102 protein-coding genes and 3 pseudogenes (2 of these 105 cut by a window edge) are annotated in these 113,432 nt (G+C 72.4%); 51 read left to right on the top strand and 54 right to left on the bottom strand.

Features of this window, described 5'->3' with window-relative positions; genetic code table 11:
• Positions 1-291: the end of an ROK family protein gene (locus ABS735_RS21355; protein ID WP_373901032.1), read on the top strand. 948 nt of this gene lie to the left of the window's left edge; the window shows 291 of its 1,239 coding nt (coding positions 949-1,239); its start codon lies off the left edge, out of view; its stop codon occupies positions 289-291.
• 43 nt (positions 292-334) lie between these two features.
• Here ABS735_RS21355 and ABS735_RS21350 read toward each other — a convergent pair whose 3' ends face one another.
• From ABS735_RS21350 to ABS735_RS21335, 4 genes and pseudogenes are all read right to left on the bottom strand, one after another.
• Complete coding sequence (locus ABS735_RS21350) at positions 335-733, bottom strand: VOC family protein (protein ID WP_373901033.1); 399 nt, start codon at positions 731-733, stop codon at positions 335-337.
• Positions 727-1,001, bottom strand: a pseudogene (locus ABS735_RS21345) (tautomerase family protein). Before ABS735_RS21345 ends, ABS735_RS21350 begins: the two are co-directional and overlap by 7 nt.
• A gap of 59 nt (positions 1,002-1,060) precedes the next feature.
• Complete coding sequence (locus ABS735_RS21340; RefSeq protein ID WP_373901034.1) at positions 1,061-1,648, bottom strand: DUF4865 family protein; 588 nt, start codon at positions 1,646-1,648, stop codon at positions 1,061-1,063.
• A gap of 43 nt (positions 1,649-1,691) precedes the next feature.
• Positions 1,692-2,279 (bottom strand): TetR/AcrR family transcriptional regulator, encoded by a 588-nt coding sequence (locus ABS735_RS21335; protein WP_373901036.1) that lies wholly within the window; start codon positions 2,277-2,279, stop codon positions 1,692-1,694.
• A gap of 174 nt (positions 2,280-2,453) precedes the next feature.
• Here ABS735_RS21335 and ABS735_RS21330 point away from each other — a divergent pair, with 174 nt between their 5' ends.
• On the top strand, positions 2,454-2,738 hold the full coding sequence (locus ABS735_RS21330) for an SHOCT domain-containing protein (protein WP_373901037.1): 285 nt from the start codon (positions 2,454-2,456) through the stop codon (positions 2,736-2,738).
• Between the two features lie 135 nt (positions 2,739-2,873).
• On the opposite strand, the gene ABS735_RS21325 is transcribed toward ABS735_RS21330, so the two are convergent.
• Both ABS735_RS21325 and ABS735_RS21320 read right to left on the bottom strand, forming a co-directional pair.
• Positions 2,874-3,422 (bottom strand): ATP-binding protein, encoded by a 549-nt coding sequence (locus ABS735_RS21325; protein WP_373901039.1) that lies wholly within the window; start codon positions 3,420-3,422, stop codon positions 2,874-2,876.
• Between the two features lie 185 nt (positions 3,423-3,607).
• On the bottom strand, positions 3,608-3,931 hold the full coding sequence (locus ABS735_RS21320) for a hypothetical protein (RefSeq protein ID WP_373901283.1): 324 nt from the start codon (positions 3,929-3,931) through the stop codon (positions 3,608-3,610).
• 358 nt (positions 3,932-4,289) lie between these two features.
• Between ABS735_RS21320 and cds1 the strand changes: the two genes are divergently transcribed.
• Positions 4,290-5,414, top strand: coding sequence for an L-cysteine desulfhydrase Cds1 (gene cds1 / locus ABS735_RS21315; protein WP_373901040.1), 1,125 nt, complete (start codon positions 4,290-4,292; stop codon positions 5,412-5,414).
• A gap of 16 nt (positions 5,415-5,430) precedes the next feature.
• On the opposite strand, the gene ABS735_RS21310 is transcribed toward cds1, so the two are convergent.
• Both ABS735_RS21310 and ABS735_RS21305 read right to left on the bottom strand, forming a co-directional pair.
• The gene (locus ABS735_RS21310; RefSeq protein WP_373901041.1) at positions 5,431-5,904 is read right to left on the bottom strand and encodes an SRPBCC family protein; all 474 of its coding nucleotides are present in this window, start codon (positions 5,902-5,904) and stop codon (positions 5,431-5,433) included.
• A gap of 135 nt (positions 5,905-6,039) precedes the next feature.
• Positions 6,040-6,864, bottom strand: coding sequence for a DeoR/GlpR family DNA-binding transcription regulator (locus tag ABS735_RS21305; RefSeq protein ID WP_373901043.1), 825 nt, complete (start codon positions 6,862-6,864; stop codon positions 6,040-6,042).
• Between the two features lie 255 nt (positions 6,865-7,119).
• Here ABS735_RS21305 and ABS735_RS21300 point away from each other — a divergent pair, with 255 nt between their 5' ends.
• On the top strand, positions 7,120-9,477 hold the full coding sequence (locus ABS735_RS21300; protein WP_373901045.1) for a hypothetical protein: 2,358 nt from the start codon (positions 7,120-7,122) through the stop codon (positions 9,475-9,477).
• A 28-nt stretch (positions 9,478-9,505) separates the two neighbouring features.
• Here ABS735_RS21300 and ABS735_RS21295 read toward each other — a convergent pair whose 3' ends face one another.
• From ABS735_RS21295 to ABS735_RS21280, 4 genes are all read right to left on the bottom strand, one after another.
• Complete coding sequence (locus ABS735_RS21295) at positions 9,506-11,944, bottom strand: right-handed parallel beta-helix repeat-containing protein (RefSeq protein WP_373901046.1); 2,439 nt, start codon at positions 11,942-11,944, stop codon at positions 9,506-9,508.
• Positions 11,945-12,052: 108 nt separating this feature from the next.
• Positions 12,053-12,658: an Rv1733c family protein gene (locus ABS735_RS21290; protein WP_373901047.1), complete on the bottom strand. Its 606-nt coding sequence runs from the start codon at positions 12,656-12,658 to the stop codon at positions 12,053-12,055.
• 227 nt (positions 12,659-12,885) lie between these two features.
• Positions 12,886-13,713: an MOSC domain-containing protein gene (locus ABS735_RS21285; protein WP_373901048.1), complete on the bottom strand. Its 828-nt coding sequence runs from the start codon at positions 13,711-13,713 to the stop codon at positions 12,886-12,888.
• A 42-nt stretch (positions 13,714-13,755) separates the two neighbouring features.
• Positions 13,756-14,199, bottom strand: a complete 444-nt coding sequence (locus ABS735_RS21280) for a DUF6643 family protein (protein ID WP_061447215.1) — start codon at positions 14,197-14,199, stop codon at positions 13,756-13,758.
• A gap of 295 nt (positions 14,200-14,494) precedes the next feature.
• Here ABS735_RS21280 and ABS735_RS21275 point away from each other — a divergent pair, with 295 nt between their 5' ends.
• Positions 14,495-15,841: a TerD family protein gene (locus ABS735_RS21275; RefSeq protein ID WP_373901049.1), complete on the top strand. Its 1,347-nt coding sequence runs from the start codon at positions 14,495-14,497 to the stop codon at positions 15,839-15,841.
• An 18-nt stretch (positions 15,842-15,859) separates the two neighbouring features.
• Here the strand turns inward: ABS735_RS21275 and ABS735_RS21270 are convergent, their stop codons facing one another.
• Positions 15,860-17,086, bottom strand: coding sequence for a glycosyltransferase (locus ABS735_RS21270; RefSeq protein WP_373901050.1), 1,227 nt, complete (start codon positions 17,084-17,086; stop codon positions 15,860-15,862).
• Between the two features lie 57 nt (positions 17,087-17,143).
• On the opposite strand from ABS735_RS21270, the gene ABS735_RS21265 reads away from it, so the two are divergent.
• The 6 genes from ABS735_RS21265 (at position 17,144) to ABS735_RS21240 (ending at position 23,611) form a co-directional block, all read left to right on the top strand.
• A complete protein-coding gene (locus tag ABS735_RS21265; protein WP_373901051.1) occupies positions 17,144-17,929 on the top strand; it encodes a glutamate racemase in 786 nt (261 codons plus the stop codon).
• A 75-nt stretch (positions 17,930-18,004) separates the two neighbouring features.
• Positions 18,005-18,547, top strand: a complete 543-nt coding sequence (locus ABS735_RS21260) for a hypothetical protein (RefSeq protein ID WP_373901052.1) — start codon at positions 18,005-18,007, stop codon at positions 18,545-18,547.
• Between the two features lie 87 nt (positions 18,548-18,634).
• Positions 18,635-20,248, top strand: a complete 1,614-nt coding sequence (lnt, locus tag ABS735_RS21255; protein WP_373901053.1) for an apolipoprotein N-acyltransferase — start codon at positions 18,635-18,637, stop codon at positions 20,246-20,248.
• 68 nt (positions 20,249-20,316) lie between these two features.
• Positions 20,317-20,796 carry an NUDIX hydrolase gene (locus ABS735_RS21250; protein ID WP_373901054.1) on the top strand — a complete coding sequence of 160 codons (480 nt, stop codon included), beginning with the start codon at positions 20,317-20,319 and terminating at the stop codon, positions 20,794-20,796.
• Between the two features lie 54 nt (positions 20,797-20,850).
• Positions 20,851-21,651 carry a 3-hydroxybutyrate dehydrogenase gene (locus ABS735_RS21245; protein ID WP_373901055.1) on the top strand — a complete coding sequence of 267 codons (801 nt, stop codon included), beginning with the start codon at positions 20,851-20,853 and terminating at the stop codon, positions 21,649-21,651.
• A 55-nt stretch (positions 21,652-21,706) separates the two neighbouring features.
• Positions 21,707-23,611: a helix-turn-helix domain-containing protein gene (locus ABS735_RS21240; protein ID WP_373901056.1), complete on the top strand. Its 1,905-nt coding sequence runs from the start codon at positions 21,707-21,709 to the stop codon at positions 23,609-23,611.
• A gap of 42 nt (positions 23,612-23,653) precedes the next feature.
• Here the strand turns inward: ABS735_RS21240 and ABS735_RS21235 are convergent, their stop codons facing one another.
• Positions 23,654-25,048, bottom strand: coding sequence for an MFS transporter (locus tag ABS735_RS21235; protein ID WP_373901057.1), 1,395 nt, complete (start codon positions 25,046-25,048; stop codon positions 23,654-23,656).
• A 318-nt stretch (positions 25,049-25,366) separates the two neighbouring features.
• Positions 25,367-27,409: an NPCBM/NEW2 domain-containing protein gene (locus ABS735_RS21230; RefSeq protein WP_373901059.1), complete on the bottom strand. Its 2,043-nt coding sequence runs from the start codon at positions 27,407-27,409 to the stop codon at positions 25,367-25,369.
• Positions 27,410-27,951: 542 nt separating this feature from the next.
• On the opposite strand from ABS735_RS21230, the gene ABS735_RS21225 reads away from it, so the two are divergent.
• The 5 genes from ABS735_RS21225 to ABS735_RS21205 are packed head-to-tail and all read left to right on the top strand — an operon-like array spanning position 27,952 to position 32,171.
• A complete protein-coding gene (locus ABS735_RS21225; protein WP_373901061.1) occupies positions 27,952-28,164 on the top strand; it encodes a hypothetical protein in 213 nt (70 codons plus the stop codon).
• On the top strand, positions 28,161-29,528 hold the full coding sequence (locus ABS735_RS21220; RefSeq protein ID WP_373901062.1) for an enolase C-terminal domain-like protein: 1,368 nt from the start codon (positions 28,161-28,163) through the stop codon (positions 29,526-29,528). The genes ABS735_RS21225 and ABS735_RS21220 overlap by 4 nt, the downstream gene beginning before the upstream one ends.
• Positions 29,525-30,280 carry an SDR family NAD(P)-dependent oxidoreductase gene (locus ABS735_RS21215; protein WP_373901063.1) on the top strand — a complete coding sequence of 252 codons (756 nt, stop codon included), beginning with the start codon at positions 29,525-29,527 and terminating at the stop codon, positions 30,278-30,280. The genes ABS735_RS21220 and ABS735_RS21215 overlap by 4 nt, the downstream gene beginning before the upstream one ends.
• Complete coding sequence (locus ABS735_RS21210; protein ID WP_373901064.1) at positions 30,280-31,311, top strand: aldo/keto reductase; 1,032 nt, start codon at positions 30,280-30,282, stop codon at positions 31,309-31,311. The genes ABS735_RS21215 and ABS735_RS21210 overlap by 1 nt, the downstream gene beginning before the upstream one ends.
• Positions 31,308-32,171, top strand: coding sequence for an amidohydrolase family protein (locus ABS735_RS21205; protein WP_373901065.1), 864 nt, complete (start codon positions 31,308-31,310; stop codon positions 32,169-32,171). Before ABS735_RS21210 ends, ABS735_RS21205 begins: the two co-directional genes overlap by 4 nt.
• Before the next feature lie 28 nt (positions 32,172-32,199).
• Here ABS735_RS21205 and ABS735_RS21200 read toward each other — a convergent pair whose 3' ends face one another.
• The gene (locus tag ABS735_RS21200; RefSeq protein ID WP_373901066.1) at positions 32,200-32,916 is read right to left on the bottom strand and encodes a GntR family transcriptional regulator; all 717 of its coding nucleotides are present in this window, start codon (positions 32,914-32,916) and stop codon (positions 32,200-32,202) included.
• Between the two features lie 231 nt (positions 32,917-33,147).
• On the bottom strand, positions 33,148-34,194 hold the full coding sequence (locus tag ABS735_RS21195; protein ID WP_373901067.1) for a LacI family DNA-binding transcriptional regulator: 1,047 nt from the start codon (positions 34,192-34,194) through the stop codon (positions 33,148-33,150).
• A 138-nt stretch (positions 34,195-34,332) separates the two neighbouring features.
• On the opposite strand from ABS735_RS21195, the gene ABS735_RS21190 reads away from it, so the two are divergent.
• Genes ABS735_RS21190 through ABS735_RS21175 form a run of 4 tightly spaced genes read left to right on the top strand, consistent with a single transcriptional unit; the run spans position 34,333 to position 39,869 of the window.
• Positions 34,333-35,637, top strand: a complete 1,305-nt coding sequence (locus ABS735_RS21190) for an ABC transporter substrate-binding protein (RefSeq protein WP_373901068.1) — start codon at positions 34,333-34,335, stop codon at positions 35,635-35,637.
• Positions 35,638-35,647: 10 nt separating this feature from the next.
• On the top strand, positions 35,648-36,604 hold the full coding sequence (locus tag ABS735_RS21185; protein ID WP_373901069.1) for a carbohydrate ABC transporter permease: 957 nt from the start codon (positions 35,648-35,650) through the stop codon (positions 36,602-36,604).
• The gene (locus ABS735_RS21180) at positions 36,601-37,419 is read left to right on the top strand and encodes a carbohydrate ABC transporter permease (RefSeq protein WP_373901070.1); all 819 of its coding nucleotides are present in this window, start codon (positions 36,601-36,603) and stop codon (positions 37,417-37,419) included. Before ABS735_RS21185 ends, ABS735_RS21180 begins: the two co-directional genes overlap by 4 nt.
• Positions 37,416-39,869, top strand: a complete 2,454-nt coding sequence (locus tag ABS735_RS21175; RefSeq protein ID WP_373901071.1) for a beta-xylosidase/alpha-l-arabinosidase — start codon at positions 37,416-37,418, stop codon at positions 39,867-39,869. The genes ABS735_RS21180 and ABS735_RS21175 overlap by 4 nt, the downstream gene beginning before the upstream one ends.
• Before the next feature lie 64 nt (positions 39,870-39,933).
• Here ABS735_RS21175 and ABS735_RS21170 read toward each other — a convergent pair whose 3' ends face one another.
• Positions 39,934-40,506: a dihydrofolate reductase family protein gene (locus ABS735_RS21170; RefSeq protein WP_373901072.1), complete on the bottom strand. Its 573-nt coding sequence runs from the start codon at positions 40,504-40,506 to the stop codon at positions 39,934-39,936.
• Positions 40,507-40,568: 62 nt separating this feature from the next.
• Positions 40,569-42,224, bottom strand: a complete 1,656-nt coding sequence (locus ABS735_RS21165) for a PucR family transcriptional regulator (RefSeq protein WP_373901074.1) — start codon at positions 42,222-42,224, stop codon at positions 40,569-40,571.
• A gap of 224 nt (positions 42,225-42,448) precedes the next feature.
• Between ABS735_RS21165 and ABS735_RS21160 the strand changes: the two genes are divergently transcribed.
• The 4 genes from ABS735_RS21160 to ABS735_RS21145 all read left to right on the top strand — a co-directional run bounded on the left by ABS735_RS21160 (position 42,449) and on the right by ABS735_RS21145 (position 50,520).
• Entirely contained in the window at positions 42,449-43,717 is a 1,269-nt protein-coding gene (locus tag ABS735_RS21160; protein ID WP_373901076.1) for an aspartate aminotransferase family protein, read from the top strand.
• 67 nt (positions 43,718-43,784) lie between these two features.
• Positions 43,785-45,224, top strand: a complete 1,440-nt coding sequence (locus tag ABS735_RS21155) for an NAD-dependent succinate-semialdehyde dehydrogenase (RefSeq protein WP_373901077.1) — start codon at positions 43,785-43,787, stop codon at positions 45,222-45,224.
• A gap of 69 nt (positions 45,225-45,293) precedes the next feature.
• Complete coding sequence (gene argG, locus ABS735_RS21150) at positions 45,294-46,739, top strand: argininosuccinate synthase (protein ID WP_373901078.1); 1,446 nt, start codon at positions 45,294-45,296, stop codon at positions 46,737-46,739.
• Positions 46,740-47,124: 385 nt separating this feature from the next.
• Positions 47,125-50,520, top strand: a complete 3,396-nt coding sequence (locus ABS735_RS21145) for a CARDB domain-containing protein (protein ID WP_373901079.1) — start codon at positions 47,125-47,127, stop codon at positions 50,518-50,520.
• Here ABS735_RS21145 and ABS735_RS21140 read toward each other — a convergent pair.
• The 5 genes from ABS735_RS21140 to ABS735_RS21120 all read right to left on the bottom strand — a co-directional run bounded on the left by ABS735_RS21140 (position 50,510) and on the right by ABS735_RS21120 (position 58,539).
• On the bottom strand, positions 50,510-52,813 hold the full coding sequence (locus ABS735_RS21140) for a phosphoinositide-specific phospholipase C-related protein (RefSeq protein WP_373901080.1): 2,304 nt from the start codon (positions 52,811-52,813) through the stop codon (positions 50,510-50,512). The two genes, ABS735_RS21145 and ABS735_RS21140, sit on opposite strands and share 11 nt — an antisense overlap.
• 96 nt (positions 52,814-52,909) lie before the next feature.
• The gene (locus ABS735_RS21135) at positions 52,910-53,929 is read right to left on the bottom strand and encodes an oligopeptide/dipeptide ABC transporter ATP-binding protein (RefSeq protein ID WP_373901081.1); all 1,020 of its coding nucleotides are present in this window, start codon (positions 53,927-53,929) and stop codon (positions 52,910-52,912) included.
• Entirely contained in the window at positions 53,926-55,956 is a 2,031-nt protein-coding gene (locus tag ABS735_RS21130; RefSeq protein WP_373901082.1) for a dipeptide/oligopeptide/nickel ABC transporter permease/ATP-binding protein, read from the bottom strand. Before ABS735_RS21130 ends, ABS735_RS21135 begins: the two co-directional genes overlap by 4 nt.
• Positions 55,956-56,906 (bottom strand): ABC transporter permease, encoded by a 951-nt coding sequence (locus tag ABS735_RS21125; RefSeq protein ID WP_373901083.1) that lies wholly within the window; start codon positions 56,904-56,906, stop codon positions 55,956-55,958. Before ABS735_RS21125 ends, ABS735_RS21130 begins: the two co-directional genes overlap by 1 nt.
• Before the next feature lie 79 nt (positions 56,907-56,985).
• Entirely contained in the window at positions 56,986-58,539 is a 1,554-nt protein-coding gene (locus ABS735_RS21120) for an ABC transporter substrate-binding protein (protein ID WP_373901084.1), read from the bottom strand.
• A gap of 185 nt (positions 58,540-58,724) precedes the next feature.
• Here ABS735_RS21120 and ABS735_RS21115 point away from each other — a divergent pair, with 185 nt between their 5' ends.
• The 6 genes from ABS735_RS21115 (at position 58,725) to ABS735_RS21090 (ending at position 64,941) form a co-directional block, all read left to right on the top strand.
• Complete coding sequence (locus ABS735_RS21115; RefSeq protein ID WP_373901085.1) at positions 58,725-59,477, top strand: FadR/GntR family transcriptional regulator; 753 nt, start codon at positions 58,725-58,727, stop codon at positions 59,475-59,477.
• Positions 59,478-59,729: 252 nt separating this feature from the next.
• Positions 59,730-60,752: an acetylxylan esterase gene (locus ABS735_RS21110; protein WP_373901086.1), complete on the top strand. Its 1,023-nt coding sequence runs from the start codon at positions 59,730-59,732 to the stop codon at positions 60,750-60,752.
• Between the two features lie 26 nt (positions 60,753-60,778).
• Entirely contained in the window at positions 60,779-62,260 is a 1,482-nt protein-coding gene (locus ABS735_RS21105) for an exo-alpha-sialidase (protein ID WP_373901087.1), read from the top strand.
• Between the two features lie 88 nt (positions 62,261-62,348).
• A complete protein-coding gene (locus ABS735_RS21100; protein ID WP_373901088.1) occupies positions 62,349-63,308 on the top strand; it encodes a dihydrodipicolinate synthase family protein in 960 nt (319 codons plus the stop codon).
• The gene (locus ABS735_RS21095) at positions 63,305-64,252 is read left to right on the top strand and encodes an ROK family protein (RefSeq protein WP_373901089.1); all 948 of its coding nucleotides are present in this window, start codon (positions 63,305-63,307) and stop codon (positions 64,250-64,252) included. Before ABS735_RS21100 ends, ABS735_RS21095 begins: the two co-directional genes overlap by 4 nt.
• Positions 64,249-64,941, top strand: coding sequence for an N-acetylmannosamine-6-phosphate 2-epimerase (locus tag ABS735_RS21090; protein ID WP_373901091.1), 693 nt, complete (start codon positions 64,249-64,251; stop codon positions 64,939-64,941). Before ABS735_RS21095 ends, ABS735_RS21090 begins: the two co-directional genes overlap by 4 nt.
• 128 nt (positions 64,942-65,069) lie before the next feature.
• On the opposite strand, the gene ABS735_RS21085 is transcribed toward ABS735_RS21090, so the two are convergent.
• Complete coding sequence (locus tag ABS735_RS21085; RefSeq protein ID WP_373901092.1) at positions 65,070-66,515, bottom strand: glyceraldehyde-3-phosphate dehydrogenase; 1,446 nt, start codon at positions 66,513-66,515, stop codon at positions 65,070-65,072.
• A 223-nt stretch (positions 66,516-66,738) separates the two neighbouring features.
• On the opposite strand from ABS735_RS21085, the gene ABS735_RS21080 reads away from it, so the two are divergent.
• Entirely contained in the window at positions 66,739-67,140 is a 402-nt protein-coding gene (locus ABS735_RS21080; protein WP_373901093.1) for an SseB family protein, read from the top strand.
• A 37-nt stretch (positions 67,141-67,177) separates the two neighbouring features.
• On the opposite strand, the gene ABS735_RS21075 is transcribed toward ABS735_RS21080, so the two are convergent.
• Positions 67,178-67,588 (bottom strand): MarR family transcriptional regulator, encoded by a 411-nt coding sequence (locus tag ABS735_RS21075; protein ID WP_373901094.1) that lies wholly within the window; start codon positions 67,586-67,588, stop codon positions 67,178-67,180.
• 131 nt (positions 67,589-67,719) lie between these two features.
• On the opposite strand from ABS735_RS21075, the gene ABS735_RS21070 reads away from it, so the two are divergent.
• From ABS735_RS21070 to ABS735_RS21050, 5 genes are all read left to right on the top strand, one after another.
• Positions 67,720-68,007 (top strand): ArsR family transcriptional regulator, encoded by a 288-nt coding sequence (locus ABS735_RS21070; protein WP_373901095.1) that lies wholly within the window; start codon positions 67,720-67,722, stop codon positions 68,005-68,007.
• Positions 68,008-68,194: 187 nt separating this feature from the next.
• Positions 68,195-68,659 carry a fluoride efflux transporter CrcB gene (gene crcB / locus ABS735_RS21065; RefSeq protein ID WP_373901096.1) on the top strand — a complete coding sequence of 155 codons (465 nt, stop codon included), beginning with the start codon at positions 68,195-68,197 and terminating at the stop codon, positions 68,657-68,659.
• Complete coding sequence (locus tag ABS735_RS21060) at positions 68,656-69,000, top strand: DUF190 domain-containing protein (protein ID WP_373901097.1); 345 nt, start codon at positions 68,656-68,658, stop codon at positions 68,998-69,000. Before crcB (ABS735_RS21065) ends, ABS735_RS21060 begins: the two co-directional genes overlap by 4 nt.
• Positions 68,997-69,371 carry a fluoride efflux transporter CrcB gene (gene crcB / locus ABS735_RS21055; RefSeq protein ID WP_373901098.1) on the top strand — a complete coding sequence of 125 codons (375 nt, stop codon included), beginning with the start codon at positions 68,997-68,999 and terminating at the stop codon, positions 69,369-69,371. Before ABS735_RS21060 ends, crcB (ABS735_RS21055) begins: the two co-directional genes overlap by 4 nt.
• A 39-nt stretch (positions 69,372-69,410) precedes the next feature.
• Positions 69,411-70,247, top strand: coding sequence for an undecaprenyl-diphosphate phosphatase (locus ABS735_RS21050; protein WP_373901099.1), 837 nt, complete (start codon positions 69,411-69,413; stop codon positions 70,245-70,247).
• 18 nt (positions 70,248-70,265) lie between these two features.
• Here the strand turns inward: ABS735_RS21050 and ABS735_RS21045 are convergent, their stop codons facing one another.
• Positions 70,266-71,336 carry a fatty acid desaturase family protein gene (locus ABS735_RS21045; RefSeq protein WP_373901100.1) on the bottom strand — a complete coding sequence of 357 codons (1,071 nt, stop codon included), beginning with the start codon at positions 71,334-71,336 and terminating at the stop codon, positions 70,266-70,268.
• Between the two features lie 135 nt (positions 71,337-71,471).
• On the opposite strand from ABS735_RS21045, the gene ABS735_RS21040 reads away from it, so the two are divergent.
• A complete protein-coding gene (locus tag ABS735_RS21040) occupies positions 71,472-72,404 on the top strand; it encodes a glutaminase (protein WP_373901101.1) in 933 nt (310 codons plus the stop codon).
• A gap of 18 nt (positions 72,405-72,422) precedes the next feature.
• On the opposite strand, the gene ABS735_RS21035 is transcribed toward ABS735_RS21040, so the two are convergent.
• The 3 genes from ABS735_RS21035 to ABS735_RS21025 all read right to left on the bottom strand — a co-directional run bounded on the left by ABS735_RS21035 (position 72,423) and on the right by ABS735_RS21025 (position 75,667).
• On the bottom strand, positions 72,423-73,595 hold the full coding sequence (locus ABS735_RS21035) for a D-alanyl-D-alanine carboxypeptidase family protein (protein ID WP_373901102.1): 1,173 nt from the start codon (positions 73,593-73,595) through the stop codon (positions 72,423-72,425).
• A gap of 138 nt (positions 73,596-73,733) precedes the next feature.
• The gene (gene rho, locus ABS735_RS21030; RefSeq protein WP_373901103.1) at positions 73,734-74,873 is read right to left on the bottom strand and encodes a transcription termination factor Rho; all 1,140 of its coding nucleotides are present in this window, start codon (positions 74,871-74,873) and stop codon (positions 73,734-73,736) included.
• A gap of 383 nt (positions 74,874-75,256) precedes the next feature.
• A complete protein-coding gene (locus ABS735_RS21025) occupies positions 75,257-75,667 on the bottom strand; it encodes a nuclear transport factor 2 family protein (protein WP_373901104.1) in 411 nt (136 codons plus the stop codon).
• Positions 75,668-75,747: 80 nt separating this feature from the next.
• Between ABS735_RS21025 and ABS735_RS21020 the strand changes: the two genes are divergently transcribed.
• Together ABS735_RS21020 and ABS735_RS21015 are read left to right on the top strand one after the other, a co-directional pair.
• Complete coding sequence (locus ABS735_RS21020; RefSeq protein WP_373901105.1) at positions 75,748-76,335, top strand: PadR family transcriptional regulator; 588 nt, start codon at positions 75,748-75,750, stop codon at positions 76,333-76,335.
• Positions 76,336-76,339: 4 nt separating this feature from the next.
• Positions 76,340-77,065 (top strand): class I SAM-dependent methyltransferase, encoded by a 726-nt coding sequence (locus tag ABS735_RS21015; RefSeq protein WP_373901106.1) that lies wholly within the window; start codon positions 76,340-76,342, stop codon positions 77,063-77,065.
• Between the two features lie 9 nt (positions 77,066-77,074).
• Here ABS735_RS21015 and ABS735_RS21010 read toward each other — a convergent pair whose 3' ends face one another.
• The 6 genes from ABS735_RS21010 to ABS735_RS20985 all read right to left on the bottom strand — a co-directional run bounded on the left by ABS735_RS21010 (position 77,075) and on the right by ABS735_RS20985 (position 81,787).
• The gene (locus ABS735_RS21010) at positions 77,075-77,851 is read right to left on the bottom strand and encodes a GntR family transcriptional regulator (RefSeq protein ID WP_373901108.1); all 777 of its coding nucleotides are present in this window, start codon (positions 77,849-77,851) and stop codon (positions 77,075-77,077) included.
• 131 nt (positions 77,852-77,982) lie between these two features.
• Complete coding sequence (locus ABS735_RS21005; protein ID WP_373901109.1) at positions 77,983-78,951, bottom strand: acetylxylan esterase; 969 nt, start codon at positions 78,949-78,951, stop codon at positions 77,983-77,985.
• Positions 78,952-79,066: 115 nt separating this feature from the next.
• Positions 79,067-79,651, bottom strand: coding sequence for an Rv1733c family protein (locus ABS735_RS21000; protein WP_373901110.1), 585 nt, complete (start codon positions 79,649-79,651; stop codon positions 79,067-79,069).
• Between the two features lie 154 nt (positions 79,652-79,805).
• Positions 79,806-80,582: a ferredoxin reductase gene (locus ABS735_RS20995; RefSeq protein ID WP_373901111.1), complete on the bottom strand. Its 777-nt coding sequence runs from the start codon at positions 80,580-80,582 to the stop codon at positions 79,806-79,808.
• Entirely contained in the window at positions 80,575-81,180 is a 606-nt protein-coding gene (locus ABS735_RS20990) for a sulfite oxidase-like oxidoreductase (RefSeq protein ID WP_373901112.1), read from the bottom strand. The genes ABS735_RS20995 and ABS735_RS20990 overlap by 8 nt, the downstream gene beginning before the upstream one ends.
• A 112-nt stretch (positions 81,181-81,292) precedes the next feature.
• On the bottom strand, positions 81,293-81,787 hold the full coding sequence (locus tag ABS735_RS20985) for a MarR family winged helix-turn-helix transcriptional regulator (RefSeq protein WP_373901113.1): 495 nt from the start codon (positions 81,785-81,787) through the stop codon (positions 81,293-81,295).
• Between the two features lie 260 nt (positions 81,788-82,047).
• Between ABS735_RS20985 and ABS735_RS20980 the strand changes: the two genes are divergently transcribed.
• The gene (locus ABS735_RS20980) at positions 82,048-82,887 is read left to right on the top strand and encodes a putative protein N(5)-glutamine methyltransferase (protein ID WP_373901114.1); all 840 of its coding nucleotides are present in this window, start codon (positions 82,048-82,050) and stop codon (positions 82,885-82,887) included.
• Between the two features lie 18 nt (positions 82,888-82,905).
• Here the strand turns inward: ABS735_RS20980 and ABS735_RS20975 are convergent, their stop codons facing one another.
• On the bottom strand, positions 82,906-84,987 hold the full coding sequence (locus ABS735_RS20975; RefSeq protein WP_373901115.1) for a SpoIIE family protein phosphatase: 2,082 nt from the start codon (positions 84,985-84,987) through the stop codon (positions 82,906-82,908).
• 313 nt (positions 84,988-85,300) lie between these two features.
• Between ABS735_RS20975 and ABS735_RS20970 the strand changes: the two genes are divergently transcribed.
• The 4 genes from ABS735_RS20970 (at position 85,301) to ABS735_RS20955 (ending at position 89,364) form a co-directional block, all read left to right on the top strand.
• Complete coding sequence (locus ABS735_RS20970; RefSeq protein ID WP_373901116.1) at positions 85,301-86,191, top strand: hypothetical protein; 891 nt, start codon at positions 85,301-85,303, stop codon at positions 86,189-86,191.
• 77 nt (positions 86,192-86,268) lie between these two features.
• Positions 86,269-86,640: a hypothetical protein gene (locus ABS735_RS20965; protein WP_373901117.1), complete on the top strand. Its 372-nt coding sequence runs from the start codon at positions 86,269-86,271 to the stop codon at positions 86,638-86,640.
• A gap of 111 nt (positions 86,641-86,751) precedes the next feature.
• Positions 86,752-88,767, top strand: coding sequence for an FAD-dependent oxidoreductase (locus ABS735_RS20960; RefSeq protein ID WP_373901118.1), 2,016 nt, complete (start codon positions 86,752-86,754; stop codon positions 88,765-88,767).
• A gap of 45 nt (positions 88,768-88,812) precedes the next feature.
• Positions 88,813-89,364 (top strand): PadR family transcriptional regulator, encoded by a 552-nt coding sequence (locus ABS735_RS20955; RefSeq protein WP_373901120.1) that lies wholly within the window; start codon positions 88,813-88,815, stop codon positions 89,362-89,364.
• Positions 89,365-89,384: 20 nt separating this feature from the next.
• Here the strand turns inward: ABS735_RS20955 and ABS735_RS20950 are convergent, their stop codons facing one another.
• Together ABS735_RS20950 and ABS735_RS20945 are read right to left on the bottom strand one after the other, a co-directional pair.
• Positions 89,385-89,936 (bottom strand): hypothetical protein, encoded by a 552-nt coding sequence (locus tag ABS735_RS20950; protein WP_373901121.1) that lies wholly within the window; start codon positions 89,934-89,936, stop codon positions 89,385-89,387.
• Positions 89,937-90,110: 174 nt separating this feature from the next.
• The gene (locus tag ABS735_RS20945) at positions 90,111-91,091 is read right to left on the bottom strand and encodes a fibronectin type III domain-containing protein (RefSeq protein WP_373901122.1); all 981 of its coding nucleotides are present in this window, start codon (positions 91,089-91,091) and stop codon (positions 90,111-90,113) included.
• A gap of 422 nt (positions 91,092-91,513) precedes the next feature.
• Here ABS735_RS20945 and ABS735_RS20940 point away from each other — a divergent pair, with 422 nt between their 5' ends.
• Complete coding sequence (locus ABS735_RS20940; RefSeq protein ID WP_373901123.1) at positions 91,514-92,365, top strand: glycoside hydrolase family 75 protein; 852 nt, start codon at positions 91,514-91,516, stop codon at positions 92,363-92,365.
• A gap of 157 nt (positions 92,366-92,522) precedes the next feature.
• On the opposite strand, the gene ABS735_RS20935 is transcribed toward ABS735_RS20940, so the two are convergent.
• The 3 genes from ABS735_RS20935 to dhaK are packed head-to-tail and all read right to left on the bottom strand — an operon-like array spanning position 92,523 to position 94,570.
• Entirely contained in the window at positions 92,523-92,936 is a 414-nt protein-coding gene (locus ABS735_RS20935) for a PTS-dependent dihydroxyacetone kinase phosphotransferase subunit DhaM (RefSeq protein ID WP_373901124.1), read from the bottom strand.
• Positions 92,929-93,528, bottom strand: coding sequence for a dihydroxyacetone kinase subunit DhaL (dhaL, locus tag ABS735_RS20930; protein WP_373901126.1), 600 nt, complete (start codon positions 93,526-93,528; stop codon positions 92,929-92,931). The genes ABS735_RS20935 and dhaL overlap by 8 nt, the downstream gene beginning before the upstream one ends.
• A gap of 49 nt (positions 93,529-93,577) precedes the next feature.
• On the bottom strand, positions 93,578-94,570 hold the full coding sequence (dhaK, locus tag ABS735_RS20925) for a dihydroxyacetone kinase subunit DhaK (RefSeq protein ID WP_087811023.1): 993 nt from the start codon (positions 94,568-94,570) through the stop codon (positions 93,578-93,580).
• Positions 94,571-95,471: 901 nt separating this feature from the next.
• Between dhaK and ABS735_RS20920 the strand changes: the two genes are divergently transcribed.
• On the top strand, positions 95,472-97,235 hold the full coding sequence (locus ABS735_RS20920; protein ID WP_373901127.1) for a chloride channel protein: 1,764 nt from the start codon (positions 95,472-95,474) through the stop codon (positions 97,233-97,235).
• On the opposite strand, the gene ABS735_RS20915 is transcribed toward ABS735_RS20920, so the two are convergent.
• Positions 97,223-97,756 carry a MarR family winged helix-turn-helix transcriptional regulator gene (locus ABS735_RS20915; protein WP_373901128.1) on the bottom strand — a complete coding sequence of 178 codons (534 nt, stop codon included), beginning with the start codon at positions 97,754-97,756 and terminating at the stop codon, positions 97,223-97,225. The genes ABS735_RS20920 and ABS735_RS20915 overlap by 13 nt on opposite strands.
• A 257-nt stretch (positions 97,757-98,013) precedes the next feature.
• On the opposite strand from ABS735_RS20915, the gene ABS735_RS20910 reads away from it, so the two are divergent.
• Positions 98,014-98,556 (top strand): nitroreductase family deazaflavin-dependent oxidoreductase, encoded by a 543-nt coding sequence (locus ABS735_RS20910; RefSeq protein ID WP_373901129.1) that lies wholly within the window; start codon positions 98,014-98,016, stop codon positions 98,554-98,556.
• An 835-nt stretch (positions 98,557-99,391) separates the two neighbouring features.
• Here the strand turns inward: ABS735_RS20910 and ABS735_RS20905 are convergent.
• Positions 99,392-99,490, bottom strand: a pseudogene (locus ABS735_RS20905) (YceI family protein); the annotation flags it as partial.
• A 506-nt stretch (positions 99,491-99,996) separates the two neighbouring features.
• On the opposite strand from ABS735_RS20905, the gene ABS735_RS20900 reads away from it, so the two are divergent.
• On the top strand, positions 99,997-101,202 hold the full coding sequence (locus tag ABS735_RS20900; RefSeq protein ID WP_373901131.1) for a cupin domain-containing protein: 1,206 nt from the start codon (positions 99,997-99,999) through the stop codon (positions 101,200-101,202).
• Positions 101,202-102,110 (top strand): sucrase ferredoxin, encoded by a 909-nt coding sequence (locus tag ABS735_RS20895; RefSeq protein WP_373901132.1) that lies wholly within the window; start codon positions 101,202-101,204, stop codon positions 102,108-102,110. Before ABS735_RS20900 ends, ABS735_RS20895 begins: the two co-directional genes overlap by 1 nt.
• A gap of 132 nt (positions 102,111-102,242) precedes the next feature.
• Here ABS735_RS20895 and ABS735_RS20890 read toward each other — a convergent pair whose 3' ends face one another.
• From ABS735_RS20890 to ABS735_RS20850, 9 genes and pseudogenes are all read right to left on the bottom strand, one after another.
• A complete protein-coding gene (locus ABS735_RS20890; RefSeq protein WP_476755887.1) occupies positions 102,243-102,761 on the bottom strand; it encodes a DUF488 domain-containing protein in 519 nt (172 codons plus the stop codon).
• A gap of 80 nt (positions 102,762-102,841) precedes the next feature.
• Entirely contained in the window at positions 102,842-103,054 is a 213-nt protein-coding gene (locus ABS735_RS20885; RefSeq protein WP_373901135.1) for a hypervirulence associated TUDOR domain-containing protein, read from the bottom strand.
• 96 nt (positions 103,055-103,150) lie between these two features.
• A complete protein-coding gene (locus ABS735_RS20880) occupies positions 103,151-104,077 on the bottom strand; it encodes a LysR family transcriptional regulator (protein WP_373901136.1) in 927 nt (308 codons plus the stop codon).
• A gap of 42 nt (positions 104,078-104,119) precedes the next feature.
• Positions 104,120-105,889 (bottom strand): FUSC family protein, encoded by a 1,770-nt coding sequence (locus ABS735_RS20875; RefSeq protein WP_373901137.1) that lies wholly within the window; start codon positions 105,887-105,889, stop codon positions 104,120-104,122.
• 801 nt (positions 105,890-106,690) lie between these two features.
• Positions 106,691-107,155 (bottom strand): hypothetical protein, encoded by a 465-nt coding sequence (locus tag ABS735_RS20870; RefSeq protein ID WP_373901284.1) that lies wholly within the window; start codon positions 107,153-107,155, stop codon positions 106,691-106,693.
• A 103-nt stretch (positions 107,156-107,258) separates the two neighbouring features.
• Entirely contained in the window at positions 107,259-107,885 is a 627-nt protein-coding gene (locus tag ABS735_RS20865; protein WP_373901138.1) for a histidine phosphatase family protein, read from the bottom strand.
• A 115-nt stretch (positions 107,886-108,000) separates the two neighbouring features.
• A complete protein-coding gene (locus ABS735_RS20860; RefSeq protein ID WP_373901139.1) occupies positions 108,001-110,160 on the bottom strand; it encodes a SpoIIE family protein phosphatase in 2,160 nt (719 codons plus the stop codon).
• A gap of 194 nt (positions 110,161-110,354) precedes the next feature.
• Positions 110,355-111,539: a type III polyketide synthase gene (locus ABS735_RS20855; protein WP_373901140.1), complete on the bottom strand. Its 1,185-nt coding sequence runs from the start codon at positions 111,537-111,539 to the stop codon at positions 110,355-110,357.
• Between the two features lie 304 nt (positions 111,540-111,843).
• Positions 111,844-111,957, bottom strand: a pseudogene (locus ABS735_RS20850) (TetR/AcrR family transcriptional regulator); the annotation flags it as partial.
• Here ABS735_RS20850 and ABS735_RS20845 point away from each other — a divergent pair.
• Entirely contained in the window at positions 111,953-112,417 is a 465-nt protein-coding gene (locus ABS735_RS20845) for a hypothetical protein (RefSeq protein ID WP_373901293.1), read from the top strand. The pseudogene ABS735_RS20850 and the gene ABS735_RS20845 sit on opposite strands and share 5 nt — an antisense overlap.
• A gap of 75 nt (positions 112,418-112,492) precedes the next feature.
• On the opposite strand, the gene ABS735_RS20840 is transcribed toward ABS735_RS20845, so the two are convergent.
• Positions 112,493-112,948 carry a DoxX family protein gene (locus tag ABS735_RS20840; protein ID WP_373901141.1) on the bottom strand — a complete coding sequence of 152 codons (456 nt, stop codon included), beginning with the start codon at positions 112,946-112,948 and terminating at the stop codon, positions 112,493-112,495.
• 321 nt (positions 112,949-113,269) lie between these two features.
• Here ABS735_RS20840 and ABS735_RS20835 point away from each other — a divergent pair, with 321 nt between their 5' ends.
• A protein-coding gene (locus tag ABS735_RS20835; protein WP_373901142.1) for a lytic polysaccharide monooxygenase crosses the window boundary here: on the top strand, positions 113,270-113,432 show its 5' end (the start). It continues 584 nt past the right edge of the window; only the first 163 of its 747 coding nucleotides appear in the window; it begins with the start codon at positions 113,270-113,272; its stop codon lies off the right edge, out of view.

Here is a 113,432-nt window from a genome sequence, read left to right as displayed (position 1 = left end):
GACCCGGCCGTCCGCACCGCCACCGAGACCCTCATCGACCGCCTGGGCCTGGGCCTCGCGGGCCTGGTGAACATCCTCAACCCGGACCGCATCATCCTCGGCGGACTCCACCGGGCGCTCCTCGACGCCGACCCGGAGCGGCTGCGCGCGGTCGTCGCCGGGCGCAGCCTGTGGGGCCAGAGCGGCGGAGTGCCGATCCTGCCGTGCGGGCTCGACCACAACAGCCTGGTCGGCGCGGCCGAGTTGGCCTGGCAGCCGGTCCTGGACGACCCGCTGGGCGTGCCGGCGTAGGCGGCCGAACGCGTCCGCGCCTCAGATCGGGGCCGGTCGCCGCTCAGGGGGCGGGCCGGTCGCCGCCGCTCGGGGCGTGGCTGAGGTCGACGACGCAGAAGATGTTGCCGTCCGGGTCGGCCAGGACGACGAAGTCGGGGTCGGGCGGGTACAGGTCCCACTCGACGGCCCGCGCACCGAGGCCGATCAGCCTCCGCACCTCCGCCTGCTGCTCCTCGGCCGAGTCCGTGAACAGGTCGAGGTGGAGACGGGGCCGCGGCTCGGGCGGCGAGTCGCTGCGCAGCAGACCGAGGGCCCGCCCGGAGCCGTCCGCGTACTCGAGCGTGCGCCAGGTCTCGCTCTTCCACTCCTCCGCTGCGACCAGGGGCAGCGCGGCCGTCCAGAACGCCACCGCGCGGGGGACGTCCGTGACACCGATGACGGGGATTCCGAGTCTCAGCATGATCCCGACCCTACGTACTGCGCGAGCCCGTTGCCCAGCGACCGGTCCGCGGAGGCGTTCTCGGTCAGGGTGACGAAGACGCCGAGGTAGTCGTCGTAGCGCAGGGTGCCACGGGCGGCGTCGTGGGCGGTCAGGACCTGGAAGCGGTCGTCGGACGGAACACCGAGTGTCTCGACGAGGGCGTCGTGGAAGCCCGCCCGAGCGCGTCGAGCCGGTCGGCGCCGGAGTCGGAGTCGGTGCCGTGAGCGTCGATGCGTACGAAGGGCATGGCGTCGCACGCCCCCGACTCCCCGCCGGGCACGTCCCCGAGGACCGTGCGGACGGCGCTCACCACTGGCGCCCCCTCGGCAGCAGGCTCCGTCCCGGCTCGGACAGGTGCAGCACCCGGAAGACCTCGCCCTCCGCCCCGTCCGGCGCCTCGCCCGCGTGGAGCGAGAAGTGCACCAGCTCCCAGGACCCGGTGTCCACGACCGCCGCCGCGAGCAGTGCGCCGCCCCCGGCCGCCAGCCGGCCGGTCTTCCGCACCGCGCCCGCCGCCACCTCCGACAGCGGCACCCCCTCGGGCACCGGCTGCCGCCCCAGGACCGCCACCCGCGCGGGGGAGCCGGCGGCGCCGCCCTCCTCGTACGCCAGGCCCGTCCACTGCCGGACCGCGGGCCGCCCGAAGTCGTCGGTGGGGCGCTGGAAGGCGCCGCCCCAGAGGAAGGAGTTCATGCCCTCCACGGTGTGCCACAGGTAGAACGGCGCGTACTGGTTGACCGGCGAGCCGTCCTTCCCGCGCTCGCGGACCAGATACGCCTTGAGCCCGAGCCCGGGCCAGTCGTCCAGCAGGTGCCCGGTGCGGGCCACGCGCTCCCTGATGACGTCCATCGGGTAGTCGGCGGGCAGGGTGAAGGTGTACTGCATGGCATGCACGGGCCGTGAATCCTCCGGTCCTCTCGGGTGGGTGTGAAGCCCGCTACCGCGTACGGGCGTTCGGCGGCGCGAGCAGTGAGAGCAGCCCCCGGACACCCGCGTCGAAGGCGGCGGGCGAGCCGGAAGCGCGGGCCAGGACGTAGCCGCCCTGGACGGTCGCGACGACTGCTGCCGCGATCTCCTCGCCGTCCAGCCAGGGCGCGAACTCGCCCTGCTCCCTGCCCTCCTCGACCAGCTGGGCGATCTGCTCGCGCAGCCAGTCGAGGGTCTCGTCCACGGGGGCGCGCAGGGCGTCGTCGGCGATCACGTCCGGGTCCATCGTCAGACGGCCGACCGGGCACCCGCGCAGCACGTCGCGCTCGCGCCGCAGATACGCCTCGATGCGCTCGTACGGCGTCCCCGGACCGGCGAGCACGGCGCCGGCGGCGGCCCGCATCTCCTGCGCCGTGCGCCGGATCGCGGCGAGCGCGAGATCGGGCTTGCCCTTGAAGTGGTGGTACATGCTGCCCTGCCCGGCCTCGGCCCGTTCGAGGATCGCCTTGGGGCTGGTGCCCACGTAACCGCGCTCCCACAGCAGCTCGCGCGTGGACTCGATCAGTCGTTCCGAGGTGGTCATGCACGCACTGTACATACTAGTAGTTACAGAAATCGAGCGGCCGACGAGAGGGGGGAAGCAGACGCGGACGTCCGGAGTACTCCCGGCGGGGTACGCACACTGCCGCTGGCCGTACGACGACCCGGACCCCCTCGCCGCGCCAGGCTCGGAAGCGACACAAGGGACATCGCGACCGAGGAGTTGGACGACATGGAGACCCTGGCACAGTTCGGCGACGGCGGGCCCGGCCCGTGGATCCTGTTCTTCCCGGTGATCTGGGCACTGATCATCGGCGGCGGCATCACCCTGCTGCGCCGCACGGTGTGGCGCGGACGCCGCGGACCCTGGCGGCCGGCGACCGTCGAGGACAACTCGCCCATCACCGTGCTCGGCCACCGTTTCGCCTCCGGCGAGATCGACGAGGACGAGTACTGGCGCCGGCTGTCCGTGCTGGACGAGCAGTTCGGCCGGACAGGGAAGGGCGGTGCGGCATGACCAGGACGAAGGTGTGCGGCGGTGACGGCACCGCCGCACGGCCCTCGACGGGGCCGGCGTCATGACGAGCCGGCGCTGCGGACGTCGCTCCGAACCCCGCCGCACGGCCCGCGGCAGCGGAGGGTCACCGCCCGGTCAGCCGGCAACGGCCGACCGGGCGGGAGCAGGTTGGCGGCTGCCGAGGTCGACCGCGTGCTCGACCTCGGCGAACGCTGCGGCCGGCACCTCCTCGACCAGGCGGCGCGGCGGACGCGCCGACGCGGGCGGTGCGGCGGGAGACGCGGCGGTGACGGCCGTCGGGAGCGTGAACCAGACGACCTTGCCCGATTCGCCCTCCGGTCGTACGCCCCAGCTCTCGCTCATCGTGGCCACCATGCTGAGCCCCCGCCCGCACGTCGCGAGGGGCTCGGCGTCGTCCACGACGGGCAGTCGCGGATCGTGGTCGCGTACCGAGACCGTGAGCCGGTCCGGGAGCAGTTCGATCTCCACGGTGCACGTCTTGTCGGGCCGGGCATGCAGGTGGACATTGGTCAACAACTCCGTCACGCCGAGCAGCGCCCGGTCGATCAGGAGATCCATATGCCAGTAGCGCAATTGCGCAGATACGATTCTGCGGACCTGGCCGATCCGCGACGGCAGGGCTTGGAGCTCCACCGTGCAATGTCTGCTTGGGTGACTGATCACGGCTGCGACTCCCCGACATAGAGGTCCGGAAGAACACGGAGTTCGGATCCAGCGAGGCGCACACGGCGCACGCTGCCCGCTGTCATGGCCGGCGGGCTGGTTCGCAGCGTTATCGCCGGTAAACCCAGAGTGACGTGAGACCAGCGTGACGCAAGGGGTGAGGCACCGCAACTTACGGACATCTCTCAGACGCGGCGTCCGGCCGCCCTGCGCACCGCCTCGATGAAGCGGCGGGCCGCGGGCGGGCCCGGCTCGCCGGGGGAGGGGTCACGCTCGCCGAGGGTCAGCAGGTACCGCTTGCCGTTGAGGTCGGCCAGCGCACGGTCCTGCGGGCCGAACCACGGGCGGGAGGCGCGCACCGCCTGCACCGGCGCGCTGTCTATCTCACTGCCGTAGCTGGTGAGCAACTCGACCCGGCCGCCGCTGATCCGGACCGTCCCGGCCCGGGTGAGTGAACGCAGCCGTTTGCCGATCCGCACCCCCGTGGCCCTGAACTCCGGCTCCGCCATGGCCGTCGCCCCCTCGTGCGCGTCGGTTGCCGGGCCGTGCACCGATCGCGATGCTCCCGGTACCGGCTCGTGTCGTGCTCCAGTGTGCGCCCGCGACGGGAACCCGGTCCCGCCGCTGGCAGTCTGCCCGCACCGCGCTCCGAGCACCAGTACGCGCCGCCCCTTTCCGGAGGCGACCGGAGCACTCGCGCGAATGCGCCCCCCGCCGCGCCCCCACCGCGTCGGCCCCGCCGCCCCAGGGGGGCCTTTGAGGCTCCCAAAGAGGTGTTTATGCAGGTGAGAAGCGTGTGGAAGGTGTTTATGATCGAGCTGTCGGCCGCGCTGTCGCCGTCGGCGCGCAGCGTAAGGAGCCCCCGAAGTGAGCACTCCCCAGCAGACCGGCACCGGCGCCACCCTCGACGTCGACCACAGCGACGCCGCCTACCGCGCATGGCTGAAAGAGGCCGTCCGCAAGGTCCAGGCCGACGCCAACCGCTCGGCCGACACCCACCTGCTCCTGTTCCCGCTCCCGGAACACTGGGGCATCGACCTGTACCTCAAGGACGAGTCGACCCACCCGACCGGCAGCCTCAAACACCGCCTCGCCCGCTCCCTGTTCCTCTACGGCCTGTGCAACGGCTGGATCCGGCCGGACCGGCCGGTGATCGAGGCGTCCAGCGGCTCGACGGCCGTCTCCGAGGCGTACTTCGCGAAGCTGATCGGCGTGCCCTTCATCGCCGTCATGCCCCGCACGACGAGCACCGAGAAGATCCGCCTGATCGAGTTCCACGGCGGACGGTGCCACTTCGTGGACGACTCCCGTCGTATGTACGAGGAGTCGGCCCGTCTCGCGGCGGAGACCGGCGGCCACTACATGGACCAGTTCACCTACGCCGAACGCGCCACCGACTGGCGCGGCAACAACAACATCGCCGAGTCGATCTTCCGCCAGCTGCGGCTGGAACGGTACCCCGAGCCGTCCTGGATCGTCGCCACGGCCGGCACCGGCGGCACCTCGGCGACCCTCGCCCGCTACGTCCACTACATGCAGTACGACACCCGCGTCTGCGTCGCCGACCCGGACAACTCCTGCTTCTTCGAGGGCTGGACCACCGGCGATCCCGACGTGGCCTGCGACCGCGGCTCCCGGATCGAGGGCATCGGCCGGCCCCGGATGGAACCGAGCTTCGTGCCCGGCGCGATCGACCGCATGATGAAGGTGCCGGACGCGGCGAGCGTCGCGGCCGTACGGTCCCTGGAGCGGGTCATCGGCCGCAAGGCGGGCGGTTCCACGGGGACCGGGCTGTGGAGCGCGCTGAAGATCGTCGCAGAGATGGTGGCCGCGGGGGAGCGGGGCAGCGTCGTGACGCTGCTGTGCGATCCGGGAGACCGGTACCTCGACAAGTACTACGCGGACGCCTGGCTCGCCGAGCAGGGCCTCGACATCGAGCCGTACACGGCGGCGATCGAGTCCCTGCTGCGCACCGGCACCTGGCCCGACTGACAACGGCCGCGCCGGGCTACGGGCGCCGCAGCCGCCGGTCCAGCGACGTCACCGCGCCCCGGAAGGCCCGTCCCAGCCCCGGACGCGCCCGGTCGAGCACGAAACGGAACGGCGCGGTGCCGTCCGCCGCGAACGTCCACCGCACCCGCGTTCCGGTACCGGCCGGCGCCAGCCGCCACTCCTCCAGCATGGCCCGGGCGCCCGGCACGTTGGTGACATCGATGCGATAGGCGTACACCTCGGGGCGCTCGGCCGTCAGCACCGTCTCCACGAAGCGTGTACCGCCCCTGAGCCGGATCTCGCGCCCCGCCCCCTCACCGATGGGCCGGGCGAACGTCACCGCCGAGAACCACGCGGTCCAGCCGGGCACGTCCTCCGCCAGGGCGCGGAAGACCGCGTCCGGAGCGGCGGAGATCTCCCGCGCGAAGACCAGGCGTACCGGCGCCGTCTCGACGAAGTCGAGACCCACCGGGCGCAGACGGCGAGCCATGACCACCACCCCCTTGTACGAAGCCGCGCGTGCGGACGATCGGCCGGGTGGCGCCACGATAGCCCCGGGCGCGTCGGGTGTCAGCGGGGCAGGGGCCACACGGCGGGGAGGCTTGCCCGGTGCCCGCCCAAGGTGTCAGTCGACCGCCGGCTCCGGCTCGCCCGCCACGACCAGCCCGAGATGCTCGGCGACCTCCGCGCGAGCCTCCGCCGACAGGCCGGAGTCGGTCACCAGCGTGTCCACCTGCTCCAGCGCCGCGAACGAACTCAGCCCCACGACACCCCATTTGGTGTGATCGGCGACCACCACGACACGCCGCGCCGACTGCACAAGACGCCGGTTCGTCTCGGCCTCCGCGAGGTTCGGCGTGGACAGGCCGGCCTCGGCCGATATGCCGTGCACGCCCAGGAACAGCACGTCGAAGTGGAGCGTCGCGATCGCCTGGTCGGCGACCGGCCCCACCAGCGAGTCGGAGGGCGTGCGCACACCGCCGGTGAGCACCACCGTCGCCGCGCCCTGCCGCGCCCCCGAGGTGCGCTGCGCCACGTGGAACACGTCGGCCACCCGCACCGAGTTGGTGACCACCGTCAGGTCCGGCACGTCCACCAGCCGGTGCGCCAGCGCGTACGTCGTCGTACCGCCCGACAGGGCGATCGCGGCGCCCGGAGCGACCAGCTCCGCGGCGGCCCGCGCGATGTCCTCCTTGGCGGTCGGCTCCAGGCCCGACTTGGCCTCGAACCCCGGCTCGTGGGTGCTGGCCTCGGCCACCGGGACCGCGCCCCCGTGCACCTTCTCCAGGACACCCTGGCGGGACAGCGCGTCCAGGTCGCGGCGGACCGTCATGTCCGACACGCCGAGCTTGCGGGTCAGCTCGTTGACCCGGACCCCGCCCCGGCGGCGCACCTCGTCGAGGATCAGGGCGCGCCGCTGCTCCGCGAGGAGGTTCGGATTCTCACTCACGTACGCTTCGGTCCTTTCGCCGCAAAACCGTCCGACACGCCGACGCACTCGCTCCGATGAGGACTTCTCCCCGCACCCGTGCGCGGACGTCCCATCCTCGCACGCCCCGCGACGGCCCGCGCCACTGCCCGCCCCGGCCGCACCGGTCACACGGATCGGGGAGATTCCGTGCCGATGGGTGTATGACGCCCGCGGAACGGAGATCCTGTGCCCGCACGGACAGAGCCGACGGCGCGTCACGGGGGAGTGCGGACAGTGGAACAGCCACAGGAAAGGGCAGGGAAGGGCGGGACGGACGGAAGAAGCGGCACCGCCCTGGAACTCCTGGTGCACGGAGTGGGCGGTACGACACCGGCGGAGATGCTGGACGACCCGCGGACCGTGCGGATCACCGGCGACCACATCGCGGCCGTCTTCCGGCGCACCGAGGACGCCGACGCCGAGTCCCGGCCCGAGGACTACCGGGGGCGGCCGGTGCCCGAGGCCTACGTCTGGTGCAACCTCACCTCCGGCAACGGCACCCGCGCCCTGTGGCTGCTGCTTCTGCCCTTCATGGTGGTCAACATCGCCCACTGGATGCGGCCCGCCGCCGACGGCCGGATCCGCACGATCCGCCTCTACGGGCTGCTGCTGCGGCTCGCCGGCCTCACCCTGACCGTGCTGCTGGTCGCCGCCGCCTGCGAGGTCGCCCTCGACCTCGTCGCCTGGCAGTGCGCGGGCACGCGCGCGTGCGCCGAGCGGCACTCCTGGCTGGGCTTCCTGTCGCCGGTGATGTCGGACGGCGGCTGGTGGAGCACACCCGGCCGCAGGCTCGCCCTCGCGGCCGCGGTGCCCGCCGCGCTGACCGGGCTGCTGTGGTACCTGTCGCTGCGCACCTGGCGGGCGTACGAGTCCCAGCAGCCGATGGACCGCGAGACCGACCCCGAGGAGGACCCCCGCCGCGCGGCCCTGGGCCGCCCCGGGTTCTGGTACGGGCGCCGCCTGGTGGCCCGGCTGCGCGCCGCGCACACCGCCGCCGGGCTGCTGACCGTCGCCGTGGCGGTCGGCGCCCCGGCGGCCCGTTTCGACCGTCGGCCGGGGGGACCCGCGCTGCTCGACACGCTGGGATGGGTCCTGCTGGGGGCGCTGGCCGCGGGGGCGGTCGCCGTGGTCGCGGTGGTGTGCCGCCGGGGCCGCAGCGAGAGGCGTCTCGACCGGAAGCTCGACGAGCACCTCGTGCGCCGCCTGCCGCTCGCCGCCCTCGTCCTGTTCGTCCTCGCCCTGCTGTACGGCGGCTGGGCCCGCCCGGAATGGACGTCGGGGGGCCGGCTGTCCGGGGACACGGCCTTCGGTGCCATCGCTCTGGTGCAGGGGCTGCTGGTCATCGCGCTGGCCGTGGTCGCCCACCTGCTCCACCGCAGCCGCCCCGACGCCCGCGCAGCGATCCGGGGCCTGGGCGGTCCCGCCGTCGCCATGCTGGCCTGCGCGCTGGGCGGCGTCATGTCCGGCGGCGTCGCCCAGCGCGTCTCCGACTGGATGGACGGCACCGGCGCCTTCCTGGACGGCCCGCCCGTCCTGCTGACCTGGCAGGCGTCCGTCATCCCGCCGCTGCTCGTCGTCGTACTGCTGATGTGCGCCGCGCTCGCCCGGCACACCCTGAACCTCGCCCGCGCGGAACGGGACGCCGTGGAACGCGACCACCCGGGAGAGACCGGAGACCCCGGGCGCACCCGGCGCATCGCGCTCACACGGGCCATGGCCGGCCTCACCGACCGGGCGCCCCTCCTCGTCGCCATCACCTCCACCGCGACCCTGCTGCTCGGCGCCGGAGCCCTGGTGGGCGCCCTGACCACCGACCAGGTGCCCGGCGAGGCCGCACGCGGAACGTACGCCGTGGTCCAGGGCGCCGCGCAGACCGCGCAGGAAATGGGCTCCTGGCTGATCGGCCTCGGCTTCATACTGTTCGTCACCTGGGGCAGGCGCGCCTACAAGGACGCCTCCGCGCGGCGCACCATCGGCATCCTGTGGGACGTCGGCACCTTCTGGCCGCGCGCCGCGCACCCCTTCGCACCGCCCTGCTACGCCGAGCGCGCGGTGCCCGACCTGACCTGGCGGATGGCGACCTGGACCCGCGCCACCGGCGGGCGGCTGGTCATCTCCGGGCACTCGCAGGGCAGCGTCCTCGCCGCCGCCGCGTCCTGGCAGCTCGAGCCGTCCGCCCGCAGCCGCGTCGCCCTGCTCACCTACGGCTCCCCGCTGGAGCGGCTGTACGGCCGCTGGTTCCCGGCCCACTTCGGTCCCGACGCGCTCGCCTCGCTGCACGAGGAGGTCGACTGCTGGCGCAACCTGTACCGGCGCACCGACCCCATCGGCGGCCCCATGCGGCTGCCCGGCGACGCGGGACCCGCGGTGGACCGGGCACCCCTCAAGGACCCGCTGACGTACGGCCGTACCGAACTCCACCCGCTGCCGGCGCCGATCCTCGGCCACTCCGACTACCAGGCCGACCCGGTCTTCGCCGAGGAACGCGGACGGCTGCTGGCCCGCCTGCGGCCGGAGGTGCCGGCGCCGCGCCACACCGGTGGTGCGGCGGCGTCCGTCCCGGCGGCGGACGACGCGACCGGGGACTGCTGAGCCCTGTCCGACCCGTGCTTCGGCTCCGCTACGGCAGCTCGGGCAGGTCCTCGGGGTACAGCAGGGTCAGGTCGTCCGTGCTGGGGTCGGACAGCTGGGCGACCCGGCTCGCGTGCCGCTCCACCATCGCCTCGAAGGTCTGGCGGGCGGTGCGGCCGTTGCCGAAGGCCGGGCCCTTGGGGATCTCCGTGAAGTACTTCGTCAGCACCTGAGACGTGCCCGGCGCCAGCCGGTACTCGTGCTCGTCGGCCTGCTGCTCCACGATCCGCAGCAGCTCCTCGGGGCCGTAGTCGCCGAAGGTGATGGTGCGTGAGAAGCGGGACGCCACACCGGGGTTGACGGACAGGAACCGCTCCATCTCCGCCGTGTACCCCGCGACGATCACGACGACGGCCTCCCGCTGGTCCTCCATCAGCTTGACCAGCGTGTCGATGGCCTCCTTGCCGAAGTCCCGGCCCGCGTCCTCGGGGGAGAGGGCGTACGCCTCGTCGATGAACAGCACGCCGCCGTGCGCCCGCTGGAACGCCTCCTGGGTGCGGATCGCCGTGGAGCCGATGTGCTCGCCCACCAGGTCCACCCGTGACACCTCGACCAGGTGGCCCTTGTCCAGCACGCCGAGCGAGGCGAGGATCTCGCCGTACAGCCGGGCGACCGTCGTCTTGCCGGTGCCGGGGGAGCCGGTGAAGACCAGGTGCCGCTTGACCGACGCGGCCTTCAGACCCGCCCGCTGCCGGCGCCGGCCCACCTCGATCATGTCGGTCAGCGCACGCACCTCGCGCTTGACGCTGTCCAGGCCGACCAGGGCGTCCAGTTCGCCCAGCACGGCCTTCGAGGTCCGCGCCGGCTCCTGCGGGGCGGTGCCCGCGATCAGGGGTTCCTGCTCGGTGGTGCGCTGCCCGGGGATCGAGCCCAGCAGGCCGGTGGACTGGGCCGCCGTCTGCACCACCGGCTCGGGCGCGGCGGGCGCCGTCAGGCCGGTGCTCTCGTCGCTGGTGCAGTCCTCGACGAGCGGACCGGAGTCGTACGCCGTGTCGGGGCCGCCCTCCGCGAACTCGAACCCGCCGCGCGCGCACCGCTCCGTGCGGCACTTCTTCAGCGTCGTACGGCAGCCGTCGATCACGTGGAAGCCGTAGCCCGCGCTGCCGGTGACCCGGCAGTTCAGGAAGCTGCCGCGGCCGCCCGCCGACACGTAGACGCCCGCCTCGGAGGGCGAGTCGACCGTGCAGCGCTCGATGGTGGGGTCGGCGCCCTTGGTGACGATCACACCGGTGCGATTGCCGTCCAGGGTGCAGTTGTTCAGGGTGCCGCCGCTGCCGTGGTCGCGGAACCAGGCGCCGGTGGCGGCGTCCCGGACGCGGCAGTCGTCGAGCTGCGCGGTGGCGCCGTCGCTCACCGACACGGCGGTGTTGCGCACCTGGGAGAGATCGCTGTCGACAACGTCCACCCGGGATCCGCGGTCCAGGACGAACAGCGCGTCCGGCACGTCGTGCACCCGGCAGGAGTCGAGCACCGCGGTGGCACCGTCGCTGACCCAGACCGCCGGGTAGTCGCCGGTGCTGTCGAAGATCTCGCACTGGTTGGCGTCCACGCGCGTGCCCGGGTCCCACACCGACAGGCCGTTGCGCCCGAACTGCCGCACGCTGGTGCGGGTCAGGGTGAGCACCGAGCGGGACCTGAGGTCGACCGCGTTCTCCGGGATGTCGTGGATGCGGCAGTCGGCGAGGGTGAGCACCGCGTCCGTGTCCAGCGTGACGCCGTCGCCGGTGGTGCGGTGCACGTCGCAGTCGGTCAGGTGGCCCGTGGCCCGGCCGGTCACCTGCACGCCGCTGCCGCGCACCTCGTAGACCTCGCAGCCCACGGCCTCGAGGGCGGAGCCCTCACCCGTCGCCGTCAGTCCGGAACCGGCGGCGTGATGCACCCGGCAGCGCTCCAGCCGGGGATGGGCGCCGGAGCGCACCGCGACGCCCGCCTGGCCGGCCGCGACGACCTCGCACTCCTCGAACACGCCGCCCCCGCCGTCCAGGACGGCGATGCCGACGCCGGCCGGATTGTCGACGGTGCAGCGCCGCACCGTGGGACGCGCGCTGCCGCGCACCTCTATCCCGGAGGCGGAACGCGCGACGACGCGCAGGCCCAGCAGCTCCGGCGTGCCGTCCTCGACCAGCACCGCGGGCGCCGCCGCGTCCTGGCCCTCGACGTGCAGGTCCTGGATCACCGCCGAGGCGCGCACGGTCAGCGGGACACCGTCGGCGGGCGCGATCCGCACCGAACCCTGGGCGCCCTCGGGCCCGCGCAGGGTCACCGCCCGCTGGACGACGAGGTTCTCCCGGTAGGTCCCGGGGGCGACGGTGAGGACGTCACCGTCGGCCGCGGCCTCCAGGGCGGCGGCGAGCGATGCGTACTCACCCGTGCGGCGCCGCCACCGCGAGGTGCCGGTGTGCGTCACCTGGACCGTGCCCTGTGCCATGGCGTTGCTGTGCCCCCACCTCGTCGTACGCGGGTCGTCGCCGATTCGGTTCGGCCGGTCCACCGTAGCGTGCGCGCAGGTGGTGAGTTGACCGGAGGCGGAAGCCCGTCAACTGCCCGCGCCGGTCCTGCCCCAGTCCGGTCCCGCCCGCTCCCACTCCTGCTCCAGGCGCGCGTACCGGCGGCGGACCATGCGCCGGACCGCGATCCGCCGGGCGGCCTCCACCAGGGCCGCGGCCACCACCGCGGTGCCGAACCCGGCGAGTACGGCGTGCGTGGTCGCGGTCTCGGAGTCCAGCGGGCGGGCCACCTCCCGGCCCCGGGCATCCGTCCATATCGCGAACCGGTCGCCGCTGCCCGGGTCGTCGATGCCGACCAGGGCGGGGCCCTCGTGCCGTGAGCCGTCGGGACCGGTCCAGGTGGCGAGGACACGGCTGCGGAGCTCCTCGCCGGAGGCACCCTCCGGGTCGACGGTCAGGGGCGAACGCTCCAGGGCACGGACCACGGTGGCCGTCACCCGGTGCCGGGACTCGTGCTGTTCACGCACCGACCGCTGCAGGGTGCTGTGCGCCGCGCCGCCCACGAGTGCGCCGATCAGGGGCGCCACGGACAGGATCAGCAGCAGCGCCGTAAGGGCCACCCAGGCCTCGGCCAGGTCGCTCGAGCGGCACAGCGGATTGCCTCGCCAGCGCCAGAGACCTCTGATCGCCCGCACGCCCGCGCCCCCTTCCCGCTCCGCCTCCCCCGCCGAGCGGTTCACGTGGATCCCGGGCGGACCGGGCCGCGGGAGCGTGCCGCCCCCGCTCGGTGGCTCTTGCCGGCCGGGTTCTCATGAACCTCTCACAAAGCCCAACGGGCGGACCCCGCAACGGGTTCCCGTCACCGGGCGGTTCGTCCGGGAACGGAGCCCCGGTCCGCCCGCCGGGTGCGAACGGCCGCACGTCACTCGATGATGCGCACGGGGTCGCCGACCCGGACGGTGCCGCGGCCGAGGGGGACCAGGTTCTGCCCGAAGACCAGTTTGCCGTCGACGCGTCGGTGCCGGCCGAGGCTGTGCAGGGGCTCGGCGCCGCGGTCCGCGGTGCCCTGGTCGGTGGTCGTCACGACGCACCGCCCGCACGGCTTGGCGACCCGCAGGACGACCTCGCCGACGGCGACGCGCGACCAGCGGTCCTCGGCCCAGGGTTCGGTGCCGGAGACGACCAGGTTCGGCCGGAAGCGGTTCATGGGCAGGGGGCCCTCGTCCGCGTGCTCGCCCCGCGCGATCAGCGAGTTCAGGGCGTCGAGCGAGGCCGTGGTGGTCAGCAGCAGCGGGAAGCCGTCCGCGAAGGAGACGGTCTCGCCGGGCAGCGCGTAACGCGGGTCCACGGGGCGGCGGGTGGCGGGATCGTCCAGGTGCACCAGACGGACGTCGGCGCCGAGCAGCCTGCTGCACCAGTCGTGCGCGGCCTCGTCCTCGGCGGGCAGCGCCTCGACCTTGTCCCGGAAGATCTGCACCGTCACGGTGTCCGTCGCGCGCGGGACCAGCACCGTGAGCGGTGCCATGCCCGGCGCGGACAGCCGTACGCCGCCGCCGGGCAGAAGCTCGGCGGCGGCCAGGGCGAGGCGCGGCTGACGGCGTTGCGTGACGACCTTTCCCCCGTCGTCGATCAGCATCCAGCGTCGGTCTCCGGCCGGCCCCCAGGGCTCCACGACGGCCTCCTGGAGCGACAGGCTCCGGAACGCCTTGACCGGATGGACGTGGATCGACTGCAGTCGCGCGTACCCCATGAGGTCATCGTGCCAGGTGGCACCGACAACCCGGAGGACGGCTCAGTAGCCGCGGTACTGCTGCTGGTTGTACGGGTCCTGGTACGGCGCGGGGGCCGGCCGGGGAGCCGCGGGGCGCATCGCCTCGTACCCCGCGGGGCCGGGCGCGGCCGGGCGGGGCTGCTGCGGCTGCTGGGGGCCGGGGTAACCGCGTGGCGCGGTCGCCTGGTGCGGGATGTACGCGGCGGGGGCCTGCTGCAGCGGGGCGGGCTGCGGGGCCTGCTGCGGATATCCGTAGGAGGGCTGCGAGGGGCCCGCCGGGAGAGCGGGCAGGGCGGACGGCAGCGCGGGCAGGTGGCTGCTGCTCGGCATGTCGTACGCGGCGGGGACCCGGATCGGGGCGATCTGCGGTGTGCCCCGTTCGGCCACGAGCGAGTCGTAGATCGGGGTGTCCGGGAAGGAGGCGGAGTAGTAGCCGCCGCCATAAGTGGAGCGGGGGGAGGTCATGGCCATAAGTTAAGCCCACGATGTGCTGGTTGGGGAGACCGATAAGAGGGTTGTTTTCCGTGTCCGCAGTGACCCGGCATCCCCAATGCGAGCGAACTTGGCAAAATGGGGCGTCATGCCGCGTGATTTTGCGGTAAAGGCCGAGTTCCGGGCGGGTTACCGGCGGTTGACCGGACCTTCTGCGGGACTCCTCTCCAAGGACGGGCGGCCCGGAGAATAGGTTGGGCGTCAGGAACTCGACGATTCGCCGGGACGCGGCCCGGCTCGGTGACACGTGATGGGGGCGGACATGTCAATGTCGAAGGGATCGAACACCCCGGTGCCGACGACGGCACTGCGGGTCGAACTGGGCTGGCGGTCCGGCCCCGGCGTGCCCGACGCGGACGCCTCCGCCCTCCTCCTGGTGGGCGGGAAGGTCCGTTCCGACGCGGACTTCGTCTTCTACAACCAGCCGGCCCACTCCTCCGGCTCGGTCCGGCACGAGGGCAAGCGGGACGCCGGCGGCCGGGTGACCGACAGCCTGCTCGTCGACCTCGCGGGCGTGGAGCCCGCGATCGAGACCGTGATCCTCGCCGCCTCCTCGGACGGTGGAGCGTTCGGACAGGTCCCCGACCTGTACATCGAGGTCCGCGACGCCGCGCAGAACACCGTCGTCGCCCGCTTCGACAGCCCGGGTGCGACCGTCGAGACGGCCTTCGTGCTCGGCGAGTTCTACCGCCGGCAGGGCGCCTGGAAGTTCCGCGCCGTCGGGCAGGGATACGACAGCGGACTCGAGGGCCTGGCCACGGACTACGGCATCTCCGTGGACGAGCCGCAGCACGCACCCCCGGCCGCGCCTCCCGCGCCGGTGGCCCCGCCTACGCCGGTGGCGCCGCCCGCGCCTGTGGCTCCCCACACTCCGGCGGCCACGACGCCCCCGTCGGCACCTCCCGCACCTCCCGCGGCACGGCCGGCCGCCACCCCGCCCCCGGCACCTTCGGCCGCGCCCCTCTCCGCCGCACCGGTCCGCCTGACCAAGGTCACGCTCACCAAGGCGGCGCCCTCCGTCTCCCTGACCAAGCAGGGCGGCACCTCGGGCGCCATGCGCGTCAACCTCAACTGGCAGGTGCGCAAGCAGTTCTCGGGCTGGGCCCGCAAGCTCGGCCGCCCGGTCGCCATGCACGACGACCTCGATCTCGACCTGTGCTGCCTGTACGAACTGAGCGACGGCAGCAAGGGCGTCGTCCAGGCACTCGGCAACGCCTTCGGGGCGCTGCACCAGCCGCCGTTCATCCACCTCGACGGCGACGACCGCACCGGCGCCGTGTCGACCGGCGAGAACCTCACCATCAGCCTGGACCACAAGCAGTACTTCCGGCGCATCCTCGTCTTCGTGACCATCTACGAGGGCGCCCGCTCCTTCGCCGACCTGCACGCCACGGTCACCCTCCAGCCGCAGTACGGCGCCCCGATCGACTTCTCGCTCGACGAGTGCACCGTGCCCTCGACGGTGTGCGCCCTCGCGCTGATCACCAACACCGGAAACGACCTCGTCGTCCAGCGCGAGGCCCGCTACCTGGTGCCCGAGCGCGGGGTGAGCCCGCAGCGGACGGTCGACTACGCCTACGGCTGGGGCATGAACTGGACCCCCGGCCGGAAGTGACCCTCCCGGTACGGGTGCTCAGCCCTCCTCGGGCACGGCGTCCGGACGGGCGTAGGTGCGGCCCTTCCAGGCCGCGCCGCGCCCCCGGTAGTGCTGCACCGCCGAGTCGACCGTCATCAGGAGATAGAGGAACGCGGTGAACGGCAGCAGCGGCGCGAGCCACAGGGGCTGCCGGTAGTAGCGCAGCATCGGCAGATACGTGCCCGCCATCACCAGCCAGGCGGCGGCGCCCAGCACGACCGTCGCGCCCTTCCCCGCCGCCGCGCCGACGAGCACCGCCGCCGGCGGCACCAGGTACACCAGCGCCAGGCCGACGACCGTTCCGGCGAGCACCAAGGGGTTGTGCCGCAACTGCGCGTAGGCGCTGCGCGAGACCATCCGCCACAGGTCGTGCAGCCGCGGATACGGGCGCACGCTGTCCACCCGGTCGGCCAGGCCCAGCCAGACCCGGCCGCCGGCGCCCTTGACCGCGCGGGCGAGGGCCACGTCGTCGATGACGGCGTGCCGGATGGCGTCCGGGATCCGCGCCCGCTCGGCGGCCTCGGTACGCAGCAGCACACAGCCGCCCGCCGCGGCCGCCGTCCGCGTCACCTTCTTCCTCCCGCTCCCCGCGCGGCCACCGCCGATCCACCGGAACGGATACAGCTGGGCGAAGAAGTAGACGAAGGCCGGCACCACGAGCCGCTCCCACAGGCTCTCCACCCGCAGCCGGGCCATCTGGGACACGACGTCGAATCCCCCGGTGCCGGCCGCCGACACCAGCCCGCGCAGACTGTCCGGCGCGTGCGCGATGTCGGCGTCCGTCAGCAGCAGGTACTCGGGCTCACGCGTGCGTGCCAGACCGATGCCGTGCCGCACCGCCCACAGCTTGCCCGTCCAGCCGGCGGGCGGCTCCCCGGGCGAGGCCACGGTGAGCGGCAGCCCCTCGTGCCGCCGGGCCAGCTCGCGGGCCAGCTCACCCGTGCCGTCCGTGCTGCCGTCGTCGATCAGAAAGACCTCGGCCCGCCCCGGATAGTCCTGGACGAGCAGCGAGGGCAGGCTCGAGGGCAGCACCGCCGCCTCGTCGCGCGCCGGAACGACGACGCACACCGAGGGCCAGACACCGGGTTCCTCCCGGGCCGGAAGTCTGACGTCCGTACGCCAGAAGAAGCCCCGGGCGAGCAGCAGCCACAGCCATGCGGCGAGGGAGAGGGCTGACCCGAAGGTCACGACGGTCACGACGGCAGTCCACGCATCGGCGCTCACGTGCGCAGTCTGCACCACGGCAGCGGCCGGTGGCGGCGCATCGTCTATCGTGGCCGGGTGAAGATCGCGCTCATGGACTCCGGAATCGGTCTGCTGGCGGCCACCGCCGCGGTACGGCGGTTGCGACCGGATGCCGATCTCATCCTGTCCCTGGACCCCGACGGCATGCCCTGGGGCCCGCGCACCCCCGAGGACCTCACCGGGCGTGCCCTCGCCGTGGCCGAGGCCGCCGCCGCGCACCGTCCGGACGCCCTGATCGTCGGCTGCAACACCGCTACCGTGCACGCGCTGCCGGCCTTGCGCGCCCGGCTCGAGCCCGGGGTGCCCGTCATCGGCACCGTGCCGGCGATCAAGCCGGCCGCGGCGGGTGGCGGCCCCGTGGCGATCTGGGCGACACCGGCCACCACCGGCAGTCCCTACCAGCGTGGGCTCATCGAGGAGTTCGCGGGCGACGCGACGGTCACCGAGGTGCCGTGCCCGGGACTCGCCGACGCCGTCGAGCACGCGGACGAGGCGGCGATCACCGCGGCCGTCGCCGCCGCGGCCGCCCTCACACCCGACGACGTAACGACCATCGTTCTGGGCTGCACCCATTACGAACTGGTCGCCGAACGCATCCGTGCCGCCGTGCAGCGCCCCGACGCCCCGCGCCTGGTCCTGCACGGCTCCGCCGGGGCGGTGGCCGCCCAGGCGCTGCGCCGGATCGGCGCCCGGCCCGACCCCGGCGCCCCGGCAGAGGGCACCTTGACCGTGCTGCTCAGCGGACGCGAGGGCACCCTGCCCGTACCCGCGCTGGCCTACGACGAGGGCAGGCTCCTGCGCGCGGTCACGCCGGCCGGCTGACGGGTCCGCCCGGTCGGACCAGTCACCCTGCGCGACGAGGTACCCGCGCAGCGAAACATGAGTAACCTCATATCCATGAGGCATCGCCACGGCGAGACCGTCCCCCAGCCGAACGTCTGGACCGGCCGTGCCACCAGCCGGATCCAGTGGTTCCTGGCGCTCATCGGCGCCGCCTGCGTCGCGCTCGGCATCGCCCTGGCCGTCGAATCGGCCTGGGAGTCCGGCGTCGCCCCGCTCGCCATGGCCGTCGTCGGCTGTATCGCGGCGGGACTGCTGGTCCTGTTCGGCACGCTCGCGTTCGTGCACGTCGCGCTGAGAGTCGACGAGGACTGCCTCGAAGTGCGCTGCGGCCACATCGGCGTGCCCCGCCGACGCATCCCCCTCTCGCACGTCGCCGGCGCCGAGTTCGCGCCGCACGTCACCCCGCGCCACTGGGGCGGCTGGGGCTACCGATGGCGTCCCGAGCGGGGCACCGCCGTCGTCGTGCGACGCGGGGAGGGCCTGATCCTGCGGCTGTGGGACGGCCACACCTTCACGGTCACCGTGGACGACGCGGAGGCGGCCGTCCAGGTCATCAAGGACCGGCTGCGCCCGAGGACACCGGGTCCGGCGCACTGAGCGATGCGGCACGGGCCGCTCGGGGTCCCTTCGATGTCCCCGGACCGTCCTGTCCGCGGTCCGGTCACCCGCCGTACACTCCGGGGGGTGACAGCCACCGCAACCTCCGTCGGCGAGTCGGACCGGACGCAACCGCAGACCACGCCCGCCTCCCGGGCTGCCGCGCGGCTCACGCGTCTCCTCCCGGCCGCCGCCGCGGCGCTCTCCGGAGTGCTGCTCTACGTCAGCTTCCCGCCGCGCACCCTGTGGTGGCTCGCCCTGCCCGCCTTCGCCGTCTTCGGCTGGGTACTGCGCGGCCGTAGCTGGAAGGCGGGCCTCGGCCTCGGCTACCTCTTCGGCCTCGGCTTCCTGCTGCCCCTGCTGGTGTGGACCGGCGTGGAGGTCGGCCCCGGCCCCTGGCTCGCCCTGGCCGCGATCGAGGCGCTCTTCGTGGCGGCCGTCGGCGCGGGCGTCGCCGCGGTGTCGAAGCTGCCGGGACGGCCGGTGTGGGCGGCGGCGCTGTGGACCGCGGGGGAGGCGGCACGCGCGCGCGTGCCCTTCGAGGGCTTTCCCTGGGGCAAGATCGCGTTCGGTCAGGCGGACGGTGTGTTCCTGCCGCTCGCGGCGGTCGGCGGCACACCGGTACTCGGCTTCGCGGCCGTCCTGTGCGGCTTCGGTCTCTGCGAGGCCGTGCGCCTGGCGGTCCGGGCCCGCCGCGGCCACGAGGTACGACGCGGTGCCGCGGCGGTGGCGCTGCTCGGCGTGGCCGTACCCGTCGTGGGCGCCGTGGCGGCCCGGCCGCTGGTCAGCGACAGGGCGGAGGACGGTACCGCGACCGTCGCGGTGATCCAGGGCAACGTGCCCCGCGCGGGTCTCGGCTTCAACGCCCAGCGCCGGGCCGTACTCGACTACCACGTGCGCGAGACCGTACGCCTGGCCGCCGAGGTGAAGGCGGGCAAGGCGGAACGCCCCGACTTCGTGCTCTGGCCGGAGAACTCCTCGGACATCGACCCCTTCGCCAACCCGGACGCGCGCACCGCCATCGACCGGGCCGCCACGGCGATCGGCGCGCCCATCTCGGTCGGCGGCGTCGTGGACCGCGACGGCAAGCTGCTCAACGAGCAGATCCTGTGGGACCCGGACAAGGGCCCCGTCGACACCTACGACAAGCGGCAGATCCAGCCCTTCGGCGAGTACCTGCCCCTGCGCTCGCTCATCGGGGCGATCAACGACACCTGGACCACCATGGTCAGCCGGGACTTCAGCCGTGGCACCGAGCCCGGCGTGTTCACGATGGCCGGCACCAAGGTCGGCCTGGTCACCTGCTACGAGGCGGCGTTCGACTGGGCCGTGCGCTCCGAGGTCACCGACGGCGCCCAGATGATCTCCGTGCCCAGCAACAACGCGACCTTCGACCGCAGCGAGATGACCTACCAGCAGCTCGCCATGTCCCGGGTCCGCGCGGTCGAGCACAGCCGGACCGTCACCGTCCCGGTGACCAGCGGCGTCAGCGCGATCATCATGCCGGACGGCAGGATCACCCAGAAGACCGGCATGTTCGTGGCGGACTCCCTGGTCCAGGAGGTGCCCCTGCGCTCCTCCGAGACGCCCGCCACCCGGCTCGGGATCGCACCCGAGATCGCCTTGGTGCTGGTCGCCGCCGGCGGGCTCGGCTGGGCCGTCGGCGCCGGTGTGCGCGGTCGACGCGCCCGCGACGTGTAGCCGTACGCCCGCCGCACGCCCCGTGACATCGGCGGGAGCGGCCCACCCGTCCCGTTAGGGTCGGGCACATGACTACTCCCGATTTCATCCGCGACCTGCGCGCCTCGGCCGGACACCAGCTCCTGTGGCTCCCCGGAGTCACCGCCGTCGTCTTCGACGACGAGGGCAGAGTGCTGCTCGGCCGACGGTCCGACAACGGGCGCTGGTCGCTGATCGGGGGCATCCCGGAGCCGGGGGAGCAGCCCGCCGCCTGCGCCGTGCGCGAGGTCGAGGAGGAGACCGCCGTGCAGTGCGTCGTCGAGCGGCTGGTCCTCGTGCAGGCGCTGAAGCCGGTCACCTACGACAACGGTGACGTCTGCCAGTTCATGGACATCACCTTCCGCTGCCGGGCCGTGGGCGGCGAGGCACGGGTCAACGACGACGAGTCGCTCGAGGTGGGCTGGTTCGCGGTGGACGCGCTGCCGGACATCAAGGAGTTCGGGCACGCCAGGGTCAAGCAGGCTCTGTCCGACGCCCCCACATGGTTCGAACCCACTGGTTCCTTCTGAAGTATGGGGCGTGCCCACATGTGGGCCGGAGTCGTCCCTGCCTAGGCTCGGGCCATGACCTCGCCCAGCGTCCTCCAGGCCCCCCACGCCTCCTCGCTCGACCTCCACGGCCGCACCGCCCTCGTCACCGGCGCCGCCGGTGGCATCGGCCGCGCCTGCGCACTGCGGCTGGCCGCCGCCGGGGCCGAGGTCAGAGCGGTCGACCGGGACGCCGCCGGGCTCGAGGCGCTCGCCGAGAGCTGCGGGAACCTCGCGGGCAGTGTCGAGACCCAGGTCCTGGACCTGACCGACCTGGACGCCGCCGAGCGCGCCGCCGCCGGCACCGACGTGCTCGTCAACAACGCCGGTCTGCAGCTTGTGCGGCCCCTCGAGGAATTCCCGCCGGACGTCTTCCACACCGTCCTGACCGTGATGCTGGAGGCACCCTTCCGGCTGATCCGCGGCGCCCTGCCCCACATGTACGGGCAGGGCTGGGGCCGCATCGTCAACATCTCCTCGGTCCACGGCCTGCGCGCCTCGGCCTACAAGGCCGCCTACGTGTCCGCCAAACACGGACTGGAGGGGCTGTCCAAGACCGCCGCCCTCGAAGGTGCCGCACACGGCGTCACCTCCAACTGTGTGAACCCGGCCTACGTCCGCACCCCGCTGGTGGAGCGGCAGATCGCCGACCAGGCCCGGGCCCACGGGGTCCCCGAGGAGCAGGTGCTCTCCGACGTACTGCTGCGGGACAGCGCCGTGCGGCGGCTGATCGAACCGGAGGAGGTCGCCGAGGCGGTGGCCTACCTCTGCGGCCCGCACGCGTCCTGCGTCACGGGCACCTCACTCGTCCTGGACGGCGGCTGGACCGCGCACTGAACCAGGTTTTCCACAGGGCTGACGGGACGAGCGGGCGATGAGGAATCCTGTGAGCATGTCCCGTGATCACGCGCAGTCCGCCGAGACGCCGTTCCTGGAGCTGCTGGCCCGCGGCGCCTCCGCCGACGCCTACGAGCAGCCCGTGCTGCTCGCCCGCGCCGAGGGCGGACCGGCCGAGCGGATCGACGCGCTCGAACGGGCGAAGCACCTCGCGCTGCGCGTGCGCTCGGAGCTGGAAGGGCGGCGCAGGCGGGAGGCCGAGCTGTCCGCGCTGTTCGAGACCGCCCACGACCTGGCCGGGCTGCGCGACCTGGACGCGGTGCTGCGCGCGATCGTGCAGCGGGCCCGCTCCCTGCTCGGCACCGACGTCACCTACCTCAGCCTCAACGACCCGGACCGCGGCGACACCTACATGCGGGTCACCGAGGGCTCGGTCGCCGCCCGCTTCCAGCAGCTGCGGCTCGGCATGGGCGAGGGGCTCGGCGGCCTGGTCGCCCAGACCGCCCGCCCCTACGTCACCGACGACTACTTCAAGGACGCCCGCTTCCAGCACACCGGAACCATCGACGCGGGAGTACGCGACGAGGGACTGGTCGCCATCCTCGGCGTGCCCCTCATGCTCGGCCACCACGTCATCGGCGTCCTCTTCGCCGCGGACCGGCGGGCCAGGGTCTTCGAACGCGAGCAGATCGCCCTGCTCGGCTCCTTCGCCGCCCTCGCGGCCGCCGCCATCGACACCGCGAACCTGCTCGCCGAGACCCGCTCGGCCCTCGCGGGCCTGGAACGGGCCAACGAGATCATCCGGGACCGCAGTGGCGTCATCGAGCGAGCCTCCGACGTCCACGACCGCCTCGCCGAACTCGTCCTGCGCGGCGGCGGGGTGCACGACGTGGCCGCCGCCGTCTCGCAGGTCCTGGACGGCACCGTGGAGTTCACCGAGGCCGTCGCGGCACCGGAGTACGCGCTGGAGGCCTCCCGCGCCGAAGGGCATGTGGTGCGGCACAAGGACGACTGGATCGCGGCCGTCGCCGCCGGTGACGAGCTCTTCGGCGCCCTCGTCCTGCGTGGCCACCCCGGCCTCGACCCCGTCGATCAGCTCACCCTGGAACGCGCCGCGATGGTCACCTCCCTGCTGCTGCTCGCCCGGCGCTCCGCCGCCGAGGCCGAACAGCGCGTCCGCGGCGAGCTGCTGGACGACCTGCTCGACGCCCGCGACCGCGACCCGCGCCTGCTGGGCGACCGGGCCCGACGGCTGCACGCCGACCTGTCCGCCACGCACGTCGTGCTCGCCGCCCGCCTCGAAGCCACCGCACTCGACGCCGACCAGGAGGCGGACGCGCGCAGACGCCTGTGGTCCGCGGCCTCCCACCTCGCCGCGACCCGGCACGGCCTGGCCTCCGCCCGGGACGGCGGCACCGTACTGCTGCTGCCCCTGGCCCCCGCGGAGGGTGCCGGGGACATGGCCCGCCGCACCGCCCGGCACCTGGGCCGAGCCGTCCACGAGGCCGTCACCGTCGGTGCCTCCGCACCCGTCGATGACCTTGCCGCCCACCCCGACGCCGTGGCCGCCGCCTACACCGAGGCCGGACGCTGCCTCGACGCCCTGCGCCTGCTCGGCCGCTCCGGGGACGGTGCCGCGGCCGAGGACTTCGGGTTCCTGGGCCTGCTCCTGGCGGGGGACCAGAACGTGCCCGGCTTCGTCGAGCGCACCATCGGCCAGGTCGTCGCCTACGACGAGCGGCGCGGCACCGAACTCCTGCGCACCCTCGACGCGTACTTCGCCTGCGGCATGAGCCCGGTCCGCACCAAGGAGGCACTGCACGTCCACGTGAACACCGTCGCCCAGCGCCTGGAGCGCGTCGGCCGGCTCCTGGGCGAGGACTGGCAGAGCCCCGACCGCGCACTGGAGATACAACTGGCCCTCAGGCTCCACCGGTTGTCGGCCCCGGCACGGCACTGACCCCCGCACGCGGAGGCGTACGGGGGCCGGTGACGGGGCGGTTCAGACCGTGCGCGCCTTCTGCGCGGGGGAGTCGGACACCGACCCGGCGCCGTCCCCGTCTCCGTCGCCGGGGACGGAGTCGACCTCGGTGAGGTCCCGGTGCCGTGTCTCCCGGGCCACCCCCACGGCGATCAGGGTCAGCAGGGCCGCGGCGATGACATAGAGGGAGATCGGCGTCGAACTGTCGTACTCGGACAGCAGCGCGGTGGCGATGAGCGGCGCCGGGGCACCGGCCGCCACGGAGGCGAACTGGGCGCCGATCGAGGCCCCGGAGTAGCGCATCCGGGTCGCGAACATCTCGGAGAAGAAGGCCGCCTGGGGCGCGTACATGGCACCGTGCAGCACCAGTCCCACGGTCACCGCGAGCAGCAGACTGCCGAAGTGACCGGAGTCGATGAGCATGAAGAACGGGAACATCCACAGCCCGACACCGGCCGCACCCAGCAGATACACGGGACGCCGGCCGATCCGGTCCGACAGCGCGCCCCAGGCCGGGATGGCCGCGAAGTGCACGGCCGAGGCGATGAGCACCGCGTTGAGAGCGGTCTGCTTGGAGACGTCGGCCGCGGACGTGGCGTAGACGAGGATGAAGGCCGTGATGACGTAGTAACTGATGTTCTCCGCCATCCGCGCGCCCATCGCGATCAGCACGTCCCGCCAGTGGTACCGCAGCACGGAGACCAGCGGCATCGGCTCGGCCTTCGCCTTCCTGGACTCGGCCTGCGCCAACGCGTGCTTGAACACCGGCGATTCGTCGACAGACAGACGAATCCACAAACCGACCATGACCAGCACGCCCGAGAGCAGGAACGGTATCCGCCAGCCCCAGCTGTTGAACGCGGAGTCCGACAGCAGGGCCGTCAGCAGCGACAGCACACCGGTCGCCAGCAGTTGCCCCGCGGGCGCCCCGGTCTGCGGCCACGACGCCCAGAATCCGCGCCGCCGCGCGTCCCCGTGCTCGGAGACCAGCAGCACGGCCCCGCCCCACTCACCGCCGAGGGCGAAACCCTGGACGAGCCGCAACACGGTCAGCAGCACGGGAGCGGCTGTGCCGATGGTCGCGTGGGTGGGCAGCAGCCCGATCGCGAAGGTCGCCCCGCCCATCATCAACAGGCTCAGCACCAGCAGCTTCTTGCGCCCGAGCCGGTCACCGTAGTGCCCGAACACCAGGGCGCCCACGGGCCGCGCGGCGAACCCGACGGCGTAGGTCAGGAACGACAGCAGTGTGCCGACCAGCGGGTCGGAGTCCGGGAAGAACAGCTTGTTGAAGACGAGCGCGGCAGCGGAACCGTAGAGGAAGAAGTCGTACCATTCGATGGTCGTCCCGATGAGGGACGCGGCGACGATGCGCTTGAGGTTGTTCGGAGCTGGTGGAGCGGTTGCGGGCGACGACATCGGCACCACTTCCTGGCGTGTGACGGGGACGATTGCGTGTCGCCACACGGTAGGAATCCGCAGGTCAGGCGCACATGTGGTGGGGCAACATAGTTCGAGGGCCGGGTATGCGTGTGGCCACCATGCCGGCTCGTGGAAGGACAGTGCGGAAGAGCCTGGCTGAGGGAGACCAGGACCTGTCCGGTCGATCAAACCGGCCCGGCACGCAGGCCCGCCAAAACCGCACTCGGTCGCCGGTGACGGAATCCGTCACCGGCGACCGAGTGCAGGGCAGCGCCGTCGGGGGATGCGCGGGGGTGCCGCCCCCGTGCGGGTGGCTCAGGCGCAGGTGACCCGCACGTCCGCCCAGTCCGCGTGGTCGTAGTCCATGCCGTCCCCGGCGTCCGTGACCACCAGGCGGACGACGTCCGCCCCGGATACGTCGGCGGAGACCGCGCGGGCCGGGTCGGCGTGGGTCACCGTGCCCGTCGACGCGGCCCGGGTCTCGTCGGCCCAGACCTCGAAGGCCACGCTGCCCCGGTCGCCCGACTCGTCGTCCACACCGACCTGCGCGGTCACCCTGCTGCACTCGCCACCGAGGTAGTACTCCACGCTGCTCGGCGCGTGGACGCCGAGCCCCTTGGTGAACTCCTTGCCGCCGATGGTGATCGGCCCGCCGTCGCCGGTGCCGCTCTCGCCCACGCTCCGGTCCCGCTCGACGGGACCCCAGCCGTTGGTGGAGCTCAGCGGGTCGGCGTCCGACAGGGCGGACTCACCCGCGGGCAGCGGGACGCCGACGCGTACCGTGACGGGCACCGTGGAGGTGAGCCAGGCGCCGGAACGCGTGCGGTGCCTGGCCGTGAGCGTCAGGTCATGGTCGCCCGCGGACGTGCCCGCGGGGACCGTGACGTCCCAGTCCGTCGCCAGTGTTCCGCCCGGTTTCAGGGCGCGGGCCGACGTGGCGGACCTGGGGGTGATGCGCCAGCCCTCGGGGCCGGTCAGGGCGACGCTCACCGAGTGGGCCGCGTTGCCGCCCAGGTCGGCGGCCTCGGAGGTGATCCGCTCGGTCCGGCCGGCCTCGGTCACCGCGCCGCCCTCGGCGCTCACGTCCACGGCGGGCGGGTACTGCGCCCACTTCTTGTCGGCGTTCACCCGCACCAGCACGGTGCCGTGCGCGGGCACCGTCGCCGCGATCGTGCCCGTCGTGTTGGTGTCGGCGTGCTTCCACAGGTCCCGCATCGTGTAGCCGCGCGCCTGCGGCAGTCCGACGGCCTTCGCGGTCGTCTCGATCCGCTGCGCCCGAGAGCTCTCGTTGAACAGCGCGACCGCCCGGCTGCCGTCCGCCAGCTCCTTCGACACGACCCACCGGCCGCCCTCCGAGGAGACGACCTCGCCCTGCTTGCCCAGCGGGTCCTGGTCGACGGCGACGACCTCGTCGTTGGTGAGGATCTCGAACGCCGACTCGGGGGCCGTGCGCAGGTCGGAGCCGATCAGCAACGGGGCCGCCATGATCGACCACATGGAGAAGTGCGTGCGGTACTCGGTGTCCGTCATGCCGCCGTTGCCGACCTCCAGCATGTCGGGGTCGTTCCATCCGCCGGGGTGCGCGTACGGGGCGAGCTCGAGGTTGGCCTTCATGATCGACGACATCGAGCTCCAGGAGTCGCTGATGTCCCCGGTGGTGCGCCAGAGCTGGCCCAGGTCCCCGGCCCACTCCCAGGGCTTGTTCTGGCCCCACTCACAGATGCTGTAGACGATCGGCCGGCCGGTCGCCGCCAGCGCGTCGCGCATGGTGGTGTAACGCTTCTTCGCGTCGACACCCTGGTTGTTGCAGTTGTCGTACTTGAGGTAGTCGACACCCCAGTCGGCGAACTGCCGGGCGTCGCTGTACTCGTGACCCAGCGCGCCCGGGAACCCGATGTCACTGCACGTCTTGGTGCCGGCGCTGGTGTAGATGCCGAACTTCAGGCCCTTGGAGTGGACGTAGTCGGCGACGGCCTTGATGCCGTTGGGGAAGCGCTTGGGGTCCGGCACCAACTGGCCGCCGGCGTCGCGCTCGGGCAGCGCCCAGCAGTCGTCGAGGTTGACGTACTCGTAGCCGGCGTCCTTCAGACCGCGCTCGACGAAGAGGTCGGCGATGCCCTTGACCATCGACTCGTTGAACTCGTCCCTGCAGTGCGTGGAGTTCCAGTTGTTGAAGCCCATCGGCGGTGTGAGGGCCAGTCCCTCGTGGCCGGACGCCGCCGGGGTCCGGGCCGGCGCGGTGGCCGGGGCGGCCTGCGCGCTCACCCCCAGGCCTGCGGCGGCGATCAGTCCGGCGGTGACCGCGCCCAGGGCTCTGCGTCCGGTGATGCGCGGTACACGCGTGGAAAGGTGACGCATCGTTACGTTCCTCCACGGTTCGTCGGAAGCGGTGCGCACGGGAGACACGCACCGTCAACGCGCGCTCACAGTAGGGGTGTTGAGGTCTGATTGAAAGAGGGCGTTCATGGTGAATTCTGCTCGCTGTGCGAACCGCGTCCCACGGAAACGCAGACCGACAAGGGGGTGAACGGTGCGGAGCCGACTGTTCAGGCCTCGCCGTACCGGTCGAGTGACATTCCCTGACTCCCTCGCCATTTTCTATACGATCGTTGGCTACTTGACCGCACCGAAGTGTCAACCAGTCTCTGTGGGGGCCTTGACGGGGCCTCCTGTCGTCCCTGACCATCGCCGGCTACAAAATCCTATGTGATTTGAGTGGAGTGGCCGCCTCTTCGCCTACTACGAGTACCGCGGCGACGACCTCGCGGGGGCCTCGCGGCGAGTGGTGGGCCGACACGGAACAGCTCTTCCCCATGGAACAGCCCCAGCCCCACGCCCCGACCCACACCCCTCGGAACCAGCACGCGGCGCCAACCGTGCCGCGACCGCAAGGAGAACACGTGAAACTGCTGCGCCTCGGTGCTCCCGGCTTCGAACGGCCGGCCGTCCTCGCCGACGACGGAGGCACCTACGACGGAGGCACCTACGACGGACGCACTTACGACGGACGCGCCTACGACCTCACCGGACTGACCCGCGACATCGACGGGTCCTTCGTCACCACGCAGCACCCCCGCCGGGCGTCGGACCTTCGAGGACGCGTGAACCGATGAGCGACCACAGCACGTCCCCCCGCATCACGGGCATCGACGTCATCGACATCCGGTTCCCCACCTCACGGGACCTGGACGGCTCCGACGCCATGAACCCGGGCCCCGACTACTCCGCCGCCTACGTCATCCTGCGGACCGACGGCCGGGACGGCGGGGGAGCACCCCTCGAAGGACACGCCTTCACCTTCACCATCGGACGCGGCAACGAAGTGCAGGCGGCCGCCATCACCGCACTGCGCGAACACGTCGTGGGCCGTCCCGTGGACGCCGTCTGCACGGACCCGGGTACGGTGAGCCGAGACCTCAACGGCGACAGCCAGCTGCGGTGGCTCGGCCCGGAGAAGGGCGTGATGCACATGGCGATCGGCGCCGTCGTCAACGCGGTGTGGGACATGGCCGCCAGACGCGCCGGCAGGCCCGTGTGGAAGCTGCTCGCCGACGCCGAACCGGAGTGGCTCGCCGACCAGGTGGACTACCGCTACATCGAGGACGCGCTCACCCGCGAGGAGGCCGTGGCCCTGCTGCGCGAGGGCAGGGAAGGCGCAGCGGCACGGGAGGAACAGCTGCTGGAACGCGGATACCCGGCCTACACGACCTCTCCCGGCTGGCTCGGCTACTCCGACGAGAAGCTGATCCGCCTCGCCCGCCGCGCGGTCGCCGACGGTTTCACGCAGATCAAACTGAAGGTCGGCGCCGACCTGGCCGACGACGTCCGCAGGATGCGCACCGCACGAGCGGCGGTCGGCCCGGACATCCGCATCGCGATCGACGCCAACCAGCGCTGGAACGTGGCCGAGGCGATCGAGTGGACCAAGGCGCTGGCCGACACCGACCCGTACTGGATCGAGGAGCCCACCAGCCCCGACGACATCCTCGGCCACGCCACCGTCCGCCGGGGTGTCGCACCCGTCAAGGTCGCCACCGGCGAGCACGTGCAGAACCGCGTCGTCTTCAAGCAACTGCTGCAGGCCTCGGCGATCGACGTGGTGCAGATCGACGCGACCCGCGTCGGCGGCGTCAACGAGAACCTCGCCGTCCTGCTCCTCGCCGCCAAGTACGGCGTGCCGGTCTGCCCGCACGCCGGCGGTGTCGGCCTGTGCGAACTCGTGCAGCACCTGTCCATGTTCGACTTCGTCGCCCTGTCCGCGACGACCCGGGACCGGGTGATCGAGTACGTCGACCACCTCCACGAGCACTTCGAGAGCCCCGTCGTCATGGCGAACGGCCACTACGCGGCACCCACGGCACCCGGATTCTCCTCCCGGATGCACGCCGCCTCGATCGACACCTACCGCTACCCCGACGGCGCCTTCTGGCTCGCCGACCGTTCCGCAGCCGGACCCGAGAAGGACATCCCCGCATGAGCGAACTGGCCGGACTCAAGGCCCTGGTCACCGGAGGCGCCTCCGGCATCGGCCGGGCCACCGCGCGGCTGCTGGCCGCGCGCGGCGCCGACGTCGCCGTACTGGACCTCGACCCCTCGTCCGTCGACGAGCCGCTGCGCGGATACGTCGCCGACGTGTCGGACGACTCCTCCGTGCGGGCCGCGGTCGCCGCCGCCACCGACGACCTCGGCGGCCTCGACATCCTCGTCAACAACGCCGGCATCGGCGCCGCGGGCACCGTCGAGGACAACGCGGACGCCGAGTGGCACCGCGTCCTGGACGTCAACGTCCTGGGCGTCGTCCGCACCACCCGCGCCGCGCTGGCCCTGTTGCGTGCCTCCGCGCATCCGGCGGTCGTCAACACCTGCTCGATCGCCGCCACCGCCGGGCTTGCGCAGCGTGCCCTGTACAGCGCGAGCAAGGGCGCGGTACAGGCCCTCACCCTCGCCATGGCCGCCGACCACGTCCGCGAGGGAATACGGGTGAACTGCGTCAACCCCGGCACCGCCGACACCCCGTGGGTGGGCCGTCTCCTCGACCGGGCGCCCGACCCGCAGGCCGAACGGGAGGCGCTCAACGCCCGCCAGCCCATGGGCCGTCTCGTGACCGCCGACGAGGTCGCCGCCGCCATCGTGTACCTGGCGAGCCCCGCGGCCGCCAGTGTCACCGGCACCGCACTCGCGGTGGACGGCGGGATGCAGGGGCTGCGGCTGCGGCCGAAGGGGCAGTGATGGCGACGGACGCCACCACCGGCAGGCAGCCCGCCGCCCTGCCGGTGCGCACGCTCGGTCGCAGCGGCGTACCCGTCACCGCCCTCGGGTTCGGTGCCGCCGCCGTCGCCGGGCTCTACCAGGACGTGGGGGAGGAGGAGGCAGCGGCGGCCGTGGAGGCGGCCTGGGACGAGGGCGTCCGCTACTTCGACACCGCCCCGCACTACGGCCTGGGCCTGTCGGAACGCAGACTCGGCGCGGTCCTGCGGAGCAAGCCACGGGACGCGTTCACCCTGTCCACCAAGGTGGGCCGCCTGCTCGAACCGTACGACGGCGGGGGTGACGACCTGGCCAACGGGTTCGCCGTGTCGGCCACGCACCGGCGCCGCTGGGACTTCAGCGCCGACGGGGTACGCCGCTCCCTGGAGGACAGCCTCACCAGGCTCGGGCTCGACCGCGTGGACCTGGTGCTGCTGCACGACCCCGACGACCACGAGCGACAGGCCTTCGACGAGGCGTACCCGGCACTCGAGGAGCTTCGCGCGCAGGGCGTCGTCCGGGCGATCGGTGCCGGAATGAACCGGACCCGGATGCTGACCCGCTTCCTCGCGGACACCGACGTCGACGCCGTGCTCTGCGCCGGGCGCTACACGCTGCTCGAACAGGGCGCGCTCCGCTCGCTGCTGCCCACCGCCGTAGCCGCCGGCAAGAGCGTGATCGTCGGCGGAGTGTTCAACTCCGGGCTGCTCGCCGACCCTGGGCCCGGGGCCACGTACGAGTACACGGCGGCGCCCGGCGAACTCCTGCGCCGGGCCGTGCGCATGCGCGACGTCACCGAGGCACACGGTGTGCCGCTGCGGGCCGCGGCGCTCCGTTTCCCCTTCGGGCATCCGGCCGTCGCGGCCGTCCTCGTCGGTGCCCGCTCGGCGGCCCAGGTCCGGGACGCGGCCGAGCAGTACCGCAGGCCGGTGCCCCGGGCCGCGTGGACGGCTCTGCGCGAACGGGACCTGCTCCCGGCCCACGCTCCGGTTCCCGAAGGAGACCGCTCGTGACGCCCGTCGTCGACGCCCACCACCACCTGTGGGACCTCTCCGTACGCGACCAGGCGTGGATCCAGGGACCGGCGCTCGCCCCGTTGCGGCGCTCCTTCCTCCCGCAGCACCTCGAGACCGAGACCCGGGCCGCCGGAGTCTCGGCGACCGTGCTGGTGGAGACGGTCGACGCGGCCGAGGAGACACCCGAGTTGCTGGCCCTCGCAGAGGCCCACGAGGTGATCGGGGCGGTCGTGGGCTGGACCGACCTGACGGCTCCGGACGTCACCGACGCGCTGGACGCCCTGAGGTCGCTGTCCGGCGGCGGCTTCCTGCGCGGCATCCGCCACCAGGTCCAGGGGGAGGCCGACCCCGACTGGCTGACCCGGCCGGAGGTCCTGCGCGGTCTGCGCGCGGTGGCCGCCGCCGGGCTCGTCTACGACCTGGTCGTCCTGCCCCACCAACTGCCCGCCGCTACGCGTGCGGCCGCCGCCGTACCCGGGCTCACCTTCGTCCTGGACCACCTCGGCAAGCCGCCGATCGCCTCCGGGCGGCGTGAGCCGTGGGCGACGGAGCTGCGCGCGCTTGCCGCGCTGCCGAACACGGTGTGCAAGCTCTCCGGCCTGGTCACCGAGGCCGACCGGGCGTCCTGGACGGTCGACGACCTGCGGCCGTACGCGGACACCGTGGTCGAGGCCTTCGGGCCGCGGCGGCTGATGTTCGGCTCGGACTGGCCGGTGTGCACGCTCGCCGCGGACTACGGCGACGTCGTGCGCTCGGCCCGGGAGCTCACTTCGGGTCTGACCCCGCCCGAACAGGCCGAGATCGGGGCGGGCACCGCCCGGCGCGTCTACCGGATGGCCGGGGCCCGCGCCGGATGACGGTGGCCACGAGCACCGGCGGGTCCGGTCATTCCTCCTCGAACCGGGTCAGCTGGCGCTCCAGACTGCGCGTGAGGTGCTCGGCCATCGCCGCGGCGGCCCGTTCGGGCCGGCGGCGCAGTACCGCCCGCACCACGCGCTCGTGTTCGTCCAGGGTGGGAGCGCCCGCGTCCTGAACACTGCTGAGACGGAAGATGTGCAGATGGGAGTGGAGCCGCTCCACCGCGTCCGCGAGCAGCGGCCGGTGGGCGGCCCGGGCGACGGCGTCGTGGAAGCGCTGGTCCATCGCGGCGAAGTCGCGGTAGGAGGAGTACGGCCCGGCGGGACCGGGATGGGCCTGCATGGACTCCAGGGTCGCCTCGATGGCGTCCAGCTCGTCCTCCTCCGCGTGGCACGCCGCGAGGGCGGCGGCACGCGGCTCCAGGAGCAGCCGCATCTCGAACAGTTCCTCGACTCCCTGCCGCGTCAGCAATTCCGTCGCCCGGTACCCGGACAGCGAGCGTTTGACGACGAGTCCGTCGGACTCCAGCCGGGCCAGGGCCTCGCGCACGGGCGTCGGCGACACACCCAGGGCCCGGGCCAGGGCTTCGATGCCGACGCGGGCTCCCGGGGCGATCTCGTGGTCCATGATCCGGGCCTTGACGTCCTCGTAGACGCTGTCGGACAGGGCCTGGCGGACCGGTCGCGCCGACTGCCCACTCGTCCCGGTATCGGCGGCGGGAACGGGTGCGTCGTGTGCCGGCATTCAGGGCTCCCTGCGCACGGTGGGCTGCGGTCCCAGAAGTTTAGCGACGTGCGTCGGTTCCTCCTGGCCCGGTCGTCCGTCCCTCGGTTCACCCGGCAGCCACCGCGGTGGCTTGGCCGGTGGCACGGCTGCTCCGGGCGATCGTCGACAACCTCCGGTTGCAGGCGGGCGCTCGCGAGGAGGACGTCATGCTGGTGGGCTTTCCAGACGGCCGGGGAGCGGGGGTTCTCGTCACGCGACCGCGTCACCGGGCGCCGCCGCCCCGCCCGGTGGTGCGGTGCTCTGCCGTACGACGAGGTGGGTCGCCAGCTCGATGCGCCGGCCCGCCCGGCCGGGGTCGTCCTGGCGGAAGAGCATGCGGGTGGCCTCCTCGGCCATGTGCCGCAGCGGCTGGTGGACGGTGGTCAGCGGCGGGCTGGACCACTGGGCCAGCGGCACGTCGTCGTAGCCGACGACCGAGAGGTCCTGAGGGACCCTCAGGCCCCTGACGCGGGCCGCCTCCAGCACGCCGAGCGCCTGGAGGTCGCTGCCCGCGAAGATCGCCGTCGGCCGGCCGGGACCCGCGAGCAGGTCCATGCCGTGCTCGAAGCCGCTCTGCACGTCGTAGTCGCCGTAGCGGACCAGTGCCGGGTCGATCGGCAGGCCCGCCATGGTCATCGCCGAGCGGTAGCCGTCGAGCCGGGCCAGTGAGCACAGCATGTCCTCGAACCCGGTGATGATCGCGACGCGTTCGTGCCCGTGGTCGGTGAGGTGCCGGGTCGCCGCCAGCCCTCCGGCCCAGTTGGCGGAGCCGACGGACGGGACGTCGGGGTCGGGGTCGCCGGCCGGGTCGACGATGACGAAGGGGATGTTCCAGGACCGCAGCCGCTGCTTGACCTCCGCGGGGAGCGAGGAGAAGACCAGCACGACGCCCAGCGGCCTGCGTCTGAGCACTCCTTCGATCCAGTCCGGCGCGGGGGCGTGCCGGGTGCCGCTGCGGGTGAGCACGACCTCGGTCCGGTTGGCCTTGGCGACGGTCTCCACGCCGCGGACCAGCTCCATCGCCCAGACGCTGTCCAGCTCGTGGAAGACGAGTTCGACCAGCGGCGAGCGCGGTCGGCTCGCGGTCCGGCGGCGGTAGCCGTGCACCTCGAGGAGCCGCTCCACCTTGGCCCGGGTGGTGCTGGAGACATCCGAACGACCGTTGAGGACCTTCGAAACTGTCGGCGGGGAGACCCCCGCCTCTTTCGCAACCTCGGCCAGGGTCACCCTCGCGCCCACCTCAACTTCATCGTGCATGCAGGCAGGATAGGCCATGCGATCGATAACGTTTTGAGTCGGCAGCCGCACGGCCATTGACCAGAAATCCGGTCTCACTTTACTGTCCGACCAGCATGGACTTTCGGTGATGGTGCCGAAACTTTCGAAAGGCGAACGATGAAGACACGTGCGCGCTTGCCCAGACTGGTCGCCACCGGTGCGACGCTCGCCCTGGCGCTGAGCCTGTCGGCCTGCGGTGACGGGAACGGCGGGGCGTCGTCGGACGACGGCAAGATCCATGTCCTGGTCTACGGGGACGCCAGCAACAAGGTCGAAGAGCAGATCGTCGAGACCTTCAACAAGACCTCCGACGTCAAGGCGGTGCTCGACACCATCCCCGGTGCCGACTACCAGACGAAGCTCCAGACGATCATCAACACCCCGCAGGCTCCGGACGTCTTCTTCAACTGGGGCGGCGGCAGCATCAAGCCGTTCGTCAAGGCGGACCTGCTGCTGCCGCTCGACGACTTCATCAAGAAGAACCCGGACCTGGAGAAGAAGTTCCTGCCGTCCGTCTTCGAGAGCGCCGTCGTCGACGGCAAGCCGTACGGCGTCCCGATGCGCGGCACCCAGCCGGTCCTGCTCTTCCACAACAAGAAGGTCCTCGAAGACGCGGGCGTCCAGCCGCCGAAGACCTGGGACGAGCTGCTCGCCGCGGTGGACAAGCTGAGGGACGCCGGCGTCACGCCGATCGCGCTCGGCGGCGGCGACGTGTGGCCCACCCAGATGTGGTTCCAGTACCTCTACGACCGCATAGCCGGTCCGGAGCTGTTCGCCAAGGCCGTCGGCGGCGACAAGAGCGCCTGGGAGAGCGCGGACAGCAAGAAGGCCCTGGACATGATCAAGGAGCTCGTCGACTCCGGAGCCTTCGGCAAGAACTACGACTCCGTCAAGTACACCAACGGCGGCTCGGTCCAGCTGGTGGCCTCGGGCAAGGCCGGCTTCGAGCTGATGGGTTCCTGGTACTACTCCCAGCAGCTCACGGACCACAAGGAGTTCGCCGAGAAGGACCTCGGCTACACCGCCTTCCCGACCGTCGCGGGCGGCAAGGGCGACCCGGCCGACGTGGCCGGCAACACCAACAACTACTACTCGGTGATGAAGAAGACCAAGCACCCCGAGGCGGTCGCCGAGTTCCTGAAGCTCATGTACTCCGACGACTTCGTCAAGGCGCAGCTGGACATCGGCAACCTGCCGACCACGACCAACACCGACAAGTTCATCGACAGCTCGGGCACCCCCGAGTACTCGCGCTTCCAGTACGACCTCGTCTCCAAGGCCCCGTCCTTCCAGCTGTCCTGGGACCAGGCGTACCCGCAGAAGGCGAGCTCGGACATGCACAAGGCCATCCAGCAGTTCTTCAACGGACAGCTCGACACGGACGGCTTCATCAAGGCCATGCAGGCCCTCCCGACCGAGTGACGAACGGCTCATGACCACACACACCACGAGCGCTCGGCCCGCCGCCGGACCCCGCAAGGAGTCCCGGCGGCGGCCGCCCGCCTCGTCCGCGACGACGGTGGGCCGCCCCGGCTTCGGCTGGGCGGTGCCCGCCGCACTGTTCTTCGTCCTCTTCGCGATCGTTCCGCTGATCATGGTGGCGGTGCTGTCCTTCATGAGCTGGGACGGGATCAGCTCGCCCGAGTTCGTCGGCACGGACAACTGGTCGCGCCTCATCGACGACCCGGTGATGCTCAAGAGCATCTGGCTGACCCTGCTGCTGACCGCGCTCGGCGTGGTCCTCCAGACGCCGCTGAGCATCCTGCTCGGCGTCTGGGCCGCCGGTCACCAGCGCAACCGCGCCGTCCTGTCCGTCATCTACTTCATCCCCCTGCTGCTGTCGGCGACGGCCGTGTCCGTGCTGTGGCGGGCGCTGCTCGACCCGAACTTCGGCATCCCGGCCGAGGCCGGCTGGCTCTTCGGCGACGGCAACCTCTTCGGTGAACAGACCACCGCCATCGGGGTGCTGGCGTTCGTCAGCACCTGGCAGTTCACCCCGTTCCACACGCTGATCTACCAGGGCGCCGCCCGCGCGGTCCCGCAGGTGCTCTACCAGGCGGCGGAGATCGACGGGGCGGGCCGCTACCGGCAGTTCTTCCACATCACCCTGCCGCAGCTGCGCACCTCCATGATCACCTCGATGATCCTGATGATCGTCGGCGGCCTGACCACGTTCGAGACGGTCCTCATCCTGACCCAGGGCGGCCCCGGCACCGACACCACCATCAGCGCCTACTACATGTACGACAAGGCGTTCAAGAGCTTCGACTACGGCATCGGCTCCGCGATCGCCCTGGCCCTGGTCGTGGCGGCCACGATCATCTCGCTGATCGTCGTCCGGGTCTCCGGTTACGACAAGATGCGCAGCTCCATGGAGGGTGTGTCATGAGGCGCCGACCCAACTACGTGGCCGGCGTCGGCTCGCTCGTCTGGCTCTTCCTGGTCGGACTCCCGCTGTACGTGATGCTCGCCGCGACCCTGCGCACCCGCCAGGACTACGCCGAGAACGGCCCGGTCTCGCTCCCGGACAGCTTCACGCTGGACAACTTCACCGGCGCCTTCGACTCGGGCTTCGGCCAGTACTTCCTCAACACGCTCGTCGTCACCGCCTGTGTGATCGGCATCGTGCTGCTGCTGGTCCCGCCGCTCGCCTACGCGATCGTCCGCAGCCGCGGCAGGGCCACTTCGGCGATCTTCCGGCTGTTCCTGCTCGGCCTCGCCATCCCGGCCCAGGCCGTGATCGTGCCGATGTTCTACCTGATCAGCGAAGCCGGGCTGTACGACAACCTGCTCGGCGTCATCCTCCCCACGGCCGCGTTCTGCCTGCCGATGTCCGCGCTCATCCTCAGCGGCGCCATGCGTGACATCTCCCCGGAGCTGTACGAGGCCATGGCCATGGACGGCGCGAGCCCGCGGCGGATGTTCTTCCAGCTCGTCGTGCCGCTGTCCCGCGGGGGACTGTCCACGATCGTGGTGTTCTCCGCGCTCCAGGCGTGGAACGGCTTCCTGTTCCCGCTCGTGCTGACCCAGTCCGAGTCCACCAAGGTGGTCACCCTGGGCCTGTACAACTTCCAGACCGCGCACGGCATCGACATCCCCGGTCTGCTGGGAGCCGTGGTGCTGTCCATGGTGCCCATCCTGCTCGTCTACCTGTTCGCCCGTCGTGCCCTGGTCCAGGGGCTGATGGGTGTCGGAGGAAAGTGACCGCCAACGTGGCCGTAGAGACCACCCCCGAAATCCCCCTCTGGAACGACCCCAACCACCCCGTCGCCGCCAGAGTCGACGCGCTCGTCGCCGCGATGACCCTCGAGGAGAAGATCGCCCAGCTGTACGGAGTGTGGGTCGGCGCCTCCGACAAGGGCGGCGAAGTGGCCCCGCATCAGCACGACATGGAGGAGGTCGTCGATCTCGACGCGCTCCTGCCCGCCGGACTGGGCCAGCTCACCCGCCCCTTCGGCACCGTCCCCGTCGACCCCGCCCTCGGCGCGCTCTCGCTCATGCGCACCCAGGCCCGGATCACCTCGGCGAACCGCTTCGGCATTCCCGCCGTCGCGCACGAGGAGTGCCTGGCCGGCTTCGCCGCCTGGGGCGCCACGGCCTACCCCGTCCCGCTGTCCTGGGGCGCCACCTTCGACCCGGACGTGGTGCGCCGGATGGCCGCCGCCATCGGCCGCGACATGCGGTCCGTCGGCGTCCACCAAGGCCTCGCCCCCGTCCTAGACGTGGTCCGCGACGCCCGCTGGGGCAGGGTGGAGGAGACCATCGGAGAGGACCCGTACCTCGTCGGCACCATCGGCACCGCCTACGTGCGGGGCCTGGAGTCCGCCGGGATCGTCGCCACCCTCAAGCACTTCGTCGGCTACTCCGCCTCCCGCGCCGGCCGCAACCTCGCCCCCTCCTCCGTGGGCGCCCGCGAACGGGCCGACGTCCTGCTGCCGCCGTTCGAGATGGCCGTCCGCGAGGGCGGGACCCGCTCCGTCATGCACGCCTACACCGACATCGACGGCGTACCCGCCGCGGCCGACGAGACGCTGCTGACCGGACTGCTCCGCGACACCTGGGGCTTCGAGGGAACCGTCGTCGCCGACTACTTCGGCATCGCCTTCCTCAAGACCCTGCACGGCATCGCCGCCGACTGGGCCGACGCCGCGGGCGCCGCGCTGGGGGCGGGCGTCGACGTCGAGCTGCCCACCGTCAAGACCTTCGGCGCGCCGCTCGTCGAGGCGGTCACCGAGGGCCGGGTCCCCGAGGCGCTCGTCGACCGGGCGCTGCGCCGCGTCCTCGGCCAGAAGGCGGTACTCGGACTGCTCGACCCGGACTGGAGCCCGGTCCCGCCCGCGCTCGACGGGGTGGACCTGGACGACCCGGAGGCGCTGCGCGGCCGGATCGTCCTGGACCGGCCCGAGAACCGGGAACTGGCCCGCGAGATCGCCGACAAGGCGGTCGTCCTGCTCACCAACGACGGCACCCTGCCGCTCGCCCGCCCCCGCCGCATCGCGTTGGTCGGCCCCAACGCCACCGAGGCGACCGCAGTGCTCGGCTGCTACTCCTTCCCGCGGCACGTCGGGGTGCAGCACCCGGAGGTCCCGGTCGGCATCGACCTGCCCACCCTGCGCGACACCCTGACCGCCGAGTTCCCCGACGCGGACATCACCGTCGCCCGCGGCACCGGCGTCGACGACGGCGAGCTCTCCGGCATCGGCGAGGCGGTGGACGCGGCCCGCGAGGCGGACGTCGTCGTCGCCGTCCTCGGCGACCGCGCGGGCCTGTTCGGCCGCGGCACCAGCGGAGAGGGCTGCGACGCCGAGTCCCTCACCCTGCCCGGCGCCCAGCAGCAGCTCCTCGACGCGCTGCTCGACTCCGGCACACCGGTGGTCACGGTCCTGCTCGCCGGACGGCCCTACGCACTGGGTCGCGCCGTCGCCGAGTCCGCCGCGATCGTGCAGTCGTTCTTCCCCGGCGAGGAGGGCACCGCCGCGATCGCCGGCGTGCTCAGCGGGCGCACGGCGCCGAGCGGCAGGCTCCCCGTCAGCGTGCCCGGATCGGCGGGTGCCCAGCCGACCACCTACCTCGGGGCGCGGCTCGCCCACGCCAGCGAAGTGTCCAGCATCGACCCGACACCCGCCTTCGGCTTCGGGCACGGGCTCACCTACACCTCGTTCGCCTGGAGCGACCTCGTGGCGCACACCAAGGAGGCGCCGACCGACGGTGGGTTCTCGCTGGAACTGACCGTCCGCAACACCGGCGAACGGCACGGCACCGAGGTCGTGCAGCTCTACCTGCACGACCCGGTCGCCTCCGTCGTCCAGCCGGTGCGGCGCCTCATCGGCTACACGCGGGTGCCGCTGGCTCCCGGTGAGGCCCGCAGGGTGCGCGTCGAGGTCCCGGCCGACCTCGCCTCCTTCACCGGCCGCGACGGGCGCCGCGTCGTCGAGCCCGGCGACCTGGAGCTGCGGTTCGCCGCGTCCAGCACCGATACGCGGCTCACCGCCACGGTCGCGCTCACCGGACCGGAGCGGCAGGTCGACCACACGCGGCGGCTGCACGCGGTGTTCGCGCAGGAGGCGCAGGAGGCGCAGGAGGCGCAGGAAGCGCAGGAAGCCCAGGAGGCGCAGGGAGCCCAGGAAGCCCGGGAGGCCTCCGAGGGCGCCTGAGTCACCGGCCGACGACGAGCGGTGGTCCCGGGCCCGGTCCCGGCACCACCGCTCGCCGGGCGGCTCAGCGCACGACGTCGAAGACGTTCTTCTGGATGCCGTTGGCGTAGAGCTCGTGCTCGACGAGCTCCAGCTTCTGCGCGTCCTTGTCCGTGCCGCTGAACAGCCGCTTGCCCGCACCGAGAAGGAGCGGGAAGACCAGCAGGTGATAGCGGTCGATCAGCCCGGCGTCCGACAGGCTACGGTTCAGCGCGGCGCTGCCTTGGACGATGATCGGGCCGCCCTCGGTCTCCTTCAGCGCCGCGACCTCGTCGAGCGAGCGCAGGATCGTCGTCTCGCCCCAGTTCGTCACCAGGTCGTCCTCGGCGAGGGTGGTGGAGACGACGTACTTCGGCATCGTCCGGTACTCGGGGAACTCCGCCATGTCCGGCCACACCGGGCTGAACGCCTCGTAGCTGACCCGGCCGAGGAGCAGCGCCGCGGCCTCGCCCTGCTCCCGGCCCTTGATCTCGTACGCCTCGGGGAGGAAGTCCACGAGTTTGACGGTCCACCCGGAGTTCCGGTAGCCGGGCTCGCCGCCCGGGGCCTCCACGACACCGTCGAGCGAGACGAAGGCGGTGCTGATCAGAGTACGCATGTGGATTCCTCGACGTTTCGCGTGCGGTCGGTCACCACTATGACCAAGGGGCGGGGGAAAACTCATCGGTCGCGTCCGGAGTCCCGGCCGGTGGGCGGGCGCGCCCGCAGCGCGTCGACGGCGTGCAGAGCGACGTGCAGTTCGGTGCGCTGCTCGCCGGACTCCAGGTCGCGGCCGAGCAACCGCTCGATGGTACGCAGCCGTTGGTAGACGGTCTCCCGGGACAGCCCCGCCGAGCGGGCGGCGAGCGTCTTGTTGCCCGCGGCGTCCAGATAGCCACGCAGGGTCGTGACGAGATCCGTGCCGTGGCGGGCGTCGTGGTCGAGGAGCGGACCCAACTGCCTCTCCGCGTAGTCCTGGACCCGGACGTCGTCGCGCAGCGCGAACAGCAGGCGGCGCAGGCCGATGTCGGACCGCTCGTGGAAGGAGCGGCCGGACGGGAGGGCCAGGCCGGGTTCGGTGGCCTCGGCCACCCGCGCCGCCTCGCGGAAGGAGCGGGCCACGTCGGCGAGGTCCCGGGCCGGTGAGCCGACGCTCACCGTCGCGCCCGGGGCCGCGCCCAGCGCGGCGCGGCTCAGCCGCTCGACGGCCTCGCGCCACGGCCGGGACGGGCGCAGCGCCAGCAGCACGCCGAGGCGGGTGGGGGACAGGAGCCCGACGAGGGCCTGTGCTCCCGTCGCGGTCAGCTCTTCGGAGAGCTGGATCTCGGCCGCCCCGGTGTCCTCCTGGGAGGGCAGGTCCGCCAGGACGGCGACGAAGCGGGCGTGCTCCGCGGGCAGGCCCAGCGCCGCGACCCGGGCCCGGGCGTCCGCGGCGGAGCGGTGACGCTGCTCGAGGAGATCGCGCAGGACGTTGCGGTGGGCGGTGCGTTCCCACGAGGTGGGATGGGTGAGACGGGCGATGGTGAGCGCCATAGCGGTCCGCTCCAGCACCGTGACGTCCTCGGGTCCGAAGGCCCGGCCCGGAAGCATGACGGGAAGCATGACCACCCGGCCCCATCGCTCCCCCTGGTACTCCACGGGAGCCGTGAGCCAGCCCTCGGGACCCGAGACCCCCGCGCGGTCGGTGGCCGGCGTGGTGCGTGAGCGCCGTTCCCACTCCGTGAGCGCGGCCTGGGCCGTGCTCACGGAGGGCTCGCAGACCAGCGCCCGGTGGACCAGGTTCTCCAGCACGACCGTACGGCCGCTCATCTCAGCCGCGGCACGCAGCACCTCCTCGGGGCCCGCGCCGCGCAGGGTGAGGGCGGTGAACGCCTCGTGGACACCCTGGGTCCTGCGCATCGCCTCCGCCTGGTGGCCGAGGATCAGCGTGTGGACCACCTGGGTGACCTCCAGGAAGTTGACGTCCCTGGCGAGCGTGATCAGAGGCAGCCCCCGCGCACGGCAGGCCCCGACCAGGGCGTCGGGGGGCCGGTGATAGCGGCGGACCAGTTCGATGACCAGGGCCGCGGCACCGACGGCGGCGAGTTCGTCGACGTAGCGGCGGACACCGGCGGGGTCGTCGGGCAGGGGCATGCCGGTGGTGAGGACGAGCTCGCCGCCCTTCAGGAAGGAGGCGGGGTCCGTCAGTTCGGTGATGTGCACCCAGCGGACCGGACGGTCCACGTACTCCTCGCCGGTGACCACCCGCGGATCACCACCGGCCAGGACGGGCAGCGCCAGCACGTCGGCCACGGTGGGCGACCGGCCCGCCGGGCCCGGCTGCCGGTTCTCGCTCACGGTGCCTCCCTGCGCACTCCCGTCACTCTGACAAGCCTCGCTGACCTGCGCAAGAGCGCTTGGAGCGCGACAGGGAAGCGGGCGGACGCCGCGAAAGGCGCCGAACGCCTGACACATCGTCCGGACACCCCGCCCCGGCCGGACAGATCACGCGTTGCCGCGCCCACCGCGGCGGGAAGGATCGGGGGACCGCAGGAGACCGACGAGCAGGCCGGGAGACGAGCATGACCGCACTGTCGCCGCACCTTCGCCAGGCCACCCCCGTGGTGGCGGTCCGGGGCGAGGGCGTCCACATCGACGGCGAGGACGGCCGCCGCTATCTGGACTTCACCGCCGGCATCGGCGTCACCAGCACCGGCCACTGCCACCCCAGGGTCGTGGCCGCCGCCCAGGAGCAGGTCGCCACCCTGGTTCACGGGCAGTACACCACCGTCATGCACCCGCCGCTGCGGCGCCTGGTCGACAAGCTCGGCGAGGTGCTGCCGGAGGGCCTGGACAGTCTGTTCTTCACCAACTCGGGCAGCGAGGCGGTCGAGGCCGCGCTGCGCCTCGCCCGTCAGGCCACCGGACGCCCCAACGTGCTGGTCTGCCACGGCGGCTTCCACGGCCGCACGGTGGCCGCCGCCTCGATGACCACCTCCGGGACCCGCTTCCGGTCCGGGTTCTCGCCGCTGATGAGCGGCGTGGTCGTCACCCCCTTCCCGACGGCCTTCCGCTACGGCTGGGACGAGGAGACCGCCACCCGCTTCGCCCTCAGGGAACTCGACTACACCCTCCAGACGATCTCCTCGCCCGCCGACACCGCCGCCGTCATCGTCGAACCGGTCCTCGGCGAGGGCGGGTACGTCCCCGCGAACCGCGCCTTCGTGCAGGGCCTGCGCGAGCGCGCCGACCGGCACGGCTTCCTGCTGATCCTCGACGAGGTGCAGACCGGCGTGGGCCGCACCGGCCGGTTCTGGGGCCACGAGCACTTCGGCGTCACCCCCGACATCCTCGTCACCGCCAAGGGGCTGGCCAGCGGCTTCCCGCTGTCCGGCATCGCCGCCCCGGAGGAGTTGATGCGCAAGGCCTGGGCGGGCTCGCAGGGCGGGACGTACGGCGCCAACGCGGTCGCGTGCGCGGCGGCCTGCGCCACGCTGGACGTCGTACGCGACGAGAAGCTCGTCGAGAACGCCGAGACGATGGGCGCCCGGCTCCGCCACGGCCTGGAGGCGGTGGCGTCCCGGATCCCGGCCGTCGGCGACGTACGGGGCATGGGGCTGATGCTGGCCAGCGAGTTCGTCACCGAGGACGGCGAGCCGGACCCGGAGACCGCGGCCCGGGTGCAGCGGGCCGCCGTCGACGAGGGGCTGCTCCTGTTGCTCTGCGGGGCGTGGAACCAGGTGGTGCGGATGATCCCGGCCCTGGTGATCGACGAGACCGCCGTGGACGAGGGACTCCGGGCGTGGGCCGCCGCCGTCGAGGCCGGTACGTCGGGAGCGGCGGGACGGTGACGGCCGCCGAGCACCGCATCACGAGCCGCCTCGCACGGCCCGCACACCCGCGATCAGGAGGGACCCCATGACCGACACCCCCACGCAGCTGTTCGTCGGCGGTGCCTGGGTGGACGCCGCGGACGGCGCCGTCATGCCCGTGGACGACCCCGCGACCGGCGAGATCCTGGCCCACGTCGCCGACGCGGGCCCCAAGGACGCCCGGCTCGCCGAGGAGGCGGCGGTCCAGGCGCAGGAGGAGTGGGCCCGTACGGCACCGAGGGCGCGCAGCGAGATCCTGCGCCGTGCCTACGAGATCGTCCTGGAGCGCACGGACGCACTGGCCCGCCTGATGACCTCCGAGATGGGCAAGCCGCTGGCCGAGGCCCGGGGCGAGGTCGCCTACGCCGCGGAGTTCTTCCGCTGGTTCTCCGAGGAGGCCGTCCGGATCGACGGCGGCCACGGGATCCTCCCCGACGGACGCAACCGCATGCTGCTCTCCCGGCGCCCGGTCGGCCCCTGCCTGCTGATCACGCCGTGGAACTTCCCCCTCGCCATGGGCACCCGCAAGATCGGCCCCGCGATCGCGGCCGGCTGCACGACGGTGCTCAAGCCGGCCCCGCAGACCCCGCTCTCCAGCCTGGCCCTCGCCGCGATCCTCAAGGAGGCGGGGCTGCCCGACGGGGTGCTGAACGTCGTCACCACCTCCCGTGCGGGCGAGGTGTGCGAACCGCTCCTGCGCGGCGGGCGGATCCGCAAGCTGTCCTTCACCGGTTCCACGGCCGTGGGGCGGCTGCTCCTCGCACAGTGCGCGGACACGGTCGTGCGGACGTCGATGGAGCTGGGCGGCAACGCGCCGTTCGTGGTCTTCGACGACGCGAACCTCGACGCGGCCGTGGACGGCGCGATGGTCGCCAAGATGCGCAACATGGGCGAGGCGTGCACCGCGGCCAACCGCTTCTTCGTACACCGCTCGGTGGCTCAGGAGTTCGCGGACCGGCTGGCCCGGCGGATGGGGGCGCTGGTCGTGGGCCCCGGTACGAGTGACGGCGTCGACGTCGGCCCGCTCATCGACGCCGCCGGGCGCGCCAAGGTCGAGGAACTGGTCGCCGACGCGGTGGAGCGCGGCGCCCGGGTGCTGGTCGGCGGCACCGCGCCCAAGGGCCCCGGCTGCTTCTACCCGCCCACGGTGCTCACCGACGTCTCCCCGGACAGCCGCCTGACGGTCACGGAGATCTTCGGCCCCGTCGCGGCGATCCTCGCCTTCGACGACGAGGACGAGGTGGTCCGCCGCGCCAACGACACGCCCTGGGGGCTCGTCGGCTACGTCTTCACCGAGGGCCTGGACCGTGCCCTGCGGGTCACCGAACGCCTGGAGGTGGGCATGGTCGGGCTCAACACCGGCCTGGTCTCCAACCCCGCCGCGCCCTTCGGCGGCGTCAAGCAGTCGGGTCTCGGCCGGGAGGGCGGCCGGGCCGGGATCGAGGAGTTCCTGGAGTACCAGTACGTGGCGATGCCGGCCCGGTGACGAGGGGAGCCACAGTTCCATGACGAAGGAGGCTTTGCATGGTCATGCGTAATCATGCATACTCTTCCTATGTCCAAGGTCCTCACCTCCCTCCCCACCGGCGAGCGCGTCGGTATCGCCTTCTCGGGCGGCCTCGACACCTCGGTCGCGGTCGCGTGGATGCGTGACAAGGGCGCCGTCCCGTGCACGTACACCGCCGACATCGGCCAGTACGACGAGCCCGACATCGCCTCGGTGCCCGACCGCGCCAAGACCTACGGCGCCGAGGTCGCGCGCCTGGTCGACTGCCGCGAGGCGCTGGTCGAGGAGGGGCTGGCCGCGCTCACCTGCGGGGCGTTCCACATCCGCTCGGGCGGGCGTGCCTACTTCAACACCACGCCGCTGGGCCGTGCCGTCACGGGCACCCTCCTCGTCCGGGCGATGCTCGAGGACAACGTCCAGATCTGGGGCGACGGCTCCACGTTCAAGGGCAACGACATCGAGCGGTTCTACCGGTACGGCCTGCTCGCCAACCCGCAGCTCAGGATCTACAAGCCCTGGCTGGACGCGGACTTCGTGACCGAGCTCGGCGGCCGCAAGGAGATGTCGGAGTGGCTGGTCGCCCACGACCTGCCCTACCGGGACTCCACGGAGAAGGCGTACTCCACCGACGCCAACATCTGGGGCGCCACCCACGAGGCCAAGACGCTGGAGCACCTCGACACCGGCGTGGAGACCGTGGAGCCCATCATGGGCGTGCGGTTCTGGGACCCGTCGGTCGAGATCGCGGCGGAGGACGTGACCATCGGCTTCGACCAGGGCCGCCCGGTGACGATCAACGGCAAGGAGTTCGCCTCCGCCGTCGACCTGGTCATGGAGGCCAACGCCATCGGTGGCCGGCACGGCATGGGCATGTCCGACCAGATCGAGAACCGGATCATCGAGGCCAAGAGCCGCGGCATCTACGAGGCGCCCGGCATGGCCCTGCTGCACGCCGCCTACGAGCGCCTGGTCAACGCCATCCACAACGAGGACACGCTGGCCCAGTACCACACCGAGGGACGGCGCCTGGGCCGGCTGATGTACGAGGGCCGCTGGCTCGACCCCCAGTCGCTGATGATCCGGGAGTCGCTGCAGCGCTGGGTCGGCTCGGCGGTCACCGGCGAGGTCACCCTGCGGCTGCGGCGCGGCGAGGACTACTCGATCCTCGACACCACCGGCCCCGCGTTCAGCTACCACCCGGACAAGCTCTCCATGGAGCGCACCGAGGACTCCGCGTTCGGCCCCGTGGACCGGATCGGCCAGCTGACCATGCGCAACCTGGACATCGCCGACTCCCGCGCCAAGCTGGAGCAGTACGCCGGGCTCGGTCTGATCGGCACCGCCAACCCCGCCATCGGTGCCGCCCAGGCCGCCGCGACCGGGCTGATCGGCGCCATGCCGGAGGGCGGCGCCCAGGCCATCGCCTCCCGCGGCGAGGTCTCCGCCGACGACGAGCTGCTGGACCGCGCCGCGATGGAGTCCGGCACGGACTGATCCGTCCCCGAGAGGGACCTCGCACCGGCAAGGGCCGGCTCGACGCCTGAGGGCGTCGGGCCGGCCCTCCTGTTGCCCCGTCCGTTTCTCTGCCCCGTGCACGACTTGCGCTCGTTGCGGGCTTCGACCGGCCCGATCCGCCCTCCGTGGCTGCCGGTTGCCAGATCAAGTGCTACGCAAGCACGTTGTAAGCAGCGCAAGTCGTTTACGTGCCAACTGCCGCCTCAACCGCGACCGTTGACAAACAGGTGACGCGCTAGAAACCTGATGACGCGCTTTCCGCAAAGAATCGACTGTCCTGCTCAATTGGCGCGCAGAGTCGGTGCTTCCCCCCAACTGCCGGACCGTCGCGCCCTCCCCGACTCCCCACGGAACAGAGGACCTCATGAGACGGAGATCCCTCGGCCGGCGGACGCTCACGGGCGCCGCCGTCGCCGGGCTGATGACGGTCGGGCTGCTGCCACTGCCCCTGGCCGCCACCGCGCAGGCGGCGACGGCGCCGGTGACCGCCGCCGCCGACGTCAACCTGGCCCTCGGCCGCCCGGCCAGGGCGGGCGGCTCGCACGGCGCCTACCCGGCCGGCAACGCCACCGACGGACAGCAGGCCACGTACTGGGAGGGACCGGCCGGCACCTTCCCCGAGTGGCTCCAGGTCGACCTCGGCACCGCCCGTGACGTCGACCGGGTGGTCCTCGAACTGCCCGCCGGCTGGGAGAGCCGGACCCAGACGCTCTCCCTGCGGGGCAGCACCGACGGCTCCACCTTCCACACCCTCGACGCCTCGGACGGACGGGCGTTCGGCCCGGCGCAGGCGGGCACCGTCGCCATCGGCCTCGACTCCCCCTCCGAGGCCCGCTACGTCCGCGTCGACATCACCGGCAACACCGGCTGGAACGCCGCGCAACTGGCCGAACTCGAGGTGTACGGCGACGACGTCGACACCGGCCCGCCGCCCACCGGCACCAACCTCGCCCGCAACAAGCCGGCCGAGGCCACCTCGACGACCCAGAACTACGTCGCCGCCAACGCCACCGACGACTCCACCTCCACGTACTGGGAGGCCGCCGGAAACCCGGCCGACCTCACCGTGAAGCTCGGCGCCGACGCCGACGTCAGCGGTGTCGTCGTCAAGCTCAACCCCGACCCGGTGTGGTCCGCCCGCACCCAGAGCATCCAGGTGCTCGGCCGGGCCCAGGGCGACAGCGGCTTCACCTCGCTGCGCGACCGTGCCGACTACGCCTTCAGCCCGGCCCAGGACAACGCCGTGACCATCCCGGTCACCGGCCGCGTCTCCGACGTACGGCTCCGGTTCTTCTCCAACACCGGCGCACCCGGCGGCCAGGTCGCCGAGTTCCAGGTGCTCGGCACCGCCGCCCCCGCACCCGACCTCACGGTCACCGGCCTCGACTGGTCGCCCGCCGCACCGGACGAGCGCGACGAGGTCATCGTCGACGCCACGGTCCGCAACGCCGGCACCGCGCGCTCGGCCGCGACCACCGCCGAGGTCACCGTCGAGGGCACGACGGCAGGCAGCGCCGCGGTCCCCGCGCTCGACCCGGGCGAGTCCGCTGAAGTCCCCGTCTCCACCGGCACCCACGCGGCCGGCAGCTACGCGGTCGCCGCGGTCGTCGACCCGCGTGACACCGTCGCCGAACTGGACGACACCAACAACAGCCGCGCCGCCACCGACCGGCTGGTCGTCGACCGGGCGCCGGGACCCGACCTCGAGGTGCGTTCCATCACCACCAACCCCGCCAACCCGGCGGTGGGCGCGAAGGTCTCCTTCACCGTCGCCGTGCACAACCGGGGCACCAGCGCCGTCGAGGCGGGCTCGGTGACCCGCGTCCAGGCGGGCTCCACCACCCTGGACGGCACCACCGGGCAGGTCGCGGCCGGCGCCACGGTGAACGTGCCGATCAGCGGCACCTGGACGGCGACCAGCGGCGGGGTCGCGCTCACCGCCACCGCCGACGCCACCGCGCAGGTCGCCGAGACCAACGAGAACAACAACGTGCTCGCCAAGTCCCTCGTCGTCGGACGCGGCGCCGCCGTGCCCTACACCGAGTACGAGGCGGAGGACGGCCGCTACGACGGCACCCTGCTCACCACCGACGCCAAGCGCACCTTCGGGCACACCGACTTCGGCACCGAGTCCTCGGGCCGCGAGTCCGTCCGGCTCGACGCGACCGGCGAGTACGTCGAGTTCACGTCCACCACGCCCACCAACTCCATCGTCGTGCGCAACTCCATCCCCGACGCCCCCGGCGGCGGCGGAGCCGAGGCCACCATCAGCCTCTACGCCGACGGCGAGTTCGTGCAGAAGCTCGACCTGTCGTCCAAGCACAGCTGGCTCTACGGCAGCACCGACGACCCCGAGGGACTCACCAACCGGCCCGGCGGCGACGCCCGCCGCCTCTTCGACGAGTCCCACGCGCTCCTCGACCGGACCTTCCCGCAAGGCACCGAATTCCGCCTCCAGCGCGACGCGGGCGACTCGGCCGCCTTCTACGTCATCGACCTGATCGACCTGGAGCAGGTCGCGCCCGCGAAGGCCAAGCCCGCCGAGTGCACCTCCATCACCGAGTACGGGGCCGTCCCCGGCGACGGACTCGACGACACCGACGCCATCCAGCGCGCCGTCACCGACGACCAGAACGGCAAGATCGACTGCGTGTGGATCCCCGCCGGACAGTGGCGCCAGGAGCAGAAGATCCTCACCGACGATCCGCTCGACCGCGGCCAGTACAACCAGGTCGGCATCCGCGACGTCACGATCCGGGGCGCCGGCATGTGGCACTCCCAGCTCTACACCCTCACCCCGCCGCACGAGGCCGGCGGGATCAACCACCCGCACGAGGGCAACTTCGGCTTCGACATCGACGACAACACCCAGATCTCCGACCTCGCCATCTTCGGCTCGGGCACCATCCGCGGCGGCGACGGCAACCAGGAGGGCGGCGTCGGCCTCAACGGCCGCTTCGGCAAGAACACCAAGATCAGCAACGTGTGGATCGAGCACGCCAACGTCGGCGTCTGGGTCGGCCGGGACTACTCGAACATCCCCGAGCTGTGGGGCCCCGGCGACGGCCTGGAGTTCACCGGCATGCGCATCCGCGACACCTACGCGGACGGCATCAACTTCTCCAACGGCACCCGCAACTCCACCGTCTACAACTCCTCCTTCCGCACCACGGGCGACGACTCGCTCGCGGTCTGGGCCAACAAGTACGTGAAGGACACGTCGGTGGACGTCGGCCACGACAACCACTTCCGCAACAACACGATCCAGCTGCCGTGGCGGGCCAACGGCATCGCCGTGTACGGCGGTTACGGCAACACCGTCGAGAACAACGTCGTCTCCGACACCATGAACTACCCCGGCATCATGCTCGCCACCGACCACGACCCGCTGCCCTTCTCCGGACAGACCCTCGTCGCGGGCAACGCCCTGCACCGCACGGGCGGCGCCTTCTGGAACGAGGACCAGGAGTTCGGGGCCATCACCCTCTTCGCCCAGGGGCAGGACATCCCGGGCGTGACCATCCGGGACACCGAGATCCTCGACTCGACCTACGACGGCATCCAGTTCAAGACGGGAGGCGGTGCGATGCCGGACGTGAAGATCGAGAACGTCCGCATCGACAAGTCGAACAACGGCTCCGGCATCCTCGCGATGGGCGGCGCCCGGGGCAGCGCCACCCTGACAGACGTCACGATCACCAACTCGGGGGAGGAGGACGTGCTGATCGAACCGGGCTCCCAGTTCCAGATCAACCGATAGGAGACCCACGACTGGAACCCGCCCGGCGGCGCGGAACACCACCGCGTCGCCGGGCCTGGGCCGCGCCCTCCAGACGGCCCGGCGAGCGCTCGACGGGGACGCGCGGGCCGTCGTTCTTCAGGCGCTCGGTGTTCAGTTCGTTCACCGCCCCGAGCGCGTCGCCGATCGTCGCGTAGTCCACCGCGATGAAGTTGACCGGTCTGCCGCGCTGCCGTTCACAGGTGTGTGCCCGCTCCAGCACCCGCTGCCGGGAGTTGACGACCCCGGCGTCGAGGCGCAGCCCGCCGCCCGCCGTGACGAAGTGGTTGAGCAGGAACAGCCGCTTGTCGGAGCCGCCCCGGTTGGGCAGGCAGGACATCTCGTCCGGGCTGCGGAAGGCGAAGGGCGTCTCCATGCCGTACCGGTAGAGGTTCCGGTACCAGGGCGCGGGTCCGTCGGCCTTCTCCGCGAACACGACCAGCCGCCGGCCGCTGTCGATCATGTCCCCGAGCTTCGGCCACGGACGGTCCGGATCCCGGTCCGGCTCGTACAGCAGGTCCGAAAGACCGGCCCGGACGAAGGCCTCCTGCGTCGTCACCGCGTCCACGCCGTCCTGGAGGACCAGCGTGACGACCTCCGTCGGATTGTCGCGCAGCCACTCACCGATCTGCCGCAGGGTCGGCTCCAGTCCGAGGGCGCCGGCGCCGCACACCGAGTGGCACAGCCACAGGCCGGAGTGGGGCGGGTTCACCCGTTCCAGGAGCGCGGTCAGCCGACGGCGCTCGGCGGGGGAGAAGTCCGAGGTGCTCAACCGGTCCGCCACCTCCTCGGGCCGCTCCCAGCGGTGGGTGTCGAGGAGCAGGACCCGCACCCCGGCGCCCAGCTGACCGACGATGTCCGGGTCCTGCAGGGGGCCGATGAACCGGTCCGCCGTCGTCGCCATCGCGTTGTGCGACGCTAGCTGGGCGATCTCGTCGTAGCGGGCGTCGCACAGCTCGGCGCTGCCCTGGCAGATGCGCGGGGAGGAGCCGGTGATCGCCACCGGCGCCAGCATCGTCCCGGCGAGGGCGACGGCGGTGACGGTGAAGGTCAGCGCCGGAACGTGCCGCGGGTCGGTGAGGACCGGCACACCGGGCCGGGTCTGCCAGACCCAGCCGACGGTGATCAGCAGGGCGCCCGCGGCGAGCAGGATCACCGCGACGACGACGGCGGTGGTCAGCAGCCGGTCGAGCGCGGCGGCCTGGACGTCGGCGAGCAGCCCCGAGGCCGCCGGCGGCCACGACGTCGGGGTGCCGAACAGCGTGTCGCCCAGCGTGAGGCGCAACAGGAGCACGGTGAGCGCCATGAGTGAGGCGGCGGCGGCCGGCACCCAGCCGAGCGGCATCAGCCGGCGCTTGGCGGGCGAGGGCGTCAGCAACCACAGCAGCGTGAGCGCGGCGGCGCACAGCACGGCCGCCGCCGGTTCCACCACGTCCTGGAAGAGCCGGGTGACCTTGCGGGCGCGGTCCAGCGGGGCGAGCGCCTCGGCCCCGGGCTCGACGTCGACGGTCACCACCCACGTGCCCTGCCTCGCCTCCCGCAACAGCTCCTCGGCGGCGTCCCGGACCTGGTCGGTCAGGGCGACCGGGGCGATCGCGGCCAGGGCCGAGGCCACGTCGCCCCGGTCGAGAGCCGTGCGCACGGTGGATCTGACGCCGTCGTGCGTCGCGCCGTCCGGCACCAGACGCATCAGCGCGTCCGTGGCCGCGGCCGCCTGGCTGTGCGAAAGCGGCAGCGTCGGCAGCTCCTCCAGCGGCGCCTCACCGGCCACCACCCGCGCCACCAGTTCGGACAGGCGCTGCACGAAGGCCTGGAAGTCGGGTTCGGACCGCTTCTGCAGCGCGGCGACGGCATCACCGAAGTACGCCTGGCTGAGCCGTTCGACGTTCGCGACGACGGGCTCCAGGTCGACCGTGATCCTCAGCCGGTCGCGGTCGCCCTCCAGATAGTGGACCACTTCCGCGATCTGCCCCTCGCCCATGGTCCGCAGCGTCTCCGGCGGGATCACCACCTTGAGGTTCGAGGTGATGGTCGACTGCGGCACGGGCAGCCGCTCCAGCAGGTCACTGGTCAGCGGGGTACTGCCCGGGTCCACCAGCACCTCGTCGTAGAAGCGCTGGTAGGCCCGCTCGTCCTCCAGCACCTGGCCGTAGAACCCGGGGTCGAGCACCGTGCTGCGGACGACGGCCGCCGCGGCCAGGACCGTCAGGCTCAGCACCGCCACGCACCAGACCAGCACCTCGACCCAGGGCGAGCGCCGAACCGGTGCGTTCATGGAACCATTCTCGTATCAGCCGGCCGTCGTGCCGCACGGCGCCCGGAGGGGGAGTGCCATCACACGCATGCCCCGCCCCGGGCCGGCCGATACCCGTCAGTCTCCGCTCAGCGCACCCTCCGGTGCGTTGCTCCCCTGGGGATGGACGCAGTGCCACCGATGCCCCTCGGGTCCCTCCGCAGCCGCCGGGAAGGCGGTGGCGCAGGCGTCGTCCGCCTTCCAGCAGCGGGTGCGGAACGGGCAGCCGGAGGGCGGGTTGGTGGCCGAGGGCACCGGGCCGTGCAGCACGATCCGCTCGGGGCGCTCCAGCAGGCTCGGCGTCGCGGAGAGCAGCGCCTCGGTGTACGGGTGGCGGGACGCGCCGGAGACCTCGGCCGCCCCGCCCTCCTCGACCACGCGGCCCAGGTACAGCACCGCGATGCGGTCCGCGAGATAGCGCACCGTCTGCACGTCGTGGGAGATGAACACCATGCCGAGCCCGAGCCGGGCGCGCAGGTCCACCAGCAGGTTGAGGATCTGGGCGCGCACCGACACGTCCAGGGCGCTGGTGGGTTCGTCGGCGACGATCAGCTCCGGCTCCAGCGCCAACGCGCGGGCGATGGCCACGCGCTGGCGCTGACCGCCGGACAACTGGCCCGGCAGCGCGTCCAGGGTGTGACCGGGCAGCCCGACCAGGTCGAGGAGTTCCTCCACCCGGGTCTCGCGCTCGGCGCGTGTACCGCGTTGGTGCACGTCCAGCGGGTCACGCAGGATCCGGCGCACGGGCAGCCTCGGGTTCAGCGCGGTGGAGGCGTCCTGGAAGACCACGCCGACCGCGGCTCCGAATCCGGTACGGCGCTCGGCGGCGCCCATCGTCCACAGGTCCTGGCCCCGGAAGTACACGTGTCCCTCGGTGGGGCGCTGCAGTCCGGTGACGACCCGGGCCAGCGTGGACTTGCCGCAGCCCGACTCGCCGACCAGACCCAGGATCTCGCCGCGCCGGACCTCCAGGGAGGCGTCGGTGAGGGCGTGCACGGCGTCCCGGCGCAGGATGCCGCCGCTGCGGGCCTTGTGCCGTACGTGGATGCGGTCGAGCCGGACGAGTGGGTCCATGGTGCTGTCCTCGGTGGCGGTCATCGGGCACTCTCCAGCGACTTCGCCGACCCGTTCGCGCAAGCCGGCCCGTTCGCGGACGTGGGCCCGTTCGCGGACGTGGGCCGGTTCGCGGACGCCGGGTGATGGCAGGCGAAGAGGTGGTCGAGGCCGGCGTCGCGGTCGGTGGCGGGCGGCGGAGTGGTGGCGCACAGGTCGGTGGCGGCGGCGCAGCGGGACGCGAACCGGCAGCCCGCTCCGAACGCCTTCGGGGCCGGTACGACACCGCGGATCTGGTGCAGCCGCCCGGCACCCGACTCCAGCGACACGACGGAGCCGAGCAGCCCCCGGCTGTAGTGGTGCGCGGGATCGGTGAGCAGCGCGCGGGTGTCACCGGCCTCGGCGACCTGGCCGGCGTACATGACCGCGACCCGGTGGGCGAGGTCGCCGACCAGGGCCAGGTCGTGGGAGACGAGGACCATCGCGAAGCCGAGTTCGTCGCGCAGCCGGACCAGCAGTTCGACGACCTGGGCCTGCACGGTGACGTCGAGGGCGGTGGTCGGTTCGTCGGCGATGAGCAGGCGCGGACCGCGGGACAGGGCCATCGCGATCAGGACGCGCTGGCGCTGCCCGCCGGACAGCTCGTGCGGGTAGCTGCGCAGGGTGCGCTCGGGGGAGAGGCCGACCAGTTCGAGCAGCTCGGCGGGGGTGCGGGTGCCGCCGCGGGAGGTGAGCCACTTCAGCTGGGTGCCGATGAGCACGGACGGGTTGAGGGACGACATGGCGTCCTGGTAGACCATCGCGATCTCCGGGCCCATCAGCGCCCGGCGCTCCTTCGGCGCCAGCTTCAGCAGGTCGCGGCCCCGGTAGAGGATCTCGCCCTCGGCCTCGGCGTTGCGGGCCAGCAGGCCCATGATCGCGAGGCTGGTGATGGACTTGCCGCAGCCCGACTCGCCGACCAGACCGAGGGTCTCGCCCTCGCGGACGGTGAAGGAGATGCCGTCGACGACGCGGGTGTCGCCGTAACGGTCCGGGAAGCGGATGGACAGGTCCCGTACGACGAGCAGGTCGGCCGCGTCCTCGGCGAGCGGCCGCACGGCGGGCTCCATGGCCTCGAGCCGGGCCGCCAGCTCGGCGAGCGCGGCGTTCACCTCGCTCTCGTCGGCCGCCGGAGCGGGTTCGGCGGCGTTGTCGTCGGTGTCCGTGCCGCCGGTGCGGGACTTGTCCGGGGAGGCGGCGGCGTCGGTCATGCCCTCGGAGAGCACGTTCAGCGCCAGCACCGTGACCAGCACGCACAGGCCGGGGAAGAGGGTCGCCCACCAGCCGCCCGACAGCAGGATCTGCCGGCCGTAGGCCAGCACGCTGCCCCAGCTCGGGTCGGGGTCCTGCACACCGGCGCCGATGAAGGACAGGCTCGCCTCGAAGATGATGGAGTCGGCCACCATGACCGTCGCGAACACCAGCACCGGCGCCGCGCAGTTGATGGCGACGTGCCGGGCGACGATGTAGCCGCGGCGGGCGCCGATGACCCGCTCGGCGGCGACGTAGTCCTCGCCGTACTGCTCCAGCACGTTGGCCCGCACCACGCGGGCGAGCGAGGGCGAGTAGACGAAGGCGATGGTGAAGATGATGACCGGGACGCTGGGCCCGAAGACCGCGACGAGGACGGCGGCCAGCGCGATCGGCGGGAAGGACATGACGACGTCGAGCGTGCGCATCACCGACTCGTCGGCGAGCTTGCGTGAGGTGGCCGCCAGCGCGCCCAGGGCCGAGCCGAGGACCAGGGCGAGCAGGGTCGCGCCGAGTCCGATGACCAGGGAGTAGCGCGCACCGTGCACCACCCGGGCGAACACGTCGCGGCCGGCCCGGTCGGTGCCGAACCAGTGGTCGGCGCCCGGGGCCTGGGCGGGGATGCCGGTGGCGAGCGGGTCCTGGGTGAGCAGCGGCGCGAACACCGCGCCCAGCACCACCACGAGGAGGATCCCGAGAGCGATCCGGGAGGGCAGGGGCAGCCGGCGCAGGCGGGTGCCGGGCCGGGCGAGGCGCCCGGCGAGGGAGCGTGGAGCGAACATCACACCGTCCTGATGCGCGGGTTGACGAGCAGGTAGAGCAGGTCGACGACGACGTTGACCACGAGGAAGGCGATCGCGATGGTGAGCACGGTGCCCTGGACCAGCCCGACGTCGCCTCCGTTGACGCCCTCGAGGATCAGCTTGCCCATGCCGGGCAGGTCGAAGATCGCCTCGATGACGACGGCGCCGCTGAGCATGTAGCCGACCTTGACGCCGAGCACGGTCAGCGGGGTGACCAGGGCGTTGCGCAGCACCGACCGGATGATCAGGAACGGCGGCAGGCCGCTGCCCTTGGCGGTGCGCACGTAGTCGCGGTCGAGTTCGGTGACCATCGAGGTGCGGATGAGGCGGGCCAGCGACGAGGCGACCGGCAGGGCGAGGGAGAGCGCGGGCAGCGTCATGCTCTCGATCCAGCCGGAGAAGGAGTCGGCCGGGTTGACGTAGCCGCCGGTCGGGAAGAGCGGCATGTTCAGCGAGAACTGCTGGATGAGCAGCACGCCGATCCAGAACGAGGGCAGGGCGATGCCGGCCATCGACAGCACCCGGAAGACCTGGTCCGGCCAGCGGTCGCGGTAGACGGCGCTGAGGACACCGAAGACCAGCGCCAGCACGACGGCCAGCGCCAGGCCGAGCAGGGTCAGCTGCAGCGTGAGCGGGAACGCGGTGGCGATCCGGTCGGTGACGGGCTGACTGGGCGACATGGTGACGCCGAGGTCCCCCCGCAGCAGATCGCCCAGGAAGGCGAAGTAGCGCACGGGCAGGGGGTCGTCGAGTCCGTTCGCCTCGGCGAACGCCGCTCGTGCCTCGGGGCTCGCCGACTCGCCCAGCGCGTTGTACGCGGGGTCGGTCGGCGAGAACTGGAGGACCACGAAGACCAGCAGCGCGATGCCGAGGACCATCACCGGCATCATCGCGACGCGGCGCAGCGCGAGCCGGAGAAATGCAACCATCGTGAGGTTCCTAGCGATTGGGGCGGGGGCCGCCGCCCGCGGTGGCGCGGCGGCGGCCCGACGGCGTGGGCGTGCGGGGTCAGCCCCGGCCGACGTCGATGAAGGACAGCCCGGTGGTGGGCAGCGGCTTGAACCCGCTCAGCGCTCCCTCCCGCCAGGCGGTGGGCAGCTTGCGGTGCAGGATCGGGTACAGGGCGGCCTCGTCGGCGACCAGGTCGGTCACCTGGCCCCACAGCTCCTTGCGCTTGGCCTCGTCGGCCTCGGCCGCGGCCTTGTCGAGCAGCGACCTGGTCTGCTTGTAGGCGTCGCTGCCCTTCCAGCCGTAACGGTTCTCCGGCCAGAAGCCGTAGTAGAACCAGCGCAGCAGCAGGTCCGCGTCGTTGCCGAAGACGGACGGGTCGCCCGGCGCGGCCAGCGCCTCGAAGTTGCCCTGGTCGATCTCGGCGTACTGGGCGGCGGACTGCTGGATGTCCAGCTCGGCGTCGACGCCGACCGCGGCCCAGCTCTCCTTGATCAGTGGCGCGATGTCCTTGACCCAGCCGTTGTCGGTGAGCATCAGGGTGAAGGAGAGCTTGCCCACGCCCGCCTCGGCGAGGAGCTTCCTGGCCTTGGCCGGGTCGTGCGCGTAGACGGTGGCGGCCTTGTGGTAGTCCGGGTGCGTGGCCGGGACGTACCCGGTGGCGGCCTCGGCGTTGCCCAGCAGCGCGGTGGAGATGATCTTCTCGGTGTCCAGCGCGTAGTGCAGCGCCTGGCGCACCCGCTTGTCCTTGAACCGCTCGTCGGCGCAGTTGAACATCAGGAAGAGCAGCCCGAAGGACTGGACCGACTCCACCTTGTCCTGGCCGGTGAAGCCCTTGACGTCGATGTAGGGCACGTCCTCGATGGCCTGCACCCGGCCGGACTTGAGCGCGCTGACCCGGGCGGACGGGTCGGACATCAGCCGCCAGACCATCTTCTTGGCCTTGGCCGGGTGGGGGCCGTTGTACTTGTCGTACGCCTCCATCACGATCTTGTCCTCGCGGACCGCCGACACGAACTTGTACGGGCCCGAGCCCACCGGCCTGGCGTCGAAGGACTTGGCGTCCGCGCCCGCGATCTTCTTCGGCACGATCCGCACCACGGATACGCGGGAGGGGAAGAGCGCGAAGGCGTACTTCAGCTTGAACTCCACCGTCGACTTGTCGACGGCCGTGACCCGGTCGATGAACGGGACGAACTGCGCCATGAGGGAGGCGTTCGCCTCGTCCAGGACCCGCTCGAAGCTGAACACCACGTCGTCCGCGGTGACCGCCGAGCCGTCGTGGAAGGTCGCGCCCTCGCGCAGGGTGGCCCGGTAGGTCGTCGCGTTGATCTTCTTGGGCATCCCGGTCGCCAGCGCGGGCCGCGCCACGAGCGTGGCGGGGTCCAGGTCGACCAGCCCCTCGAAGATGTGCATGTTGGCCGCGTACGGGGTCGCACCCGAGGTGATCATCGGGTCGAAGCCGGTGGAGAGCGGGTAGGAGAGGCCGGCCTCGATGGTGTCGCCGCCACTGCCCGAGTCGCCGGTACCGTCTCCACTGGAGGCCGGTCCTCCGCAGGCCGTCAGGCCCGTGGTGACCGCGGTCGCCACACCGATGGCACTGGTGTATCTCATGAAGGTGCGGCGAGAGACGCCGGCTGCACTGCGCGCGGACAAGGAGTCCTCCAGGCGGGAGATGAGAGTCGAGCAAGGTGGAGGAGGCGAGTGTGGTCGGCGCCTCACCGACGGCGCGTCAGACGTCTGATGTCTGATGCTTGATAACGTGGGAACGTAGCCGGGCAAGTGAGAGGGGTCAAGAGGTGGCGGTGGGGCAAAGGGCGATTCGGCACAGAGAGCCGGAGCCCAAGGCGACACGACAACCGTTGCGGCAGGAGGTTGTCGACGGCATCAAGGCCTACATCCTGCGCAACGATCTGCGCCCGGGAGATCCCTTGCCGACCGAGCCCGCCCTGTGCGAGGCGCTCGGCGCGAGCCGGTCCAGCGTGCGGGAGGCGATCAGGATCCTCACCGCCCTCGACATCGTCGAGGTGCGGCACGGGCACGGCACCTACGTCGGCAGGCTGAGCCTGTCCGCCCTGGTGGAGAGCCTCACCTTCCGCGGCCTGCTCAGCCCGGACGACGACTTCCAGGTGATGAGCGACCTCATCGAGGTCCGCGAGCTGTTCGAGCGGGGCATGGCCGAACGGCTCGTGTCCTCCCTGGACGAGGAGCAGATCGACCGTCTCGCCAGCCACGTCGACGAGATGCGCAGGGCCGGCGCGGGGGAGGGGCACGGGTTCGTCGAGGCGGACCGGGCCTTCCACACCCTGCTGCTCGCCCCGCTCGGCAACGACCTCATCGGTCAGCTGTCCGCGGCCTTCTGGGACGTGTACGTCATCGTCGCGCCGCATCTCGACGTGTTCACGCGCGAGCACGAGGCGGCCACCATCGCCAATCACCAGCGCATCGTGGACGCCGTGCGCGACCGCGACCCGGTGGAGTTCGCGGCGGCCCTCGCCGAGCACTACGCGCCGGTGCGCCTGCGGATCGAGGAGGCCCGCGCCCGGCGCTGACCCGGCTCCGGCCGGCGAACGAGGCGCCCCCACCGGGGGCGCCTTTCTCGTGCGCGCCGACGGGGACCGCCCGCTCCCGACCCGGAGTCCGGGCACTTGACGGTCGCCGTCCCGGTCTCTAGTGTCCTCGATCAGCAGACATCAGACGTCTGCTCTTGCTGAGCAACCGCTCTCCCGCGGGTCCGGTCCGGCCGGTCCCTCCCGTTCCTCCGCGCTGCGCCGCGCGCACGCCTCACCCACCGGGGCCCCTCCATGCCACTGACGGACCTCACCCTCGCCCAGTGCCTGGCACTGCGGCCCGACCTCGACGAGCCCGCCGACCTCGACGCCTTCTGGGAGCAGACCCTCCGCGAGGCCCGGGGCGCCGGCGGCGCACCCGGCTTCACGCCGGTGGACACCGGCCTGACCGAGGTGTCGACCTACGACGTCGCGGTGCCGGGCTTCGCGGGTGAGCCCGTCCGGGGCTGGCTGCACCTGCCCGCCCGGACGGGCGGACCGCTCGGCTGCGTGGTGGAGTTCCTCGGCTACGGGCGCGGACGCGGTCTGCCGCACGAGCAGGTGCTCTGGGCCAACGCCGGCTACGCGCACTTCATCATGGACACGCGCGGCCAGGGCTGGTCCACCGCCGGCGGCGACACCCCCGACACCGCCGCCCTGAACGGCACCGTCCCCGGCTTCCTGACCCGCGGCGTCGAAAGCCCCCACGACCATTACTACCGACGGGTGTTCACGGACGCCGTGCGCTTCGTGGAGGCCGCCCGCTCGCATCCGGCGGTGGACCCGGACCAGGTCGTCGTCACCGGCGTCAGCCAGGGCGGCGGCATCGCCCTCGCGGTGGCCGGACTCGTGCCGGGCCTGGCCGGGGTGATGCCCGACGTCCCCTTCCTCTGCGACATCCGGCGCGGCGCGACGATCGCGGCCCGGCCGCCCTACACCGAGGTCGCCGAGTACCTGCGCCTGCACCGCGACCGCACCGAGACCGTCTTCACCACCCTGTCCTACGTCGACGCCGCGCTGCTGGCCGCCCACGCCACGGCCCCGTCGCTCTTCTCCATCGCGATGATGGACGACATCTGCCCGCCCTCGACGAGCTTCGCGGCCTACCACCGCTACGGCGGCCCCAAGGACCTGCGCGTCTACGAGTTCAACGGCCACGAGGGCGGCGGCGGCCACCACCGCCGCGCTCAACTCGGCTGGGTGCGCGAGCTGCTCACCGCACCTCGCCCGGAGGCCCCCACCGCCCCGGCCGCCCTGCACGACCCCCGACTCGCCTGACCCCTCACCCGAGAAGAGGCCTGTTCATGCAGCGAAGAGCCACCCTGGCCATCGGCACCGCCGCCTTGGTCGTCCTGGGCACCGCCGTCCCCGCCGCCCACGGCGCCGACTCCCCCCGGAAGGCCGCCGCGGCCGCCGGCGCCCTCGCCTCGCAGGACCTCGCCACCGCGGGCACCGGCTCCCCCTACTACCGCATCCCCGCCCTGACCCGGACCACCAAGGGCACCGTGATCGCCGCCTACGACGCCCGCCCCACCCTCGGCGACCTGCCGAGCAACATCGGCGTCGTCCTCAGGCGCAGCACCGACGGCGGCACCACCTGGCACGCCCAGCAGGTCGTGCGCAAGGACGCCGCCCCCAAGGGCTACGGCGACCCCAGCCTCCTCGTCGACCGTGAGACCGGCCGCGTCTTCCTCTTCTACGCGGCCTCCGTGAACCAGGGCTTCTTCGGCTCGGCCACCGGCAACGACGAGAACGACCCGGACGTCCTCCAGGCCGACTACAGCTACTCCGACGACGACGGCCTCACCTGGAAGCACGAGCGGATCACCGCCGACATCAAGGACCCCTCCTGGGGCGGCATGTTCGCCGCCTCCGGCGAGGGCATCCAGCTGCGGCACGGCACCCACAAGGGCCGCCTGATCCAGCAGTACGCCATCCGCAAGGACGGCGCCGACTACGCCGTCAGCGCCTACAGCGACGACCACGGCGCCACCTGGAAGATGGGCACCCCCGTCGGCCCGGGCGGCGACGAGAACAAGACCGTGGAGCTGTCCGACGGCCGCGTCATGCTCAACAACCGCTCCAAGCCGTACCGCACGGTCGCCTACTCCACCGACGGCGGCGTCACCTACACCCCCTTCCAGCAGGACACCGAGCTGCCGGACCCGGCCAACAACGGCTCCGTCACGCGCTTCGCGCCGGACGTGGACGCCTCGCACCCGCGCGCCTCGTGGCTGATGTTCAGCAACACCGCGACGACCGACAGCCGCAGCAACCTCACCGTCCGCCTCTCCTGCGACAACGGGCAGACCTGGCCGGTGCGCAAGACCGTCGAGTCCGGCGCCGCCTACTCGACGCTCACCCCGCTCAGCGACGGCACGGGCCCCGACCCGAGCATGGGTCTGCTGTGGGAGCGGGGCAACGTCGACCACATCACCTACTCCTCCTTCGACCTCCAGTGGCTCGGCGGAGTCTGCGCGCCGGTCACCGTCACCTCGCCCGCCTCCCTGCCCGCCGGGCGGACCACCACCGTCACCGTCCGCGTCGTCAGCCAGAACGACGTACGGCTCCCCGCGGGCAACGTCTCCCTCGACCTGCCGGACGGCTGGAGCGCCCCGGAGGTCACCGTGCCCGCCCTCGCCCCCGGCCAGGGCGCGAACATGAAGATCCCCGTCACCGTTCCCGCGAACGCGGCCGCGGGCAACGTGCAGGCCACCGCGACCTACGAGGTCCGCGGCCGGCAGCACTCCTACGGCGACAAGACGTTCACCGTCACCCAGCCGTAGCCGGCCACGGGCCGCCCGGCGCCGTCACCCCGGCGCCCGGCGGTCCGTTCCACCCGTACCACCACTCGCACAGCCCAGGAGAAACACCATGTCCTCGTCCCAGCCCCTGAGCGGCGTCGTGCCGCCCGTCTGCACCCCTCTGGACGCGTCGGGCGAAGTCGACACCGCCTCGCTCACCCGGCTCGTCGAGCACCTCGTCGGCGGGGGAGTGCACGGGCTGTTCGCCCTGGGCTCCAGCAGCGAGGTCGCCTTCCTCACCGACCGGCAGCGGGCCGTCGCCCTCGACACGGTCGTCGAGGCGGTCGCGGGCCGCGTCCCCGTCCTCGCCGGCGTCATCGACATGACCACCCCCCGGGTACTCGTCCACGCCGAGGCCGCCCGCAAGGCCGGTGCCGACGCCCTGGTGGCCACCGCTCCCTTCTACGCCCGCACCCACCCGCGCGAGATCGCCGCCCACTTCCGCGCGGTCCGGTCCACCGTCGACCTGCCCCTGTACGCCTACGACCTCCCCGTCTCCGTGCACAGCAAGCTCTCCGCCGCCCTGGTGCGCGAACTCGCCGAGGACGGCACGCTGGCCGGGCTCAAGGACAGCAGCGGCGACGAGGGCGGCCTGCGCAGGCTCGTCGTCGAACTCGGCGGACGCCACGGCCGCGCCGACGGCCCCGCACCCTTCTTCAGCATCCTCACCGGCTCCGAACTGACCGTGGACGCCGCCCTGCTGGCCGGCGCCGACGGCGTGGTACCGGGCCTCGGCAACGTGGACCCGGCCGGTTACGTCCGCCTCTACGACGCCGTGCGCGGCGGCGACCTGGACAGTGCCGTCAACGAACAGGAGCGGCTCGTCGAGCTGTTCGGCCTGGTCGACGCGGGCCCAGAGAGCGAGATGGGCCGCAACTCCTCGGCCATCGGCGCCTTCAAGCACGCGCTGCGGCTGCTCGGGGTGTTCACCCACGGCACCACCGCCGCCCCGCAGATCCAGCTGGGCGAGGACTCCGTCGCCCACGTCGAGCGGCACCTGCGCGGCGCCGGCCTGCTGCCGGTCCGATGACCGGACGGCACCTCGACGCACCGGTCATCGGCCTCGACCTGGGCGGCACGAAGATCGCCGCCGCCCTGGTCGGGCCCGACGGCACAGTCCTGGCCCGGCACACCGTGCCCACTCCGGCGACGGAGGGCGCCCGGGCGGTGCTGGACGCCCTCGCAGTGGCCGCCCGCGCGGTGCGGGCCCACGGCACCACCGCGATCGGCGTCGCCGCGGCCGGCGTCATCGACCCCGCCGCCGGAACCGTCACCAGCGCCACCGACACCATCCGCGGCTGGACCGGCACCGCCCTGGCCGCCGGTCTCGCCACCCGCACCAGCCTGCCCGTGGCCTGCGACAACGACGTACGCGCCGCGGCCGCCACGGAACTCGCCGGCCTCGGCGACGACGGCACCCTGATCTACGCCGCCGTCGGGACCGGCGTCGGCGGCGCCGTCGCCGCTTCGGGCCGCATGCTGCACGGCGCGGGCGGCATCGCCGGGCACCTCGGCCACCTGCCCAGCCCCGAGGCCGACGGGCTGCCCTGTACCTGCGGAGCCACCGGCCACCTGGAGGCCATCGCGGCGGGCCCCGCCATCACCGCCCACTGCGCACGGCTCGGCGGGCAGCCGGCCGACCGCCTCCAGACCGTCGCCGAACGCGCTGCCTTGGGCGACCCGCACGCGACCGCGGCCATCACGCTCGGCGCCCGTGCGACGGGCCGGGCCCTGGGCGGCCTCGCCAACGCGCTCGGCCCGCACCGCGTCGTCGTCGCCGGCGGCGTACCCCGCATCGGCCCCCTGTACTGGGATGCCCTGTGCGCGGCCTTCGCCGCCGAACTCATGCCCCCGCTGCGCGACCTGCGCCCGCGGCCGCCGCGGGGCGGCGCCGACGCCGCGGTCCTCGGGGCGGCCGCGCTGACCCACACCCTGCCCCTGCACCAGCCCCCCACCACCGGAGCACCGTCATGACCCCGCCTCCGTCCGTGCCCCCGCCCCTGGCCGACCAGTTGAGGGGCCGCCTGATCGTGTCCTGCCAGGCGCCTCCCGGCGACCCGATGCGCCACACCGACACCCTGGTCCGCATGGCCCTGGCGGCGCGGTCCGGCGGCGCGGCGGCCGTGCGGGTCAACGACCCGGAGGTCGTCGCGGCCACCGTCGCGGCCGTCGGCCTTCCGGTGATCGGCCTGTGGAAGGACGGCGACAGCGGCGTCTTCATCACCCCGACCGTGCGCCACGCGCTCGCCCTCGTGGAGGCCGGCGCCGCGGTCGTCGCCGCCGACGCCACCGCGCGTCCGCGGCCCGACGGCAGCACCTTCACCGAGCTCGTCGAGGCCGTCCACGCCGCGGGCGCCCGGGTCATGGCCGACGTGTCGACGCTCGGCGAGGGCCGCGCGGCCGCCGACCAGGGGGCGGACTTCGTCGGCACCACCCTGTCCGGCTATGTGCCGGGCTCCCCGGTGCAGAGCGGCCCCGACCTGGCGCTCGTGACCGACCTCGCCGGTGCGCTCGACACCCCGGTGATCGCCGAAGGCCGTATCGCGACGCCCGAGCAGGCAGCCCGGGCCCTCACGGCGGGTGCGCACAGCGTCGTCGTCGGCACCGCCATCACGGCACCGACCGCGCTGACCCGGCTCTTCGCGGACGCCCTGGCGCCCTGAACCGGCATGCGCGAGGGGCGGTGGGGACACCCGGGTCCCCGCCGCCCCTCGCGCNCCCGGCCTCCGCGAGCGCCCCGGGTCCCCACCGCCCCTCGCGCACGCTCGCGGTACTCGTCCTCGTACTCGGATCAGACCGCCGGAGCCGGGTACGTCGGGTACTCCACCCCGGAGACGTGCTGCACGACGCGGACGACCTGGCAGGAGTAGCCGAACTCGTTGTCGTACCAGAGGTAGAGGATCGCGTTGTCGCCCTCGACCTTGAGCGCGCCCGCGTCCACGATCGAGGCGTGGCGCGAGCCGATGAAGTCGCTGGAGACGGCGTCGGGGGCGCTGATGAAGTCGATCTGGCGCTTGAGCGGCGAGGTCAGCGACACCTCGCGCAGGTGGTCCAGGACCTCTTCGCGGCTCGCCTCCCGGGCCAGCTGGAGGTTGAGGATCGCGATCGACACGTCCGGCACGGGCACCCGGATCGAGCTGCCCGTGATCCGCGCCTTCAGGTCGGGCAGCGCCTTGGCGACGGCGGAGGCGGCACCGGTCTCCGTGATGACCATGTTCAGCGGCGCACTGCGGCCGCGGCGGTCCGACTTGTGGTAGTTGTCCAGCAGGTTCTGGTCGTTGGTGAAGGAGTGCACCGTCTCCACGTGACCGCGCAGCACGCCGTACTCGTCCTCCATCGCCTTGAGCGGCGGGACGATCGCGTTGGTGGTGCAGGACGCGCAGGACAGGATCCGCTCATCCGGCTTGATGGTGTCGTGGTTGACGCCGTGGACGATGTTCGGGACGTCGCCCTTGCCCGGCGCGGTCAGCACGACCTTGTCGATGCCCGGACGCAGGTGCTTCGACAGGCCCTCGCGGTCGCGCCACTTGCCGGTGTTGTCGATGAGGATGGCGTCCTTGATGCCGTACGCCGTGTAGTCGACCTGGGTCGGGTCGTCCGCGTAGATGACCTTGACGGCGTTGCCGTTGGCGAGGATCGTGCTGTTGTCCTCGTCGACGGTGATCGTGCCCTGGAACTGGCCGTGCACGGAGTCGCGGCGCAGCAGCGAGGCGCGCTTGACGAGATCCTGCTCGCCGCCGCCCCGGACCACGATGGCGCGCAGCCTGAGGCCGTTGCCCGAGCCGGCCTTCTCGATGAGCAGCCGGGCGACGAGCCGGCCGATGCGGCCGAAGCCGTACAGGACGACGTCGCGGCCCTCACGCCGGTCGATCTTGTTGGCGCCGGTGGCCCCGGCGACGGCCTCGGCCGTGAACTCCTCGACCGACAGACCCCGGTCGTCGGTCCGGTAGGTCGCGGCGAGCATGCCGATGTCGATCTGCGAGGGCCCGAGGTCCAGCGTGGTGAGCGCCCGCAGGAAGGGCATCGTCTCGGTGACCGACAGCTCGGCGCCGGCGATCTGGCGGGCGAAGCGGTGGGTCTTGAGGATGCTGACCACCGACTTGTTCACCAGGGAACGGCTGTGCAGCAGGATCGTGACGTCCTGCTCCCGGTGCAGCTTCCCGATCATCGGGATCATCGATTCCGCGGTCTCTTCGCGGTGCTTCCAGTTGGTGAACGAGTCGTCGTTGACAGTCACGTCTCTATCTTTCGAGCTAGGCGGCGCTCATATGCTAACCCGACCGCATTACTGATCGATCAAGTGGGCCCTTCGCCGATCGGATGAGTAGGAGGATCGGGCAGGGCCGGGGGCGGGTGTCGAACAGGATTGCGCCGCGGACGACCGGGGTACGCGAGGCTGGACCATGTCCGTGCCGATCGTCCGCGCGGGCCGTACTACCGCCGCTACCAGGGAATCTGCCATGGAGACACCCGCGAACGACCACCCCGTCACTCCCGCCCAGCGGGCGCTGGACACGCTCGCCGAGAACACCGAGGACACGACGGCGCTCGACACGCTCGCGAGCAGCGACGTCCTCGTGCCGGTGCCCGACGACGCGAACGACCAGGACGCCGCCGACCCCGGGATGCTGGCGCTGCCGGTGCTGGAACAGCAGGGCGGCCGCCAGGTGGTGCCCGTGTTCACCTCGGAGCTGGAGATGGCGGATCTGCTGCCGTACGTCTCCCGCTACCGCATGGTGCCGCTCGGCGCACTCGCCGCGCAGTGGCCGGCCGACGACCTGTCGCTGTCCATCGACGCCGGCTCGGAGCACCGCCTCACCCTCACGTCGGACGGCGTGCGCACCCTGCTGGCCCGCCCCTGAGAGCAAGGGCTTTCCCCGTCGAGGGCCTCCGTCCCCCTCAGGAGGGGCGGGGGTCCTCGTCGTCGCCGAGCATGCGGGCCAGCGCGGCCCGCTGCAGCGGCAGTATCTCGGCGTGCAGGTGGCGGCCCCTGGGGGTGAGCGCGACGTACACACCGCGCCGGTCCTCCGCGCACATCGAGCGCTTCACCAGTCCGTCCCGTTCCAGCCGGGCGATGAGCCGGGACAGCGCGCTCTGGCTCAGGTGGACCCGGCCCGCCAGGTTCTGCACCCGGCACCGGTCGCCGTCCTCGGGACCCTCGGTCACGAGGATGTCGAGCACCTCGAAGTCGCTCGCGCCCAGACCGTGCGGATGCAGCGCCCGGTCGATCTCGCACATCGTGCGCGCGTGCACCGCGAGGATGTCCCGCCATCGTTCCTCGAGCCGCGCACCGGCGGTCCTGGCTGCCATGACTGAACGGTAGCACCGCAACCGATATTGGTTGAATGCGTGTAAATGGCCAGGTCGGCCGGACAACGGAGCTCCGGCTGCGGGAAGGTGGAAGGACACGGTACGGCGGGCCTGCACGGAGGGAGGACGAGATGCCGAGGACCCCCATGGACGGCACGCGTCTCGACATCCTGGAATGGCTGAAGGACCCGGCCGCGCACTTCCCCCCGCAGCGTCGCGTCGACCCCGTCGAGCACGGTGTCCACGCGGGCCCCGTCGCCGCGAAGCTCGGGGTGTCCCGCCGGGTGGCCGAGACCCACCTGGGCCTCCTCGCCGGTCTCGGCCTGCTGCGCGCCAGGAGGATCCGCCGCCGCACGTACTACCGGCGCGACGAGGTGCGGATCGCCGAGGTGGCGCGGATGTTCGAGAAGGGCTGGTAGACGCGGGCACCCCGCCCGGAGTGACCCGGGCGCCGCCTCCGCGTTACGCTGAGCATCAGCCGCGGCCCGCAGGGACGCGGCGCGGCGGTGGGGCCCGCCGTACCCGAACCGCGGCTCGGACGCCGCCAACGGTCCCTACTTGCGCACGGGGGCACACCCCTGCCCGGCGAGTAGGAGACGCGCGGCCATGACAGTCCCGAAGACCGGTGACCTCGGCGGACTCCGGCCGCTCACCGCGAGACGGCCCGGGTGGCGCACGCAGGCACCGGTCGTCGCGGTCGTGGCCCTCGGCGGTGGCACCGGCGCCGCCGCCCGCTACGCGGCCTCCCTGTGGTGGCCGACGCAGACCGGCGGCTTCCCCTGGACGACCCTCGGGGTCAACGCCGTCGGCTGCGCCGTGATCGGCGTGTTCATGGTGGTCATCACCGAGGTGTGGGCCGCGCACCGCCTGGTCCGGCCCTTCTTCGGCACCGGTGTGCTCGGCGGCTTCACCACCTTCTCCACCTACGCGGTCGACAGCCGGTCCCTGTTCGCCGACGGCCAGGTCCGCACCGGCCTGGCCTACCTCGCCGCGACCCCGCTCGCGGCACTCACGGCGGTGTGGCTCGCCGCATGGGCGACCCGCCGGGTCCTGAAGTGGAGGCAGTCATGACGAGGCTGACCGGCAGCGCCCTGCGCCTGACCGTGTTCGTCGGCGAGAACGACACCTGGCACCACCGCCCCCTGTACTCGGAGATCGTCCACCGCGCCCACGCGGCGGGCCTCGCGGGCGCCAGCGTCTTCCGGGGCGTCGAGGGCTTCGGCGCCACCTCGCTCATCCACACCACCAGGCTGCTGTCCCTGAGCGAGGACCTGCCGGTGGCCGTCGTCATCGTCGACACCGAGGAGCGGGTCCGGGACTTCCTGCCGCTGCTCGACGAACTCGTCACCGAGGGCCTGGTCACCCTCGATCCGTGCGAGGTCGTCAGGTACGAGGGCAGGAGGCCGGCGTGAACTGGCTGCTGGTCGTCGCGGGCGGCATGGTCGGCGCCCCGCTGCGCTACCTCACCGACCGCGCCGTGCAGTCCCGGCACGACTCCGTCTTCCCCTGGGGCACCTTCACGGTGAACGTGATCGGCAGCATGGTCCTCGGCCTGCTGACCGGGGCCGCCCTGGCCGGAGCGGTCGGCTCCGACTTGCGGCTGCTGCTGGGGACCGGGCTGTGCGGCGCCCTCACGACGTACTCGACCTTCTCCTACGAGACCCTCCGGCTGACCGAGACCGGCGCGCGCCTGCAGGCCGCCGTCAACGTGGTGGGCAGCGTGGCGGCCGGCCTCGCGGCGGCGTTCGCGGGGGTGACTCTGGCCGACGCGCTCTGGAGCTGACGCCTGGCGCACAGCCGGGTGTAGTAGGAACTGGATGCCATGAGCGCCATCAGCATCGGTCAGGCCGTCGTCCTCGGAGCCGTCGAGGGGGTGACCGAGTTCCTGCCCGTCTCCTCCACCGGACACCTCAAGATCGTCGAGGGGCTGATGGGCATCCCGGTCGACGACGACGCCGTCATCGGCTTCTCCGCGGTCATCCAGGTCGGCGCGATCGCCGCCGTGCTCGTCTACTTCTCCAAGGACATCGCGCGGATCGTCTCCGCCTGGGTGCGCGGGCTGCGCGACCGGGAGGAGCGGTACCACCACGACTACAAGTTCGCCTGGTGGGTCATCTTCGCCACCGTCCCCATCGTGCTCGTCGGCCTGGCCGCCAAGCCCCTGATCAAGGGCCCCCTCGCCTCGCTGTGGGTGGTCGCGGGCTCGCTGATCGTCGGCAGCGGTGTGATGTGGTGGGCCGACCGCACCGGCCGGCACAAGCGCGGGGAGGACGACACGTCCTTCAAGGACGCGATGCTGGTCGGCGGCTCCCAGATCCTCGCCCTGCTCTTCCCGGGCTTCTCCCGCTCCGGCGCCACCATGTCCACCGCCCTGATGCTCGACCTCGACCGGGTCGCCGCCACCCGGCTGTCCTTCTTCCTCGGCATCCCGGCCCTGACCGGGGCCGGTCTGTACGAGCTGAAGGACGCCCTGGGCACGGGAGCGGGTGCCGCGCCCCTGGCGGCCGGCACCCTCGTCTCCTTCGTGGTGGCCTACGCCTCCATCGCCTGGCTGCTGAAGTTCGTCGCCAAGCACTCCTTCAACGCGTTCGTCATCTACCGGATCGCGGTCGGCGTCCTGCTGTTCGGGCTGCTCGGCGCCGGGGTGCTGCACAGCTGACCGCCGAGCGCCGGCCGTTCAGCGGGCCTGGCGCAGCGGCTCCCCGACGCTCCTCATGTGCCGCAGGGCCTCGCGGTGCGAGGCCAGCAGCCCCGTCTGGTGGTACGGCACGCCCAGCTCGGCGCAGTACGCCTCGGTGACGGCCTGGGCCCGGCCGAGGGCGGGGGTCGGCATGCTGGGGAACAGGTGGTGCTCTATCTGGTAGTTGAGGCCGCCCATGAAGGCGTCGACGAGCGCACCGCCCCGCACGTTGCGGGAGGTCAGGACCTGACGGCGCAGGAAGTCCAGCCGCGTGCCCTCCTCGATCATCGGCATGCCCTTGTGGTTGGGCGCGAAGACCGAGCCCAGGTAGATCCCGAACAGACCCTGGTGCACGGCGAGGAAGACCAGCGCCTTGCCGGGGGAGAGCACCGTGAACAGGCCGCCGAAGTACAGGACGAAGTGGGCGACGAGCAGCGTGCCCTCCAGGACCGGGCGCTTCACGGCCCGGCTGCCGAGCGCCTTGAAGCTGTTGAAGCTCAGGTTGAGCCCTTCCAGCGTCAGCAGCGGGAAGAACAGGGCGGCCTGGTGCCTGCCGACGAAACGCGGAAGCCCCGTGGCCCGGCTCGCCTGCTTCCGCGACCACACCAGGATGTCGGGGGAGACGTCCGGGTCCTTCTCCTCGTGGTTGGGATTGGCGTGGTGGCGGGTGTGCTTGTTCATCCACCAGCCGTAGCTCATGCCGAGGAGCAGGTTGGCCGTCAGCAGGCCGCCCGCCTCGCTGGGGCGCCGGCGCGAGAAGACCTGCCGGTGGGCGAGGTCGTGCGCCGCCAGCCCGAGCTGCCCGAAGACGACGGCGAGCGCGACCGCGACGAACAGCTGGCCCCAGCTGTCCCCCAGGGCGACGAACGCGGCGACACCGCCGGCGAGCGCGAGGGCGACCGAGCCGAAACGAACCGTGTAGTACAGCGGGCGGCGCCGGAGCAGCCCCTCGTCGGCCATACGCCGCGAGAGTTCGGAAAAGTCGCTCCCCTTCTCGCGTTCTCTTCCGCTCCCCTTTTCCGGCGCGGGCGTGGGCAGGCTCTCGACGAGCACCGTTGAATCGACCATGTACTCGAGTATGTGAACGGCTTCCCGGCAGCAGAATGGCGTCTGCCCCCGAAGCGGGGGTGAGGCCAGCACCACCCCGGTGCGGGGGTCCACCCGCTGTCGGCCTCCCGCCGCCCGGACCGGTCCGCAGGGAGAATGGCGATCATGAGCACACCGACGACCTTCCGGCCGGTCCTGGAGCGCATCGCCGAGGAGATCGAGCGGACCCCGGGCAGCGGCCGGCCCGCCGACTACATCCCCGCGCTCGCCGCCCGCGACCCGCGCCGCTTCGGCATGGCCGTAGCCGAACCCGACGGCACGGTGTACGGGGTGGGGGACTGGCGGGAGCCGTTCTCCGCGCAGTCCATCACCAAGGTCTTCACCCTCGCCCTCGACCTGGCCAGGGAGGGCGACGCCCTGTGGGAGCACGTGGGCCGCGAGCCGTCCGGCAACCCGTTCAACTCCCTGGTGCAGCTGGAGTACGAGAACGGCATCCCGCGCAACCCGTTCATCAACGCGGGTGCCCTCGTCGTCACCGACCGGCTGCACACCCGTACCGGCGACGCGGCCGGCGAACTGCTCGCCTTCCTGCGCGCGGAGAGCGGCAACCCGGACCTGACCCACGACGAGGAGGTGGCCGCCTCGGAGGCCGCGCACGGCGACCGGAACGCCGCACTGGCGCACTTCATGGCCTCGTACGGCAACATCGACAACCCCGTGCCGGTGCTGCTCGACCAGTACTTCCGCCAGTGCTCCGTCGCCGCGTCCTGCGCCGACCTCGCCCTCGCGACGGGCTTCCTGGCCCGGCACGGCATCCGCGCCGACGGCAGCCGGCTGCTCAGCCGCAGCAGGGCCAAGCAGATCAACGCGGTGATGCTGACCTGCGGGACCTACGACGCGGCCGGCGACTTCGCCCACCGGGTGGGCCTGCCGGGCAAGAGCGGGGTCGGCGGCGGCATCATTGCGGTCGTGCCGGGCCACTGCACGCTGTGCGTGTGGAGCCCCGGCCTGGACGAGCGGGGCAACTCGGTGGCCGGGGTGGCGGCCCTGGACCGCTTCACGACACTCACGGGACTGTCGGTGTTCTGAAGGCGCGTCACGCTCTCGTCAATTCCCGTCGTCCCGTACGAGCTTGAGCCGCAGGGCGAGTGCCATGACGCCCGCGCCGAGCCCCGCGACGCCCAGGATCGCGCCGGTCTCCGGCCAGCCCGGCTCGTCCTCGGCCGGCTTCGCCGCGGTCGCCGCCGCGGGCACCGCCTGAGGTCCCTGCCGGGGCCGGGCACCCTCGGGAACCAGCGACCCCACCGGGTCGACCTCCCCGTCCGCCTCGAAACCCCAGTCGAGCAGTGAACGGGCCTCCTCGTACACGGCGTGGCCGCCGCCCTCCTGCGGGTTCATCACCGTGACGACCAGGGTCCGTCCGTCCCGGCGGGCGGCGGCGATGAGCGTGTTGCCGGCGTTGCTGGTGTAGCCGTTCTTGACTCCGATCAGCCCCGGGTACGGCTCCACGCCGTCGGCCCCGGTGAGCAGCCGGTTGGTGTTCATGATCCCGTACGTGCTCCCGTCGCGGCCGGGGAACATCGCGTCGACCTTGGCGCAGTACCGCGCGAAGTCGGGACGCCGCAGCCCCGCCCGGCCGAAGACGGCCAAGTCGTACGCCGACGAGACCTGGCCCGGTGCGTCGTACCCGTCGGGCGAGCGGACGTGGGTGTCGCGGGCGCCGAGCGCGCGGGCCTCGGCCTGCATCCGGGCGGCCGTGGCGCTCCAGCCGCCGGTGAGCGAGGCGAGGACGTGCACGGCGTCGTTCCCGGAGTTGAGGAAGACGCCGTTCCACAGGTCGGAGACGCGGTACGTCTGGCCCTCGACGACACCTACCAGGCTGCTGCCCGGACCGATGCCCGACAGATCCTGCGGACCGACCTCGTGGTGGAGGCCGCCGGGCAGGGCCGGCAGCACCGTGAGGGCGAACAGCGTCTTGAGGGTGCTGGCCGGGGGCAACTCGCGGTGCGCGTCGTTCGCCGCCAGCACGTCGCCCGTGCCGGCGTCGGCCACGACCCAGGACAGGGCGGAGACATCGGGAACCCGGGGAGCTCCGGGGTGCGGCCGGACCTGGGTGCCGGAGCGGTACAGCGGCGACGGCTGCGCCGCCGCACCGCCGGGCGGGCCGGGGTCCGGCCGCCCCGCACGGGCGGCCGCGGCGGCGGGCATGAGGGTCATCAACCCTGCCACGCAGAGCAAGCAGGTGGATCGAGCCGCCCGGGATGAGAATCCGATAGTCATACCGCAAACGTAGGAACGGCCCCCCGAACCGCCACGCTGACCGGGCCGGGTTGCGCCCGCAACCACCCGGATGCCGTAACGGAGACCGGCGAGCGGAGCCGGCCGGTGCCGTGGGCCGGCGCTGCCGGCGGGGCGGTGTCAGTCCACGGGCAGCGTCGGCTGTACCTGCCGCAGGAACGTCGCGTTGTCCGGCGTGCGGCGCAGCCGCTCCAGCAGGGTCTCCAGGCCGGACTGCCCGTCCCGCGTACCCAGGGCACGCCGCAGTCCGCGCACGGCGGTCGTCTCGGGGGCGGACAACAGGAGCTCCTCGCGCCGGGTGCCCGAGCCGGTCAGGTCCACGGCCGGGAAGACCCGGCGGGAGGCGAGTTCCCGGCTCAGTCGCAGTTCCATGTTGCCGGTGCTCTTGAGCTCCTCGAAGTAGAAGTCGTCGGCACGCGAGCCGGTCTCCACCAGGGCGGTGGCGAGGATGGTGAGGGAGCCGCCCTCCTCGGCCTGGCGGGCCGCGCCGAAGAACCGCTTGGGGCCCAGCAGCGCCCCGGCGTCGACACCGCCGCTGAGCGTGCGGCCGCCGGAGGAGGCGGCGTTGTTGTGCGCCCTGCACAGCCGGGTGAGGGAGTCGAGGAGGATGACGACGTCCTCCCCGGCCTCGACGAGCCGCTTGGCCCGCTCGATCACCAGCTCGGCGAGCGCGATGTGCTGCTTGGCGCTCTGGTCGAAGGTCGAGGCGTACACCTCGCCCCGCACCGAGCGCCGCATGTCGGTGACCTCCTCGGGGCGTTCGTCGAGCAGCACCACCATCAGCCGGGCCTCGGGGTGGTTGCCGGCCACGGCGGCGGCGATCTGCTGGAGGAGGACGGTCTTGCCGGTCTTCGGCGGCGCGACGATCAGGCCGCGCTGGCCCTTGCCGACGGGGGCCATCAGGTCGGCGACGCGTCCGGTGAGGCCGGCCGCCGGGTGTTCGAGCCGCAGCCGCTCGTGCGGGTGCAGCGGGGTCAGGTCGGCGAAGTGCCGTCGGCCGCTCTGCCGCTCTGGCGTACGGCCGTTGACGCGGACGACATCGGTCAGGCTGCGCCGGTCGCCGCGCACGCCCTCGACGAGGTCGCCCTTGCGCAGCCCGTGCCGGCGGATCAGTGCGGGGGAGAGGGCGAGGTCGGAGGGCTCGGGCCGCAGGCTCCCGCCCCGCAGGTGCGCCTTCCCGCCCGCTTCGATGTCGAGGACACCGCTCGCGATCTCGGCCGGGAACTGCTGTACAGGGGGGTGTTCGAGTGTGGTGGTCATGGTGGTCGGTCCTTTCGAGGACACGGGCATGGGACATGCGGAAGGAAGGGGGAGCCGCGAGGGGTCGAAAGCGACACGCCTCCAGGCGGCGGGAACAGCACCTCGGACCCAGCGGGGGCAAAAAGCCCTGCTGACGAGGTTGGGCTGAGAAGCGGACGCGCCGGTCGAAAACCAGGACGGGCGGGTCTGCGAACCGAAGGGAAACTCGCACCGGCGCCCCGATCAAGGGGGGCGTACACAAGTGCTGACTGCATCCTACCACGGGAACTGGCGCCGTGGCGGTGGGGCGGGACGATCGAGGTCCCGCCCCTGAGGTCTCACCACCGACAACGCCGCCGGGGCGGTTCCTGTTCCGTCTGCCTTCCGCGTGTGCCGCGCCGCGATCAGCCGGCCGAGCGCGCCCGAGCCTCCTCCGCCTCCTGCGCGATCCGCTCGAACTGCGCGGCCATGGCCGTCCGAAGGGCCTGCGCACCCGACAACGGACGCACCATCACCGTCAGTTCGGCGATGCGGCCGGATGCGTCGAGGTGCAGGAAGTCGCAGCCGCTGATCTCACGGTCGCCCACCCGCGCCGTGAAGAGCAGGGCGTGGTCGCGGCCGTCCGCCTCGCCGATGACGCGTTCGTAGCGGAAGTCCTCGAAGACGCGCTCGACCGCGCGCAGGATCGACGCCGTGATCGCCTTGCCCCGGTAGGGCTTGAAGACGACGGGGCTGGAGAAGACCACGTCGTCGGCCAGCAGTGCTTCGACGGCGTCCAGGTCGTGTGCCTCGACCGCCTCGCGGAATGCCCGCATCGTCACTCCCTCATGCTGAACTATTTGAATAGGTGCGGAGTACAGTAGTCGTCGCGGTTCGTGCTTGCTAGCGTGTCGACATGTCTCTCAAGTACGCCGTCCTGGCCGCCCTGCTGGAGGGCGAGGCCTCGGGCTACGAGCTGTCCAAGGTGTTCGACGTGTCGCTCGCCAACTTCTGGCCCGCCACGCCGCAGCAGCTCTACCGGGAGCTGGAGCGCCTCGCGGGCGACGGACTCATCGAGGCCCGGACCGTGCCGCAGGAACGCAGGCCGACCAAGCGGCTGTTCTCGCTCACCGAGGCCGGCCGGGAGCAGCTGGGCGTCTTCGCCGCCGAGCCGACCCGGCGGCCCACCGCCGTCCGCGACGAGTTCCTGATCAAGATGCAGGCCATGGACGGCGTCGACCCCCGGGCCGTCCGTGCGCTGGTCGAGGAGCGCAGGACCTGGGCACTGGGCAAGCTCGCCCGCTACGAGCGGGTGCGGGAACGCCTTCTGGGCGGCCGTACCGAGGAGGAGCACCTCCGGGACGCCGACCGCGTCGGGCCCTACCTCACCCTGGCCGCCGGGATCGCGTTCGAGCGGGAGAACGCCCGCTGGTGCGAGCGCGTGCTCACCGTGCTCGGCGAGCGCCGCGCTCCCGCCGGGCCCGCCGGACAGGCCCTAGGCTGACCGGATGTTCAGCCCCGAAGGCCCCACCCTGCGCGAACTCGCCGTCCAGGCACTGTCGTCGGTCGAACGAGGCTACGACCTGCTCGCCCCGAAGTTCGACCACACCCCGTACCGGACACCGGGCCGGCTGCTGGACGCCGTGGCCCGCGCGCTGGAGCCGATGGGTCCCTTCGCCGCCGGACTCGACCTGTGCTGCGGCACCGGCGCGGGCGCGGACGTCCTGGCCCGGGTGTGCCGAGAGAACGTGACCGGGGTCGACTTCAGCGCGGGCATGCTGGAGGTCGCGCGAAGCCGCGCCCTGCCGCCCGGCCCGGCGGTCTCCTGGGTGCGCGCGGACGCCCGCGCCCTGCCGTTCGGTCCCGCCTTCGACCTCGTGGTGAGCTTCGGGGCGTTCGGGCACTTCCTGCCCCGCGAACTGCCGGGCCTGTTCGGCCAGGTGCGCTCCGTGCTCCGGCCGAAGGGCTGCTTCGCCTTCCCCGTCGTCGCCCCGCCCCGGCCCGGCTCCCCGGGGTACTGGACGCTGCTCGGCTTCGACGCGGCGATGCGGGTGCGCAACGCGCTGTGGCGGCCGCCGTTCGTCATGTACTACCGGACGTTCCGGCTCGGGGACGTCGGACGCGAGCTGTCGCGGGCCGGATTCCGGGCGGACCTGCACGCCCTGCCGGAATTCGGGTGCCGCCCCGACGGCAGCCCGCGGGTCCGGCTGGTCGTGGCCCGGCGGCTCGCGTAGGCCGCCGGGTCAGCCGGCCGCCGGCAGGGTGAACTCGTAGACCAGGGCGTCCTGTCGGGTGTCCACCAGGAGATCCGTGATCTCCAGCGGCCGCGCGTACTGGTCGTGCACCCGCCGCACGACCCGGACCGACGCGGTGTCGGGCTGGAGGGTGATGGTGTCCCGGTGATGCAACGTCAGGCCGGCCCTGCGCATCCAGTCGTAGGCCCGCCGCAGCTGCGCGCAAGCGGCACCGTCGGCGCGGTCGCGGTAGCGGGCCAGCTCCTCGACCTCGGCGAGCGCCACGGCGGAAAACGATGTCACGGCCGTGCGCCTGCCGTTCCCCCCGGCCGCCGCCGACGTGTAGCGGTGCACCAGGGTCGGCCGGCCCGGCACCAGCCCCAGCGCCGCGGCGTGCTCCGGCGGCGGTACCGCCCAGACGACGGTGGCCCGGTCGCCGGTGCGGGGCTCCGCCGCCCGGGCGCCCACCGGGAAGACGAGGGGCGCCGGACTTCCGGCCGGCGGTCCCGGCAGGGCGACGTGACTGCCCCGCCGGTCGGTGGTGAGCAGCCCGTCCCGGCGCAGCACGTCCAGCGCCTGCCGCACGGTCTCCCGGCTGACCCCGAAGTGCTCCGCCAGCCGGCGTTCGCCGGGCAGCCGTTCGCCCGGTGGGACGGTCCCGTCCCGCAGCTCGCCGAGCAGCTGGTCCGCCACCCGCCGGTACAGGGGTGGCCGGGCGTCGGCGGGGGACTGGCCGTTGGCCGGGGCGTCGGCGGGGGACTGGTCGTGCGGGGTGGTGCGGGCCATGCCGCGCCTCCTGTGGATGACGTACGGTAGCCGCGCGGGCTCGGTGCGCCACCAGAATTACCATTGGTCTAAACCAGCTGTGAAGGCCGGTCCGCCGGTTCGGCCGAAACACCACCCACGGAACCCGTGAGTCAGGCGTACGAGCTCAGCCAGCGCAGCTTGGCGGCGTCCTGGAACGGCCCGCCGCCCTCGTGATCATTGAAGTCGTACACCTCGATCCTCTTGTCCTCGTGCGTCCAGGCGTTGAACGCCGCGAAAACGGTCGACGGCGGGCAGGTCTGGTCCTCCAGCGCGGCCGAGAACAGGGCCGGCGTGCGGCCCCGCGCCGCGAAGTGCACGCCGTCGAAGTACGACAGCGTGCGCAGCGCGTCCTCGGTCCGGCCGCGGTGCGTCTTCAGGTACAGCCCGACCTCGCGGTAGGGGTGCCGGTCGGTGAGCGTGGTCGCGCGCGGGAAGTCGCACAGGAACGGCACGTCCGGCGCGACCGCGACCAGATCCGGCACCAGACCGCCCACCGCTATCGTGATGCCGCCGCCCTGGCTCGCGCCCACCGCGACCGTGCGGGCCGGGTCGGTCAGCGGGTGCGAGCGGGCCGCCTCGACCGCGCGCACGGCGTCGGTGAAGACCCGGCGGTAGTAGTAGTTCTCCGGAGCGTCCAGGCCGCGGGTCATGAAGCCCGGGTACGCGGGCGTGCCGCCGACGGGGTCCGGGGTCCCGCCACCGCCGCCCCAGGCGCTGCCCTGGCCGCGGGTGTCCATCACGAAGTGGGCCCGGCCCGTGGACGCCCACAGCAGGTGCTCGTGCGGCAGACCGCGCCCGCCGCCGTACCCGACGAACTCCACGACCAGCGGCAACGGCTCGGCCGCCGCGGCCGGCAGGGTCAGCCAGCCCTTCACCGGGTGACCGCCGAACCCGGCGAACGTCACGTCGTGCACCCGCACCGTGGACAGTCCCGTGTCGACCGGTTCGAAGCGGGCGTCCAGTTCGTGCTCACGAGCTTCCTGCAGCGTCTTGCTCCAGAACGCGTCGAAGTCCTCGGGCTCGGCCGACGCACTGCGGTAGGCCTGGAGTTCGTCGAGCGGAAGGTCGAACAGGGCCATCGAGAACCGCCTTTGCGGGGATGTGTCGGACCGTACGGATGATCACACGGTACGTGAGCGGCCGAAGGGCTCGCCAGGTCCGGCCGTTGCCGAGGACCGCGCGGGCGGGGCGCCGTCAGGCCCGGCGGTGGGTCCACTGCGGCTCGGTGAGCGCCCAGTCGCGGTCCCACTCCGCCATACGGCGCCGCAGGGTCACCGCGCGTACGGCGCGGTGCGTGAGGAGCACCGCGAGCCCCGTCCCGAGGGCGGTGAACGAGCCGATGGTGGCGCTGTGCTGCCAGATCTCGGCACCGTCCGACGGCGGCGGCATGCTCTGACCTCGGGAGTCCAGCCACACGTCGACGATGTCACCGTGGCGGGCGTCGGCCGGCACCCGTGCCGTGGTGCTCTTCTGCGTGCCGTCGGGCGCCTTCCAGTGGACGGTCGCGCGGTACGAGTGCTGCCCGCCGAGCTGCCCCGTCGACAGGGATCCGGGGGTGCGGTCGACCACCGTGGCACGGACGTGGTGCCGCTCGGCCCGCTGTTCGGCGACGATCGCCTGGGCCTGTCCGTAGCCCCACCAGGCTGTGGCGGCCCCGAGCAGCGGTGCGCCCACGAACAGCAGGAGGGCGACGACCACGGTGGTCCACGCCTCGACGACGTCCGACCGGCGCCGCAGCGGATTGCGCCGCCAGCGCCAGCCGCGTACCCGGGTTCGCATGTCGACCTCCCCGCGATCACCGCGACCGGAGGATCGGACGGACGGCCGTGGGAGTGCGGGAAGGCCGCCGCGCCTTCGTGTCGCGCCACGTGTGCGAGTGCCCGCACTGGACTGGTACCCAGTCCGGCGGACCTCGCTCACGATCCGGGCGGGATCAGCCGAAGCGTTCGATCCGGATCCGGTCCACCGGCTGCCCGGCCGCCACCAGCAGCCGCGACGCGTGCTCCGCGAAGGAGTTGGATCCGCACACGTAGGCCTCCCAGCCGCCGGCGGGCGGCTCGGCCAGGAGCGGCGCCAGGTGCGCGGACGCCAGCCGGCCCACGGGCGTCCCGGCCGGCGCGGTGCGGGTGAACACGGGCGTCGTCTCCGCGCCGTACTCACGGGCGTAGATCAGATCCTCGGGACCGCGCGCCGACACGAGGAGGTGCAGCGGCACCGTCAGGCCGCGCGCCCGGTGGTGCCGCACCATCGACATCAGCGGGACGACCCCGGAGCCGGCGCCGAGGAGCAGGGCGGGCCGGTCGCCCGGCCAGGCGAAGAAGCCGCTGAGCGGGCCGCGGACCTCGATCTCGTCGCCGGGCCGCGCCACCGTGTGGAACCAGCCGGACACCTCCCCGTCGGGCACCCGGTCGAGGGTCAGCTCGATGTGCCCGGACCCGTCCGGCGCGGACGCCAGCGAGTAGTGGCGCTGCGCACGGTAGCCGTCCTCGGCGGTGAGCCGCAGCATCAGGTGCTGGCCGGGCAGGTGACCCGCCCAGCCGGGCACGGCCAGGCGGAAGGTCGACGCGCGGGGCGTCTCGCGGCGGATCTCCGTGAGCGTGGCCGTCTGCCACGTCCCGGCCACCTCGCCGTTCACCTCGATGCGCCCGGGCACGGCGAACCGCGTCGGGGGAGTGGAAGTTCCTGCCGTGGGCGTGGCTGTCTCAGTCACCGGAGTACCGCTGCTCCTCCCAGGGGTTGCCGCGCGCGTGGTAGCCGTTGCGCTCCCAGAAGCCCGGCTCGTCGTGGTCGAGGAGCGTAAGGCCCGCGATCCACTTGACGCTCTTCCAGAAGTAGAGGTGCGGGACCACCAGCCGCGCCGGACCGCCGTGCTCGGGAGCGAGCGGCCGCCCGTCGTACTCCCACACGATCCAGGCCCGTCCGCCGGTGAGGTCCGTGAGCGGCAGGTTCGCGGTGTAGCCGGTGTGGGCGTGCGCGACGGCGTGCGTGGCGGACGGCAGCGGACCCGCGGCGTCCAGGAAGGCGTCCAGGGACACGCCCCCGAACCGCACCCCGAACTTCGACCAGCCGGTGACGCAGTGGATGTCGCCCGCGTACCCGGACGCCGGCAGCCGGCGGGCCCCGGCCAGGTCCCAGGTACAGGGCTCGGCCACGAGGCCGCCCACCCGGAAGGTCCAGTCGGCGGGCGCGAGGTCGGGCGTGACCTCGGCGGACAGCACGGGCCAGTCGTCGCCCGCGTCGTACTGGCCGGGCGGCAGTCCCGGCCGGGCGGCGCGCGGGCGCCCGGTGAAGCCTCGGGTGGTGTTCATGCGGTGGTGCCTTTCGGGCCGCCGGGGCGGGCTGGCTGCCTCCGGACGGCGTGATCAGTGCGTACCCGTCGTCAGTGCGTACCCGTCAACCGTACGTGTCCCGGAGCGCTGCTCAGTCCCGCTCCTCGTCCGGGGCCCCGGACGGCCACGCGTTGTACCGCTCCAGATACGCGGCGAAGCGGAGCAGGTCCTCCTCGGGCCAGTCGGCGAGCCGCTCCCGGAAGGCGGCCCGACGCCGCTCGGTGACCTGGCCCAGGATGTGCCGCCCCGTCTCCGTCAGGTGCAGGACCTGGACGCGGTGGTCGTCCGGGTCGACGCGCCGCTCGATGAGCCCGGCGCGCTCCAGCGCGGACACCTGGCGGCTGACGGTGGACTTGTCCAGCGCGTAGTGGGCGGCCAGGTCCGTGGCCCGGCGGCCGTCCCGCTCCTCCAGATGTCCGAGCAGCGTGTACGACACCAGCGACAGCTGCGGGTGCATGCGCCCCGCCGACGCGCGGGCCCGGCGGGCGAAGGTCGTCATCTCGCGCTGGATGGTCTCCACGGCCGCGTCCACGGGGCTGCCGCCAAGGGCGACGGTCGTCTCGTCCGGTGTATCGGCAGCCGTCACGGGTCCTCCTCGCATCGCTGGTTGCACAGTACAACTCAGCTGGGAGGCCGCGTGAATCAACTGCTTCTGGGAGGTCAACGGCGTCTGATCGTTGGGGTAATGTGATCGGCGGCCGCGGACCGCCCCGGCCGCCGGACGACCGGGAGGTGAGACCGATTACCGCTGTGTCGGCCCGGGTGCTCTCGTCTCACGGCAGTGCGGTCACCGGAAACGAGTGACCGGGAGAGCGCCCTTCGGTTCCCGAAAGGCTCTCGGCTTCCATGCCTCCACCCTTCCCCGCTTCACCTTCTCCTTCGCCGTCTCCTTTTCCTTCTCTCTTCTCCGCGTCCCTCCCGTCGCGTGACTCCGTCGTGGCCGCGCTGCGCGCCGCCGGCTGCGTCTTCGCCGAGGACGAGGCCGCCCTCCTCCTGAACGCGTCCCGCACCGCCGCGGAACTCACCGCGCTGGTCGAGCGCCGTGTCACCGGCCTGCCCCTGGAACTCGTCCTGGGCTGGGCCGATTTCCGCGGCCTGCGCATCGCCGTCGCCCCCGGTGTCTTCGTGCCCCGCCGCCGCACCGAGTTCCTGGTGTCGAAGGCCCTGGCCCACGCGCCGCACGCGAACGTCGTCGTGGACCTGTGCTGCGGGTCCGGAGCCGTCGGCGCGGCCCTGGCGGCCGCGCTCGACCGGCCCGAGGTGCACGCCGCCGACGTCGATCCGGCCGCGGTGCGCTGCGCCCGGGGCAACCTCGCCGACGCGGGCGGCCGGGTGTACGCCGGTGACCTGTTCGACGCGCTGCCCGACGCGCTGCGCGGCCGGGTGGACATCCTCGCGGCCAACGTGCCGTACGTCCCCAGCGGCGAGGTCGCCCTGCTGCCCGCCGAGGCCCGCGAGCACGAACCGCTGGTCGCCCTCGACGGCGGCAGCGACGGCCTCGACGTGCTGCGCAGGGTCGCGGCCGCGGCGCCGGGCTGGCTCGCGCCGGGCGGCTGCCTGCTGGTCGAGACGAGCGAACGCCAGGCAGCCGACGCCGTCGACGCCTTCACCCGGGCCGGTCTTACCACCCGCCTCGCGGTCTGCGAGGACCTGTACGCCCACGTGGTGATCGGCGTCAGGGACTGACCGTCTCCGCCCGTACCCCTACGGCACCGGCGGCGTGGCCCGGGCGATGAGCAGGGCCACGTCGTCGGAGTTCTCCGGCTCGTGCAGGGTGCGCAGCAGGAGGTCGCAGACCTCCTCCAGCGGGCGGTCCGGGCCCTCCAGCAGGGCGAGGAGCGCGTCCAGCCGCTCGTCCAGCGGATGCCGGCGCGTCTCGACCAGGCCGTCGGTGTAGAACACCAGCCGGTCGCCCGGCTCCAGGTCGACGGTGGTGGTGGCGAAGGCGACGCCGCCCACCCCGAGCGGCACCCCGGTGGGCAGGTCGAGCAGCTCGGGCGGCCGGCCGGTCCGCAGGCGGACCGGAGGCAGGTGCCCCGCGTTGGCGATCCGGCACTGCCGCCGGTGCGGGTCGTGCTCGGCGTACAGGCAGGTGGCGATGGCCTGGTCCAGACCCGCCGTGGTCCGCTCCAGGTGCCCGAGCAGCTGCGCGGGTTCCAGCTCAAGGGCGGCCAGGGTGTTCGTCGCGGTGCGCAGCCGTCCCATGGAGGCCGCCGCCGCGATGCCGCTGCCCATCACGTCGCCCACCACGAGCGCGGTCCTGCCGCCCGCCAGCTCGATCACGTCGAACCAGTCGCCGCCGACCTCGCTGGTGCCCCCGGCCGGCTGGTACCGGGAGGCGACCTCGAGCCCGCCCGTCACCGGCGGATGGCTGGGCAGCAGGCTGCGCTGGAGGGTGAGCGCGGTGTCGCGGGCGTTCTGGTACCAGCGGGCGTTGTCGATCTGCAGTGCCGCCCGGGCGGCCAGCTCCCGGGCCAGCAGCAGGTCGTCCTCGCCGAACGGCAGGGGATTGGCGATCCGTTTCAGGTCCAGGGCGCCCAGCACCTCGCCCCGCGCGATCAGCGGCACGGCCAGGTACGAGTGCACGCCCGCCCGGCCCAGCAGCTCGGCCGCCTCCGGGGAGCGGGCGATGCGCCCCAGGTCCTCCCGCGTCACCCGCGCCACCATCACCGGCCGGCCGGTGCGCACGCACTCGGTCACCAGGCGATCCGGTCCGTACCGGGCGACCTCGCCGGGCCGGTCGGCCGCCCGCAGCGCGTCCCGGGCGTCGTCGGCCCGCACGGCCAGCGCCCTGATCACCGCGGGTTCGGCCGGACCCAGCGTGCTGCGCCGGCCCTCCACCACGGCGTCCAGCAGGTCCACGGCCGCGATGTCGGCGAGGTCGGGCACGGCCACGTCGGCCAGCTCGTACGCGGTGCGGTCCAGTCGCAGCGTGGTGCCGATCCGGGCGGAGGCGTCCGCCACGGCGGCCAGCCGACGCCGCGCGCCCTCGGCCTCGGCGGCCGTCCGGTACTGCTCGGTGACGTCGACGATCGAGACGGCCACGCCCAGGACGGCGCCCAGGGCGTCCTCCAGCCGGTACAGCGACACCGACCAGGCGTGCTCCTCGTCCGGGTCGGCGGGGGTCCGCCCGGTCGCGGGCCGGTCGACGACCGGCCGCCCGGTCTCCAGCACCCCGCGTGCCGCCGCCTCCAGCGGGTCGGCGTCGACCTCCGGCAGCAGTTCACGGATCGTACGGCCGAGGTGCTCCTCGGCGGGGATGCCGTTGAGCTGCTCCAGGGCCGGGTTGACCGACACGTACCGCAGCTCGGTGTCCAGGACGGCCAGACCGATCGGGGACTGCATGATGACCCTCGTGGACAGGGCCACGTCCCGCTCCAGCCGGCGCACCATCGACTGGTCGGCCGCGAGTCCGAGGGCGTAGACGTCACCGCGGTCGTCCAGCAGCCGCATGTTGCGGAACTCGACCAGACGGGTGCTGCCGTCCTTGCGCCGGACGGGAAAGGCGCCGGCCCAGCTCCGGCCGGTCTTCATGACGTCCCCGAACAGCTTCACGACCAGGTCGAGATGGCGTTCGTGGACCATGATGCGGGCGGCGTACTGTCCCAGCGCCTCCGGCGCCGAGTATCCGAACAGCTCCTCGGCCTGCGGGCTCCACAGGACGATCCGGCCCTCGGTGTCCAGCACGATCGAGGCCACGTTCAGCAGGTCGAGCAGCCCGCTGGGTCGCACGGGTCCGCGCGGCGACGGCTCGCCCTCGAACCCGGCAGACCCCGCTGCACTCATCCCACGCCCCGCCTTCACCGTCCGACGCGGCACGCCCTTCGCTGCCGACTCCTTTGTTCTACCGCGTTCCACCGCGCACAGGGCCGGTTCTCCATGGCTCCGCGTCTCCTTCCAGCATCTCCCCGCAGGACGGAGAGCGCCGCACGAAGCGCCCGGGCCGCCGCACGAAGTACCCGGGGCCGCCGCACGAAGCGCCCGGGACCGCCGCACGAAGCGCGTCCGGAGTTGGTCTGTACATGACTGTGTGAGCGGTCCAGACTGTGCGCCGAGTGCCCCACGCCCGCCCGTGCCGCCCCCCAACCGAGGAGCCCCCATGCCCCTGCGTGCCCGGCAACGTTGTCACGTCGCCCTGACCGGACTCGCCGTCCTCGCCCTCTCGCTCGGCCTGGCGGGTCCGGCACAGGCCAAGGCCCCCGCCGCCGACGCCGCCGACACCTGGACCGAGGTGGGCTCCGACCGCGCCGACCCACTGACCGAGAGCCAGGGCCTGGCCTCGGTGGAGGTCCCGGCCGGCAGCCCCAACCGCTACACCGGCATCGGCACCGTCCCGCTCGGCCTCAGCACCCGGGGCTGGAACCACGTCGGCGACCCCGACGCCTCCTACGACGGCCACTACATCGAGCCGTACCAGCGCGACGACGGGAACACGAAGATGTTCCGCGTGCAGGCACCGGACGGGAGCTGGTCGGAGTACGTGCACACGCTGAGCGCCGGGGAGGCGCTCAACAACTCGTGGTCCGCGATCTCGCCGGACGGCCAGTGGATGCTGGCGGGCGAGTGGGGCACCATGAACCGGCTGCTGGTCTTCCCGACCCCCGGCGTCAACCCCGCGACCTCGCCCTCGGCGAACCTCCCGCAAGCCGCCACCGTCCACCTCGACCACGCCGTGCGCGACGTCCAGGGCTGCGACTTCCTGGACGCCACCACGTTGCTCTGCTCCTCCGACGACCCGGACGGCACGCTCTTCGGCCTCACCAAGCCGCTGCTGAGGATCGACCTGTCGGCGGCACCGAACGGCACCGCCGACGTCACCGGCCACGTCACCGCGCTGCGGCAGCTGCCCCTGCGCAGCGCCTGCTCCGGGAGCTTCGAGGCCGAGGGCATCGACTACGACCGGCGTACCGGCACCCTGCGCGTGATCGTCGTGTCGCCCGGCTTCTGTGTGCTGACCGACAGCAAGACGTACCGGTTCACCCGGGGCTGACCCGGCCCCTTCGCGCCGGGCGGCGGGTGGTGCTTTTCTGGTGGTATCGGCCATGACCACGAGAGGGAGCGATCACGATGGACGGTGAGCGACTGCATCCGGAGTCCGTCTCGGTGGAGCTGAGCGGATGCAGCAAGGAGGACGCCCGGGTCGTGTTCGACACCCTGTGCGCGTGCTTCTCCTCCGACCGGCACGCGGGCGACGTGACCAGGGAGTACGACGAGGTGCGCCCGACCGTGTGGCTCGGCACCTTCGACGTGGCCGACGAACAGCGGGGCGAGTGCGACCCCGCCCGGCTCGGGGCGTCCGTGGAGGCCGACGTACAGGGCGGTTACTGGGCGATCGAGAGGTTCCGCACCACCCTGGACTCCCTGTTCACCGTGCACGACCTGAGCACGGCCTCCGGGGACCAGGAACGGGAACTGCACGTACGACTCGAGAGTCACTGAGCCGGCCCTTCCGAGCGCGGTGAAGTGTGCGCCACCCCGTTTTGCAACTAGTTGCAAAATGAGGTGGCGGTCCTCTACAACAGAGGCACCACACCGCGCACGGAGGGCCCGATGAGCCGTTACCCGCACCTGCTGAGCCCGCTCGACCTGGGCTTCACCACGCTGCCCAACCGGGTCCTGATGGGCTCCATGCACGTCGGGCTGGAAGAGGCCGAGCGCGGCTTCGAGCGCATGGCCGCCTTCTACGCCGCCCGGGCCCGCGGGGGAGTGGGCCTCATCGTCACCGGCGGCATAGCCCCCAACGACGAGGGCCGCCCGTACGAGGGCGGCGCCAAGCTCACCACGTCGGACGAGGCCGGGCGGCACCGTGTCGTCACCGACGCCGTGCACCGCGAGGGCGGCCGCATAGCCCTGCAGATCCTGCACTTCGGCCGCTACGCCTACCACGCGGACCTGGTCGCCCCGAGCGCGCTCCAGGCCCCGATCAGCCCCCACGTGCCGCGCGAGCTGACCGACGCCGAGGTCGAGCGCACCATCGACGACTACGTCCGCACCGCCCGCCTGGCGCGCGAGGCCGGGTACGACGGCGTCGAGATCATGGGCTCCGAGGGCTACCTCATCAACGAGTTCATCGCCGCGCGGACCAACCACCGCACCGACCGCTGGGGCGGCTCGTACCAGAACCGCACCCGCTTCCCCGTCGAGATCGTCCGCCGAGTGTGCGAGGCCGTCGGCGAGGACTTCATCGTCGTCTACCGCCTGTCCATGCTCGACCTGGTGCCCGGCGGCTCCACCCTCGACGAGGTGATCACCCTCGCCAAGGCCGTCGAGGCCGCCGGGGCGACCATCATCAACACCGGCATCGGCTGGCACGAGGCCCGCATCCCCACCATCGCCACCTCCGTGCCCCGCGGCGCCTACACCTGGGTCACCCGGCGACTCATGGGCGAGGTGTCGGTCCCGCTCGTCACCACCAACCGCATCAACACCCCCGAGGTGGCCGAGGCGCTGCTCGCCGAGGGCACCGCCGACATGGTCTCGATGGCCCGCCCGATGCTCGCCGACCCCGACTTCGTCGCCAAGGCCGCGGCCGGCCGCCCCGAGGCCATCAACACCTGCATCGGCTGCAACCAGGCCTGCCTGGACCACACCTTCAGCGGACAGATCACCTCCTGCCTGGTCAACCCGCGCGCCTGCCACGAGACCGAGCTGGTCCTGACCCCCACCCGGCGGCGCAAGCGCGTCGCCGTCGTCGGCGCCGGACCGGCCGGCCTTGCCTGCGCGGTGAGCGCCGCCGAACGCGGCCACGAGGTCACCCTGTTCGACGCCGCGAGCGAGATCGGCGGACAGCTGAACGTCGCCCGCAAGGTCCCCGGCAAGCAGGAGTTCGACGAGACGCTGCGCTACTTCCGTACGCAGCTGGCGGCACACGGCGTCGACGTACGCCTGAACACCCGCGTCGGCGTCGCCGACCTCACCGGCCACGACGAGGTCGTCGTCGCCACCGGCGTCACCCCGCGCACGCCCGACATCCCCGGCGTCGGCCACCCGTCCGTCGTCGGCTACCTCGACGTCCTGCGCGACGGCGCCCCCGTCGGCGAACGCGTCGCGATCCTCGGCGCGGGCGGCATCGGCTTCGACGTCGCCGAGTACCTCACCGACGGCGGCGACAAGGCGCACGAGGACCCCGAGGCGTACTTCCGCCTCTGGGGCGTCGACACCGGCTACCGCGCCCCCGGCGGCCTCGCCGCGCCCGAACGTCCCGCACCGCCGCGCACCGTCCACCTGCTCCAGCGCAAGACCTCCAAGGTCGGCGCCGGACTCGGCAGGACCACCGGCTGGATCCACCGCACCGAGCTGAAGCACCGCGGCGTCACCATGGTCCCGGGCGTGCGCTACGACCGGATCGACGACGCCGGACTCCACATCACCGTCGGCGACGAGTCCACCGTGCTGGAGGTCGACACGGTCGTCCTGTGCACGGGCCAGGAACCGAGCCGGAGCCTGTACGACGACCTGGTCGCCGCCGGACACCGCGCGCACCTCATCGGCGGCGCCGACGTGGCCGCCGAACTGGACGCCAAGCGCGCCGTCAAGCAGGGCACCGAGCTGGCGGCGGCGCTGTAGGGCAGGGCGGGCGGAGGGCGGGCGGGCCGTCCCTAGGATGAGCCCATGTCACTCCCGCACGCGATCCTCACCGCCCTGGTCGAAAAGCCGTCGTCGGGGCTGGAGCTGACCCGCCGGTTCGACAGGTCGATCGGCTACTTCTGGTCGGCCACGCACCAGCAGATCTATCGCGAGCTGGGAAAACTGGAGGCGGAGGGCCTGATCCGCGCACTGCCCGGCCGGCAGCCGGCCCGCGGGCAGAAGAAGTCCTACGAGGTCCTGCCCGCGGGCCGCGCCGAACTGGCCCGCTGGACCGCCGCCCCGCACGACCCCAAGCCCCTGCGGGACACGATGCTGCTGCGGCTGCGCGCCGCCGCCGTGGTCGGCGCCGCCGGTGTCGAGGCGGATCTGCGGCGCCATCTGGAGCTGCACGAACGGCAGTTGGCCGAGTACGAGGAGATCGAGGAGCGGGACTTCCCGCCCGGTCGCGACAGCACCGAGGACCGGCTGCGGCACCTGGTGCTGCGAGCCGGCATCGACCTGGAGACGTTCTGGACCCAGTGGCTCAGGCACGCGCTGGCGGAGTTCGCCGAGCTGCCCGGCGACGAACCGGCCTGACCGCCTTGGTGGGAGCCCGTTCAGAACCGGTACGGCTTCGAGCGGCGGCGCAGGAACCACGCCGCGGCGATGGCCCCGGTACCCACCAGCGCGCCGCCCGCCACCAGGGTGGCCGTGCCGTAGTCCTGGACGGCCCCGCCGAGACCGCCCATGACACCGCCCGGCGACGCGGACGGAGAGGGAGCGGCGGAACGGCTGGGCGAGGGTGAGGGAGCCGAGGAGACGATGACCGTCTGGGTGCCGGCGGTGCTGTTGTTCGAGCACATGACGATCACCGTGTAGGTGCCCGGAGAGATACCCGACCAGGCCGCGGACTGGCCCGAACCGCTGCCGGACAGCGCCACCTGACGCCCCTGGGCGAAATCCCGCTGGCTGCTGGTGAGCAGCGAGGCGGTGCCCCAACTGCCGTTGAGCTGGGCGCAGGCCGTGGTCGTGACCGACACCGTGGTCCCGGTGGTGCTCACGGAGATCCCCGGTCCGGCCAGAGCCGGCCCTTTGACCAGGACGACGGGCAGCGCGGCGACGGCTGCCACGGTCGCACCGGAGCGGAGAAGGGGCGATGAGATGCGCATGTGGACTGCCCTCCGGCGGCACGGTCGGCGGTACATCCCTTGCGCCGCCGGGGTCGGGAACGCCCGTGCCCCCTCTGGCAGCCAACAGGGCGCCGGCCGCGCCCGCATGCGGAGCGCGACCGCCCAGGTGACGCGTTCACCGCTCCGCCCCGCCCGGGAGCCGACCGGGCGTCATCAGCCCGCGCCCGTGGTCACCTTCCGCTCCGCCGAGAACCCGCCCCAGGTCCCGTCGGCCAGCCTCGCCCGGATCCGGACCCGGTGCGTGACCCCGGCCTCGCGACCGGTGTAGAAGCTGTACTCGGCGCGGTCGCGCGGCGCGTCGGCCCCGTAGACCAGCGAGGTCGCCGCACGTCCGTCGAGGTGGATCTGGTACTCGGTCACCGGACCGTCCGTGCGCGGCGGGACCCAGGACAGGTCGAGGTAGTACGCCCCGTCGGCCAGACGGGAAGCGGCGCGCAGTCCGGTGGGCGCGGTGGTGCGCCCGTCGTCGGAACCCGGGGTGGTGAGCCGGACGGCGGTGCCGGCGGGGGAGACGTTGTCGGCGGCGTCCCGCGCCCGGACGGTGAACGCGTAACGGGTGCCCGGTCGCAGCCCCGTGACCACGGCCGCCGTCTGCTCGCCGCCGACGCTGTGCACCTTCGCGTCGCCCTGGTAGACGTCGTACGACACGACTTCGCGGTCGTCCTCGGCGGCCGACCAGGTGAGCTGGACCGCCCGGCTGTCCACCGCCCGGCCGCGCACGTCACCCGGGCGGGTCGGAGCGGACGCGTCGGCCACCGCGGCGGGAGTGGTCGCCCGCACCTCCTGGCTGCGCGGCCCGAGCCGCCCGTCGGCGTCCCGCGCCCGCACGGTGAAGGCGTACGCCGTCGAGGGGCGCAGCCGGGTGACGTCCACCATCCGCTCGGACGCCGGCACCTCCTTGACCAGCGTGCCGCCGCGGTACACCTCGTAGGTCTCGACGTCGTCGACCGCGTTCCACATCACGTGCACGGTCGTCGCGCTGCCGGCCTTGGCGGTGATGCCCGTGGGCACCGCGGGCAGCCCACCGGTGTCACCGTCCTCGCCCGTGCCCCAGCCGCAGGACGTGAGCAGGACGAGCACCCCGCAGAGCAGGGCGCACCGGCGCGCAAGAGCGGGAACGGGAACGTCACGCACGGCTCTGCCTCCCCTACGGCGTCGACTCGACGGCTGCGGCGGTGACTCGACGGCCGTGGCCCGCAATGGTCCGGACCAATATGACGCCTATGGCGCGGCCACATCAAGAGGGCCGTGGGTCACGGTCACTCGGAAGGGTTACGTATGCTGAGTCACCTCACGGCCGAACTCCTCGTATGTCCAGGGCAGTTCGGTCCGGTGGCGCGTGGACCGCTGTCGTCGCTGACCCCGCGCCGGCGCGGGCGGCCGGACGGGCCGGAGCCGGAACAGGCCCGGCCCGCCCGCCCCCGGTCGTCCGCCTCTCGTCACACGGAGCGGACAGCGGGTGTGCACCGTCTGGCCCTGTAAAAGGTGGTCGCGTGAGCGTTTCGGGGACAGATGGGGCCGAGTGTTCGCCCATGTCCCCGAGGAGAGGCCACAACGTGCGTGTCCAGTCGCTGACACTGGTCGCGGCCAGCGCCGCCCTGCTCGCCCCCACGACGTTCCCCGACGCTCCGCCCGCGCCACTCCCCGACCCGGCGCGGATCCTGCTGCCCGGCACCCCCGACCGGGCCGTGCCGCTGCGCGCGGACCGGTCCGGAGTCCGGGTCGGACCCGTCCCGCACGTTCCGGCCGGGCAGCCCGCGCCCCCCTCGCGGGTCGGACCGGACTCGGCGGCCGGTGCCCGTCCGAAGCGGAACGGGCACGAGGGACCGGTCCGCGCGGCCGACCTGCTGGCCAGGGTGCGGGACTGCGACCCCGTCTCGCGCGGGCGCTACCGCAGCGACGCCGGAGCGCCGGCGGACATCCCGGTCTGCGGCACAGAGGACGCCGTGTACTGGAAGGCCGACCTGGACGTCGACTGCGACGGCAGGCCCGGCGACCGGTGCAACGGCCGCACCGACCCGCACTTCAGCCCCGCCACCGCGTACACGGAGTCGGACGGCCGCCCGCTGGACGCCGAACGCCTGCCCTACGTCGTCGTGCCCGGACCGAGCGACACCTGGGACCCCGGCGAGGACGACGTCCGCGGCGGATCGCTCGCGGCCCTGGTCCACGGGGACCGGGTGCGGTACGCGGTCGTCGGTGACGTCGGCCCCAGCGACCTCGTCGGCGAGGCCTCCTACGCCGCCGCGCGTTCCCTCGGCATCCCGGCGGATCCGGCGGGCGGCGGCGTGGCCTCCGACGTGACGTACATCGTCTTCAAGGACAGCGAGGTCGAGCCCATCGAGGACACGGCCGCGGCCGAGAAGGCGGGGGAGCGGCTGGCACGGAAGTTCGTGGACGGGGACTGAGCGGGCCGGGGCGGCCGGGACCCGACGGGACCGACCGCCCCGGACCTTCCGTCGGGACCTTTCGTCGGCACCGTCCGTCCGGGCCTCCGGCGCAAGACTCCGGTTCTGGACTCCAAATCTGGACTCCGGCTCAGCCTCCCCCGTTCGGACCGTCCGCTCAGGCCTTCCGGTAGGTGTACGCCTCCGCGGCCGCCGCCTCCACGGCCGCGAGGTCGGCGCCCGTCGAGGCCGTGACGACCGCCGCCACCGCGCCCTCGACGAAGGGCGCGTCCACGAGACGGGTGTTGTCCGGGAGCTCGTCGCCCTCGGCGAGCAGCGCCTTGACGGTGAGCACCGCACTGCCGAGGTCGGTGAGGACGGCGACCCCCGCACCCCGGTCCACGGACGCGGCGGCGGCCGCGACCAGTTCCGAGCTGGTACCGAACTCACCGGAGGCGGTACCGCCCGCCGGGGCGACGGCCACCGCCCCGGCGCCGCCCGACAGGGCCTTCGCCAGTTCCGCCACGGAGGCGGCCACCTCGGCGCTGTGGGAGACCAGCACGATCCCCACCAGCCGCTGCTCGTCACTCACCGGCCGTCTCCTTCAGCGCCTCGAAGAGCAGCGCGGCCGAGGTCGCCCCCGGGTCCTGGTGACCGATGCTGCGCTCGCCCAAATAGCTCGCCCTGCCCTTGCGGGCCTGCAACGGCGTGGTCGCCTCGGCTCCCTCCACGGCCGCCGTACGGGCCGCGGCGAACGAGTCGCCCAGGGCGTCCACGGCGGGCACCAGGGCGTCGACCATGGTCTTGTCGCCCGGCGCGGCACCGCCCAGCGTCCGGACGGCGTCCACCCCCGTCCGCAGTGCCTCGGCCAGCTGGTCCGCGTTCACCTCCGCCGAGTCCCCAAGCGCCTTGCCGGTACGGCGCAGCAGCGTCCCGTACAGGGGCCCGGAGGCACCGCCGACCGTGGAGATGAGCTGCCGCCCGGCGAGGATCAGGACGGCGCCGGGAGTTCCGGGCGCCTCCTTCTCCAGCGCGGCGGCCACGGCCGTGAACCCGCGCTGGAGATTGCTGCCGTGGTCGGCGTCGCCGATGGGTGAGTCGAGAGCGGTGAGCCGTTCCGCCTCGCGGTCCACCAGCGCGGTGGTCGCCGTCATCCAACGGCGGAAGAAGTCGGCGTCGAGCACAGGATCTCCTTGCCTGGTAGGTACGTGGCGATTCTTCCCCCGCTCGCCGTCACATGCCCCACCTCAGGCCCGGGGTGCTGACCGGCGCGTCCCACAGTCCGAGCAGTTCCTCGTCGATCTCGCACAGGGTGACCGAGGCGCCGGCCATGTCCAGGGAGGTGACGTAGTTCCCGACGAGGGTGCGGGCGACGGCCACACCCCGCTCGCCCAGTACGCGCTGCACCTCGGCGTTGAATCCGTACAGCTCGAGCAGCGGCGTCGCGCCCATGCCGTTGACCAGGACGAGGACGGGGTTGCGCGGGCCGAGGTCGGTCAGCACCGCGTCCACGGCGGCCTCGGCGATCTCGCCCGAGGTCATCATCGGGCGCCGCTCCCGGCCGGGCTCCCCGTGGATGCCGATGCCCAGTTCCAGCTCACCGGAGGGGAGGTCGAAGGTGGGGCTGCCCTTGGCCGGCGTCGTGACGGCGCTGAGCGCCACCCCGAAACTGCGGGAGCTGTCGTTGACCCGGCGGGCGATCGCCTCCACCTGCTCCAGCGGCCGGCCCTCACGCGCCGCCGCCCCGGCGATCTTCTCCACGAACAGGGTCGCCCCCGTGCCGCGCCGCCCGGCCGTGTAGAGGCTGTCCGTCACCGCCACGTCGTCGTTGACCAGCACCTTCGCGACCTGGATGCCCTCGTCCTCGGCCAGTTCGGCGGCCATGTCGAAGTTGAGCACGTCACCGGTGTAGTTCTTGACGACGAAGAGCACCCCGGCCCCGCTGTCCACGGCCGCCGCGGCCCGCACCATCTGGTCCGGCACCGGCGAGGTGAAGACCTCACCCGGACAGGCGGCCGACAGCATCCCGGGCCCCACGAACCCGCCGTGCAGCGGCTCGTGCCCGGAACCACCCCCCGACACCAGAGCGACCTGCCCGGCCACGGGGGCGTCCCGCCGCACGATCACCCTGTTCTCGACATCCACGGTCAACTCGGGATGGGCGGCCGCCATACCGCGCAGCGCGTCCGCGACGACGGTCTCGGGAACGTTGATGAGCATCCTCAAGGCTATCTCCTAGGCAGGTTGGCAGGCGGGCGTCTGACCTGTGTCTTTGCTGGTCAGAGTCATGGAGGTCAGTTCGTGACCTTGACGGTCGGTGGCGGTCGTGAGCGGGTTCTGGCGGTACTGACGCTGGCTCAATGCTGACCTTGATGACATAGCGTCAGGTTTTCACGGCGAGTCGGCTACAGACCGACAAGAGTCCTGCAAGGGCAGTATCGACCGTGCGACCGCGAAGGTCACGCGAGGCGACGTCTGCAGAGGCTAGGGAATACCGATCTGGCAGATACGACCAAAGCGCAGGAGCTGTCACACGCCTGCTCCTGCCTCAAGGGGCTGCCGCTCGCCACTTCCACACACTGCTCGCGCGATCGCCGTTCCGGGGACCTCGCCGCGCAACGGCGGAACTCCGGCCTGGATGCGCACTGCGAAGGTGCCGACGGTCCTCGGTGATGACGGCGCCCACATCAACACCGGGCCGATCGTCCCGCCCGCACGCACAACCTCGCCCTCGCCGCATGACCACACATGTCCGAACACCGCTCCGACCTGCCCGATCACGGCCTTCTGCAACATCCTTCAGGCCCTCATCGTCGTAGTACCGCAACGACCTCGCGCTTATGCCGCTGACTCCGGAAGCTTGGCTGATCTTCATAGCTGACAGCAACGTCCGGGGCGCCCCAGGCTTCCGAGCGTCAGCGACCCCCTGTCCCGCAACATCAGGTGGATTGGTCCCCGACGTCTGCGGGTATAGCGTCGGCTCTCCACGTTTTGCATAATGCAAAAGTAGGAGAGGAGTGGAATGACCACGACCGGCACCACAGCAGGCCATGGGCCGGGCCTTCCGGCAGCCCGTCCGGCCAACGCACCCGGGCGCGCGGGGCTGCGCTCGGCACCCTGGGGTTTGATGGCACTGGCGGTGGTCGTCGGCGCGGGTGCCGGAGTGGGGTCGCTCGTCTTCCGCTGGTGCATCGGCGTCTTCACTCACCTGTTCTCCGGCCACACCGACTACGCGGCCGCGCCCGGAACGGCCAACCCGCATGTGCCCTGGCTGGGCCCGTATTTCGTCCTGGTGGCGCCGGTACTCGGCGGACTCCTGTACGGTCCGCTCGTCCACCGGTTCGCCAGGGAGGCCCGGGGCCACGGGGTGCCCGAAGTCATGGTCGCGGTCGCCCAGCGCGGTGGACGGATCAGCCCCAAAGTCGCGGTGGTCAAGACCCTCGCCTCGGCGCTGACGATCGGCTCGGGAGGCTCGGTCGGCCGGGAAGGGCCGATCGTGCAGATCGGCTCCGCACTCGGCTCCACCCTGGGCCGCGTGGCCAAGGTGACCGAGGGACGGATGAGACTGCTGGTCGCCTGCGGGGCCGCGGCGGGCATCGCCGCGACCTTCAACGCCCCGCTCGCCGGCGTCTTCTTCGCCATGGAGCTCATCCTCGGCACCATGAGCGCGGAGGCGTTCGGTGCCACGGTCCTGTCCAGCGTCACCGCGAGCGTGATCGGACGCGCCGCTCTGGGCGACGTCGCATTCCTCGACCTGCCGGACTTCCACGTCGGCCACCTCGCCCAGTACGGCCTCTTCGCCCTGCTCGGCCTCGTCGCCGCCCTGGCGGGGGTGGGCTTCTCCAAGATTCTTTACCTGATCGAGGACGCCTGTGACTGGCTGTGGCGCGGCCCGGAGTGGCTGCGCCCGGCAGTCGGAGGGCTGGCGCTCGGCCTGCTCCTCCTCGTCCTGCCCGAGATGTACGGCGTCGGCTACCCGGTGCTTCAGAAGGCCACCGAGGGCGGGTACGCGATGGGATTCCTGCTGCTCCTGCTGGCCGGCAAGGTGCTCGCGACCAGCCTGACGATCGGTATCGGGGGTTCGGGCGGCGTCTTCGCGCCCAGCCTCTTCATCGGCGCGATGCTCGGCACCGCCTACGGCACCGCGGTCCATGGCCTGCTGCCGGGGACCGCGGGGCCCGTGGGGGCGTACGCCCTGGTGGGGATGGGTTCCGTGTTCGCCGGGGCCGCCCGTGCCCCGATCACGGCGGTGGTGATCCTCTTCGAACTGACCGGCGAGTACAGCATCATCCTGCCACTGATGCTGGCCATCGTGCTGTCCACAACCGTGAGCCGCCTGCTGTCGAGGGACACCATCTACACGCTCAAGCTGCGCCGTCGCGGCATCGACCTCTCGGGGCCCGTTCGGGGTGCGCCGATCGGCGCCCAGCGGATCGGCGCCGTGATGGAGCCGCTGCCCGCACCGCTGCCCGCGGCCACCAGTCTGGTCGAGGCGGCCGACCGCCTGAGCCTGTCCGGCCACGGAGGACTCCCCGTGATCGACGCCTCCGGCACGTATGTCGGTGTCGTGACCGCCCAGGCGGTGGCCGAGGCACTCGCGGAGCAACCGGACAGCGCCCCCGAGCACGTCGGCCGCCTCGCCGTGCCGACCGCCCGCGTCACTGCGGACCAGCCCGTGACCCGGGCCTTGGCCGCTCTCGTCTCCGCCCCCGGCACCGGACTGCCGGTGTTCGACTCGGCGGACGGGAGCCCCAGAGGGTGGCTGAGCCCGCACAGCGCGCTGCGTGCCGTACATGTCGAGACGGCCCACCGCTCGAAGCCGGGCGGCAGGGTGGGCGCCGTGACGGCGCTCGGCCCTTCGGCTCCGGGCAGGCGACGTCACACGTCGTGAGCCGCCGGAAGGTCCACCACCCATCCCAACGGGTGGGTCTCGGCGATGTCCGAGGTCGGGGCGAGGGGCTCGGCTCCGGCCCGGTTGAAGGCGGCCAGGGCTTCGATGAGCGCCAGCCGCTGTGTAGGGGTGAGCATTTCCACGATTCCGGCGATCTCGGAACGCCGTCGGGCCGTGACGTGCTCGACCGTGCGACGCCCTTCCTCCGTGAGCTGCAGCAGCGTCTCCCGGCGGTTGCGGGGGTTGAGCTGCCGGGCGGCGAGGCCTGCCGCGATCAGGCGGTCAACCATGCGCATCGCCGTGGACGGCGCGACCTGCAACTGCTCTGCGAGCGTGACCAGCTTGGTCGCCCCTCTCGTGAGCACCACCAGCATGCGGAACTGCGCCAGCGTCACCCGTTCCTCGACCGCGGCCAGAGAACGGGCGGACACCGCGACCAGCAACCGCGACGCGGTCAGCACCTCTCGGGTGACGGCATCCACGTCGTCCGTGGCTCCCAGCGGGCTCTCCTGCTCGGTCATGCTCCCTTTCTACCGTGCCGAAGCCCTCGTCCACACGGCGGTGGCACCAGCCCAGCGGCAAGAGACGCGGAACGGCCGGGTCAGAGACGGCGAACCGCGCCGCGGTCACGGAGCGACAACAGGTCGGACTCAGCACTTCTCCCGACCCTCCCCGACATATTTAGACTATGCAAAACTTTCTGAGATGAACCATTCGTCGACGGACCGTCTGCCCCACTGAAGCCGGATTCGACGTCCATCCGCACCGGGAGGCGGACATGCCCGACAAGGACACGGTTACCCCGCGGCCTTCCCCGCCCACGGGATGGCGCCGGGCAATCGCCCGTATCCCCGTCCTGCTGTTCCGCGCCGGTCTCGGCCCGGTCTTCGGCCAGCGCCTCCTACTGCTGCACCACGCGGGGCGGGTTTCAGGACTGGACCGCCGGGTCGTCCTCGAAGTGGTGGCGTACGAACCGGACTCCCGGGCATGGACCGTCGCCTCGGGTTTCGGCCCGGGTGCCGACTGGTACCGCAACCTCCGCGCGCAGCCGAAGACCGTCCTGCAGTTCGGCAACCGGCACCACGCCGTCACCGCCTACTTCCTCTCCCCGGGGGACGGCGCCGCGATCATGGAGGAGTACGGCGCGCGCCGCCCCCGCACCGCCCGCCGACTGTGCGCGTTCATGGGCCTGCCCGCCGACGGCAGCGCGTCGGCGTTGCGCCGCGCCGGGCACGCGACCCCCTTCGTACGCCTCGAATCCGACACACCCCCGCGAAACCGGGCACGACGCGCCGGCGACGGTGGCAGGCAGGAGCGCTGACGTGCACGACCCCGTCCCCGCGTCCGAGTGGCGGAAGTTCCTCACCGACAGCGAGAAAGCCATCCGAGGATCCGCCCCCGTCGAGCCGACCGCCCGGGAACGCATCGCCGCGCGCCCCCGAGAACCTGGTGCCGGGCAGAGCCCCGTCGGCGAACTCTGGAGCGACGACACGAAGACCGCACCACAATGGCGGAGCCTCGACACCCGAAGCAGGCTGCGCCGTGTCGGACGCATCGTCACCGCGGGCGCGGCCCTCGCCCTCCTCCTGGCACTGTTCTCCTGCCTCCCCCGGACCCCGCCGGGTCTTCCCACACATACGCATGACACCACGCCACGACAGAACGCCACCGCCGACGACCGTCCACGGACAGAAGACCCCTCCGCCCCAACGGCCGGCAGCTCCGAGGGACGAGACCTGACTTCCTGACTCAGGATGCCTCCAGCCGTTTCGCGAGCCGCTGTCCGGAACAGTGCTGCTCGACCGTTCGTGGTCAAAACCCGCCTGGGGCAAGCCAGGAGCACACCGCCCTCCCGGGCGGCGCCAGGTCGGGGTCATAGAGGGCGAAGGTGCGTGTCCCGCATACCTGGAGCCCCCGGACGAACAGGTCGACGGTGTCGTCCGGAGCGTCGGTGGCGAGGTACGGCGTGAACGCGCGGCCGCGGAGCGTCGGGCCGCGACGGGACGGCCGGCGGGTCAGGCCGGCAGGGCTCGGACGAGTACGGAAGGACAGACGGCGGAGGACGTACGGCAGTAGTCGACGTGCCGCCGGCTGATCAGCCGCGCACCCGAGGGGGGTGGGTACGGGTGCGCGGCTGATCAGCCGCGCACCCGNAAGGGGTCCGTACCGCCGCCGACCACCTTGCGCCCCATGGTGTCGCTGACCGTGAACTCCGCGTTCGGTACCGGATCGTTGACGGGGTCGAGGACGCGGCAGACAGGGAGGTGCGGGTGGTGCGCGGCTGATCAGCCGCGCACCCGTACCCACCCCCCTCGGGGCTGCGGCGGGTGCGACCGGATCGGCTGACCGCCCGGCGGCCAGGTTCTTGCTCGAATCGAGGCTTTCGCCGGGTGGCGCTACGGTGTTTGTGGGGGGATGTCCCACGAGGGACCGCTCTGTGCGGTGATGAGACCTCCGCAACGGGAGCCCGGTCCTCACCTGCCCGACCTGCGGGAGGAATCATGACCAACCCCGAGCAAGACCCCAACCAGCAAGAAGGTCCCGCGGACGGTGGTGCGGCCGGGACGCCCGGTGTGCATGACGGTGGGGCCGATGGTGGTGCGGAGGGTCCTGCGGACGGTGGTGCGGCCGGGACGCCCGGTGTGCATGACGGTGGGGCCGATGGTGGTGCGGAGGGTCCTGCGGACGGTGGTGCGGCCGGGACGCCCGGTGTGCATGACGGTGGGGCCGACGGTGGTGCGGACGAGTCCTCCAGCGGCACTTGAGTACCTCCCCGAGCGGATCCCAGCGCCGTGGCCCTGCGACAGCAGGCGCCGGGGCGCTGAACCGTCTGATCGACATGAGCCGGGGCGAATTCGCCCGTGACGTCTGGGCGCGGACAGCGCTGCACACACGGCGAGCGGATGACTTCTCCGATCTGTTCTCCGCGGACGCCGTGGACGAGCTGATCTCGCGACGCGGGCTGCGCACACCGTTCCTCCGTGTGGCCAAGGACGGCTCCGCACTTCCCGACGCGTCGTTCACCGCGTCCGCCGGCGTCGGATCCACCATCCCCGACCAGCTCGACGACACCGCCGTGTGGCGCGCCTTCGCCGACGGCGCCACCCTGGTGCTGCAGGCCCTCCAACGCACGTGGGAGCCGCTCGGCGGCTTCGTCGCCGCGCTGAGTGCGGAACTCGGGCACCCGGTGCAGGCCAACGCCTACGTCACTCCACCGCAGAACCGTGGGTTCGACGACCACTACGACGTGCACGACGTCTTCGTCGTGCAGATCCAGGGCACCAAGCGCTGGCTGATCCACGAGCCGGTCCACGCCGACCCGCTGCGTGACCAGCCCTGGACCGACCGGCGCTCCGCCGTCGCCGAGGCGGCGAAGGACGACGCCCACATCGACACCGTGCTCGAGCCCGGTGACACCCTCTACCTGCCGCGGGGGTGGCTGCACTCCGCCCAGGCACAGGGCGCGGTCTCGATCCACTTGACGCTGGGCATCCACAACTGGACGCGGTACGCGCTGGCCGAGCAGCTCGCGCAGTCGGCCCTCGCGGTGCTGCGCGACGACCCCCGCATGCGCACCACCCTCCCCCTGGGCATCGAGGAGCCGGACGACGAGATCGACACCGTCCGGAACCTCCTCGCCGCCGCCGTCGAAGAGGTGGACCCCGCACCGCTGTTCCACCGCACCCGGCGCGGGCAGGGACGGCCTGCGCCGTTGGGACCGCTGGTCCAGTTCGAGGCAGTCGACGGGCTCGGTCCCGATTCCGAGGTACGGCTGCGCGACGGACTGGAGCCGCGACTGGAGGGCCGGCTCCTGCGTACCCGCGTGGGCCGGCTCGAGTTCCCCGAGGACGACCTGGCGTCCGTCGCCCTCGTGCTCGGCGGGGAAACACACAGGGCCGGCGACCTCGGCGTCGGACTCGTCGGGAGACTGCTTCGTGCGGGCGTAGTGGTGCCCGCCGCATCGTGATGTCCCCGGCGGATGCGGCAGGCCCCTTCTTCTGTTCCGACGCCGCCCGCGTACGCGGCGACCCGATCGCCGGTACGGCCCCGTACGGCGGTGTCTGGGTTCTCGTCGAGTACCGGGGAGGCTGGCCGCCCAACGGTTTCGACGGCCTCGACTTCGAGCCCGGCGTCAAAGCACGCGTGTACCGCGCCGCCCGGGCGGCGCGGGCGCGGGTGCTCCTGGTGAGGCGGCACGGCCGTCGCGCGTCTTCGGGGCCCGTCCCCCGCTGGGCCGTACTGCGCTACGACGGTTCCGGGGCCTACCGCCAGCAGTGGGGTACGTGGAACTCGGACGCGGACCTGGCCGGGATCGTGGATGCCCTCGGCGCCCCGGGAGAAGTCGGTCACCCGCCCGTCCTCCTCGTCTGTGCGCACGGTCAGCACGACCCGTGCTGCGCGATCCGCGGGCGGCCCGTGGCGCGTGCGCTGAGCGAGCGCTGGCCGGACCTGGTGTGGGAGTGCGCGCACGTCGGCGGCGACCGTTTCGCCGCCAACGTCGTCGTCGCGCCCGACGGCGTCTACTACGGCGGCCTCGACGGCAGGTCGTCCGTCGCGGCGATCGAGGCGCATCTGGCCGGTCGGATTCACGCGGAGCACCTACGGGGGTACACGGACCTCTTTCCGGCGCAGCAGGCCGCTGTCGCCGCCGTACTCGGACACGTCGGACCGGCAGGCCGGCACGACTACGCGGTCACCGAAACGTCCCGCGACGGCGACCGCTGGAGGATCCGTGTCGCGGGCTGCCCGCCCCGAGCCCCGTCGTTCGACGTCGAGGTGCGGGCGTACCGCTCTCCGTCGACCCGGTTGACGTGCCGCGGAGCGGCGAGGAGTTCGGCCGTGGTCCACGAAGTCACCTCGATCCTCCCGGGGTGAGTCCTCGACCGAGACCAACCGCCCGACTCGACTGGCTGCGCATGCGCATGAAGGCGGCCGCGCCGCAGACTCGAGAAGGACCGGCGCCCGCGGGGATCGAGCGCACCGCTTCCCGGACGTCGTCGACGAAGGTCACGGCGACTCCGGGCCGGGCGGCGGGTAGATCAGCCGGCCGTCGCGGACCCGTGCGTGCTCGTTCAGGACAGCCGGTTTCGTGGTCGTCCTCGACATGATGTGCACGACCTCCACTCCGGCGACCAGCAGCGCGTCCGTGATCAGCCGCCGGTGGCACCGCCACGGCACCGCCTCGCTGCACATGACCGCGGGCCGCTCACGCTTCGCCAGTCCGATCAGTTCGTCCAGGCCCTCCGCGAACGCGTCGCCCGCCATGTAATCGGCGTAATCACGGAACGCCTTCACCCGCCACGCGCCATTTTCACTGGCGACGTTCTTGGGGGTGTACCGCCGGCCTCCGAGCCGAGGAATCCAACGGTATGCGATGTCGGACGGCAAAGCCTCGACGAGGGCCGCCCGGTTCCACTGGGGATACTTTCTCGACGAAGGGAAGGAGCGGACGTCGACCAGGCAGGTGATGTCGTGCTCGCGCAGCATCTCCAGCACCTCGTCGAATCCGCGCGTCGAATGCCCGATCGTGTGGACCCGGCCGTACCGACCGGCGGGCGGGCTGGTGGACGGGCTGGTGGACGGGTTGCTCCTGGGCACGGGATCAGTCACTGAGCCTTCGTCAGGGCTCCACCCTTGTGCATGGCGACGTGATCGGTCCTGTCACTCTTTATTTCGTATTGCGGGTCGTCCTCGGAGCAGTGCCGCGTATATCCCTTGAATTCCACGTCCCGCGTATGCCTTTTGATGATGACGCCTTCCACGTGCCCGGCCTCCGAGTTCCAGCGCACGTGGTCTCCCACGGAGAATTTCTCAGCCATTCCGGTCCCTCCGTTCCGCTCTTCGCGTCTTCCAGAATCTCATGCGGCCGGGGCAGCAGCTATCCAGCGGGCATGACGCAGTGCGGCTGCCGAAAACTACGTGGCCGACGGGTTGCCGGGGAGACGCTCCAGTGCGGAGGCCACGTCGGTGTGCCGGGCGACCTCCAGCAGGGCGCGGGCCATGGTCGAACCCGGCGCCCGCGCGCTGACCACGAGTCCCACCGGCACCGTCCGCGCCGGTCCGACGAGCGGCACGGCCCGCATTCCCTGGGGGATGCCGAAGACGTGCAGCCACGTGTGCGGCACGACACTGGCCCAACGGGCCGTCCTGACGTGTGCGAACAGCGTGGCCACCGAATCGGTTTCGATCCGGGGCGAGGGGCGCAGCCCGATCTCGGCGAACAGCGCGTCGACCACCCGCCGCCCCTGCATGGAACCGTTCAGCAGGCACAGCGGCAGCCGGGAGGCTTCCTCCCAGGTCGCCGTCGCCCGGTGCGCAGGTCCGTCCGTGATGTGTGTGAGCAGCACATGGCGCTCCTCGTAGAGAGGCGCTGCCCGGAATGCGTCGGGCAGGTTCTGAAGGTAGGTGATTCCGGCCTCGATCTCGAAGCTGAGCAGTTGCCGGAGAATGTCCTCGGACTGCAGGTCGGCCCGGACCTGCACCGTCACCAGCGGGTGCATGGCGCAGAACGGGGCGGTGAGCAGGGACACCGCCCCCGAGGCGGTGGGTACGGAACCGATGCGCAGGGCGCCGCTGAGTCCGGTCCGCAGGGCGCCGACCTCGTCCCGGAGCGCGTCACGGTCGGCCAGGATGCGCTGGGCCCAGACGACGATGCGCTCGCCCTCGGGTGTGAGGCCCTCGTACTTACGGGTGCGCCGGACCAGCGGAACGTCCAGTTCCTCCTCCAGCTTCCGGATCGCCTCGGACAGAGCGGGCTGGGAGACGCGGCAGGTCTGCGCGGCATGGGCGAAGTGATGTTCCCTGGAGAGGGCGACCAGGTACTCGAGCTGACGGAATAGCACGTTGTGGGTCTACCCTTCCCGTCGCCGGAAAACGGACCGGCGTCATGCCGACGGACGGCGGTGCAGCTTCTCCAGCAGGTCGTACGCGCTCTCCTCGGCGGCCGCGACCTCGGCGGGGTCCAGTCCTGCGGGCCACAGCTCGCCGGCGGCCGCGTCGTCGGCCTCGCGCAGCTCCACCACGGCCGCGGCCAGTTGCGCCTGGACTGCGGGCGATGGTTTCGACGTCTCCTCGAGCGCCGACTCGGCATGTTCAGCCGACCTCCTGCACGCGGCGAGGGCGCGTTCGGTCCGCTGGGCGGCGTGGTCGTGGACGACCACCATCGCGCACAGCAGGCCGACGACGATCCCGAGGAGACTGCCCAGCAGCCGGTGATGGACCAGCTCGCCGGCGGGGGCCGGTTCGGCCAGCTCGCTCAGCAACAGCGCGATGGGGGTGATGAACACGACCCCCAGACCGTAGTTGCGCACCACGATGTACTCCAGCAGGAACTCCATCAGCACGACGACCACCGTGAGCGCCACGGGAGCCGGATGCATGCCCAGCACGGCGAGGGCCAGCAGCACTCCGAAGACCGTTCCGACGGTGCGCTGCACGGCTCGCTGGGCGGTGGTCCTCAGGTTGACGGAGTGCAGTACGGCGGCTGCCGAGATCGCCGCCCAGTATCCGTGGTGCAGGCCCAGGAGCACGGCCAGCCCGCCGGCGGCCGCGGTGCCCAGGGCCATCCGCAGTGCGGGTATGGCCAGCACGGAGACGTGATCGGGGATGCCGAGGCGCCGCAGGCCCAGCAGCTCGGCCGCACGCCGGGCGACGCGGTCGACCGGTGCCCGGCCGGAACCTGTCGCCGGCGTCCCCCGCCCCTCGGGCTCCGGTCCCGGCGGCCACGGCAGCTCGGGCAGCAGAGCAGGAGCCCTGCGACGCCGGTCCGTCAGGAGGCGGGCCTGCCGGCGCAGGAGGGTCGCAGTGCCCACCGGGTCGGTGAGGCCCTGGCGTGCCGAGCCGACCAGCAACGACCAGGACAGGTGACTGAGCCGTACGAAGGACGAGGCGCGGTGGTGCCGCAGCGGTTCCGTGGCCGGTACGAGCCCGAGCGAACGGTAGGCGTTGAGCACGGCGTGGGTCGCCAGGTGCCGAGCCCGGCCCGCGGCAGCCTCGGACGGGGCGACCAGGAGATCGGCCACCGCCCGCAGCGCCGCGGCCACGGCCAGCCGCTGCGGACGGTCGGGGTGGACGAGCCACCCCGATATACCGAGGGCCCACGCCGCCACGGCTCCCGCGGCGGCCAGCGCGGTCTGGGGGAGGACATCGGCAATGGTCGAGGGGTCATTGGCCGCCACGGCGAACGAGAACAGCAGCATGACCGCTCCCAGCCCGCTCAGTCGCGTCGCGTCACAGGCCAGCTTGGCCAGCCCGGCGACGACCGCGGTCGCCGCGACCACGACCGCGTCTCCTGCTCCGCCCGCCCAGGGCCGGGCCCAGGCGCCCAGGGCCGATCCGCAGCCTACGCAGGCCGTCATGGCCACCGCGACGACGGCGAGCGCGCGGGCGCGCCGTGGGTACGGCAGGTTGCGGCCGAACGTGGTCGTGAAGCTGCCCAGCATGGCGTACACGGCGAGGTCGGGACGCCCCGCCCGGGTGAGCGGCAGTGCCAGCCAGCCCATGGCCAGTGCCGAGCGTGCCGCGAAGAGAAGGGCACCGTCCGCCGAGTGCAGGGCGAAGGCACCGCGGGGCGCGAGTGTGCGGACCGCGTCGGTCGTGAAGCGCCTGAAGCCGTGCCGGGAAACGGTCCGCAGGACGCGGCGCGGAGAGAGCATGACCGGCGGATCACCGGGCCCGGTCGTGCGGTTCCCGACGGGGGAACCGGGAGCGCTGCGGGAACGGCTTCCGCACGGATCGGATGGACAGGGACACCATGACCTCGGGGGAGGGTGAACAGTTCTTCGCGCATGACTGCGCGGGGCGGACGGACGACGACGGGCCCGGCGCTCGGCTTTCGGCGGTCGCCTCCTGCGGGTCCCGGTGAGCGTGGTCCATCACCTCGTCCATGTCGTCCGTCGCCCAACCGAGTTGCTCCGCACGCGGCGCCACCTGCCGCAGGCAGTCGGCGTCGCCGGCGCCGGATCGACCGCCTTCGCCTGCTGCCCGTCGCCCAGCAGCTCCTCGACGTCGATGGAAACCTCCCGGTCGGAGCGTGCATCCAACACTCTGGCGTCCGGCTCGGCCGGGCGCCTGTGCGGGTGCGGTCCCGCGGCCGGGAACCGCGACCGCGTTCGTGCGCTGTGCGCGGAAGCAGCTTTCATCCCTGTCCGGAAAGTGTCAAAGAGGTGGTTTCGATGAGGTGATAAGCGGCGCTTGTCGACGGATCGAGACCCTGAGACGGTCCGGGGCCCCTCGGCCCTCGGCCCCGGGCAGGTCCGCTTGCGAGCACGACCGTCGTGTCTGCGGTCCGGACCTGAGCGATTCGACGACGCGTTCGTGCGTCCATCCGGTGGTCCCAGCCCGTGACGAGCCCTGCGACCAGCTTGATGGCGGTGGCCGGAATGCTGGTGCCGAAGAGGTGGGACGGCGGGCAGGGGCACACGACGGTCGTGCGGATCGCCGGGCCGGCAGCACCCTCAGTGCCGCCGCTGCGACGCCGTGACGATGCCGTAGGTGACCAGGCCGTACGCGAGGTGCGGGACCACGTCCGAGGCCCAGTCGCGGCTGCTCCAGGTTCTGGGGTCGCTGACCCCGAGACGGGCGATGGGCACGTCCGTGCAGGCCATCGCCGACGCTCCGGTGAGCAGGGCGCCCAGCCACAGTGGAGCGCGTCCCCCGGCTCCGTGGAGCAGCGACGCCGCGACGCCGACACCGGCTCCCGTGGCGATGCCCGCCAGCGCCCCCAGTGCGGAGAGCCGGTTCTCGCGTCCCGCCGTGTCCGGCAGCGGATGGCCCGACCGGGCGGTGAGCCTGTCCACCACGGCCGAGGGCACGTTACTGGCCGCTCGGCCCCGCACCGCCATGTCGGCGTAGCTGACGGCGTTCAGCGCGCTCGTACCGGCAGCGCCCGCCGCGCACCCCCACACGATGTTTCGGAGGATCATGCCGTCCTGGGTTCCCAGGGCGGCGGTGGTCAACCGCCTCGTTCTCGCCCAATGGCTGAACGAACCGGAGAGCCGGGCAGCGCGCCGGGGCGTGTCCTCGTCAGACCCGCACTCCGGGCGGGAAACCCGTCCACCGCAGCTCGGCCGGCAGGTGCCGCATGTCGTTGGAGAGGAGGACGGAGGCCGCCCGGCCGGGGGCGTAGCGGATGACGGTGAGGGCCGCGTTGCAGTGGTTGAGGCCGAGCCACCGCCACTTCGGCGCGTGCATGGCGTCCCGGACCAGCCAGGCGATGAGGAAGTTGTGGGTGACGACCAGTTCGTGCCGGTCCTCCGTGCCGTCCGTCACCGCCCCCGTGAACCGGCGCAGCGCCTGGCGGGCGAGCCGTGGACCGTGCTTGCGTTCCTCGTCATCGGCACCGGCGAGGAAACGGAGGTAGAATTCCGCCGACTCGGCCGGGAGTTCGGACCGCTCCGGTATGTGGGGCACGTAGTCGCCGGCGATCTCCGAGACGCGCGGAGTGACGCCGGCCAGTTGGTCCGCGACCAGGCGCGCGGTCTGTTCCGCCCGCGGCAGGGGGCCGTGGTGGACGGCGGTGAACGGGATGTCCCGCAGGCGTCGGCCGAGGAGGGTTGCCTGGCGCCGACCGGTGTCCGTCAGCTCGCTCTCGTCCGGTGACGCTTCGCCGTGCCGGGCGAGGTAGAGGTAACGGGTGGCCGTGCCGGTCATCTCGAGCTCCTTGGGGCGCACTGTGATCCTGTGCTTCGGCGATCTTGTGCTTCGGACGTCGCTTCCCTGTGCCCCGGTTCCCTTCAGACACCGGGCGTACGGTCCCGCAGCCACCTCACCGCACGACCTCCGCCCAGACCACCTTGCCCGTCTCCGTCCAGCGCACCCCCCACCGGGTGGTGAGCCGGTGCACCACGTGCAGGCCGCGGCCACCGTCGTCGAGGAGCGCGCCACGGCCCAGCCGCGGCCTGCCGTTGCCGGTGTCGCCGACCTCGCACAGCAGGCCGGGACCGGCCCTGATCAGCCGCACCGTGATGGGGCCGCCCGCGTAGCGGACCGCGTTGGTGACGAGCTCGCTGACCAGGAGCAGCACGCTGTCCCGGGTGCTGTCCCTGGTGCGCCACTGCCGCAGCAGCGCGGAGACCAGCGCGCGGGCCCGCGCGGCCGCGTCGTCGCGGGCGGGCAGCCGCCAGGTGGCGGTGTCCCCCTTCCGGTAGCCGATCATGCGCGCGAGCAGCAGGGTCACGTCGTCGCGCTGGTGCGCCGGCATCACCTCGGAGACCACCCGCCGCGCGGCCTGCTGCAGCGTGTCCCAGGGGTGCACCGCGGACACGGCGTCCGCCAGCCTGCCGATGCCCTCGTCGATCGGCACGGCCGGATCCTCGACCAGGCCGTCCGTGTAGAGGGCGAGCAGGGAGCCCGGGGGCGCGACGAACGTGTGCACGCCGAACGGCTCCCGCAGCGCGAACTCGGCGCCCAGACCGGGGTGCGGGTGGACCGCGAGGGGGCCGGCGCGTCCGTCCGGCGACACCAGGATCGGGGGGAGGTGGCCCGCGCTGGACAACGCCACCCGGTGGCTGACGGGGTCGTAGACGGCGATGCAGCAGGTCGACCCGAGGGCGCTGTAGCCGGCCGCCAGCCCGGACTCCGCGTCGTCCAGCAGTGACACGGTCTCGTCCAGGTGCTCCAGCACCTCGTCGGGCGCGAGCCCCGCGGACAGCAGCGCGCGGGCCTCCATGCTCAACTGGCCCATGGTCGCCGCGGCTCCCAGGCCGTGGCCGACGACGTCACCGACCACCAGCGCGGTACGTCCGTCCGGCAGCGGGAAGCTGTTCACCCAGTCCCCGCCGACGCCCGCGCTGTCGGGGGTGGTGGGCTGGTAGACGCTGGCGGTCTGGACGGTGCCACCGCCGGACCGCGGCAGCAGCCGGCGCTGCAGGGCCAGCACCTGCGTGTGCTCGCGCTGGTGCTGGCGGGCCAGATCCACGTGATGCGAGGTCCTGGCCACCAGTTCCTGCAGGTCGAACAGCTCGCTGTCGGCGAAGGGACGGTCCGCCCGCCGCCAGACCTCCGCCACGCCCAGGACGACCGGCGGATCGCCTTCCAGGACCAGCGGCACGCACGCCACCCCCGCCGACCGGTCCCCCGGCACGAGGGCACGTACCAGCCGCGGACTTCCGAGTACGCGCTCGATCGCCTCGCGGTCGGGGATGACGACGGACTGCGGGGCGTCGGCCCGCCGTATCGCCTGCGCCAGCAGACGACTCGCGTCGCTCGGGAGGTCTTCGCCCAGGGTGACGTAGCCCTCGGGCCACGCCCGGTCCGGAACCAGGGCCGCCCGCCGCAGCCGGATGCGGCCCTGCGCCCGCTCGGTGACGCCCTCGCCCGTCCACACCGCGAAGTCGAGGTCGATGGCGGCCACGTCTCCCCAGGCCAGCAGGGACTCCGCGAGCGACTGCGCGGTCTCGCCGATGTCCAGCGAGGTGCCGATCGCGGTCTCGGCGGCGTACAGGTGAAGCCGCCTGGCCATGGCGATCAAGGAGACGGTCAGGCCCTCCTGGGGAGCCGCTGCGGGCAGGATGCTCATCGAGACCACCAGCTCCGACCCGTCGGCCCGCCGCAGGCGCTGGACCCGGGCGACGTGCGCCTCACCGGTCTCCAGGACCTGCCGCAACCGCCGGGTGACCGTCGGTACGTCCCCCCGCGGCAGGAGATCGACGAACGGACTCCCGATCACGGCGTCCAGCCCCGCGAAGACGGGGGCCTCGAGATTGCGGTGGGTGACTCTCAGCTCCCGGTCGAGATTGACCGCACCGAGGATCTGCTCCTGACGGCCGCCTGCCGGACCGTCGTGATCCGGCGGGTGTCCGGCGGGGTCGGCCTGCGACTCGGCAGGGTCGGGCCCCGCCGCTCCGCCACGCGGGATGTAGCGCCCCAAGGCGCTGCTGACCAGGTCGAACGGCGACGAGGACGAAGAGGGGGGTGTGGAGTCCATGCGGCTCCCTCAGCTCACTCGCCACCCCCGGCACAGTGCCGGGGCCGTACCCGAACCCGTGCGGAAGAGCCCCCGAGTATCCCGACCGCACACCCCATTCAATAACACCCGCGGACGCTTCGCCCACACCAGCGGATCTCGCAGCAGACACGGACAGTGACGGTGCCCCGTCTCCGATCTCCGCAGCCTCCCCCTTACAGCCACTCCCCTTCCAGAGCGGTGGCCGTGAGGCCGGGGGCCGCCGCGTACAGGACGGCACGGCTGCCGGCCTTCTGCCCGGCGTCGTGTGCCCGGCGCAGGATGTCGAACACGGCGGCGCCCCCGCGGTTGCCGCTGGTGTAGCTGTCCCGGCTGTACTCCAGGAGCCCCGACGGCCACTCGTCGGGCATCGTCTGCTCCATGTACTCCAGCACCCGGGTACCGCCGGGGTGCGCGAGCAGGACGTCGGGGTGCCAGCAGGCGGGGTCGTCCTCGTAACGGACACGGAGCCACTCCCACATCGCGGTGACCGTGTCCTGCACCGCCCGCGGCCCGCGGCGGTCCATCACGAAGTGGGTGCCGTCCGCCCGCGTCTCCAGGCGGTGCAGGTCCTGCGTGCCCGGCAGGGTGTGGTGCCAGGAGGCGTCCAGCCGGAGCACCGACTCGGGCCTCGGGCGGCCCGTGACCACCGCGGCGACCGCGGTGTCCGCGAACAGCAGCCGGACGATCAGGGATTCCAGGGTGTCGTCCGCGGGCTGATAGGTCGTGCTCAGCGCCTCGGAGATCACGACCAGGACCACCCGGTCGGGGTCCGCCGCCACCAGATCAGCCGCCAGCGCCAGGGAACGGGTCCCGGCCACACAGGCCCACTGCGTGGCGGGCAGCAGCATGGTGTCGCCGCGCAGCGGAAGCCGGTTGGCCAGGGCGACGTCCAGTCCGGGCAGTGCCGGGGTGGTGGAGTTGCTGGTGATCAGGCAGTCGACGTCCGCGGCGTCCAGTCCGGCGATCTGCAGGGCTCCGCGCGCCGCACGCTCCCCGTAGGACTGCACGGCCTCCCAGGCCGGCGCGGTGCGCTCCTGAACGGTCTGCGGTGCGGGTACCGCCTCGAGAGCGGCGATCACGCGGTCCGCGTCCTGCTCGGTGAACCCGTCGCGGATCAGCGCCTCCCGGGCGGGCCCTGCGCCTGCGGACCCCGGACCGCTCCCGTTGCCGGGCGCGACGGCGGCCTCCAGGGGAAGCATCCAGCCGCGGGTCTCGATACCCGTACTGGCCGCGATGCCGTCGACCCTCGGGGCCCACGCCGCGTGTGGGTGCCGGCCGTGTACTTCCGCCACGATCTCTCGGGTGTCCACGGAGTGCTCGCCGTGTATCACGGCGGGAGGGCACAGGTATGCGGCCACAATCGGCACCTTTCTACGGAGTCTGCTGTGTGCAGGTGTGCAGGTGTGCAGGTGTTCGGGCGAGGGGCGAAGCGGGTGAGCTGTCGGGGAAGGGGAGCGTCACGCGTGCTGTGGCGTGGCTCACTTCAGTACGGGGCGGCCAAGTCGTCGGCGGTGCGCGGCACTTCGGGCGGCGCCTCCTGCTTCGAGCATGGGCGCGAAAGGGGCATTTACGCAGTGACCCACGCAACTTGGGAGGCTTCGGGATGCGTGAGACGGCGCACACGTCGAAGGTCGCCTCGGCGGCGAGCGGTCGCGGCCGGTTCTACTGGCCGGTCCGGTGAAGTGCCGTGATACCGGCGAGGGCGAGGGTGCTTCCGGCGAGGAACTGCTCGCGGTCGTCGTGGCCGCGCACCTCGGCCGCGACGGCCCGGGTGAAGGCATCTGCCCCGGCGGCCCGCGGCAAAACAGCCGGCGCCCATCTCTTCTCACCGTTCGGGAGCGCTGTTGTCGAGACCACCGCCCGGTACCGGCCCGACGACGTCGGCCGTACCTCGGGCGTGCTGATGGGTGCCGACCTGGTCGCCCAGATCGACGCCCGGCTGGACCGGCTCGGCAGGCCCCTGGTCGACGACGACGTCGAGCCCTTCACCCGGGTGCTGTACGAGACCTGCCGCGCCCTTCCGGCCGCCGGGTCGATCTACCGGCACGCCTCCGTCTACGCCGCCTTCACCGGCATCCACAACGTCACCGGCATGCCGGCGATGTCCGTCCCCTTCGGCCACGACGGCCGGGGTCTGCCGCTCGGTGTCCAGTTCGCCGCCCGGCTCGGCGGAGAGGGGACGCTGCTCGCCCTGGGGGCACAGCTGGAGCGCTCGGCACCGTGGGTGACGGCGTGACCGCGTCCGTCTTCGGGGCGGAGGGCAGGACGGAGCCGGGCGTGCCGACCGTCGGCGTGGCCGGCACGCGTCCGCTCAGGCGGACGTCGGCGTGTCCGTGGGCAGCGCCCTGGTGACCGACCGGCCGCCCTCCCCCCGGCGGGGGCGCAGGCGGGAGGCCAGACTCCAGCGGCCCGGGCCGACGGCGGCGACCAGGAGGAAGGACCAGCAGAACATGGCCGCGTTCTCCCCGCCGTTCTCGATGGGGAAGAGCCCGTCGGGCTGGTGCTCGACGAAGTAGGCGTAGGCCATGGACCCGGAGCACAGGATGGCCGCGGTACGGGTAGCGAGGCCGCACAGCACCAGTGTGCCGCCGACGAGTTGCACCACTGCGGCCCACCAGCCGGGCCACGCGGCGAAGCCGGGTGCGGCTCCGCGTGGACCGCCCAGGACGTCGAAGAGGGTGGCGGCTCCGTGGCAGGCGAACAGCAGGCCTACGACGATGCGGAAGAGCGCGATCACGTGCTCCCTGCGTTTTTCCAGCGCTTCCAACGGTGGTGCTCCTCTCTTGCGCAGCGACCGCGGAGGGACCGCGGAGGGACCGGGCGGTCGGTGGGGATGGTGCGCAGCACGGGGCGGGGCCGACGGCGTCCCGAGGGAGGGGGGAGACGCGCGGCCCATTCGACTGTCAACCATCACGACGACCCTTGTCTAGACCAATAGCGCAACGAGTTGCCCGCGAGGGGAGTCGCGTCAAGTCCGCACCGTCGGTTGCCGGTTGATGTTGCGCGGGCTCTTGACCGGACCGGCTCCGCCGCTATGGTCTAGACCTGAACTTGTCAGGTCTAGACCTGTATCCGAAAGGGGCACGACATGCGCACCAAGAGACGGGTGGCCTTCGCGGTCGGGGCGCTGGTCGCTCCGCTGCTCGCCGTCAGCCTTCCGGCGAGCATGGCCAACGCCCACGGGTGGGTGACCTCGCCCGGCAGCCGGCAGGACCAGTGCGCCGCGGGGATCGTCGACTGCGGTCAGATCA

The sequence above is a fragment of the Streptomyces sp. MMCC 100 genome (genome assembly GCF_041538145.2).
GTDB lineage: Bacteria > Actinomycetota > Actinomycetes > Streptomycetales > Streptomycetaceae > Streptomyces.
The sequence above is the reverse complement of the archived record's forward strand: the minus strand, read 5'-3'. Positions and strand labels throughout refer to the sequence as shown.

Excerpts from the sequence above, each read along its gene's own strand:
- ABS735_RS21350 (WP_373901033.1), bottom strand. The coding sequence starts at position 733 with ATGCTGAGACTCGGAATCCCCGTCATCGGTGTCACGGACGTCCCCCGC.
- ABS735_RS21335 (WP_373901036.1), bottom strand. The coding sequence starts at position 2,279 with ATGTACAGTGCGTGCATGACCACCTCGGAACGACTGATCGAGTCCACG.
- ABS735_RS21330 (WP_373901037.1), top strand. The coding sequence starts at position 2,454 with ATGGAGACCCTGGCACAGTTCGGCGACGGCGGGCCCGGCCCGTGGATC.
- ABS735_RS21320 (WP_373901283.1), bottom strand. The coding sequence starts at position 3,931 with ATGGCGGAGCCGGAGTTCAGGGCCACGGGGGTGCGGATCGGCAAACGG.
- ABS735_RS21310 (WP_373901041.1), bottom strand. The coding sequence starts at position 5,904 with ATGGCTCGCCGTCTGCGCCCGGTGGGTCTCGACTTCGTCGAGACGGCG.
- ABS735_RS21295 (WP_373901046.1), bottom strand. The coding sequence starts at position 11,944 with ATGGCACAGGGCACGGTCCAGGTGACGCACACCGGCACCTCGCGGTGG.
- ABS735_RS21285 (WP_373901048.1), bottom strand. The coding sequence starts at position 13,713 with ATGGGGTACGCGCGACTGCAGTCGATCCACGTCCATCCGGTCAAGGCG.
- ABS735_RS21280 (WP_061447215.1), bottom strand. The coding sequence starts at position 14,199 with ATGACCTCCCCCCGCTCCACTTATGGCGGCGGCTACTACTCCGCCTCC.
- ABS735_RS21275 (WP_373901049.1), top strand. The coding sequence starts at position 14,495 with ATGTCGAAGGGATCGAACACCCCGGTGCCGACGACGGCACTGCGGGTC.
- ABS735_RS21260 (WP_373901052.1), top strand. The coding sequence starts at position 18,005 with ATGAGGCATCGCCACGGCGAGACCGTCCCCCAGCCGAACGTCTGGACC.
- ABS735_RS21250 (WP_373901054.1), top strand. The coding sequence starts at position 20,317 with ATGACTACTCCCGATTTCATCCGCGACCTGCGCGCCTCGGCCGGACAC.
- ABS735_RS21245 (WP_373901055.1), top strand. The coding sequence starts at position 20,851 with ATGACCTCGCCCAGCGTCCTCCAGGCCCCCCACGCCTCCTCGCTCGAC.
- ABS735_RS21240 (WP_373901056.1), top strand. The coding sequence starts at position 21,707 with ATGTCCCGTGATCACGCGCAGTCCGCCGAGACGCCGTTCCTGGAGCTG.
- ABS735_RS21235 (WP_373901057.1), bottom strand. The coding sequence starts at position 25,048 with ATGTCGTCGCCCGCAACCGCTCCACCAGCTCCGAACAACCTCAAGCGC.
- ABS735_RS21230 (WP_373901059.1), bottom strand. The coding sequence starts at position 27,409 with ATGCGTCACCTTTCCACGCGTGTACCGCGCATCACCGGACGCAGAGCC.
- ABS735_RS21220 (WP_373901062.1), top strand. The coding sequence starts at position 28,161 with ATGAGCGACCACAGCACGTCCCCCCGCATCACGGGCATCGACGTCATC.
- ABS735_RS21215 (WP_373901063.1), top strand. The coding sequence starts at position 29,525 with ATGAGCGAACTGGCCGGACTCAAGGCCCTGGTCACCGGAGGCGCCTCC.
- ABS735_RS21210 (WP_373901064.1), top strand. The coding sequence starts at position 30,280 with ATGGCGACGGACGCCACCACCGGCAGGCAGCCCGCCGCCCTGCCGGTG.
- ABS735_RS21200 (WP_373901066.1), bottom strand. The coding sequence starts at position 32,916 with ATGCCGGCACACGACGCACCCGTTCCCGCCGCCGATACCGGGACGAGT.
- ABS735_RS21195 (WP_373901067.1), bottom strand. The coding sequence starts at position 34,194 with ATGCACGATGAAGTTGAGGTGGGCGCGAGGGTGACCCTGGCCGAGGTT.
- ABS735_RS21190 (WP_373901068.1), top strand. The coding sequence starts at position 34,333 with ATGAAGACACGTGCGCGCTTGCCCAGACTGGTCGCCACCGGTGCGACG.
- ABS735_RS21185 (WP_373901069.1), top strand. The coding sequence starts at position 35,648 with ATGACCACACACACCACGAGCGCTCGGCCCGCCGCCGGACCCCGCAAG.
- ABS735_RS21180 (WP_373901070.1), top strand. The coding sequence starts at position 36,601 with ATGAGGCGCCGACCCAACTACGTGGCCGGCGTCGGCTCGCTCGTCTGG.
- ABS735_RS21170 (WP_373901072.1), bottom strand. The coding sequence starts at position 40,506 with ATGCGTACTCTGATCAGCACCGCCTTCGTCTCGCTCGACGGTGTCGTG.
- ABS735_RS21160 (WP_373901076.1), top strand. The coding sequence starts at position 42,449 with ATGACCGCACTGTCGCCGCACCTTCGCCAGGCCACCCCCGTGGTGGCG.
- ABS735_RS21155 (WP_373901077.1), top strand. The coding sequence starts at position 43,785 with ATGACCGACACCCCCACGCAGCTGTTCGTCGGCGGTGCCTGGGTGGAC.
- argG (WP_373901078.1), top strand. The coding sequence starts at position 45,294 with ATGTCCAAGGTCCTCACCTCCCTCCCCACCGGCGAGCGCGTCGGTATC.
- ABS735_RS21145 (WP_373901079.1), top strand. The coding sequence starts at position 47,125 with ATGAGACGGAGATCCCTCGGCCGGCGGACGCTCACGGGCGCCGCCGTC.
- ABS735_RS21140 (WP_373901080.1), bottom strand. The coding sequence starts at position 52,813 with ATGAACGCACCGGTTCGGCGCTCGCCCTGGGTCGAGGTGCTGGTCTGG.
- ABS735_RS21135 (WP_373901081.1), bottom strand. The coding sequence starts at position 53,929 with ATGACCGCCACCGAGGACAGCACCATGGACCCACTCGTCCGGCTCGAC.
- ABS735_RS21130 (WP_373901082.1), bottom strand. The coding sequence starts at position 55,956 with ATGTTCGCTCCACGCTCCCTCGCCGGGCGCCTCGCCCGGCCCGGCACC.
- ABS735_RS21125 (WP_373901083.1), bottom strand. The coding sequence starts at position 56,906 with ATGGTTGCATTTCTCCGGCTCGCGCTGCGCCGCGTCGCGATGATGCCG.
- ABS735_RS21120 (WP_373901084.1), bottom strand. The coding sequence starts at position 58,539 with ATGAGATACACCAGTGCCATCGGTGTGGCGACCGCGGTCACCACGGGC.
- ABS735_RS21110 (WP_373901086.1), top strand. The coding sequence starts at position 59,730 with ATGCCACTGACGGACCTCACCCTCGCCCAGTGCCTGGCACTGCGGCCC.
- ABS735_RS21105 (WP_373901087.1), top strand. The coding sequence starts at position 60,779 with ATGCAGCGAAGAGCCACCCTGGCCATCGGCACCGCCGCCTTGGTCGTC.
- ABS735_RS21100 (WP_373901088.1), top strand. The coding sequence starts at position 62,349 with ATGTCCTCGTCCCAGCCCCTGAGCGGCGTCGTGCCGCCCGTCTGCACC.
- ABS735_RS21095 (WP_373901089.1), top strand. The coding sequence starts at position 63,305 with ATGACCGGACGGCACCTCGACGCACCGGTCATCGGCCTCGACCTGGGC.
- ABS735_RS21090 (WP_373901091.1), top strand. The coding sequence starts at position 64,249 with ATGACCCCGCCTCCGTCCGTGCCCCCGCCCCTGGCCGACCAGTTGAGG.
- ABS735_RS21080 (WP_373901093.1), top strand. The coding sequence starts at position 66,739 with ATGGAGACACCCGCGAACGACCACCCCGTCACTCCCGCCCAGCGGGCG.
- ABS735_RS21075 (WP_373901094.1), bottom strand. The coding sequence starts at position 67,588 with ATGGCAGCCAGGACCGCCGGTGCGCGGCTCGAGGAACGATGGCGGGAC.
- ABS735_RS21070 (WP_373901095.1), top strand. The coding sequence starts at position 67,720 with ATGCCGAGGACCCCCATGGACGGCACGCGTCTCGACATCCTGGAATGG.
- crcB (WP_373901096.1), top strand. The coding sequence starts at position 68,195 with ATGACAGTCCCGAAGACCGGTGACCTCGGCGGACTCCGGCCGCTCACC.
- ABS735_RS21060 (WP_373901097.1), top strand. The coding sequence starts at position 68,656 with ATGACGAGGCTGACCGGCAGCGCCCTGCGCCTGACCGTGTTCGTCGGC.
- ABS735_RS21050 (WP_373901099.1), top strand. The coding sequence starts at position 69,411 with ATGAGCGCCATCAGCATCGGTCAGGCCGTCGTCCTCGGAGCCGTCGAG.
- ABS735_RS21045 (WP_373901100.1), bottom strand. The coding sequence starts at position 71,336 with ATGGTCGATTCAACGGTGCTCGTCGAGAGCCTGCCCACGCCCGCGCCG.
- ABS735_RS21040 (WP_373901101.1), top strand. The coding sequence starts at position 71,472 with ATGGCGATCATGAGCACACCGACGACCTTCCGGCCGGTCCTGGAGCGC.
- ABS735_RS21035 (WP_373901102.1), bottom strand. The coding sequence starts at position 73,595 with ATGACTATCGGATTCTCATCCCGGGCGGCTCGATCCACCTGCTTGCTC.
- rho (WP_373901103.1), bottom strand. The coding sequence starts at position 74,873 with ATGACCACCACACTCGAACACCCCCCTGTACAGCAGTTCCCGGCCGAG.
- ABS735_RS21025 (WP_373901104.1), bottom strand. The coding sequence starts at position 75,667 with ATGCGGGCATTCCGCGAGGCGGTCGAGGCACACGACCTGGACGCCGTC.
- ABS735_RS21020 (WP_373901105.1), top strand. The coding sequence starts at position 75,748 with ATGTCTCTCAAGTACGCCGTCCTGGCCGCCCTGCTGGAGGGCGAGGCC.
- ABS735_RS21015 (WP_373901106.1), top strand. The coding sequence starts at position 76,340 with ATGTTCAGCCCCGAAGGCCCCACCCTGCGCGAACTCGCCGTCCAGGCA.
- ABS735_RS21010 (WP_373901108.1), bottom strand. The coding sequence starts at position 77,851 with ATGGCCCGCACCACCCCGCACGACCAGTCCCCCGCCGACGCCCCGGCC.
- ABS735_RS21005 (WP_373901109.1), bottom strand. The coding sequence starts at position 78,951 with ATGGCCCTGTTCGACCTTCCGCTCGACGAACTCCAGGCCTACCGCAGT.
- ABS735_RS21000 (WP_373901110.1), bottom strand. The coding sequence starts at position 79,651 with ATGCGAACCCGGGTACGCGGCTGGCGCTGGCGGCGCAATCCGCTGCGG.
- ABS735_RS20990 (WP_373901112.1), bottom strand. The coding sequence starts at position 81,180 with ATGAACACCACCCGAGGCTTCACCGGGCGCCCGCGCGCCGCCCGGCCG.
- ABS735_RS20980 (WP_373901114.1), top strand. The coding sequence starts at position 82,048 with ATGCCTCCACCCTTCCCCGCTTCACCTTCTCCTTCGCCGTCTCCTTTT.
- ABS735_RS20975 (WP_373901115.1), bottom strand. The coding sequence starts at position 84,987 with ATGAGTGCAGCGGGGTCTGCCGGGTTCGAGGGCGAGCCGTCGCCGCGC.
- ABS735_RS20970 (WP_373901116.1), top strand. The coding sequence starts at position 85,301 with ATGCCCCTGCGTGCCCGGCAACGTTGTCACGTCGCCCTGACCGGACTC.
- ABS735_RS20965 (WP_373901117.1), top strand. The coding sequence starts at position 86,269 with ATGGACGGTGAGCGACTGCATCCGGAGTCCGTCTCGGTGGAGCTGAGC.
- ABS735_RS20960 (WP_373901118.1), top strand. The coding sequence starts at position 86,752 with ATGAGCCGTTACCCGCACCTGCTGAGCCCGCTCGACCTGGGCTTCACC.
- ABS735_RS20955 (WP_373901120.1), top strand. The coding sequence starts at position 88,813 with ATGTCACTCCCGCACGCGATCCTCACCGCCCTGGTCGAAAAGCCGTCG.
- ABS735_RS20950 (WP_373901121.1), bottom strand. The coding sequence starts at position 89,936 with ATGCGCATCTCATCGCCCCTTCTCCGCTCCGGTGCGACCGTGGCAGCC.
- ABS735_RS20920 (WP_373901127.1), top strand. The coding sequence starts at position 95,472 with ATGGCACTGGCGGTGGTCGTCGGCGCGGGTGCCGGAGTGGGGTCGCTC.
- ABS735_RS20915 (WP_373901128.1), bottom strand. The coding sequence starts at position 97,756 with ATGACCGAGCAGGAGAGCCCGCTGGGAGCCACGGACGACGTGGATGCC.
- ABS735_RS20910 (WP_373901129.1), top strand. The coding sequence starts at position 98,014 with ATGCCCGACAAGGACACGGTTACCCCGCGGCCTTCCCCGCCCACGGGA.
- ABS735_RS20895 (WP_373901132.1), top strand. The coding sequence starts at position 101,202 with ATGTCCCCGGCGGATGCGGCAGGCCCCTTCTTCTGTTCCGACGCCGCC.
- ABS735_RS20885 (WP_373901135.1), bottom strand. The coding sequence starts at position 103,054 with ATGGCTGAGAAATTCTCCGTGGGAGACCACGTGCGCTGGAACTCGGAG.
- ABS735_RS20875 (WP_373901137.1), bottom strand. The coding sequence starts at position 105,889 with ATGCTCTCTCCGCGCCGCGTCCTGCGGACCGTTTCCCGGCACGGCTTC.
- ABS735_RS20865 (WP_373901138.1), bottom strand. The coding sequence starts at position 107,885 with ATGACCGGCACGGCCACCCGTTACCTCTACCTCGCCCGGCACGGCGAA.
- ABS735_RS20860 (WP_373901139.1), bottom strand. The coding sequence starts at position 110,160 with ATGGACTCCACACCCCCCTCTTCGTCCTCGTCGCCGTTCGACCTGGTC.